The following is a 114468-nucleotide window of genomic DNA, read 5'->3' as shown; positions in this document are numbered from 1 at the left end:
GTCCCAGGGAGATGTCGTCATCCGTTGTCGCCTCATCGGGGGACTCGACCTCCGCCAGCACCGAATCGAGCGTTTCTTCGTACTCTTCGAGGACTTCGTTCGGGTCGCGTGGGGTTTCGTGCTTACTCATATCAGACCACCTTGATTGTGCCGACCATCCCGTTCATCTCGTGGGGGATGCAGTAGTATTCGTACGTCCCGGTCGTCTCCAGCGTGACCTCGTAGCTCTCACCTTTCGGGATATTGCCTTCCTGCCCGTTGCTGTAGCCGTCTTTCGCGGCCTGCAGGGAGTCGAACCCGCCGGATGCGAAGTAATCCGCGCCGTCGGGGATCTTGTCTTCGTAGGCCGTCACCGTGTGGCCGATGCTACCGACGTTCTCGAACGTGACCGTCGTCCCTGACTCGACCTGGATTTTCTTCGGCTCGTATGCCAGTTCATCCGTCATTTCGACGGTGCTCGTCTCGACCCACTCGGACTCGCTCCCGCCGTCACTGGACTCGGTCTCGCCGCTGTCTGACCCGTCACCGCCGCTCCCCGAATCGCCGTCATCGCCACTATCGGACCCGCCGCCCGACGAACAGCCAGCCAGCGCGACTCCAGCCGCGAGACCCAGACCGCGTACGAATGTTCTACGCGTTTCCATGATAGCTCACGGCTGCAACTCGAAGACCAGCCTGTATATATAGGGAACCGCACTCTCATTTGGCAGGAAGCCGGGCGAATATGTTCGCCGGTAAATAGTGAATGGTGACCCTTCGTGACGATTGCCACAGAATACAACGACTGTGTAATCGTCTCTGGGCTCCCCGAGTTGGGTGGTGGATGCCGGCGGCCAGTTCACCGCGCTTCGGTGACGCTTACGACTGTCTGCTCTGGGGACCGCCTTCGTTCAACTGTCCACAGATTCCTGTAGCCGCGCGAGACTGGTCAACACCGGGTACGTCCAGAACTGCTCTTCGTACATATACGTGCAGAACTCGTGTGTCTCGAACCGGTGAACGCTTGCGTGGAGTTGTTCTTGGCGCTCCTGTAGCAGCGCTGTAACGTCGTTTCGGAACGTCTCGCGATACCACTCAGGCACGACTGTGCTGTCGAGTGTCTCGATGATCTCCTGTAAACTGCTGTGGTACTCCTGCATCGATTCCTGTTCGATTTTGACAGCGCGGTCCAGCGAGATCCGTTCGTCGATTGCTTGCTCAGCCGCGGCCACCAGCGAGCGTTTGAGCGGCGGTGAGAACCCGACGTTCGTCTCAGGGTGAAACAGCGCTGCGTAGTCTGGCCCGAACTCGATAGCGACGTTCTCGACCAGCGATTCGTCGTACACTGACTCGTAATGGTCGACAGCCAGCACCGTGTCGGCGTAGGCGTCCCGTAGCGCTTTGACGGGGCCGGATTCGGACTGTCGACTTCGCGCACCAACGGGGGCGGAGGGCTGTTGGGCGGGGTCGACGGCACGCAGACGCTGTAGAAAGTCCTCGAGCCCGTCTTGCTCGGCTGCAAGCTCGGTATGCTCCACGTCGAGCACAGTGAGAGCCGTCTCTATCGGCTCGAGAATGTGGTCTCGCCATGTGTGCAGGAACCACTGCGTGCCGTCCTGCGCAGGCGTCGTTGACATACTAGTCTCTCGTTCAGTAACAACAATAAGTGTTTTAGTTACCCGTCAACACCACCGTGTTCTGGACGGTTATTTATAAAGGCACTCGGGACAGGAGCGTTGCGTTCGCTGTGTGTCTTGCGGTCTCGGTACATCGGCAATTCCAGTTGGAATGGAATAGCATCTGGTTCCGGGACCAAGACCTATCGATCAGATTTGGATATAAATATGTGCCATCTAAAATATACGAGGGCCAAAATTCGCTACTGAATCAAAAATAGACACATCTGTGATTATTTTTGCGCCTAACTACATCTATAAACTCGGATTATTGAGATATAATTGCGGTATCGATAGCTGAAGGCTGTCTATCTGCATGAGTAATATTAAAAACACGACTTTGGATATGTTTCGAGCGAAGTATTTCTATATACCGGTACCCGTACAGTCTTATTGTGTCGGGTATTGACAGGTGTCGGTTGCCAGCGGCCGCTGGTTGGTCCGGCCGCTCATCGCTTACATCTGGGTTTTAAATAATGACGGCAACTCTACTCGGTAATGACCGACGACGCCGACACACAAAACACGGGCCGGCGGATACAGTCCGTGGAGAACGCCTGCGAAATCATCGAAGCCGTACAAGAGGCAAACAGCGCGACATTGCAGGAACTGAGCGAGCGAATCGAACTCTCCCAGGGAACGCTGCACACGTATCTTGCGACCCTGACCGACTGTGGCTTTCTCACGAAGGACAACGACACGTACCAGCTTGGCTTTCGGTTCGTCACGATGGGCGAACACGTCCGCAACGAGACAGAGCTCTACACTGCCGGCCAGGAGGAAGTCGACAAACTGGCCGACAGGTCCGGTGAGTACGTCCATCTGGTCGTCGAAAACGACGGCCGCGAAGTCGCCATCTACGAGCGGCGGGGCGAACACGCCGTCGGGATGGACTACCACCTCCAGTTGCGGGAGGCCCCACAACACCTCCACGACAGCGCTTCGGGGAAGGCAATCCTCTCGTGTCTCCCGGACGAGCGCGTTGAGAAAATAATCGACCGGGAAGGCCTTTCACAACAGACACAGCACACGATTACGGACCGAGAGACGCTCTGTGACGAGCTAGAAACAATTCAGGAGCGAGGATACGCGACAAACGACGAGGAAGAGATCCGTGGCCTCCGGGCAGTCGGTGCGCCGATTTTGGACAACGATGGGACCGTTGTTGGCGCGGTCAGTGTGACTGCACCGACCAGCCGTCTGAAAGGGGCCCGCTTCGACAGCGAAATTCCTGAGATGGTGATGGAGGCAGCGAACCTCATCGAAGTCAATCTCGAAATGACCTCGTTTGACCGGAGCACGTAACAGCGGCGTCAGACGCTCGTCGCTGTGTGTCAGCGATGACCACTAACCAACGACAGTATCCGCCCTCCAACATTTGGATAGCTCAAATCTCGGCTACGCTACTGTGACGGTGGGTCGGGGTGATTCTTCCAGCAAGGCATCCACAATAACAGTCGTACCATCGTTAGTGGCCCTGCCAGGATAGCACAGCGGGTCGAGTAGCTGTGGCTGTCTGCGGTCTACGGCCGGAGATTCCGAGATTGAGACCTTTGTCGCTGACATACCTCGATACAGTACTCCGTTGCTACGACGCCAAGCCTGTTTTTGACTTTCTCAAACCAGTTGCCGGCACCCTATCCGGTAGTTAGACGCGATATAGCGCGCATACAGTATCCTCTGTGCCAGCAGGCGCACCTTTGTGCAAATACTGTAACCCCTCTCAAATTGAGTATATCAAGTCCATCTAACGGCAGTATTTTACAGATAGGGCATTAGAGGTGCTTACTGTTCCCTGAAAACTGCTTGATGAATTTTTGTTGGCTTTTGCTAGTATCAAATTATCTGCCTCGCAGACAGTCCCAAATGTTTATTAACAATACCAGTATTGATGCCGATACACTGTCTCACTCCAGCCGTCGGATGTTGACAGTACATACGGACACAGCGTGCTGAACAACCCAGCGTACTCGCCCAATTGGTCCCGAGTGGGCGTACGCACCGCCAAACCTACCAACCAATCATGAGCACACAGAAGGAGCCACCAGAGCAAGCGACAGACGAGGACGAATCGCCAATCGCGACTGCCCGCCGCCAACTGGAGCGAGCGGCCGAACACCTCGACCTTTCTGAGGGGATGCTTGAACAGCTCCGTCACCCATCGAAAACTGTCGAGGTATCCGTTCCGATCCACCGGACAGACGGGAGTGTTGAAGTGTTCAACGGATATCGCGTCCAGCACTTCGAGGTCCGAGGGCCATACAAAGGCGGTATGCGATACCACCCAAGCGTCTCCGCCGAGGAGTGTACGGCGCTGGCGATGTTGATGACGTGGAAGTGCGCGGTGATGGACCTGCCCTTCGGCGGCGCGAAGGGCGGCATCGTCGTCGACCCGTCGACGCTCGACGCACAGGAGACCGAGCAGTTGACCCGCCGGTTCGCCGAGGAACTACGCGAAGTCGTCGGGCCGACGAAAGACATCCCTGCACCCGATATGGGGACCGACGAGCAGACCGTCGCCTGGTTCATGGACGCGTATTCGATGCAGGAAGGCGAGACGGTTCCCGGAATTGTGACCGGCAAGCCGACGGCAGTCGGCGGGACGCACGGCCGTGAGGAGGCACCCGGCCGAAGCGTCGCTATCGTTGCCCGCGAAGCACTCGACTACTACGATGGGAGCGTCGAGGGAGCCACTGTGGCTGTACAGGGCTTCGGCGCTGTGGGGGCGAACGCCGCACGCCTCCTCGATTCCTGGGGCGCCTCCGTTGTCGCTGTCAGCGATGTCGACGGCGGTATCTACGACGAATCCGGCCTCGATATCGAATCCATTTCCGCCGATGGTGACGAGCACGGCCAGCTGGGGGCTGTTGACGCACCACGTCAGCTATCCAACGCCGAGCTACTGGAACTCGATGTCGATGTCCTCATTCCCGCAGCAGTCGGGAACGTCCTGACCGAGGAGAACGCTGCGGACGTGCAGGCGAGCATTATTGTCGAAGGAGCGAACGGCCCGACAACGACAGCGGCCGATACAGTGTTTGAGGAACGCAATATCCCAGTCATCCCGGATATCCTCGCCAACGCCGGTGGCGTCACCGTGAGCTACTTCGAATGGCTCCAGCACATCAACCGACGGAGCTGGTCCCGGGAAGAGGTCAACGACGAACTCGAAGCCGAGATGCTCGATGCCTGGGAGGCCCTGCAGGCCGAAGTCGAGGATCGCGATGTCACGTGGCGAACGGCTGCCTATATTGTCGCGCTCTCGCGAATCGGTGACGCTATGAACGCCCGTGGGCTATGGCCGTAACAACGGATGTCGCTTCAGTCAACCCAGTCGCGAGACCGCAGTCGTCCCACGTCACCTGTCGCGGTGCTCGGTGTCCCGTTCGCCCTCGGTGCCGACCGACGCGGCGTCGACATGGGTCCGTCAGCGATTCGCTACGGCGGCCTTAGCGCCGCGCTCGATACGGCCGGCGTCGACTACACTGACGCGGGGGACCTTTCACCGCCGACGCTACAGTCCCAACCGGCGTCCGCCGACGCCAGTGCGAAGTACCTCGATGCTATCGCGGAGATGACCGACACGCTTGCCGACCGGGTGGCGACCGAAATAGCCGACGGGAGCGTGCCGCTGGTGTTAGGCGGTGACCACTCTATCGCAATGGGCACGATGCGCGGTGCGGCTCAGGCGTCCGAACTCGGCGTCATCTGGTTCGACGCGCACGGGGATTACAACACCCCGACGACCTCGCCCAGCGGCAACGTCCACGGGATGCCGCTTGCGGCCGCTCACGGCTACGGCGATTTCGCAGAGATGCCGTGGGCCACCGCCCCGAATGTCGCCGAGGAGAACACTGTCATCGTCGGCGCACGGAGTCTGGATGCCGACGAACGAGCGGTCCTCCGCGAGAGCGACATCTCCGTCTTTACGATGGCGGACATCGACAAGCAGGGTATCGGCTCAGTCACCGATGAGGCACTTGATATCGCGACTGACGGGGTCGATGACATCCACGTGAGCCTCGACCTCGATTGGCTTGACCCGGATGACGCACCGGGCGTCGGGACACCGGTTCCCGGCGGAGTCACATACCGGGAGGCACATACGGCGATGGAACGGGTCGCCGACCGCGACGCCGCCGAATCAGTGCTGCGCTCGCTCGATGTCGTCGAAGTCAACCCCATCCTCGACCAGCGCAACACGACGGGCGAGCGAGCGGCCGAACTCGCCGCCAGCGCATTCGGCAAGCGGATCCTGTAGCCCGTTTCGAACCGCAGCAAGGACCCAGTTATGCGGCCGGTACGCGGGCCCGGAACACAGTGATTTATTACTGATGATTTCAATTATGCTAGCATGGACCGCGATACTGCGGAGCCACGTGTCGATAGTATGCCTGGCCCACAGAGCAGCGAGTGGGTCGAGTACCATCACGAAACCGCCGCGCCGAGCACGTATGTGTACGACTTCGTCTGGGACATCACTGAGGACGCAATCGGTCCGTTCTGTACAGACGCGGACGGCAACGTCCTGCTGGATTTCACGTGCCACGTCGCCGCGTCGCCGCTCGGATACAACAACCCGAAGGTGCTCGACCGTGCCGACGAGTTCGACATGGTCGACCCGCTGAAGATCGCCGGCCAGGACTTCTACATCAGCACCGGCGGCTCACCCGACGAAACGTCGCTACCGGGACCCGCCCACCTGATGGACAAACTGACCGATATTACCAGCCAGTACGACTTCGACACCGTCTTCCTCTCGAACTCCGGTGCCGAGGCCGTCGAGAACGCGATGAAGATCTGTTACGATAACTGCGAGACGCCGAAGTACGGCATTACCTTCGACGGCGCGTTCCACGGTCGGACACTGGGGGCGCTTTCGCTGAACCGTTCGAAATCCGTCTATCGCCGGAAATTCCCCGAAATCAGCGGGATTCACGACGTGGAGTACTCCGAGGCTGGCGTCGAGCGCCTCCGTTCGAAACTCGACGCAGACACCGGCCACATCCCGCCCGAGGAAGTCGCGTTCCTCATCCTCGAGCCGATACAGGGCGAAGGCGGCTATCGCGTTCCGAATCCCGAGTTTCTCTCAGCCGTCGACGACCTCTGCCGGGAACACGATATCCCGATCATCGCCGACGAAATCCAGTCAGGAGTCGGCCGCACTGGCGAGATGTGGGCCGTCGACCACTACGACATCGAACCGGATGTCATCACGAGCGCGAAAGCGCTCCGGGTCGGCGCAACCGTCTCCCGGTCGGACATCTTCCCGTCCGAAACGTCGCGGCTCTCCTCGACGTGGGGGGCCGGCGACATCCTCGGCTCGATGCGCGGCGCGCTGACTCTTGCTGCTATCGAGGACCACGACCTGCTAGAGAACGCCGCCGAGAAGGGGACGTACTTCATGGATCGGCTCCGCGAAATCTCGGCGGGCCGTTCGCTGGTCGAAGACGTGCGCGGCCTCGGCCTGATGACCGCGCTGGAGTTCGATACGGCTGATCGACGCGACGCCGTGATGGAAACCGCGCTCCAGCACGGCCTCCTCACGCTCGGCTGTGGCCAGAAATCTCTCCGACTCCTCCCGCCACTCGACGTTACCGAGCGCGAACTGGAACTCTGTCTCGACATCCTCGATTCGGTGTTTACCGAGGTTGCAGGCGCTGTCGCGTCCGCCTGACCCTCGCTATTTCTGCGGTAACCGAAATGTTAAAATATGACTGATTCGACTGTGGCACTATGCCACGAGAGGCACGCGTAGACAGACGGAGGTATCTGCAGGCAATCGGTGGTACTGTCGCAACCCTGTCGGTCGCTGGCTGTCAGTCGGACAGCGGGGACTCACAGACGCTCACCGCGGGCACAGCGCCGGGCTTTCCGCCGTTTGAGATGAAGCAGGACGGCGAACTCGTCGGCTTCGACGTCGAGTTGCTGGAAGCCGTTGTCGCGGCGACGGAGTACGAACTGAGCGGCTGGGAAGAACTTGAATTCAAATCACTCATTCCAGCGCTGAACAACGGGAACGTCGACGTCGTCGCGGCGGGCATGACGATAAACGACGAACGCGACAAAGCCATCGACTTCTCCGACCCGTACTACAGTTCGAATCAGGCTATCATCGTCCGGGAGAACGGGTCGTTCTCACCGTCGTCGCTGGAAGACCTCTCTGAGGCAGCGGTCGGGGCACAGAAAGGGACGACCGGTGAATCCGTCATCAAGGATCAGCTCATCGAAGCGGGGACGATTCCAGAGTCGCAGTACAATGCATACGGTAACTACGTACTCGCCGTCGAGGATTTGCTAAACGAAAACGTCGACGTCATCATCATCGATGTCCCCGTCGCGAACTCGTTCGTGGCAGACCGCCCGATCAAGTCTGCGTTCGTCCACGAGACTGGTGAGCAGTTCGGCTTCGGGATTCAGTCCGGTAACGACGAGCTTGCGGGCGCGCTCAACAGCGGGCTAACCACAGTCGAGGACGACGGGACGTACCGAGACCTGACCGAGAAGTGGTTCGGACAGAAGTGAGGCCATGGCAGCAATCCTACTCCAGACTGCCGACTGGCTGTTCGTTGTCGATAACATGGGGCTGTTGCTCGGCGGGACAGCTGTCACCGTCGCGCTTACCGTAGCCAGTATTCTCCTTGGATTCGCCATCGGGTTCCCGGCCGGTGCGATAGAGGTGTACGGCTCGGACAGAGCCCGTCGGCTGGTCGAACAGGTCGGGGTTGTCCTTCGTGGCACGCCGCTGCTTGTCATCATCATGATCCTGTACTTCGGCCTGTCCGTTTCCAGTAGCGCGTTCGTCACGGCGACCATCGCACTCGGACTCCGGAGCGCCGCCTACCAGTCCCAGATCTTCCGCGGTGCGCTCCAGAGCGTCGACGATGGGCAACTGGAAGCGGCACGCGCCGTCGCAATGTCCCGGTTCGAAGCGATTCGGCACGTCGTCGTCCCGCAGGCGCTGCGCCGGAGCGTTCCGGGCTTCCAGAACGAGTTCACTATCGTCCTCAAGGACACGAGCATCGCTATCGTCATCGGTATTGGCGAACTCCTGACGACGGGCCAGAACCTCTACGAAGGCGGGCAGTCGACTGCGGCACTCGAGATATTCCTCGCCGTCAGCCTCGTCTACTTCGTGCTGACGTTCGCGACGAACCGGTCGCTCGACAGACTCAGCGACTACTACGCGGTACCGGAGGGAACGACATGACACAGCCACTACTCTCAATCGACGACCTGCACAAGTCCTACGGGAGCGAAGAAGTACTGGAAGGCGTTGGCCTCGAGATGGATCAGGGCGACGTGACGGTCCTCATCGGACCCAGTGGTTCGGGCAAATCCACGTTGCTCCGATGTGTGAACCGGCTAACCGAGATCAACAGTGGCCGGATTGCGCTCGACGGGGAAGACGTGACTGGGGCAGACACCGACGTCAACGAACTGCGAAAACAGGTCGGGATGGTGTTTCAGGATTTCAACCTCTTTGCGCACCTGACTGCGCTCGAAAACGTCACGCTCGGCCCAAAGAAAGTACTCGGGATGGACGCTGCTGACGCCGAGGCCGCCGGACGGACGCATCTCGAACAGGTCGGATTGCTGGAGCAGGCGGACTCATACCCCGCCGAACTCTCTGGCGGACAGAAACAGCGCGTCGGCATCGCTCGCGCACTCGCGATGGACCCGGAACTGCTGCTGTTCGACGAGCCAACCAGCGCGCTCGACCCCGAACTCGTTGGCGAGGTCGTTGAGGTGATGCGCGACCTCGCAGCGGAGGGCATCACGATGCTCGTGGTCAGTCACGAGATGGATTTCGCCCGGTCGGCCGCGTCTGACATCGTGTTCCTTGATGACGGCGAGGTCGTCGAACACGGCCCACCGGAGCAACTGTTCCAGAACCCCACAGCGGACCGAACCGAGCAGTTCCTGAGCAGATTGCACGCGCACGAGGAAACGGCATGAGCACAGCTGAATCCACAACATCACCGCTCCGGGACCGCGTCGGGACGGTTTTCACCGTCCGTCCACTCACAATCGGCCTGACGCTGTTCTGGATCTGGGTTCTGGCCCGGTGGACTACCGATTTCGTTCTCGCAGGAGTATTTGGACTCGACCGTGGCACACCGTTTCTCCCGGCGGCCCCGTTCCTGACAGCAGCGGATACCGTCGCATCGCTCGCCGCGCCGCTCGGTGCCGCCGAAGCGCCGCTGGCATGGTTCGCTGAGACGCTCCAGTTCGCCGCCGACGCGACGGCGTACCTGCCGGCGCTGGCACATGGCATCTGGACGACGGTCCTACTGACGGTCTTCAGTGTCTGTCTCGGATTCGCGCTGGCGCTCCCGCTCAGCGTCGTTCGCGTGTACGGAGGGCGGTGGGCACGGTGGCTCGCCCTATCCTACACTGAACTCATCCGCGGAACGCCGCTGCTCGCCCAGTTGTTCGTGCTTTACTTCGCGACCTCACTCACGCAGGTTCTCAGAGGCGTCCCGGGGGTCGGTGTCGGATTCATTCCAGCACAGGCGTTCTGGGTCGCCGTTATCAGCTTCACGCTGAACAGCGCCGCCTACCAGTCCGAATATCTGCGCGCGTCACTGGACTCGGTCGACGGCGGCCAGTTGACTGCCGCACGCGCAATTGGGCTCTCGAAGCTCGAAGGGATACGGTACGTTGTCGTTCCACAGGGTCTGCGACTCGCGCTTCCCAGCTGGACGAACGAACTCGTGTATCTCATCAAGTACTCCTCGCTGGCGAGTTTCATCACTGTTCAGGAACTGTACGGCAGGACAAGCACCCTCGCTAACGAGACGTACCAGTATACAGAACTGTTTGTGCTGGTGGCAATACTGTACCTGGCCCTCGTTGTGTCGGCATCAGCACTGATGGACCGCGTCGAATCGCACACTGCAACCGCCGGTGTCGGACACACTAGACAATGACCACTCTCTTAGGGCCCCCAACCAATCATTTCAGCACATCCCATGAGTCACACTGAAAGCGCCGGCGCACGACTGACGCTCGACCTGTGGCACCCGAACTGCTGGGCTATCGAAGCAACCGACCGCACCGATGGCGGTATCCTGGCACACACGGTGCAACAGACTGCACAGTCGCCGACAGCATCGGTCAACGGCGTGTTTACGGCGTACGGTGCCACGAAGTCGGCTGTCGAGGACTGTCTCGACGCAGTCCGCGCGTCGTCCCACGCTGGAGAGATACAGGAACTTCAGGCACGTGTCGGCCACAAGCGCGATGCGCCGGGCACCGTCGTCAGGCAGTTCCTGCTTGAGTACGACCCGGGTGAGTTGGTCTGTCCGACGCTACTTGAACACGGGTTCGTCCACAGCGCCCCCGTTCGCATCGAAGACGGCCGCGAACGGTGGCAGGTGAGTTTCACCGGCGAACGGCCCGAGATTCAGCCCGCACTCGATGCTGTTGAGGCTGATGCCGACGCTGACGTGTCGGTCGAATCCATCGTCACGCCGGACAGCGATACTGAGCGGTCAGTGGGTGGGCTGCGAACCGACTCGCTAACGCCGGCTCAGCGACGAGCCTTCGAAGCAGCCCGCGAAGCAGGCTACTACCAGTGGCCGCGCGGGATTTCGGTCCGCGAACTCGCCGCCGAGATGGATATCTCGAAGACGACGCTTCTCGAACATCTCCGAACCGCCGAGTCGAAACTTCTAGACCCTGAGTAGTTTCTCCAGATGGCCCTTCCTCCAGATAGCGTCTGATATGTGAGTGTGTGCGCTTAGTGCCGACAGTCTCTGGTTCTGCCCCCGTCTCAGTCCGTGATGTGCTATGCTGGCTTGCTGATTGGAAAGTGCCTGTCAACGGACTGTTCGACCGATTTCACCACAGGATCGTTCCACGGGGCAACCGGCGCATGGAACCCGCCTGTCCCGTATGCAATTAGCAAAGTAGTCATTGAGACTGCATAAATGCGAAGCAGAGTGCACCCAATTCGATATAGCGGTATGAAGTTTATTAGTTCAGCAGCGACCATCCCGAATGCGATTACGGTGTTAAACAATTGATTAAAAAATTACAATAGCGAGTAGATTTCAGCCTCGTACACATCCCTGACTCGGGTCCCCCACTCGTGGGTGTACGTGTCGATGACGTCTTGGGCCACGTCGCCTCTGAGGTATTTGACGACGCCGCGGTCGCCGGTCCGGTCCCGAAGATGCGTCGTGAAGAAGTGCCGGAAGTAGTGCGGCGTCACGTTCTCTTCGGCTCCCCCACCGTCCGTGTACCAACCGAACTCGCGGGCGTGGGATTCGACGATGTGGTGTACCATGTTCGGCGTGACCCGCTCTCCCCAACTGTCGCTTGTAGACACAAACAGCGGCGCTGCCGGGGACTGTGTGTCCGGCCGAATCGCGAGCCAGCGTCGCAGCACGGATGCCAGCTCGGCGTCGACTGGAATCGTCGTTTCCCGCTTCCGCTTGTTGGACGCGGTCCGTTCTTCTCCGTTGCTGGCCTCGCCACGGGCCGGGTCCGAGGCGACGAACAATGAGTCTGGACGCCCGTCGAGGCCCGCTCGGACCGGGATCTCCGGTCTGGGCCCGGGGGTTTCGAGGTTGAGGTCACGGATATCGAGGTTACACAGTTCGCCGGCCCGCATTCCCGTCTTCAACAGTGTCACTATGATAGCTCGCTCTAGCGGGTGCGAGACGCTGTCTACGAACGCACGCATCGACTGGAGGTCTATCTCCCGGCGGGTCGGGTCGGTGTTGATGGACTCATCCATCTCCTCCATGACCAGCGTCATCGGGTTCGATTCGAAGGCGCCTACCTGAGTCATGTATGCGAAAAACCGGTGCAGATAGGAGGCATACGTCGCGACAGTGCTTTCCTCGACATCACCACGGAGGCTGTGGACGTATGCCATGCAGTCCCGGTGCGAGGCCTCTCGGACAGGGAGGGGCTGGTGGCCGTCCGCCAGATAGGATTCGAAGTCCCGAAGGACGCGCTCGTAGGATGCACGAGTCCGGTCGCTCTTTCCGTGGTACGTGATGTCATCCAAGAAGTACCCGACTGGGTCCGACTCGGCGTCCGGTGTCGCTGTATCTGTGCTCATTCGTCTCGAACATACCCCCCGTGTCGCCCGCTGTACTGCACTTTGTTGTCTGACTGCAGTTCCTGCAGTACGTCTTCGAGTCGCTCCTCGATATCGTCGGTCAGCTCTGCGAGCAGGTCGTCCCACTCGTAGTAGTCCCCGTCAGCAAGGATCTCCTGGACCCGGTCTTTCAGCCCGTCACCCCCGGGGGTAGCGTCCGGAGAATGGGGTTCCTCACTATTGCTCCCAGCGGCGTCTGATTCAGTTGTCTCGGAGGCTGTTGACTCGAATCCGCTTCGACCCGCCTGTACCATCGTCCGGACGAACTCGCTTTGACTCATATCCAACTCCTCGGCGTGGGCCTGCCACTGTTCTTTCTGGTAGGCCGGAATGTACGTCCGAACCGTCGTCCGCTCACTACCACTGGACATATTTCACCCTCGGACGCCGGGGACTTCAATGTAGTCCCATACTTCGGGATAAAAGCCTTTATTTGGGTGTATAGTACCCCATTTCGCCGGCATTTGCTGCGTTACTGCAAAAAATTCTACATTTTGACGGGTAGTAAGCACACACTCACAAATATTAAAACAGGTGCAGATCACCGTACTCTCTCTGGTTGGTCCGCCTGCTCAACCAGATTCAGGTGGACGAAAGCAGACTGCCGCCTGTTAAGAGGACATCAATATTCGGCTTGGTGCAGTGAACGACCACGGGGTCGAGGCCAAGACTATACAGGATCCACTACTCGCCGAAGTCGAACCTATGGAGCTGGCAGTCTGTCTACCTGCTCGGCCTCACTGATTTCTCTGCACGGTTCGGTTGGCTCCTTGACCTTCCCACACTACGTAGCATCCACAGTCCCTCGGATGTGGTATGTGTCACTGTAGCTGGCATCCTCTCAGCGGAGAACGGCGGCAGTTTTCCTCTTGAGTCTCAGCCAGTCTAGTGTTCCCGGACGCGAGATGCTTGTCACACAGGACGGTACTCCGGTCTATGCGCTAGTCTTTGAGACAATGAAGGGTAGACTCCAAATAGGCGTGGTCGTCTCGCTCAATCCCACGAGCCGCGTCGTCAGCTTGACTGCCTGTTTTGCGTGCCACTCCAGAACCGTTTCTGACAACGTACGGTCGGCTCGGCCTTTGATACATACCGGACAGTGAGCGTGGTCTTGATCCCCCGTCAACAGGCCTGCATCGCCCACTGCAGGCACTTCCGGCATCCTTCTCACCGAGAGACACTGAGTCCACGCTGCCCTCGTCCAGTCGTTCCAGGAGGGCGCGACATAGCGCTTCTAGAGCGTGGCGGCGTCGGGTCCGCTTCCGGGACAGTTGCCGGAAACGCTCGCTACTGCATTGGCCTCCTGTGGCCGTCCAGAAAACTCCGCCTTCCGTGGTTCCGAGCGATTCCGTTTCTCGGGCAACTTGGACTGTCACTGGGCGCTTTTCTGTCGTTTTACGGAACCGCTGGACCAACTCACAGCCTTCGTACAGGTATTGCTCGTCAGTCGTGGAGTACGGGAGACGAGAGTATGCGCACCAATGTCCGGAGCGCCATTTCGTCGGCCAGTAGCGTGTCCCGTGCCTCGCCAGAAACAGTCGCGGGTTGCAACGCTCGACAGGTGCACTCAGCCCCGTCGTGCCGTAGGTCCAGCCTGCTTCTTGTCGTCGGAATAATGTGGGTCACCAGCGGTTTCGAGCTGGAGACGCTTGGTGTGGTTGTATCAGTTTTCAATTGGACCCCATTCGGCACCTCAGACTCAGACTCAGACTGCTCGCCTCATTCGACGATGTATGAGTGCTGCGAATGCTACCTTTGCGTACACGCCAATCACGATCATTGCCACGGAAGTCCGGCGGGCTCGGTATCCTGTGACTGACGTATTCGGCTCGTCACGAGACCTGTTCGTATCGAAGAACCCGCGTAGCGCTTCGCTGTCTTTGTGTATCATCCGGAGAGTGTAGTGCACCGAGAATAGCCTTGTATTGGCTTCAAGCGACCCTGTCTCGGCGTGGCAGCTCCGCGCACGTAACACCAAACACCTCCGATAGATGGACTCCAGTATAACTCACGAGCACTAATATTGCTGAACCGAAACCCTCCTACATTAGCGTGTCGAGACTGAAGCTAGCGATATGCGTTCCCGACGACACGCGTTCTCTCAGGAGAGTGAGTCCGGTGGCTAACGACGCACTCGTCCTTTTGTTCATGATTGCGATTGTACTGGTAGTCATGGCTGTCACCCTTATTGGCGGGTTCTATCTGGTCAAATACCTCGTCGAGCGTACGTTTAATTCATAAGTTCGGGCCTGCTGGGGTTTCTGACTGTGGGGCTGACTGACTGATATTTCCGCGGGTGATCCATTCCATAATTACCGATGGTAATCTCTATACTCCACCCTCGGTGATCTACCCGGAACACATAAACTGTATGTGGCTATATCGAATTTGAGTTAGCACTACCTATTCAGATTGGAGAGCAATCCCTTGGGGAACGGCGGGCTATCTCACGCTGGCACGTCGACTGACTCCGGAAAAGGTGAGCCGGGCTCCCTCGTGGCGAGGACAGTCTCTCCCCACGAGCTACTTGAATTCAGCGTTGGCTCACCGTGAAAAACGATGGCTGTCAGCAGAAGCCGACGCTGTATAACCGCCTGTTCACCGTGAAATCAGCCGTCCCCATCTTCTCCGGTCGCCGCTCCCAGAATCGTCGTTTCGGTGTCGAAATACGTCGGCGCATCGGTGTCGATTTCGAATTCCAGAACGGTCTCAAGATCGCCGGAGCCCCCGGCGAGTTGTTCTGCAAGATCGGTATACCCCTCAGCGAGCGTTCGGTACTCGTCTAGTTCTGCCTGTTTCGCTTGCGCTTGCTCCTGCTTGGCCTCAATGTCTGCGACAGTCGCCTCCGCACTGGCGTCCGGTCGTTCGGGACCCCCAGCCAATGAGGCGCGCGCGTCAGCAGTGTCCTGTTCGATCTCCGCAAGTAAATCGGAAAGCTCCGCACTGCGCTGGTCCAGATGGCCCGCAAGAATCGCAGCTTGGGTTCGACAGTACTCGGCGAGTTCTGCTCGTGAGATATCGCCTGCGTCGTCGCTCATTGAATCTGGTACGACGCCAGCGCGAAAGTCGGTTTCGGTGAGAGCAGTGAGGCGGGTTACTCCTCTTCCTCTTCTCCGAGGCTCTGTGACGGACCGCCCGAGAAGACGAACTCGTGCTCGGCTTCAGTTTCGAAGCGGTTCAGGATGTCACCGAGTGGTTTCGCATATCGTTTGAGCTGCTCGGCTCGCGAGGACACTTCGTTGAGCTCTGCAGCCTGCTCTTCGGCTGCGCCGGCGACGGTCTGGGTTTCGGCCATCATCTGGTCACTCGTTTCGGCGGCTGACTGTAGCGTCGTCGCCACCGTCCGGAACCGCTCAAGCGAGTCGCCCAGATCGATGTCCGGATTATCCGCTTCCAACTCTTCGAGCGTGTCTACGAGGGTGTCGAGGTCCTCGGAGATGGTTGCGAGGCGGTCCTTCTGGTCGTAGGCGTCGTCGGAGATCTTCTGTGTCGATTCGGCGACCTGTTCGGACGCGTCACGGACGGACTCCGCACTCGACAGAACGACGTCTCCAGATTCCGCGACTTCGTCGGCGAAGCTGTTGAGCTGGCCGATGGTCTTTTCGAGTTCGTCGACCATGCCGTTGAATTCGCTGGCGATACGGTCCATCGACTCGTTCTCACCGTCTGTCGCCATTCGCTCAGTGAGGTTTCCAGCGGCCGTCTCCTCCATCACGTCGGAGAACTCCTCGGCCTTCTTCTGGAGGTACTTGTTGACTTCGAGGGCTTCGGCGCGGGAAACCTCCGCTTCCTTCTGTGCACGCTCGGCCTCGTTGATCTGTTCTTTGAGGGCGTCGCGCATATCAGCGAACCCGCTGTACAGGCGACCGATGTTGTCGATACGACTGGTAGCGATGTCGATGTCGAGGTTCCCCTGTCGCATCTGGTCCGTTTTTCGGGTCAGGCGGTCGATCGATGTTGCCGTGTTGTATCCGAGTATTGCACCGACACCTGCGATGAGCAACACCATCAGCGCCGTCCCGATGAGCCCGTACTGCTGGACGTTCTGGACGAAGCCAAAGACCGCGGAGTTGGGCGCGTGCACGAGGACGACCCAGTCTGTCCCCTGTATTGGTGCATAGCCAACGGTGTAGCGTTCACTGAGCACGTCGGCCGCCGGCATATCAGCGGTGACACCAGACTGCTGTTCCGAGGATCGGAGGCCGTTCGCTTCGCTGATCGGTTCGTTAGCGCGACTGTTCTCGCTGTACGACTGCAGCATATTCCCTCCGAGGCCGCGGCTCCCGTCTCTGGGTTCGTCGATCATGACGACCGCCGACCCGTTGACGACTTGGGTAAACCCGCCTTCAGCCCTGTTGTTCCCCTGAAGCGAGTTCGCGATCTCGTCAAGCGAGTATTCGATGAGGATATACCGATTCTGCGAGGCATCGACAGGGCTGACAAAGCCGACGACCGGGCCCGAGTTCGTCTGGTACACGTCGGAAACGACGACATCGCTTGCCGTTTCGAAGTTCGTACCGGTAAGCCAGGCCCTGCTCGTCGATTCGAGCGGTGAGTTGGTCAGCACCTGTGAGTTAGATGTGCTGGCGACAACTTGCGATTGGGCGGCATTGCGTTCAACCAGATGGATGTCGGCAGCATCTGCGGACAAAGCGGCTTTCCGATTGTTGAGTTCGATATCGATATCATCGGTATCACTACTGGCCCAGATGTCGTTGGAAGAGACGAACTGGGTCGATAGCCGGTTTCGGTCGACCCACTGTGACAGGATGTCAGCTTCCTGTGCAGCGGCGTTTTCGTAGTCACTCAGAACCTGTTGTTCCGTGTAGTTTTTGACCTGCTCTGTCGCGGCAAGGCCAACGAGACCAACCGACAGCGCCATAATAAAGAGGACGATACCGAATTTGAGTGCGAAGTTTCGCCGGATGGCATCCGGGACGACTGTCGCCAGAATCCCACCGGAGGCGTTCGAATCGTTCTCTGAACTGTCTGGTATCTGTGTCTCTCCTGAACTCATACTTAGCTCCCTCCAAGCGAGCAGTTAGCCGCTGGCCCGCTGTCGCACGCATATTGTACATCCGCTGGCTCCCCAATCAAGTCGTAGTAGGTGCCGTAGGATTGCTGTATCTCTGACTTCCCCCTTACAACCGGTACTTGACGCATCGCCTGATGGTCACAGGCCCGGAGCGTCTGCGGTCCGAGACCGGCGTCGTACTCGTGTCCTTCGAGCGCTCCGATGACGTCGATCGGGTTGAACGTTCCCGCCCGCTCGACTGCGCTGGCGTATTGCAACGTTTGCGTGTACGCGATGTGCGCTGCCCCCGATGGGGCTGCCGATTTCGAGGACCCTGTCGAACTGCCATACTCCTCACGGAACGTTTCTCGGAAGGTGTTAGACAGCGGCGAGTTGATCGCCGGACTCCAGGCGACTGTTCCGATAACGCCCTCTATCGCACCGCCTGCGGTCTCGGCAATCTCTCTCGAAGCCATCGGAAGGACGATATTCGATTCCGGGAACTCGTCTCGGAACGCTCTGAGTGCGTTTACTGCGTCGAGGCCGCCGAGCCCGAGGACGATCACGTCGAAATCAACCGACTTGATGTCTGCGGCGTACTGGGAATAATCGCTTGTCCCGACCTGTGCAGTCGTATCCCAGACAGGTGCCCAGCCGACATTCCCGAGGGCTGCATCCATATCGTCCCGGAGCGTCTGACCCCAGTCGTTGTCCTGAAATATCTTGACGTAATTGGCATCTTTTCCGAACTCGTCACTGAGGGCTGGGGCCAGCGCCTCGGCCGCCATGTGGTTGTTGAACATCTCGCGGAAGGAGTATCGGTTGCAGTCAGCACCCGTCAGCGAGTTCGTGTTAGCCATCGTCGCCATGTAGATAACCTGGTTCTGCGCAGCAACCTCCTGATTTGCCAGGCCAGCACTGCTTGATGTCCCACCAGCAAGCATAATCACCTCCTCACCATCAACAAGCCGCTGTGCGTTGCTTCGGGCAGTATCTGAACTTCCACCCGTGTCCTCGACAACGAATTCGACATCTTTGCCCAGAAGTCCGTCACCGTCCAGAGGCGAATTGTACTTCTCGCTTGTTACCCACCCACCACCGTTGTTAATGTGCTTGACCGCGAGTTTGAAACCGCGTATCTCCTGCTTACCGGCCGTTGAGTACGCCCCGGAGGAAGCAACGTTGAAACCGAACGTCACCGAATCCCCGGATACCGGAAAGTTTCCAACTGGAGTTGGGGTCGGCGTCCCGTCCCCATCTGTCACACCCTCGCTGCCACCACAGCCCGCAAGTCCGGCCAACCCGGCGGCACCAATCGAACGGAGTAGGTCTCGCCTAAAGACGGACGGCCCACCACCATTTCTCCCTGAATCCATACTGGCGTGTGTAAATTACTATAGCACATAAACTTTTGGAGAAAACTAATGCTGGCGGTACTCACCAATTAAAACTACGAAGTAACTGTCTATAATATAGTAAGAGGTGATTACCACCGCCGTCAGACGACTGGTTCTCCGGGATTTATACTAAGCCAGTGAGCAACGGTGGATATGACGGAGTTAGTTACGTTCGGTGAGACGATGTTGCGGTTATCGCCACCTGGCGACGAGCGACTGGAGACTGCAGACCAGTACGCCGTCAGGGCGGCTGGCGCGGAGTCGAACGTCGCAGTTGCTGCGCAACGGCTCGGAGTCGACGCGATGTGGGCGTCGAAACTCCCCGAGTCACCGGTCGGTCGCCGAGTCACGGGTGAACTCAAGCACCACGGCGTGTCGGTCGATGTTGCCTGGGACGACTCCGACAGCGCCCGACAGGGAACATACTATCTAGAACAGGGCAGCCCACCACGGGGCAACGACGTTATTTACGATCGCCAAAACGCCAGTGTCACAACCGCCACACCAGCTGAGCTTCCCACGGAGACCATCGCAGACGCCGCGGGGTTCCATACCTCGGGGATCACACCGGCGCTCTCGGAGACGCTCGAATCGACCACTGCTGACCTCCTTTCGCTCGCACAAGACGCGGGCACGACGACGAGCTTCGACCTGAACTACCGCTCGAAGCTCTGGACGCCGGCGGAAGCCCGTTCAGTTCTGACAGAGCTATTCCCGTCTGTCGACCTGCTCGTTGTTGCCGAACGCGATGCGAACGTCGTGTTGGACCGGACCGGCGACGCCGAAACGATCGCTCGGGACCTCGCCGCCGAGTATGGGTTCGAAGCGACAGTGATCACCCGCGGTAGCGATGGGGCGCTCGCGCTTGCTGATGGGACTGTAACGGAGCAACCGACGTTCGAGTCGACCGATGCGCACCCGGTTGGGACCGGCGACTCCTTTGTCGGTGGTTTCCTCTCGCAGTACCTCTCCGGTGGCACCGTTGCAGACGGGCTTGCTTGGGGTGCCGCGACGGCCGCACTCAAACGGACGATACCAGGCGATATTGCTGTCGTATCACCAGACGAAATCCGTTCTATTCTCAGCGGTGATACAGAAGCGATTTCGCGGTAGCTACGGCGTCCAGCAAGCTTCTTATCCCTTCGCGGGGAACGGCAGGGTATGATTAACTATGAACGCTGTAAACTGTGGCTCCCCGAATGCGGAGGTCACAATGCGTAGCGCAAAGATCGTCTGTACTCTTGGTCCTGCGTCGGACTCGGTCGACGACATCGCGTCACTCGCAAAAGCCGGTATGTCCGTTGCCAGACTGAACGCGAGCCACGGCTCGCCGGAACACCGCCGTGAAATGATCGATCGCATCCGGCAGGTGGACGAGGCAGTCGAGGAACCGGTCGCGGCCATGCTCGATATGCCTGGGCCGGAAGTCCGGACCGCGGAGATCGACGAACCGATTCAGCTCACGGAGGGGTCTACCATCCGGTATGTCGTCGGTGACGACGCGACGCCAGAAGAGGTCGGGCTTTCGCAGTCGATTACGGCAGTCGAGCCGGGCGACCGGGTGTTACTCGATGACGGCCGAATCGAGACGACCGTCGAACGTGTCGAGGACGAGACAGTGTTTGCGACCGTCGAGAACGGCGGCGAACTGGCCGCCCGCAAAGGCGTCAACGTTCCCGGCGTCGAACTCGACCTGCCGACGATTACGGAAAACGACGAACAAGAACTCGACGTGGCCGCCGAGAAGGAGCCTGATTTCGTGGCCGCCTCGTTTGTCCGTGACGGCGAGGATATCTACGAGATCAGCCAGGCACTCGAAGAGCGCGGTGTCGACATTCCGATCATCGCCAAGATTGAACGGGCCGGTGCCGTCGAAAACCTCGACTCGATCATCGACGAGGCCTATGGCGTGATGGTCGCCCGCGGTGACCTCGGCGTGGAGTGCCCCCTTGAGGATGTCCCTATCATTCAAAAGCGCATCATCCGCCGGTGTCACGAGGCCGGCGTCCCGGTCATCACGGCCACCGAGATGCTTGACTCGATGGTCCACTCCCGGCGGCCGACCCGCGCGGAGGCCTCAGACGTGGCAAACGCAGTTCTGGACGGTACCGATGCAGTGATGCTCTCTGGTGAGACGGCGATCGGTGACCACCCGGCCCGTGTCGTCGAGACGATGGACCGGATTATCCGCGATGTCGAGGGCAGCGAAGAGTACGCCGAATCCCGCGAACAGCGCGTTCCAAACGCCGGGGATACCCGAACAGACGCGCTCGCACGCTCGGGTCGGTTCCTCGCCCGCGACATCGGGGCGTCGGCGATTGTCGCCGCGTCCGAGTCTGGCTACACTGCCCTGAAATCGGCGAAATACCGGCCGTCGATTCCCATCGTCGCGTCGACACCGAGCGAGCGCGTCCGCCGAAAGCTCGCGCTCTCGTGGGGTATCACACCCGTAACGACCGAGTACACTACCGAGGGCGCTGATGCCGTCATCCAAACGGCAGTGCAGGCAGCCCTCGACACCGAGGCCGCGGACAGCGGTGACACGGTCGTCGTCCTCTCTGGGATGATGACCGAACTGGAGGGAATGAATACGGCGAATATGCTGAAAGTCCACGTTGCGGCCGAAACGGTCGCGAGCGGTCGGTCCATTGTTGATGGCCTAGTGACTGGCCCCGTCCATCGGATTTCGACGGCCCCGCCCCGGGAGTCGCCAGGTGACCTCTCGAACGTCCCCGAGGGGGCGATACTGGCGGTTCCAGAAGGGTTTGACGGCGAGTTCGTTGGCGACACCAGCCGCATCGGTGGCATCATCGACGGCCACGAGGGCGTCACGAGCTACGCAGCTATCGTCGCCCGCGAGCTTTCGATTCCGATGATATCGAACGCGGACCTGCCTGATGCTGTCTCCGACGGGTCGACTGTTACACTAGACTCCGAGCGCGGCGTCGTCTACGAGGAGTCCGTTGGACGAGAGGACATCTCAGGCAGGGAGCGAGACTACTGACCGCAGTAGAATCTGTGTAGTTAAGTATCGGTGGGGCAACCCTTCGACCAGCATGGGCGCTTACGCAGGGGTCGACCTCGGAGCGACACATATTCGCGCTGTTATCGGTGACGAGACGGGCTCGATAGTCTCGTCACACAAAACTGAAACACCACGTGGACCGGCGGGCATTGCGGTCACGGAGGCTGTCCTCGACGCGATCCGGCAGGCCTGTGACGCCGCCGACATCGCCCCCACAGACGTGGTTGCCGCCGGTATCGGATCCTTCGGCCCGATGGATCTGGCCGAAGGTGTCGTCGAAAACCCAGCGAACCTTCCAGACACCATCGACCGGATTCCGCTGACTGGGCCGGTCGAAAACCTCATCGGCAGCGAGCGAGTGTCGCTACACAACGACGCCAACGCCGGCGTCATCGGCGAACGGTTCTACTCGGACCGGAGCCCCGATGACATGGTGTATCTCACTATCTCATCCGGAGTCGGCGCTGGGGTCGCCGTTGACGGGAACATCCTGTCAGGCTGGGACGGCAACGCCGGCGAAGTCGGGCATCTGACCATCGATCCGCACGGTTTCATGACCTGTGGCTGTGGGCACGACGGCCACTGGGAGGCATATTGCTCGGGCGAGAACATTCCCCGGTATGCCACACAACTGCACCGAGAGGACCCCGTCGAGACGGCGCTCCCAATCGAGACTGAGGAGTTTTCGGCGGCAGATATCTTCGAGTATGCTGGTGAAGATGAGTTCGCGTCTCACGTTCTCGACCAGATCTGTCACTGGAACGCTATCGGCGTCGCGAACATCGTTCACGCGTACGCCCCCCTCGTCGTCTACGTCGGTGGGGCCGTTGCGCTCAACAACCCCGAGCAGGTACTAAATCCAATTCGGGAGCGGCTTGATGACATGGTGATGTCGAACATTCCGGACATCCAGTTGACGCAGTTCGGCGACGATGTCGTGGTTCGGGGCGCACTGGCGTCCGCGCTGACTGGCGGCACAGGCGACCCGTCACAGCGCGTGTAAAAAGCGTCGACCTGACCGCGGAACGTCGGCTACTGCTGCAGGTCGTACAGCCGCCGGAAGGCCGTTGGGGGGAACCGTGGTTCGACACGGCTCGGCGGGCGTCCCTGTCCGTTAGTGACCGTCGCCTCGACGCGGTCAACGACGCCGGATTCGGCCATTTCGTAGAGGAACCGCTTGACCGTCCCGGCCGAGAGATCGACTGAGTGTGACGACGCAATCGCCTCCGTCGTCGCTGTTACCGAGGAGCGTTCGCTCTCCTCCAGGTCGATGAGTTCCCTGAGAACGGTCTGTCGGTTCGTCGGCAGAGAGAGCACGACGCCCAGCGGAACGCAGGGGTCAGGTACCTCTGCGATGGCCGCGTCGACGTTGGCCTGTGTGATCCGGTCCTGTCCCCGTTCCTCGGCCAGCTCTGCAGCGATAAACAGCGCGGCGAGAGCGTCGTGAGCGTTTCCGTCCGCCCAGTCGGCGATCTGTCTCGCCAGACTGTGATCGAGTCCCTGCTGAGCCAGCCCGTTCGAGGTTCTGGTCATCAACACGTCGACGAGCATCTGCCGCTGGTAGCGGTCGATACTGATCGACTCGGCGGTGTACCGCGTCAGTTCAGTCGCTGACGGGTCATCACGGCCGATAGCGAGCCAGCTAACGTTGCTTGGTAAGCCAGCAAACAGGTCAACGAGGGCTGGAGCCTGAATACTCTCCGGCTCGCTGATGTGGTCGACTGCAATGACGATTCCTGTGCGTTGTTCTCGGACCAGATCGTGGAGTCGCGACTTGAGCGTCTCCGTCCCGATTCCGTGTTCTGGCACCGATTCGTCAACGAGTGCGTCCAGAACCGCGTGGTAGAACGCGAACTCGCTTGCGGTCTCTCGGGCGTTCACGTAGACGAACGACGGCGAGGTCGGTGGCTGTGCACGGGTCGTTGTGTGGATAATCGCCTGTTGCTCCGTTGGGAGCTGTTCTAAGTTGGCGAACAGCGCCGTGATAACCGCGGACTTCCCTGAACCGCAGGGGCCGTACACGTACGCGTTCGGCGGAAGCTGCCCATCGAACACTGGATCGAGGTGGTCGAGGAGCCGTTCGAGGACCGGCCCGCGGTCGGCCGGCTCCTCTATGTGGACGACCGGTGAGATAGACTCGTAATCCTGAATGAGCCGTGGCTCACCGTTCCGGCGTTGTCGACGCTTGATTCTCGCTTCAATGTCCATGCTTGGAAATTAGATCGTGTGTATATTCGATTGGACCTGTAAATAAAAAGCCGTATGAGTTCTTAGGGCAGGGGGACAGCTGCGGACGTCGTGAACACTCCAGCCAGTGCCAGAATGCCCAGGAGGAGGGTCGTCGTGATGATCGACGCGGCTGGCGGGTCGAAGTGCGTATCTGAGTGGGCGTAGAAGATACGCTGGTAGACCTCACCGAGCAGCGCACCCAGGATACCGAAGGCTGCACCGAGCACAAGTGCGACTAGGACACTCGCTCCGTCCGTCATCGCCATACTGGCGACGAACGTTGCCGGGAGCGTCATGTGGTGCGTAACCGGGAATTTCTCCACGCCGAGGTTCAGGAACAGCAGGCTCGCTGCTGAGATACCGAACGGGAGGAAGAGACTCCCCGTTTTCGCGAAGATGTACGCACCAAGGATGCCGGTAATGAGCCCGAGCATTGCGACGTGCGTCCACTTGTACTGGTGTGGGAGCCACGGTTCGACAGCCGGTCGTTCGGCGGCCATTCCACCATCCGTTGCGACTTCTTCACTGCTACTCGACCGCATCTTGCCGCTCTCGAATGGCGACATATCCAGCAGGCTGCTGCCGCGGACACGTCCGATAACCGGGTACCCGAAGACCAGACGGGCGATAACAGCCGTCAGGATGACACCTGCTGCAGGCGGGTCAATCGGAATCCCGAGTCCACCGGACGTCTGCCGGATTGCCATACCCAGGATACCGAAGACCCCACCGACAGCAAGGACATCCGGTCGAGTACCGAGGGCGTAGGCGATGTCCTTCGCTGGGTGGTAGTCACCGTCGTCCGGCTCGTACATACCGTCGTACTTCGCAGCGTACGCTGCTGCTGCCACACCACCGGCGAAGGCGACGTGCGGCCCGAACACGGGACCGAAGGCCAGTGGACCGACGATGCCAGCGCCGTAGCCACCGGCGGCACCTGCAATGACATCAGGCGAACCGCCGACAAATGACTCGGAGACGACGTTGCCGGCCTCTCCGATAAGCACCATGAAGCCGGTGAAACAGAACGCCGGGAGTGCACCGATAGAGGCCCCGAACGCGCCACCCGCGAACGCCGCGATGGCAAGGACGAGCATATCAACCGCCGTGAGTCCGAATGCGATTGCCATCTGTTATTCCTCCTGTGCCCAGTCGCGGGAACGGTCGACGGCGTCGTCCCAGCGATCGTACATCTTGTCTGCATCCTCGGCGTCCATCTCCGGCGAGAACTCCTCGTCGACCTGCCAGTTGTCGCGGAGTTCGTCGACAGTGTCCCAGTACCCAACGGCGAGGCCGGCTGCGTATGCCGACCCGAGGGCAGTGGTTTCGTCAACCTGCGGTCGAGCGATGTCCGTCTGGATGATGTCGGACTGGAGCTGACAGAGGAAGTTGTTCTTGACTGCACCACCGTCGACTCGCAGCGTCGTCATCTCGACACCGGAGTCTTCTTCCATCGCTTCCGCGAGGTCGCGGGTCTGGTACGCGATGGATTCCAGGGTCGCACGCACGATGTGCTCTTTTCGCGTTCCGCGGGTCATTCCGACAATCGTCCCGCGGGCGCGGCCGTCCCAGTGCGGAGCGCCGAGACCCGTGAAAGCCGGCACCATGTAGACACCGTCGGTTGATTCAACCGAGCGGGCCAGTTCCGCTGTCTGGGCGGCGTTGTTGATGAGGTCGACGTCCTCGAGCCATTCGATGGCCGCGCCGGCGATGAAGATGGAGCCTTCCAGCGCGTACTGGACGGGCTCACCGGACATCTGGAAGCCGACGGTCGTCAGCAGGCCGTTATCCGAGGCGACTGCTTCGGAGCCAGTGTTCATCAGGTAGAACGCGCCGGTGCCGTAGGTGTTCTTCGCATCACCCTTATCGAAGCAGGTCTGGCCGAACAGTGCGGCCTGCTGGTCACCCAGCGCGCCTGCAACGGGGACTTCCTCTTCGAGGAAGCCGTCCGCGTCGGTGTGCCCGTACAGACTCTCGTCCGAGGACGGGCGGACTTCCGGAACCATGGACTCCGGAACGCCGAACTCTTCGAGGAGTTCATCGTCCCACTCCATGTCGTGGATGTTGTACAGCATCGTCCGCGATGCGTTCGAGACATCCGTGATGTGGTTGCCGGTGAGCTTGTAGATGAGCCACGCGTCGATGGTCCCCATCAGGAGTTCACCGTCTTCGGCTCGCTCACGGAGGTCAGCGCCGCGCGAGCTCTGCATCTTGAGCGGCTCCGCGTTGTCGAGGATCCATTCGGTCTTGGTCGCCGAGAAGTAGGCGTCACATTCCAGCCCGGTCTTCCCCCGGATCCATTCGACTTTGTCCTCTTCCTGAATTTCCTCGACGCGGTCGGTGGTTCGGCGGTCCTGCCAGACCAGCGCGTTGTGGACCGGTTTGCCGGTCTCCTTGTCCCAGACGATCGTCGTCTCACGCTGGTTCGTGATGCCAAGTGCCTCAAGCTGTTCGGCACCGACACCTGCATCCGCCAGCCCCTTCGTCACGACTTCCTGCGTGTTTTCCCAGATTTCGACGGGGTCGTGCTCAACCCAGCCGGGCTCCGGGTAAATCTGTTCGTGCTTCTCGTAGGCATTCGCAACGACCTGACCGCTGTGGTCGAACACCATGAAGCGGGTACCGGTCGTTCCCTGATCGATCGCGCCAACGTATGTGTCTGCCATTGTTGTGTTCTCCGTGGTGGAGGTAGCTTATTTATGAAAGCTACCACCTTGCCAGTAAACAACATAGTGAACCATTATAAAGATTACTAATGGTGATGTTTGGCGAGTAAAGAAAGAATATGACGGTGCTACCGGCCGGAATCGTACCGTTCAAGCTGTTTTGTGACCTGTGTGTCGAGTCGCTTGAGCGCGGACGGGACCGAATCGGGTCCGTCCATACTGTCGGCGGCGTCTTCGATGATCGTTCGCACTGTGTCGAACGGGCCTATCTGCGCGCCCCGCGTCGCCGTGGTGTCACGTGTCTCCGTGAGCTGGTCGAACGCCGTCCTGTAGTGTGGGTTCTGTTCGAACCAGTCCGCCGACCGGAGCTGTGGAATCGCATCCGCGTGCACTGGGAAGTAGCCGGTTTCCTGATGCCACCGACGCTGTTGAGCGGGTTCAGTGAGCCAGGTGAGGAATTCACCCACAGCCTCGTGAACCCCCTCGGAAACTTCGTCACCGACCCAGAGCGATGCGCCGCCGACGAGTACGCCGGTCCGGTCGTCAAGGACGGGGAATCGGCCGGTCCCGACATCGAAGTCGGCGCTGCTTTCGATACTGTTCAGCGACGATGTCGAGCCGATCAGCATCGCGGCGTTCTCCTCAGCGAAATGGATTCGAGCCGCGCCTCTGGCCTCAATACCGGGGTCGTGGTACAGGCCGTCCGCTTCGAGGCCCTGCCACCAGTCGAATAAGTTGTGGGCGAACTCGCCATCGAGATAGCTCTCCGTCGGTGCCCCGGACCGCCCGTTGTTCTTGTCTACGAGGAGTTGGTCGGCCTCGGCAAACCACTGCTCGACGAACCATGAGTAGTTCGCAAACGTGATCCCAGCATCCACGCCACCCCTGTCGACGAGCGTCTCAGCCGCGCTCCGAACGTCAGCGAGAGTTTCTGGCGGCGAATCAGGGTCAAGTCCAGCCTGTTTGAACGCATCGCGGTTGTACGCCATCACCGGGTTCGACGCGTTGAACGGGAGCGAGTGGAGCGTCCCGTCGAACCGGTAGTAGTTCGTCACCGGGTCGAGCAGTGAGTCGATGTGGGCTGTCGGGAGGAGTTCCTCGACAGGTCTAAAGTATCCACTGTCGTGCGCACGCGTGGTGCCGATCTCAAATATCTGTGCGATTGCCGGTGGATTACCGTTTTCAGCGGCGTTTAGCGTCGCATCGAGCGTCCCGCGGTAGCTCCCTTTCGACCGCAGTGCGAGGCTGATGCCGTCAGTCTGTGATTCGAACTCGCGAACGAGCTCTTCCAGCAGTAACGCTTTCTCACCGCCCATTGCGTGCCAGAACTCGACGACGGTCCCGTTCGTGTTGGCCGCCGCCGCACCGGTCGCCAGTTCAAAGGAATCGAGTGATGCATCCAGTGACTCGGCTCGCTCGGTGAGCGTCGAGACACGCGTCGAGACCTCCGCGAGTTCCGTCGTCTGGTCCGCTGCGGCGTCAGCGGCGACGGCCGCTTCTTCGGCCGTCCGGGCGCTTATCCCCTCGACATCGTCGACCATCGACACGACTTCCTGTGTGGAATCGGCCTGCGTATCCGTCGCATCATCGATTTCCTGTACGCTCGAATCGACCTCTTCGACCATCGAAACGACGGCATCCAGTTCGTCGAGTGCGCTGGCGACTGACGAGCGGGTATCTTCGACACTGTCTCGAGTGTCGTGCATCTCCGAAACCGTTGCGTCAGCCTGTTCGTGAACTTCTTGGATGGAGGTCGCGATCTCGTCGGTCGCTTCCTTTGTCTCGGTTGCGAGCGATTTGACCTCCTCGGCTACAACAGCGAATCCGTCGCCGGATTCCCCTGCTCGGGCCGCTTCGATGTTGGCGTTCAGCGCCAGCATGTTGGTCTGGTCCGCGACGTCCGTGATGAAATCAACAATCTCCTCGATGTCCGACAGCAGGTCGTTTAGCTGTTCGACCTTGTCGACGGTCGCTTCGGCGTTGTCGGTCAACTGGTCAAGCGTCGTCATTGCCGAGGATGCCGACTCCAGTGCGGATTCGCCTCGAACGCTGGCTTTGCCTGACGTGTCCGCGACCTCGTTTGCGGCGCTCGCTATCTCCTCAATCGTCGCCGAGAGGTTCCGCATCTCGTCGGAGATCGACTGTATCTCGTCTCGCTGCTCGTCCGAACCGGTAGAAATCTCTCCGACAGCACCGCTCACGTCCCGGCTAGCTGATTTGACTGATCCGAGGCGGGTGTCGACCTGCTCCGTTGCGGCGGTCACCTGCTCGCTGAACGATGCCATCCGGTCGACGGTGTCTGTCCACTCCCGGAGCAGTTCATCGTATGCCTCATACAGCGGTGCAGCCGTCTCAATCGGCGGCTCTCCCGGTTTCACGGTGAGGTCGCCGTCGGCGTTTTCTCTGGCAACAGTGGCGAGGTGGTCGACAGCGGTTTCGAGCGCCCGGCGGTCTGCCCGCTCCTGTTCGAGTTCCGCCGCCAGTTGCTCACACTGTGCTTTCAGTTCCGCCCGTTCGGGGTCGGGTTCCGTTTCCCCGGCCGCTTGTTCTTCTTGGAGGGCTTCTGTTGACGGCCGTCCACGCTCTGACTCGCTTCCATCCCGCCCCTCTGTGACGCCACCGTCGGTGCGTTCCCCGTCAGGCGGGCCGTCTTCTGAATCAAGTGGGTTCCATTTACTCATTGTCACTCCCGTTGGCCAAACGGCCAACACGGTCTCGGGGACAATCAACTATCAAAATATATAATAGTTACTGTTGGGTGGGTAGCGGTGATAATTAAAGTTTGAGAAGGTAAAATACTGTCAGAGTCCGTCATTATAGCTCTAGAATTTTAATATTCGATTTTATTTTCCACATTCGAGTAGTTGTGTACGATCACTCGGACAACTGTCAGTCGAAACATTCCATGTCAGGCGTTTACAATTGACAGTACAGTTCGTCGGTATTCCTCATGATTACATAGAAAATTTACTACCCAAGCACCAGCAACGGTAAAGTGAAGTGTGTGCGCTCCAAAATCACGGAAAGATAGATGGGACCGACACCACACATCGCCGTCATCGGTGGCGGCTCGACTGGGGCGGGCATCGCGCGGGACCTCGCGATGCGCGGGCTCGACGTAACCCTCGTAGAACAGGGGAATCTGACCCACGGGACCACCGGTCGAATGCATGGGCTGCTCCATAGTGGCGGGCGGTACGCCGTTTCGGACCAGGCCAGTGCGACCGAGTGTATCGAGGAAAATCGAGTTCTGCGAGATATCGCAAGCCACTGTGTCGAAATGACCGGTGGCCTGTTCGTCAAGCGACCTGAGGACTCCGAGGAGTACTTCCAGAAGAAGCTCAACGGCTGTGAGGAATGCGGCATTCCCGCCGAAGTCGTCTCTGGCGAGGAAGCCCGCGCGATGGAGCCACATCTTGCCAAGGACATCGACAAGGCAATCAGCGTCCCTGACGGCGCTATCGACCCGTTCCGGCTGGTCGTCGCGAACGCCGCGAGCGCACAGGAGCACGGCGCACGCATCGAGACACACACCAAAGTCACTGACCTCCTCGTCGAGAGCGGCGAGGTCGTCGGTATCGAGGTCGAACACGACTCTGGCCCCGGGAAGCGAGTTCATGGCACTGAAGGCGGGACCGAGCAGATCCGGGCCGACTACGTCGTGAACGCGACAGGAGCTTGGGCCGGTCGCATCGGCGACATGGCCGGATTGGACATCGAGGTCCGCCCATCCAAGGGCGTCATGACCATCATGAACATCCGTCAGGTCGACACCGTCATCAACCGCTGTCGGCCCAAGGGCGACGCCGACATCGTCGTGCCCCACGAGACGACCGCGATTCTTGGCACGACCGACGAAGAGGTCGAGGACCCCGAGGACTACCCCGAAGAGCAGTGGGAAGTCGACATGATGATCGACACCCTCTCGGAGCTGATTCCGATGCTCGATGAGGCCCGGACCATCCGCTCGTTCTGGGGCGTCCGTCCGCTGTATGAACCGCCGGATGTCGGTAGCGACGACCCGACCGACATCACGCGGGACTTCTTCCTGCTCGACCACGACGAGCGCGACGACCTGCCCGGCATGACCAGCATCGTCGGCGGGAAATTCACCACCTACCGAATGATGGGTGAGCAGATCGCTGACCACGTCTGTGGGAAGTTCGGCATCGACGCTGACTGTCGGACCGCCGACGAGCCGCTTCCGGGCAGCGAGGACTTCTCTGTGCTACGGGATTACATGGACGAGTTCGGGCTCCGGTCGCCGATCGGTCGTCGGAGCGTTGAACGGCTCGGCTCCCGGGCTGATGACGTGCTCAAGACCGACGGGCCGAACCCGACAGTCTGTGCGTGTGAAGGCGTTACCCGCGCCGAAATTCAAGACGCTATCGGGGGCTCGGGCTCGGACCTCAACGCTGTCCGCATCCGGACCCGTGCGTCGATGGGCAACTGTCAGGGCGGCTTCTGCTCGCACCGGATGGCGAGTGAACTCCACTCGGAGTACGACGAGCCAGTTGTCCGGGAGGCCTGGGACGAACTGCTTCAGGAACGCTGGAAGGGGCAGCGACACGCCCTCTGGGGCGAACAGCTCTCTCAGGCAGCCCTGAACTACGCACTGCACGCTACCACGCAGAACCGCGACCAGGACCCGGCGGACGGCGAGCCGGTCGACTTCTCGGCGTTCGATTCGGGCCGCGGACAAACAGGCGGCAGCGTGGATAGCGCAGACGTGGCCGCCGACGGAGGGACAAATGGCTATTGAGTCGGAGGTACTCGTCATCGGCGGCGGCCTCGGCGGGCTGACCAGCGCACTGGCGGCCGCCCGCGAGGGAGCCGACGTGCGACTGGTTTCGTATAAACAGAGCACGCTCCGACAGGCGTCGGGTCTGGTAGACGTGCTCGGCTACACACCGGACGGCGACGGCCCGCTAACCGACCCGTACGAGGCGATCCCGTCACTGCCGGAGGCACATCCCTACCGAAAGGTCGGCGTCCAGACGGTCCGGGACGCACTGTCGCTGTTCGACGATGCGGTCCCGACCTACGAAGGTGAGCACACGGACACGAACGCACTCCTGCCGACCCACGGCGGAAGTATCAAACCGACTGCCCGCTACCCGGCCGGAGCCAGCGCCGGTCTCGCCAGCGACACCCGCGACACGCTGCTGGTCGGCATCGAGGAAATGGTCGACTTCGACGCGCCCCACGTCGCTGCCCATCTCGACGCAACGGGCGTGCCATTCGATGTCCGCGGCGAGACCATCCGGTTCCCGGGCGACCTGCGCGCGGACGCGAAGGTCACGCGGTACGCAAAACTGCTCGACACCAACAGCGAGGTGGCAGTTCGCGGGCGAATGGTCCCGGCCCGCGAGGCGCTCGCCCAGCGCGTGAACCCGTTGCTGGAGGACGAAGAGCGGGTCGGCTTCCCGGCGATTCTCGGCGACGACAACCCCGGTGCGATCCGTGATGCACTGGGCGACCACCTCGGCGTCGACGTGTTCGAGGTCCCGATGGGGCCGCCGTCGCTACCCGGCCTCCGACTGGAGGACGCGCTGTTCTCGGCACTGGACGAGGCCGGGGCCAGCATCGAGACCGGCAATCCAGTCGTCGATTTCGACGGTGAGGACCGTATCGAGAAGGTATTCATCGAGAAGAACGGCGCGAAGATACCCAACAGCGCCGACCAGTACGTTCTCGCGACCGGTGGCTTCGTCGGCAAGGGCGTCGAGTCCGACCGCGAGGGCGTGTACGAACCGGTGTTCGACTGCCACATCCCCCACGCCGCGGACCGCTATGACTGGTTCGAGGGTGAACTGTTCGGCGACCACGAGTTCGCCCGCTACGGCGTGGCGACCGACGACGACCTTCGACCCCTCGATGCGAGCGAGCACAGCGAGTTCGAGAACCTGCGCGCTGCCGGCTCCGTACTGGGCGGCTATGATTTCGCCGCTGAGAAATCCGGTAGCGGGGTCTCGATCGCAACAGGCTACGCGGCGGGCCAGCGCGCCGCACAGGAAGCACGATGAGTGACGCTGAAACCCCACCAGAGACAGAGTTTGACCCGGTAGCACCGAACACAGGCGAGGAGTTCGAACCAGTTGATGTCTTCCCCGACAGCGACGACTTCGACCTCCGGCCCGGCGCGGACTCCTGTTTCAAATGCTCGACCTGCGACACGAACTGCCCCGTCGCGGAGGTCGACGACGACTTCCCCGGCCCAAAGTTTCAGGGCCCCGAGCAGTGGCGGCTCAAGCAGTCCGACGACGACCACGAGATTGACGACTCGGTGATGGACTGCTCGAACTGCATGCGCTGTGACAACGCCTGCCCATCGGGCGTCCCGCTCAGCCAGATGCACAACACCGCTCGCGGGGAGTACGTCAGCGAGCAGATGGACAAGCTCTCCGTCGAGTACATCCGGAACCGCATCCTCGCGAACTACCGCACCTCCGCGTTCTTCGCGAGCAAGGTTCCGCGGCTGGCGAACTTCGCCATGAACTTCGGGCCGGCCCGCTGGGTCATGGAGAAGACGCTCGGTGTCACCAGCGAGCGTGACTTCCCAGAATTCGCAAAACAGACCTTCCGCGAGTGGTGGGCCGACCGTGGCGGTCAGGTCCAGTCGCGAGAGAACGCGAAGGCAGCCCGCAAACGTCGCGGGCTCCCCGAGGACGCCGACAAAAAAGTGGCGTACTTCCACGGCTGTTACTCCAACTACAACACGCCGGAGGTCGGCAAGGCGATGGTCCGCGTGTACGAGGAGTTCGGCTACGAGGTTGTGGCACCCGAACAGAAGTGTTCCGGGACGCCGATGTTCGCCAACGGGATGCTCGACGACGCCCGCCGCCACGCCGAGACGAACGTCTCGTCGATGTCCGAACTCGTCGACGAGGGATACCACGCCATTGCCTCCTGTACCTCGTGTTCGATGGCGCTCCGACAGGAGTACCCCGAACTGTTCGACATCGACGGCATCGACAAGGTCGCCGAGAACACCTTCGAGGCCGTCGAGTACCTTCGCATCCACGAGGACCTCAAGGACGAAGTGCAGGCGGCCGACGTGGACGGCGACCTCGCCGAGGAATTCGCCTACCACGCGCCGTGTCACTCGCGCAACCAGGGACTCGACCGCCAGGCCGTCGAACTGTTCCGCGACCTCGACGGCGCTGAGGTCGAGGACGTGGGTGACTCCTGTTCCGGCATCTCGGGGACCTACGGCTGGAAAGAGGAGAAATACGAGAAGTCGATGGAGATCGGCGAGGAGATGTTCGAGCACATGGAACACGCCGAAGGCGAAACCGGCATGACCGAGTGCCCGACCTGCGCGATGCAGATGGAACACGGCAGCGGCTACGAGATCCGACATCCGCTCGAACTCCTCGAAGCTGCGCTGGTGGAGTAACGTCCGGCCGACAGTTCACGGGCTGCCGCCGTGATTGAGACGGTCAGTCGGTCCCGGATGTCTCTCCCCAGGTCCACTCGTCGAGTTCCGTCTTCGGTGCCGCTTCCTGTTCTGTCTCTCCGTCGTCCCGCTCTGTTGGTGCATCTGTAGCCTGTGACTCCGCTGTCGAGTCGCTCGACTCTTGCTCGGTTCTGAGTCCACCCTGTTGCCGGGCGTAATCGACGAGCTCCCGTACGGCTGCCCGGTCGGCAGCGAGGTTTGTGACCGCGTACTCACACCGGTCCGTCTCGAAGACCACAGTGTATGTTCCCTCGCGGACGATGTGGACTGACTCTAGACGGTCATACGGGAGCGTCAGTTGCTCGCTCGACACTGTGCCGGTCCGCGTGTCGATGGTAATCGTATCGGAGTCGAGACTGAGTGACAGCGCCACGATGTCCGCTTCGGTCTCCCCAGAGATTCTCACACGGTTCGGTTCGAACGCGTCTTCGTCGGGCTTGTCTGTCATTGACTTTCGTGACTCTCGCGGCCAGTTGCCGCCGGCAAATCTGCTGGTAACAGTTCAACGATAAGATGCTTTATCGGGAATCGATCTCTGCGTCCCGTTTACGTTGGTCCAGAATCTCGTTGAATCGCATCGCTAACTCCGCCAGCTGTGGGTCGTCTACGTTTTCCTCAAGCCGGCTGTCGTCGTTACCGTTCGAAATTTCGACAGTCGTTTCACAGTACTGTGCGACGACTTCCGCAGAGACCCCATGCTGCCGGTCTAGCTGCTCTGAATCGCGTAACACGGCGAGCGCTCGGTATATGTCCCCCACGTCGTCCGTCCGGTTCGTCGCAAGGTCGACGTCAAGCTCTCCCTGCTCAATCTGGCGCGCCTGCGCAGCGAGTGTCTCTACGGCTGCAGTCCGCTCCCGGCCGATGATCGTCGCCACGAACAGCAACGCAACTGCGACGATCAACAGTATACTCACGAGTCCCGAGAGAAGCATCGACTGCTGTGAACCGCTCATTTCGGGCGCCAGATTGGTGTACACATTCACCACCGCCAGCGTAGCCAACACAAGAACCAACACCGCTCCTACCCCCAAGGTCCGACCGTACGAGCCGCTCCGCTTGGTTACTGCCGACATATAGCCTCCCTAGGGATTTTTCTCGGATAAAACCGGTGTATATGGTATATACATGGAGGTACCAGTGTCAGTCACTTGGCGGGAGCTACGGACCAGCTGTCGACGAACGTCTCAACCGAATTGTATCTGACAAGCAGAATCGACATAAATCCGACTTTGGCAATGGTGTCAAGAACTGCAACGAGGAAGTTCAGGTCAGGGACCTGAATGATTCCCGCCCCGAGAGGACCCAGAAAGTAGACAACCGGATAGAGTGACCACGTCACGACAGTCAAGTCTCGGAGGCTCTGGAACAGGCTGCGGACGCTCGCTGTTGCAGCCTTAATCTTCCGGGCAAACGTTTTGATATACAAATAGAGTAGCCCGATGAATGCGACCGTGGACACGGCGAAGGCAATCCACCGGAGCGACCCCGACATACTGACGAAGCCGTATCCCACGCCGATCATCACCACGTTTGCGGCCACTGCGAGCCGCCGCGTCTGCGTGTCGACGCCAGCCAGCCGTGCGAGATAGTACGTGATGATCGGCGTTGAGACGATCCAATCGGCAAACCTGAGCGTCGTGATGCTAACCGTGTCCCCGAGCTGGCCGCCCGCTGTGAGTGCCATCGCCACGTATGCCGCTCCCGCGACTGAGGTGTGTATCGGCGGCAGGTAGTAGAACGAGGACCTGATATTACCCCTCGTTGCAGCGAACCACACGAAGACAACAGCTGACATGAAAAACGCCCCAGCCCCAGCCCCGTACCAAACGATCTCTTGTGCCATATCGTTTCGCAGGACTGCTCAGACTTCAACATTTGTGTATCTGGTACGTACTATGGTAGTATTCGGGATACGAGATGCGCGGCTGGCGAACGATATCGCGGTATAGACGCCTGAAAAGCGACCCTGAAATGGAGTTGTACACCTCCTCGCTACTCGTCGCCGCGGACGAACGTGACCGGACACGGCGCGTTCAGCATGACTTCCTGTGCTGTGGAGCCGAAGACGGCCTTCCCGGTCGGCGAGCGCTTTCGGCCGCCGACGACGGCGAGATCCGAGTTCGTCACTTCGGCGAGGCTAACGATCTGCTCGCCGTGGTTGCCAACGGCACCGCGGACCTGTGTGGACAGACCAGCGTCGTCAAACCGTGAGACGAGCTCCCGGACTGTTGTGTGGCGGTCGGCGACCTCGTCGGGGTCGGCTTCGCCGGTCGATTCGAATTCGAGCCTGTCGACGACGCCGTCGTACTGGTCGTCGGTGAATACGTGTGCGACGATAACCGTCGCATCGGCCGGGCTCGCGATATCAAGCACGGCGTCAGCGAGTTCGTCGATTCGGTCGGCGTCGTTTGGTCCAACTGCGAGAAGAACTGTTTCGAGTGCCATACCGGCTACTCCGTGGGCAGACGCGTAAATCCTTCGATGGGTACTACCTTTGTAGTAAGTCGTTACAACGACGCATTGGCCGGCGTCGTTCAGTGGCTCACCCGGTGTTTTTCATTCCGGCCGCGATACCCTGAACGGTCAGCCGCAGGGTCCGGCGCTCGGTTTCAGTCCGGTGGGACTGCTTGAGCAGACGGACCTGCAACAGGTTCAGTGGGTCGACGTACGGGTTCCGGCGCTCCAAGTTCTCTTCGAGCCAGTCCCGCGAGAGCAGGCCGTCCTGCCCGGTGATTTCGAGCACCTTCGCGACGGTGTTCTCGTACTCCTCGACGATACGCGGGTAGATGCGCTCGCGGAGTTCGGGGTCAGCGAGGTCGGCGTACTCCTCGGCGATTCCGAGGTCAGTTCGGGCGAGCGCCAGCGACGCGTTGTCGAGTTTCGTCCGGAAGAACGGCCAGTTCTCGTACATCTCTTGTAAGGTTTCCATGTCGCCGCCATTTTCCAGATAGGCGTCCAGCCCGGTCGAGATCGAGTACCAGCCAGGGATGATACAGCGGGCCTGCGTCCAGGAGAACACCCACGGAATGGCACGGAGGTCCTCGACACTGCGGTCCTCACTTCGGGAAGCCGGCCGCGAGCCCATATTGAGGTTCTCGATGACGGTGATCGGCGTCGCCTGCTCGAAGAACTCGACGAAGCCGTCGGTCTCAAGCAGGTCCTGATACTCGTCGCGGGCGGCGTCGGCCGCTGTCTCCATCGCCTCCGCCCACTCGTCGGGAATCTCCTCGACGGGCTCCTCGATTGCGTTTTGCCGCGCCCGTATCTGGGCGTTGAGCATCTGTTCGAGGTTCCGCTCGGCGATGTCGTGGTTGGCGTACTTCTCGGCGATGGCCTCGCCCTGCTCGGTGAACTTGATCTGGCCGGTCACCGTCTCGTTTGGCAGGGCCAGCATGGCGTCGTTCATCGGACCGCCACCGCGGGAGATAGAGCCACCGCGGCCGTGGAACAGGCGCATCTCCACGTCGTAGTCATCGGTGATGTCCGCCAGTCGTTTCTGGTTGTTGTACAGCGACCAGTTGGCGGCGAGGAAGCCGTTCTCCTTGTTCGAGTCGGAGTAGCCAAGCATGATCTCCTGAATGTTGTCCCGGGCTTCCAGCGCCTGGGAGTAGGCCTCGTTCTCGAACAGCGTGCCCATGATGCGGCGGGCTCCGGAGAGTGCATACTCCGATTCCAGCAGCGGGACCACGTCGAACCCGCAGTAGCCGGGTAGGTCGACGATGTCGACCTGGTCAGCGAGGAACAGCACTTCCAGCGCGTGGCTGGGCTCTTCACACCACGAGATAGCGTAGGTGTCGATGGCGTCGATGCCGAACTCGTTTTGCCAGTCGGCGGTCGCACGGAAGCGGTCGAGGACGCGGGTAGCGTCCTCCGAGAGACCCTCGGTGTCTTCCATGTCGATAACGGTGTTATCCTGGAGGATGGCCTCGGTCAGGAACTCGACGCGCTCGTCCTCGTCCATCGACGCGTAGTCGATGCCTTGCCGGTCGACAGCTTCGGCGATGGCGTCGGTATGCATCTTCCGGTGGTCGCGCAGGTCGAGGCTGGCGAGGGTGAAGCCGAACGTCTCGACCTTTCGGATCAGTGGGTCGACGTGGGCCTCGGCGATGACCTCGGCGTCGTTTTCCCGGAGGCTGTCGGCGATGACGCGGAGGTCGGTCAGCAGTTCTTCCTCGCTCTCGTAGCCGCCTTGGCGGACGTCGCTGACCCGGATGACGGATTCGCGCATCAGCCGGAGCTTCTGGCGGTAGGGCTCGTCGGGATACCGCTCTTCGGCTTCCTTGGCGACGCCAGGGAGCTTGGACTTGTGACGGTCCAGTCGCTCGTTGAACAGCGCGTCGGTCGCGATGTTCGAGGCATCCTGACTCAGCACGCCGGAGAGTTCCTTGAGCTTGGTGCGGTACAGCGGCAGTACAGTCTCGCGCTGGCGCTCCAGCGTCTCCTCGGTCACGTCGGTCGTGACAAACGGGTTGCCGTCGCGGTCGGAGCCGGCCCACGAGCGGAACTCGTAGAGCGTGTCGATGTCGATGTCCTCGTCGTACACGTCTTCGAGGGTGTGTTCGAGTTCGTCGTACACCTCGTCGATAACGTCGAAGAGAACGTTTTCAAGGTACCACTGGACGTTTAGCGCTTCGTCGGTGACCTCCGGGCGGCGGTCCCGGACCTGCGGAGTCTGCCAGAGGCTCGTCACTTCGGCGTCGAGGTTGCGCTCGATCCGCTTTTGTTCGCGGTCGGTAAGCCGCCGCTCGTCGAGTCGTTCGATGTCGCGGGCGACCGACCGGAGCTTCGCCTTCACCGTCTTCCGGCGGGCCTCGGTCGGGTGGGCCGTGAACGTCGGCTGGATGAGTACGTCCTCGAGTACCTGCTCGAACTCCGCCGGGTCTGCGCCGCGTTCGGCCAGGTCCCGGACGGCTTCCTCGACGCTGTCGGCCAGCACATCCCCCTGGCTGCCCTCTCGGATTTCGCGGACCCGTTCGCGTTCCTCAGCGAGATTGATAAGCTCGAAGTACGTCGTAAACGCGCGTGCGACAATGTCCTGCGTTTCCGGATTCAGTCGGTTCAGCGCCCGGTGGACCTCGTCCCGTGTCTCGGCGTCACCGCGCCGGTAGTCGATACACGAGTTCCGGATAGTTTCTACCGTGTCAAACGCCTCGGTCGAGGTTTGTGCTTCCAGCACTTCGCCCAGGAGCGCACCCAACTCCCGTACGTCCTGGTTTATCTCTCTGGCGTGCAAAGTCATACCACTTCATCCAGAACCGAGCCCTAAAACACTATTGAAACGGTGTATCAGGGATAGACGTTCGTGAAGAACCCGGTTGCGAGAAATAGCTACTATTAATCGTGGGGTTCTTTACCGTATCACACGAATTGTTCGTGATACAGTGGACTGCCAATGATAGATATCGCTCTGGACATGGAGCAGTACGACTGCCCCTTCATCGACACGACGGCAGACCACGATGTCGCTTTTGCAGCGGTACACTGGGACTTCGACCAGCGTGCGCGGGAGTTGGAGACACGGATGGTTGTTGAGGCTGAGGATGCGGGGGTACTCGATACGGGGCTGGACAGCTTGCAGACCCACGAGAACATGAACGACTGTGTGCTGTTGCGCCGCGAGAACAACGCCGCTCACATCCGGACGACTATCGAGGAAACGGCGGCGATGCAGACCATCAGAGACAACGGCGGCTACATCACCGGGCCCTTCCACATTGAGGCAGGCAGCGAGACCTGGCACGTCGGCTTCGACCGTGGCCGAGACGCCGACACGACGCTCTCGGAACTTGACCGTGACAACGAGTACGACGTGGTTGAGCGGACGTCGGCGACGCTCCCACAACTGCAGGACCTCGTGCAGAACGCCGGCGCGGCGATGACACTCGTGGACGGCTGTCGGGACCTCTCGGACACCGAACGCGAGACGCTGGAAACCGCCGTCTCCGAAGGCTACTTCGAGTCACCCCGGGACGCGACACTGGGGTCGCTGGCCGAGGACTTCGGCGTGTCCAAACCCGCCGTCTCGAAGAACCTCCGGCGCGGCGAGCGGAAGATGATCGAACGCGTCGTCGAAGCGCTTGATGACATCGAGGACTGATTCTGCGGCTCTGACGGCTTGATCGCGTCCCACCTAGAGTGCTACCCAGCAAAGATCGAGTCCCAACTGTGCCGCCGTCCGTCCTTATCAGCTACAAGACATACTAGAAAACATATACCACACAATTCACGATAGGAGAACAGGTTCTGCCCATGGAACTCAGTAGGACACTCCGCGATCAAATGCCGTCTGTCGGTCTCAGCCTAGCTGGCCTCTATGTTTGCTGGTTGGGTATCAAGCGGTATTGGGCACACCTGCGAATAGATCCCAGCCACGAACTCGGGCTTCTAGCTGAAATCGTAACTCTCGCGTACCTTCTGTTCGGAATTACGCTCCTGGCTGTATCAGTGTGGGCATCATTTCGTCAGCGACCAGTGATACCGACAGTGATACTCGTTTGGCTAGCTGCCGTCAAAGGAACCTTTGTCGCAGGTATCTACTCCATTTCGTCTGACACACAGTTCGTGGTGGCCCTTGGACTGGGACTCTCTATTATTCCCCCGTTACTAACGTGGGTGACCGCTGAGATATACCGGGCAACAGTCGCTGAAGCAGCTACGTAGCAGATAGTCAAATCGGTGTGAGAGGACAGTCCGCAAGCGAGGGGCGAGATAGGCCGTCTACCGCCATTTTTGTACCAATCCCGGTCCGGACGAGAACTGCGTTAACATGTTAACTCAGCACACTATATGGTCGGCGAGTCTACAATAATCTGTTATGCAGAATACGGCTACACGGAGGCGCGTTCTCGGCGCGCTCGGTGCTGGTGTTGTCGGGCTCAGCGGCTGTGTCAGTGACGACTCATCCATGACTGAACAGGACGATTCGGACGGCGGGACGACGGACAGTAGCACGAACGGCGAATCGGGCGGCAGTGGTTCGGAACAGACCGTTAGTATCGGAGTCCTTCAGCCCCGCGCTGGTGACCTGAAGTACTACGGCGACCAGTCGCTGTGGGGGTTCCTCTCCGGGCTGGCGTACAAGGGTGATACCGATCCGCCGACAGACCCCGGCAGCGGCGAGGTTACGATCACCGCCGGTGACACGGAGTATCGCCTGCTAATTCGGGACACGGAGTTCTCGGCGGACACGGCACAGACGGCAGCGACGAACCTCGTCGAGAACGAAGACGTAGACATGCTCGCCGGCTGTGCGTCCTCGGCGGTCGCCAGCCGGGTCGTCACGACGGTCGTCAATCAGGCGCAGGTCCCCATCATGCTCGGTCCGGCGGCGTCGGCCGACATCACGTCCAACTCCGAGACCTGTAGCGACCTCGTCTACCGAGCGAGCGAGAACACCGCGATGGACGCCCGCTCGGGCGGGAAGTACGTCGCCAGAGAGACGGACGTTTCGACCGTCTACCTGTTCGGCGCGGACTACAGTTTCGGCCGTGCGGTCGTCAACAACTACCGGGACGTGCTGGAGGCCGAAGGCGTCGATATCGTCGGCGAACGCTTCGTCGAGCAGGGGTACGCCGAGTGGGATGGGCTGCTTGACAACGCCGAGGAAGCCGGGGCCGAAGGCGTCGTCGGCGGGTTCACCGTCGCGACACTCCCGGCGATGTTCAACGCATTCCTCTCGGGTGAGTACTCATATCGGGTGTTCGGCGGGTTCGCCACCAGAATCACCAACAGCGTCGTCGGTGGGACGATGCAGAGCGTGCTCGGCGAGCCCCTGACAGCGGAGAAGATCAGGGACTCACAGCTCGGGCCGTTCACGACTCGCTACCACTGGAACCAGTACGACAACCCGATCAACGACGCGTTCGTCGACAGCTACACCAGCGCCTACGGCGTCGTCCCGGACCTGTTCTCAGCGGGGACCTTCACCGGCGCGTCAGCGATCCATCAGGCGGTTCAGGAGAGCGGGTCGACCGAGGGTACGGACATCGCCGACGCCCTGAAGGGGATGACAGTCACCGACACGCCGAAAGGCGAGGGCGGCTACACTTTCCAAGAGTACAACAACCAGGCGCGCTCGGCCATGACCGTCGCGAACCCGATTCCGACAACCGACGAGTGGGCCGACAACTGGGGCGCCGCCATCATGCCCGGCGAACCGCTGGCCCGAATCAGTGCCGACGAGACGACTATCCCACAGGATAGCGACCAGATGGACTGTTCACTGTAGGGATGCTCAGAACACAGGGACTGACAAAGGAGTTCGGCGGACTCACCGCCGTCAACAGCGTCGACTTTGAACTCGAAGCGGAACTATGCTCACTTATCGGCCCGAACGGGGCCGGCAAGACGACGTTCTTCAATCTGCTGACCGGGACCCTCTCGCCCACCGAGGGGACGGTCGAACTCCGGCGTGACAGAACTTGGCAGGACATCACCGACGCGTCGCCGCACGAGACGGCCAGCAAGGGCATCCACCGCTCCTATCAGGTGACGAATGTCTTCCCCAACAGCACGGTCTTGGAGAACGTCCGGGTCGCCGAGCAGGCCCACAGCGACGACGCCACGACGTTCTGGCGCAACGTCGACCACTACGACGAGTTCACGGAGCGCGCCCACGAGATTCTCGACCGGGTCGGGCTTGCCCACCGGGCCGAGGACCTCGCGAGCACGCTGAGCCACGGCGCAAAGCGCAAACTCGAAGTCGCCATCGCGCTGGCCGGCGACCCCGCGGTGCTCCTGCTGGACGAGCCAAACGCCGGCGTCTCCTCGGAGAGCGTCGACGAAATCCGGGACCTCATCGAAGCAGTGGCGGAGGACTACCCAGTCCTGCTGGTCGAGCACAACATGGACATCGTGATGGGCGTCTCCGACCGCGTCGTCGTGCTCCATCAGGGTGCGGTCATCGCCGACGGACCGCCAGCAGAGGTACGGGCTAACCCCGACGTACAGTCGGCGTATCTCGGCGGCTACGAACCGGGCAGTCTTGACGACGATACGACTGCGGCCGGGTCCGAAACGGACTCGGAGGAGGGGACGGCGTGAGCCTGCTTGAACTCGGCGGCGTCCACACGTACTACGGCGACAGCCACATCCTCGAAGGCGTCGACCTCTCCGTCGAGGAGGGGGAGGTGGTCGCGCTGGCCGGCCGCAACGGTGTCGGCAAGACGACCACACTCCGGACCATCCTGCAACTGACGCCGCCCCGCGAGGGGTCGATCACGTTCCGCGATGAGTCGCTGGTCGGGCTGGAAACACACGAGGTCGCGACTCGGGGGCTGGGTTGGATTCCTGAGGACCGTCGGATGTTCAGCCAACTCAGTGTCGAGGAGAACCTCCGGGCGGCGATACCGGACCCCGACGATGTGAGCGATGGCCTTCGACTGGCGTTCGATTCGTTCCCGATTCTCGAAGAACGGCGGGGGCAGGACGCCGGCACGCTGTCGGGCGGCCAACAGCAGATGCTCGCCATCGCTCGCGGGCTGGTCGGCGACAACGACCTGCTGCTGGTCGACGAACCGAGCGAGGGGCTAGCTCCCCAGATTGTCGCCGACGTGGCCGAGGCGCTGTCGAAGGCGAGCGAGGAGGTGACGATGTTGCTGGTCGAGCAGAACCTTCCGCTGGCGCTCGACCTCGCCGACCGGTTCTACATCCTCGACAAGGGCCGCGTCGTCGACGACGGCGAGACAGCGGCGGTGACGGCTGACGACGAGCGGTTCAGGAGGTATCTATCGGCATGATTGTCGAAGCGCTCGCGGAGTTTTTGACCCTCGGTGAACTCGGCGGTGTCATCGTCAACGGACTCGCCAAGTCGGCGCTGTACGTGATGATCGCCAGCGGCCTCACACTCATCTTCGGCCTCATGGGCGTGCTGAACTTCGCCCACGGGTCGCTGACGATGGTCGGGGCGTACCTCGGCGGCCTCCTGATGGTGGTCACAGTCACTGGCGGAACAGCGCCGCTGACTCGCCTCGGTCTGTTCTTCGTCGCCATCGTCGTCGTCTTCGCGCTGCTGACGGTGCTTGGCGGGGCCATCGAGACGACCATCATCCGGCCGCTGTACGACCGGCCGCCGATATACCAGATCTTGCTGACGTTCGGCCTGACGCTCGTCATCGAGGAGGTCGTTCGCATTGTACTGGGAGTCTACGGCCTCCAGCCGCTGTCGGACTGGCAGGCCGCGCTGGCGACCAAGCCGCAGTTCCTCCGCGAACCGGTCGCCCTCGGTCCCGTCAGCGTCGGCTGGATGTCGCTGTTCCAGATACTCCTTGGAACTATGACGGTGGTCGGCATCTGGGCGTTCCTCACAAAGACCCGCTATGGCCTGTACATCCGGGCCGGAAGTGAGGACACGGAGATGGCGTCGGCGCTCGGCATCGACGTTCGGCAGGTGTTTACCGTCGTATTCGCGCTGGGTATCGGCCTTGCCGGTGCGGCCGGAACGCTGCTGATGTGGGACCCGACGTGGGGCGCGAGCGTCCCGCTGGCGGCCGAGACGCTGCTGCCGGCGTTCATCGTCGTCATCGTCGGCGGCCTCGGGACGTTCCGGGGCACCGTCGTCGCCGCGCTGGTCGTCGGGATGGCCGACGCGGTGACGACCTGGTGGTTCCAGAACGTCATCGAGTTCACGGGCCTGCCGGAACTCGTGCTGTTTCTGGTCCTCGTGGTGACGCTCATCGTCCGCCCGCAGGGCCTGTTCGGCGTTGAGGAGGTGGGGGGCCATTAGCGCTGAAACCGAGGCCGACGCCGAGGCGGCGTCCGAGCCACCGACCCCCACGACTGTTGAGACGGGCTGGCCCCGCGAGTACCTGCGGGACCACACCGCTCACATCCTCGTTATCGCCCTGCTGGCGCTATACCCGCCGGTGTATCACACGCTGTTGAACTCGGCGGTGAGCGCGGAGACGCAGATGCTCCTGCCGACGGTGGAGACGATGGTCGGCGTGCTGTACTTCGGCCTTTTTGCTATCTCGTTTGACTTCATCAGCGGCTACACCGGCTACCTCTCGTTTGGCCACGCGGTGTTCTACGGTACTGGCGCGTACACCGTCATCCTCATCGCCAACGGGAAGCTGCCGCTGCTTGGCCCCGGGACGCCGTTCATGCTGTCCCTGCTGGTCGGCGGTCTCATCGCCGTCGTGCTGGCGGTGCTCGTCGGCCTCGTCTCGTTCCGCCTCTCTGGCGTCTACTTCGCGATGATTACGCTCGGCTTCGCGCAGGTGTTCTACGTGTTCGTCCGCGGCTGGGACTACGTGGCGACCAACCCCCGCGACGGTCCGGCGGTCGGGCCAAGCCACGCCGAGGGATTTCAGATCGGGGTTCCCGGCATCGACCAGCTCTCGCTGTCAATCGGCGTCCTTACCGGCGACGAGGTCGCCCTGCTGGGGTCGACGCTGTCCGGCACAGAAGTGTCCTACTACATGATCGGCCTCGTCGTTCTGGCCTGCTACTTCGCTATGCAGCGCATCATCCACTCCCCCTTTGGCCGAGTGATGCTCGCCATCCGGGAAAACGAGGAACGCGCCGTCGCCATCGGCTACAACACGTATCTGTACAAGCTCGGGGCCTTCGCCATCAGTGGCTTCTTCGCTGCCGTTGCCGGTGGCCTATTCGCCGGCTTCAAGCGCTCGGCAAGCCCGGAGAACTCCTTTTACTTCCTGGTGACTGGCGACGCCCTGCTTGCGAGTATCATCGGCGGTTTCGGCACGCTTGCCGGCTCGCTGTACGGGCATCTATTCGACGAAACCGTCCGAGAGTTCCTCTCGAAGGCCGGGCAGGGTGGCGGCCTGTTGCCCTATCTCCGTGCGCTGTTAGGGCAAGAAACGCTTGACGCGACGCTGGTCGGCGAGACGACCATCGGTGGCCTTATTGACCTGCTGTTGAACGGCCACGCGAGCCTCTACGTCGGAATCGTGTTTGTGCTGTTCGTGCTCTACGTCCCCCACGGGCTGCTTGGGACGCTCCGGGCACGTGTCGGTGGGACGTTCGCAGAGGCGCTGCCGGCGAAGGTCTGGGGTGAGTCCGACCAATGAAACCCGTAAAAACGACAATCGAACCGGCTGACAGAACGACGACCTGGGCATGGAGCGGCCGGTCACTGCCCGGCTACCCGACAGAGACGTATCGACGGCGAAACGATACGCCGCGCGACCACCCGAACGCAGAGCCAGAGCAATGAACGCGGAACCGAACTACTTGAAGGATATTCAACCAGAACCAGTCAGTATGCACTACGCAACCAACGACGGCGTCTCGCTCGCTTACGAGCCCGAGGGGCCGCCTGACGCCGAAACCGTCGTCTTCGTTGAGGGCATCGGCTACGGCCGCTGGATGTGGCTGTGGCAACAGGAAGCGCTCGTTGAGGAGTACCAGACTATCGTGTGGGACAACCGCGGAACCGGCGATTCGGACGAATCCGGAGGTCCGTACACCATGAGCCAGATGGCGAGCGACCTGGAGGCCGTACTCGACGACGCCGGCATCGAGCAGGCCCACGTCGTCGGGGCCAGCATGGGCGGGATGATCGCCCAGCAATACGCCCTGGAGTACGACCGGGCCAGGTCGCTGACGCTCATGTGTACCTCCCCAGGTGGTCCCGAAGCGGTCCCCGTCCCTGAGGAGACACAGCAGCGGATGTTCGCCGTCCCTGATGACCTCGACGAACGCGAACTCCGACGGTACAAGATGCAGCCGGCGCTCTCAGATTCGTTCATGGAAGCCCACGAGGACCTCATCGAGCGCATCATCGACTGGCGCATCGACAGCGACGCCAGCGACCAGGCACTGGACTGGCAAGGCGCGGCGGTTCAGGCGTTCAACGCGTCGGACCGCCTCGGTGAAATCACAGTCCCGGCCCTCGTCATCCACGGGACCGCCGACGAGGTGGTCCCCTACGAGAACGGGAAGCTACTGGCACGCGGGCTCCCGAACGCCGACTTCATCACCGTCCACGGCGGCCCACACCTGCTGTTCATCGAGGAGTACGAGCGCGTCAACACACAGATACAGGAGTTTATCGACGATGTCTGAACTCGGCCCCGGTACCCCACAAAAGTGGGTCGGTGCCTGGAGCGAGCGCCGGGCCGCGCTCACCCCCGACCGCGAGGGATTGGTGGATGCGACGACCGGCGAGCGGTTCACGTACGCCGAACTGGACCGGCGAGCGAACCGGACCGCTCGCCTGCTTCGGCGGTACGGCGTCGGCGACAGTGGTGAGTCTACCGGTACTGTCGCCGTCGTCTCGCGGAACCGCCCAGCTGTCGTCGACCTGTTCTTCGCCTCCGCCAAGACCGGGAGCCGACTGGCTCCGCTGTCCCACCGGCTTGCGCCCCCGGAACTCGCCGAACTCCTCGACCGCGTGGACCCGGAACTCCTCGTTGTCGAGGCTCCCTTCGCCGAGACTGTCTCGACTGCTCTGGAGACAGCCGATACGGCGGCTCCCCAGCTTATCAATCTCGGAACCGCCGCCGACAGCGCGTCCTCGGCTGCCACGCTCGACAGCACGCCCTACGCTTCGGCCCTCCCCGAGGACGACACACCCGTCGAGACAGCAACGCCGGCCCCCGGCGACACACATCTCCTCCTGCACACCGGTGGGTCGACTGGAACGCCAAAGGAGACGGAACTAACCCACCGCGGCATCGTCTGGAACTCTCTGAATACGATTACGGCCTGGGGACTGCGCGAGGACGACGTGACGCCGATGGTGTTTCCGATGTTTCACACCGGTGGCTGGAACGTTCTCACCGTCCCCCTGTGGCACATGGGCGGGACAGTGGTCATCGCCCGTGCGTTCGACCCTAGCGACGTGCTGGAGATCATCGACGCGGAGAGCGGGACTGTCCTTGTCGCCGTCCCGGCAATCCTGCGGATGATGGCGAACCACGACCGCTGGGCGGAGACGGACCTCTCGTCGCTCCGCTTCGCCAAATCCGGCGGCGGCCCCTGTCGCAAAAGCGTGATGGAGACGTGGTGGGACCGTGGCGTCAACCTCTCGCAGGGGTACGGCCTCACCGAGTGCGGGCCGAACAACTTCGCGATGCCCGAGGGCTGGCCCCACGAGAAGGCCGGTTCGGTCGGCAAGCCGGTGTTGCACGTTGACGCCAGAGTCGTCGAACCCGAAGACCGTGACAACAAAGGCAGCCCCGCCGGTTCACGGGACCCGGTCGACCCCGGCACCGTTGGCGAACTCCAGTTGCGCTCGCCCCACGCCGCGGCGGGCTACCTCGACAACCCGGACGCGACCGCCGAGACATTTGGCGACGGCTGGGTGTCGACCGGCGACCTCGCCCGCGTCGACGCGGACGGCTACTACTACATCGAGGGCCGCACCAAGCACATGTTCGTCAGCGGCGGCGAGAACGTCTTTCCCGCGGAGGTCGAGGACGCTATCGCCGACCATCCCATGGTCGGTGAAGTCGTCGTGATTCCGGTCCCCGACGACAGGTGGGGACAGGTCGGAAAGGCTGTCATCGAGCCCGCATCCACTGCTGTGACCGACGGGGCTGGCGACCGACCGCTGACGCTTGACGACCTCCGAACGTTCCTCGACGACCGCCTGGCACGGTACAAACACCCCCACGATATCGCGTTCGTCGAGGCGATGCCGACCAGCGGCCCAGACAAGATTGATCGGGGTGCAGTTTCAGACCGCTTCGGTGCGTAATGTGTCACTGCAGGCGTAGCTTCAAGAGGGATGATGCATTTCTATTTACACAATATGTCTGACACATATGCGGCTGCGAATTCGATGCACGTGTTGCAGGTAGACGACAGGCCGCTACTTGACGAGACTGTCGAGTTCCCGGATAGTCGGGGCCCGGACTCGCTGACGCTGACGACGACCGACCGGGCAGACAGTGCGCTCGACCGTCTCGGAGGCACCGCTATCGATGGCATCGTTGCCGCCGACAACCTCCCGGACCGGTCCGGCCGTGAATTCGCTGAGATAGTCCGCGAGCGGGACAGTAATGTCCCGGTGTTGCTGCTGACCGAGCCGGAATCCGTCGCCAGCGACGCAATCTCGAACGGGGTTACCGACGTTTTCAGAAGAGATACAGCTGTTGCCCGTCGCGACCTTCTCGCCAATCGGATTCGGTTACTCGTCGAACATCACCGGTCGACAGAACTCGCGAGTCGGACTAGACAGCAACTCACGGAACTGGCAGAACAGTCGAGCGAACTGCTGTGGGTGTTCTCCGGGGACTGGACCGAGATACAGTTCGTCAATTCGGCATACGAAACGCTCTACGGCCGCTCCGTCGAGTCGTTGCAGACCAGCCCCGATGAGTTCATGACAGCGATTCATCCCACGGATCAGGATAGAGTCATCCAGTCGATGCAGCGCGTCTCAGCGGGAGAATCCGTCGAACTCGAATTCCAAATCACCAGACCGGATGGCGAACAGCGCTGGGTGCGAGCCAAGGCACAGCCCATTGTTGAAGATGGCACGGTCGCCAGAATCGTCGGTGCCTCGCGTGACATCACCGAGCGGAAGCGATGCGAGTCCGAACATATTGCGGAAATAGACCGCCCTGACGCACCGGTCGATGCAGTGCCGGATCTGTTCTATGAACTCGATGAGAACGGCGAGCTGGCTCGCTGGAACGATGCACTGGCGGCAGCCACCGGATATACAGACGCTGATCTCGGGCCGATGTCGCTGACAGCGCTCTTCGCCCCATCAGATTGTGAAACCGTTCGACAGGGCATCGAGACGGCTTTTGCGACCGGTGAAACGTCGTTCGAGGCCGATCTGCTAACCGCCGATGGCACGACAGTGCCGTACGAATTCACCGGGGGCCGGATAACAGCTGCTGACGGCTCGCCGCTCGGCGTGGTCGGTATCGGACGGGATATCTCCGCCCGCGAAAGCCGCCAACAGGCGCTTGAACAGCAAAACAAGCGCCTCGGAGAGTTTGCCAGCGTCGTCAGTCACGACCTCCGGAACCCGCTGGACGTTGCCCGGGGCCAGCTAGAACTCGCACAGATTGAGCACGATAGCGACCACCTCGACGCGGTCAAGCGAGCCCACAGCCGTATCGGACAGCTCATCGATGACCTCCTGACGCTGGCCCAGAACGGCGAGACAGCGCTCGACAGCGAGCCGGTGCCGCTCCAGACAGTCGTTGAGCAGTGCTGGCAAACTGTCGAGACCGGCGACGCGACACTGGAACTACAGACCTCGGCCGTGGTGCGGGCGGACCCAAGCCGGCTCCGGCAACTCTTCGGGAACCTGATCCGCAACAGCGTGGAACACGGACAGACGCCACACACCGAGAGACAAGACGACGCCGGCGAACAGCGTGCGACGACCTCTCTCTCACAGTCGCAGAGACCAGCCGCTGACCTGACGCTTACTGTTGGCGAACTGGACGACGGCTTCTACGTCGCGGACGACGGCGTTGGGATTCCGGCCGGCGAGCGCGACACTGTGTTTGAGGGTGGCTACTCGCTGGCGTCGGGTCCCGGTTTTGGCCTCAGAATCGTCGATGAGATCGTCGATACCCACGGCTGGTCGATAACGGTCACAGAAAGCGACGCCGGCGGTGCTCGCTTCGAGATCACCGGCGTCGAGTTCGAGACGGCGTAACTGTGCCGTCGTGAGTACTATCGGGTGACCACCACGTCACCCGGTGCCGCCCCAGTCAACACCAACGATGGGGGTCGAACCTTACGCCTCGTCGAAGACGGTGTCGCCCTCGACAACGTGCTCTTCGACAGCGTCGAGGTCGAGCGTCAGCCCGAGACCTGGCTCCTCCGGAACCTCGATGTAACCGTCCTCGATGACGGTCTCCTCGACCAGGTCATCCCACCAACCAAGTTCGTAGGAGTGGTACTCGACGGCCAGTGAGTTCGGGACTGCAGCCCCGACGTGTGCGCTCGCCATCGTCGCGATCGGCGAGGAGACGTTGTGCATCGCGACCGGGATGTAGTACTGGTTCGCCACGTCGGCAACCTTGCGCGTCTCGCGCATTCCACCGACTTTCGGCATATCCGGCGCGATCATATCGACAGCCTGGTTCTCGACAAGCCGTCGCTCCTCGGTGACGCGGTAGCGATTCTCGCCCACGGTGATCGGCGTGGTCGTGGACTTGGTGACTTCCTCCTGCACCTCGATGTTCTCCGGCGGAACGGGGTCTTCGAGCCACCAGACGTCGTACTCCTCGATGGCCTCCGCGAGGCGCTTCCCCGAACTCCCCGAGAACGTCCAGTGACAGTCGAAGGCCACGTCAGCCTCATCTTTGACCTCCTCGGTGACCTTCTCGACGATCTCGGCCTTGTGCCGGATTTCACCCGGGCGGAGGTGTCGGTTCGCGCGGTCTTTCTCCAGGCCGCTTGGCACGTCGAGGTCGAACTTGAGGGCGTCGTAACCCAGTTCGTCGACGACGCGACGGGCCTCCTCGGCGCAGGCCTCGGGGTCAGCCTCTTCTTCGGTGTGACAGTCACAATACACGCGCATCTCGTCGCGGTACTTCCCACCGAGCAACTGGTATGCCGGTACTTCGAGGATCTTGCCCGCAAGGTCGTGTAGCGCGACCTCGATGCCAGCGATGGCCGTCACGGTGACACCCTCGACGCTCCCCTCGCCGCTCATCTTCTGGATGAGGTGCTCGTACAGGCGGTCGATGTCCAGCGGGTTCTCGCCGACGACAAACGGCTTCATCCGCTCGATGAGTTCCGGGACGCCAGCGCCCCAGTAGGCCTCGCCCGTGCCGACGATGCCTGCGTCGGTGTAGATTCGGACGAGCGTCCACGGGAAGTTCCCGTCGACCATCGTCGTCTGAACGTCGGTGATCTCCACGTCGCGACCGCCGCCGCGCTTGGCGGTGACACCCATTGTCTCCGCAGAGAGCTCCCGCATGGTGTACTCTGCGTTCGGGTCGTGCAGGTCAGCGTAGTCTACGTCGTTTGCCTTTCCCATACCCCCGCTTGCTAGTGGCGTCACAAAAGTGTAGAGGAAATCGGTCTCGTTCCGACACGGTCGACTGCGTCGATACCTGCGGGGAGCCCACGGCGTCCCGCGGGCCGCTACATTCCACCGGTGTCCTGTGCGACAATCAGATCAAAGGGTGTGTCTGCCGGTTCGTCGTCCGGCGTGAGATAGCCCGCCGCAAAGGCGGTGTACCCGGTTTCGCCAGCCAGGCTAAGGTCGTACTCCGCGACAACGTCCCCATCGTTGTCAGGTGTCGCTCCGCGGACCTGTATCGTATACTCACCCGCTGGCACCTCGACGCTGTCGAATTCCCGGAAGTCGGCAGCATCGAACAGCACGTCGCCGCTCGATCCGACTGTCACGTCGACTTGTGGGGCATCGGGCGAGAGGTGAACCAGTCGGAGGCGGGCTGTCCCATTGCTGGGTGCGGTGAGATTGTCGGCGAGCACGAGTGGCTGGAAGGGGTCACCGGTATCGTCGCCGATTTCGCCGGCCGCTGCGACGGTGTACGCCTGTCCGCCCTCAACGGTCACGTCACCCTCGAACACCGACGTGTCCGGGTCGCCGGCAGCAGTGATTTCGACCGTTCGCGCGCCAGCGGGGACCTCCAGATAGTCACTGACAGCGCCGAAGGGCACGTCTTCGAGCACGGCCGACCCGTCGACGTACACGTCAACGTTCGGGGCGTTCGGCGACATGTGTGCCACCCGGACATTCGCTGGCTCGGACTCTGTTTCAGTTTCCGTAGCGCTGCCGCCAGTGTCCTGTGTCACGAGCAGGTCGAAGGGCGCGTCCGCCGGGTCGTCGTCCGGCGTGAGATAGCCTGCTGCGAATGCCGTGTACACCTCCCCACCGGACAGGCTCACGTCGAACTCCGCGGCGACGTCGCCGTCGTTGCTCTCCGTGTCACCACGTACTTGGAGCGTATAGTCCCCCGAAGGCACTTCAACGTAGCCGGAACCGCCGTACTCGACGCCGTCGTACAGCGCATCTCCGTTCGACGCGAGGGTCACGTCGACGGCCGGCGCGTCGGGCGAAGCGTGGACCAGGCGGACGCGTGCGGTGTCGCCGCCGGGGTCGCTGTTGTCGTCTTCCAGGACCAGCGGTTCGAACGCCTGGTCGGCGTCATCGCCGATTTCACCGACTGCGGCGATGGTGTACGCTGTGTCTGCTTCCACCGGAACACGCCCCGAAAACACCGACGTGTCCGGATCACCAGCGGCGGTTATCTCGACCGACCGCTCTCCCGCGGGCACGTCGAGGTACTGACTCACCGCACCGAAGGGAACGTCTTCGAGGACTGCATCGCCCTCAAGATAGACGTCCACGTTCGGGGCGTTCGGCGACATGTGCGCCACTCGGACCGCCGCAGTCCCCGGATCGGTTTCCGCTTCGGTCTGAGTGTCTGTTTCGGTCTCCATCGGCGTGTCCATGCCGCTGTCCGTCTCGGTGTCTGGCTCTTCGGCACCGCCGTTACCGCCGCCGCTACAGCCAGCGATGCCGACTGTCACACCGGTTCCGATACCGAGCAAGATCCGTCGTCGGGTCGTGTCTGATGACATCCATCATCTGCTGGGATTGTCAGCTAAATAGTACATTTCGTGACTCGGGCGTGACTCTCTCTCAATTCTCTCTCAAATCCGGCTAGAGAGTTCGAGCCCGCCGTTTGCTCGAATTTCCCGAAACTGTTTTATCGAACATTCCCGGACGTTTGCAACATGGACAACAGGTTTCTCGCGCTGGGTGCGGCGACGGTTCTCAGACCCGGGCCAAACGGTGGTGTTTTCCACCCTGGCTGCCGCCCACTCAGCCGTGGGGCGCAATCTCCGGGCGTGCGCGGCCGGTCGTGCCCCATGTCGGTGGATTCTTGCCACCCCGTCCGGAAATGGAACCAGAATGGAGACGGTCCTCTGGCAAACGCTTGCAGGTACCCGCGGAGGACCCAACCGTGCCCGCGTGCTTCGCGCGCTGGCCGACCAGCCGCGAAACGCCAACCAGCTCGCTGATGACCTTGACCTCGCGTACAACACAGTCCGGTACCATCTCGATGTCCTCGAAGACAACGGCGTCATCACCAGCAGCGATGCCGACTACGGCGTTATCTATCTCCCCAGCGAGCGCGCGAGAACCCACTGGGACACGGTCGAACAAATCCTCACACAGGTGGACGATTGACATGAGCACGACACCACATCGCCGACAGTTGGCCACTGACCAACGACAGGAGCCCGCACCATGAGTCTTGTATTGAACGGGGCTCGTATCGCCGCCGCAGTCAACATCCTGTTGCTGGGCGTCCTCATCAGCATCTGGGTGCAGACGTACCGGGAAATCCGTGCCCCGCTGACGCTTGGCTCTATCGTGTTCGCGTCGTTCCTGCTGGCCGAAAACGCCGTTGCCCTGTACTTCTACTTCACCGCACCGGCGATGCCCGCGGTTGCCGTTCAGGTGATGATGGTACTCCAGATGCTCGAAACGATTGGTATCGGCGTGCTGACGTACTTCACCTGGAAGTGACGCGTGGCAGCTTTCATTGATTGCCTGTTTGAACGACTCCGTCGCTCGTTTCGCTTCGTGAAAAGTGGGACCGCCGAGATTCGAACTCAGGTCCGACGCACCCCATGCGCCGAGGATACCGCTACCCCACGGTCCCGCACTCTGGGAGAGGGGGGTGTTTTAATTAAGGGCTTCGCTTTGGTGACGAGATTGGCAGCCTGTGACGGGGAAGACACTGCCAGCGTGGTCCCGTCACTCGGCAACTTCGATGCCGGGGCTTTCGATGGTGACATCGGTAAGCGACCAGTCCCCACTCGCGGACCGGGCGTCGACACCGATGGCATTTTGCTCTGCGGTCACGGAGACAGTCGACTCGGAGACAGTCCATGACGCGTTCGTGTTGACGGCGTGGATTCCCTGCTGTTGGCTCTCAATGGTCGTATTCTGGATAGTCCATGCTCCGGTCGTTCGAGCGGTGAAGACACCGATGTCTCGGGTTTCAAGGGTAGAATCTTCAAGTGTCCACGCACCTCCAGAGAAGGCGGTTACGAGGCCGGTGTCGCTTCGGTGGACCGTCAGGTCAGTCACCGTCCAGTTGCCGCCACTGTCGATGGCTTTGACGCCGGTGTTGCTTCGGCGGACCTCCGTGTTCCGGACCGTCCAGTCGCCAGTTGTCCCGGAGGCGTCGACGCCGTCTGCGCCGGACCGGTCGACGACAACCGTTGCGACTGTCCAGTCACCGGAGGACTTGCGGACATCGACGCCGTCGCCACCGACATTGACGAATCGAGTGTCGCGAATCGTCCAGTCGCCGCTGGTGCCGCGGACGAACACGCCGCTGTAGGTTGTGCTGGCGACGGCGGCGTCCTCGATAGTCCAGTTTCCAGCCGTATTCGGCGCGTAGACCCCGACATCGGCAGCGATAACAGTCGTTTCAGTGACTGTCCAGTCACCGCTGGTTTCGTTGGCGGCGACGCCAAAGCGGTAGTTACGCACGGTGAATCCGGTGACGTTCGCGTCGGCTGCGCCGGCCACCGTGACGCCGGTTCCGTTGACGAACCGCGAACCGTCCAGTATCGCCCGGTCGGGTGCGACGAGGGTAATACTCTCGTTGATTCGGACTTCTTCCCGGTAGGTGCCCGGCCGGACCTCGACGGTGTCACCGCTGTCGGCAGCGTTCACAGCGGCCTGTATCGACTGGTAGTCGGCACTCCCGCCTTTATCGACGGTCAGTGTGTCCTGCGCCGTCTGTGTTCCGGCCACGCCGGCTGGCACGACAGCCAGCGTCAACACTAGCGACAGCAAGAGGGCAGGCAATGTCGTTCGGGCGTCGTCCATAGTTGGAGGTGTAGGGGGCGAATAGATGTAAACTGTAGTGTTCATTCACCTGCTGGCGACGTGACGCTGAGATGAAGCTGAGAGTCCCCGGCGACACACAGCGATACAGCCCGCGAAAGCGTTATCGGCCGGACCGGCGAACCCCGGAGTGTGCTGGAGCTGACGTACGAGTCAGGGACCATTCGCGTGTCGGGAGACCTGCCGTCGGACCTGCCCGGCGTCGAGTACGACCGGCGTTCACAGACAGGGCGAGCGCCGGCCTACCGGTACGCCGACCTCCGAAGCGCGCTTGACGATCGTGAGGTGGCGTATGAGGACCACGTCTGTTCGCTCCCGTCATTGTCGCTCTCGACGGCGTACGACCTCAGAGACTACCAGCAGGCAGCGCTGGACGCCTGGCATGAAGCCGAGGACAGGGGCTGTCTCGAACTACCGACCGGGAGCGGCAAGACCGTCATCGGCATCGCGGCGATGGTCGCACTGGGGACGCCAACGCTGGTCGTCGTCCCGACCATCGACCTGCTGGAGCAGTGGCAGCGCGAGCTACAGCGGGAGTTCGACCGGCCCGTCGGCTGCATGGGAGGGGGCGAGCAGCGCGTCGAGGATATCACGGTGTCGACGTACGACTCGGCGTACCTGCGGGCCGACGAACTCGGCGACCGCTTCGGACTCGTGGTCTTCGACGAGGTCCACCATCTTGGTGGAAAAGGGTATCGGGATATCGCTCGACTGCTCGCTGCGCCGTCGCGGCTCGGACTGACAGCGACGTTCGAGCGGCCGGACGGGGCCCACGAAGCCATTGCGGACCTCGTTGGACCGCTCGTCCAGCGGGTCAGCGTCGACGAGTTGGCTGGCGAGCACCTCGCTGACTACGATATCAAGCGACTCGAAGTTTCACTCACGCCGGACGAACGGGACCGCTACGAAGAGCATCAGGGGACGTTCACCGACTACCTCAAACAATCCAACATCCAGCTCCGGTCCGGCAGCGATTATCAGGAACTCGTCAAGCGGTCCGGCAACGACCCGGCGGCCCGCGAGGCGCTGCTGGCGAAACAGCGCGCCCGCGAGGTGATGATGAATGCCCAGCGAAAGGTCGACCGGCTGGCGACGATTCTGGACCGCCACCGCGAGGACCGGATCATCGTCTTCACCGCCCACACCGACCTCGTGTATCGCCTCTCCGAGCGGTTTCTCATTCCGGCGATAACGCATGAAACCGGCGCGAGCGAGCGCCGGGAGATACTAGAGCGGTTCCGCGACGGGACGTACTCCCGGGTCGTAACCGCGAACGTCCTCGACGAGGGAGTGGACGTGCCCGACGCGAACGTCGCCGTTCTCCTCTCTGGGAGCGGCTCGGAGCGGGAGTTTACCCAGCGACTTGGCCGTGTTCTCCGACCGAAAGCCGACGGCGGGCGGGCACTGCTGTACGAACTTGTGACTGAGGAAACCGCGGAGGAGCGAGTCGCCAGGCGACGCAGATAGCAGGCGGTCCGTCGTTGTCCAAGCGTTCTCCCACGCTGAGCGGGATTACCTCCTTGATAACTATGGCTCTCCCCGGCGAGAAGCAGAGAAATGTTCGATGCTAATCGCCAGTGTTGCGGGTCGCGAGGTGCGTCCGAGTGCGGTTGATACACATCCGTGTTCCCGATTCCGTCCTCGACAGCGTCCGCGACGTGCTGGACGACCGTGACATCAGCTACGTTCAGACTAAGGAGACGAGCGACGACGAGGCGGCGTGGCTGTTGCAGTTTCCGCTCCCGCCGGAAGCCGTCGACGAGGTACTCGACGACCTCGAAGCGACCGGGCTCGACGCCGACCGGTACACTGTTGTTGGGAACGCCGAGACCGCCCGGCCAGACCAGTCGAACTCCGCCCGCCGCCACGAGGACCGCATCTCCCACGACGAACTCCGCGGTCGTGCGGTCGGCATGAACCCCGGACAAGGGACATACTACGGAATGACTGTCCTGAGTGCGATCGTCGCAACGGCGGGTCTGCTCCTCGATTCTCCGGCTATCGTCGTCGGCTCGATGGTCATCGCACCACAGGTCGGATCCGCGCTCATCGCCAGCGTCGGGACGACGCTCAGCGACCGCCGGCTCATTGTCGATGGCGTCCGCGACCAGTTGCTCGGGCTCGCTGTCGCCATCGGGACCGCGGCCCTGTTCGGACTGTTCAGCCGGTACAGCGGGTTTGTCCCCGGACAGCTCCGTGTCACGACAGTCCAGCAGATCGCCCAGCGTATTTCACCGGGGTTTCTCTCGCTTGTGGTCGGCCTCTGTGCGGGAGCCGCCGGGGCGTTTGGACTGGCAACGGCGCTACCGGTCTCACTGGTCGGTGTGATGATTGCCGCCGCGCTCATTCCTGCCGCCGCGGCCATCGGGGTCGGTATCGCCTGGGGACTGCCGGCCGTCGCACTTGGGGCGGGTATCCTCCTGCTGGTCAACGTCGCGTCAATCAACCTCACCGGCGTTCTCGTCCTCTGGGGGCTCGGATTCCGTCCGCTAAACTGGGCGGCTGACCGCCCGCCGAGCGAGACGGTCCGGACGTACGCACCGACCGTCGTCGCCGTCCTGACGCTGCTGGTCGCGTTCGCCGGTGCCGGGACGGTCACCGCCCAACAGATGCAGGTCGAAACGTCCGTAAACAACGCTGTTACCGAAGCATTATCCAACGAATCATACGAACGGCTCCGATTACAGTCGGTCCAGACCCGGTTCGGCGGCGTCTCGGTGTACCGGCTGGACCGGGTGGTCACCGTTACGGTCAGTCGGCCCGCCGACCGGCCGTATCCGGCTCTGGTCTCCGACCTTGAAAGTGCCGTTGGCCGGTCGATAGCGGACGACACAACTGTCGAAGTCACTTTCGAGGACAGACATCCGACGGAATGATGCTGGCTGCTACGGGCGTCTCGACCGGGGGCGTCGTCACTCCCCGTGTTTTTGTTGCTCCGTGGCGGAGATAGGCGCGTGCTGACGAAAGACCTCCTGCGGGTGTCCCGCGCTGGCGGCGGCTATCACCTGCAGTTCGCCGACGCCGACGCGGAGCGACTGGCGGCCCGCGTGCTCGGTATCTATCAGGGCCACGTCGGCGAGTCCCGAGAGATGCTGGAAACGGCACTCGCGGATGTCGAACGGGAGGCCGACGATTTCAAGCTGGTCCGCGGGCTGGCGAAACTCGTCGAACGGGAGGCAACATTTGAGACACAAGCCCCGATCGACCCTGTTCGAGCCCGTCGGCGGGTGTTCGAAGCCGCTTCGGACGTTGGCGTCGTGACCGAAGCCGAACGCGAGCAGGCACTCGCCGAGGCGGCCGATCACTTCGGAACGGACGCTGCGTCACTAGCCGACACGCTGTACGCCGACCGGGACTCTCGACAGGTCCTTACTGCGGTGGACTCTCGCTGGGGGCCGGCCGAACTGCGGACCCAGTACAACCTCTCACTGGCGCAGACAGCGCTGTTCGATGCCACCGAGGTACGAGTCCGCTCGTCGGACCCGAAAGCGCTCGTCTCGGCGGTCAAACGCTGCCGGCTGATGTACGAGATTCGCCGGACAGGGAACGGCCGGGAAGTCGTCGTTACAGGACCCGACGCGCTGTTCTCGAACACGCGCCGGTACGGCACCCGCTTCGCTCGCCTCCTGCGAACGGTCGCGACCGCGAACGAGTGGGAGCTGACGGCGACCGTCGATGACCGGGGCACCGAGCGGAAACTCACGCTCTCAGATGGAGATGTCTCCGTGCCGGGCGTCGAGCCCGTAACAGAGGTCAGCTACGATAGCGGCGTCGAAGCCGACTTCGCCGGCCGGTTCGCCGCGCTGGACCTCGACTGGGACCTGATACGCGAACCGGAGCCGCTGGCGGCCGGCGAACACGTCGTCATTCCGGACTTCGCATTCGAGTGGCGGCCCGGCGCTGACACCGGTGTTCAAGACACGGGACGTGGAGAGAGCACAGACCGGACCGACGGCGACACACCCTTCCGCATCTTCTTCGAAATTATGGGGTTCTGGACGCCGGAGTATGTCGAGAAGAAACTCACCCGCCTCGACGCACTGGAGGATGTCGAGATGCTGGTCGCCGTCGGCGAATCGCTTGGCGTCGGCGAGGAAATCGAGGCGACGGACAACCGGGCAATTCCGTACTCCGGCACAGTCAGAGTAAAAGATGTGCGGGACGCCCTGCGACCCTACGAGGAGCGACTCGTGCGTGAGAGCGTTGCGGAGATACCCGACGAACTGCGGCCGGACGCTGACGTTATCTCGCTCACCGACCTCGCCGCGGAGCACGGTGTCAGCGAGGATGCGCTGGAAGACGTGGCCTTTCCGGCGCACGAGTGCGTCGGCCGCACGCTTATCGACCCAGCTGTCCTGGACGAACTGGCCGAGGAGATTGAACCCGAAATGGCGTATCAGGCGGCGATTGACCGACTCTCCGCGCACGGAATCGAGGACGACAGCGCTGCGCTCGCACACCTTGGCTACCGCGTCGCCTGGGAAGGACTTGGGAAGGGGACAATCCAGCCACGGGAGTGAGTGGTCTGTGAGAAACGGTGGGGAACCCGGTCTCAGATACAGCATCTCCACATCGCTATCAAACGAGCAATCGTCGTTCAGGTCGCTTCGTCACGTCGCTCCTCGGAAAGCTGTCGCCGCCACTGTGGTGTTTCGAGGAGGAGTCGGAGCGGCCAGATGACGTAGTACAGCGGGTGCATCGGGCCGGGAAGCGGGCAAAACTGGTACTCCGAGTAGGTCGGGTGAAGTGACGAATGCAACAGTAGGAGCGGTCCCAGCGCAGTCATCGAATCGCTGGCCGCCAGGTAAAATCGAGCGGCCTCAAACTGCGTGGGTGCCTGTGGCGTCCCAGCGGCCAGCGACTCAACGACGGCCTCAGCTAATTCGGAGACGCGGCCGTCCGTGCGAAGGGGGTCCAGGAGCGGCGCTGGGAGGGCGTATCCGAAGACAGCACGGGCGAGCGCGGCCCCGAGTAATAGGTTCCGCTCAACGCCGGTTTCCCGCGCCCGAATGAGGACGTGTGGCCAGTCGGTTTCCGCTGCCTCCAGTGCCGCAACGAAATCACAGAGCCACTTCAGGAGATACCAGCGGTGCTTGGTGCCGTGGAACGCTAATACGAGTAGCCGATCTGGCTGTGCAAGCGCCGGAAGCGGTTGGCCGCCGACCGATACGGTGTCGCGGCGGTCCCAGAGTTCACCGAAGGATGTGGAGAACGGTCGCTCGGCATCGCCAACGCGCCAGCGAAGTTCCACGTCGAACTCCGGACCGCGCATTTCGTACTCGTGAACGATAGCCTTCGTCACAGGACCGCCTAACAGCGCGGCATCATCCAACCGCGGCGTGCCCCCGCGCCACTCGTATCCTCGCTCTTCGAGAATATCCGCAGCGGCGGGGATATCTTCCGGATGGACGAGCAGATCCAGGTCATTATATTCACGCACCGTTGCGTCGTCGTAAGCAGCGGCGGACAGCGCCGGTCCCTTGAACGGTACCGCACGCACACCACGTGTCTCGAAGCGTTCTAGTATCTCCTGTAGCTCGGTCGTGAACGCGAGATTCCGCATCCGTTTTCCCTGTACGATGCTGCTAAGTCGGGTCAACACGGCCGCCGGCACGGTGAACTCATCACCACTCTCGCGTGCCATTGCTTCCAGTCCCTCGTAGAGGAGTTGCACGATGCCGTGATACCGGGCGAGTGCAACGACACGGTCCCAGTCTGGCGCGTCATCAAGCGGGGGCGGGTCGGGAGCGGCGTCGGTGACGATCGCGGTACGAGCACAGTCGACCACCACCTGAAGTTCGGGTTCAGCCTCCGTCAGCATGACTCACTCTTGAGCTCAGACTGAACTCGGGCTGCGACATCCGGAAGCATATCGAGAGTGCGCGGCCGGCGGAGCCGTTTTATTTCGGTCATATCGACAATCTCACCGCAGGCAGTGAAGTTGGACACGGCCTGGCCGTCGGCCTCCAGCGCGCCCAGCGTGTACGTATTATCCACGAGCGCCATGACCTGCTTGTCCGGCCTGACTGCGTCCACCTCGATTGTCTCGCCGTCTTCGAGCAGGTAAATCCGTTCTAGCGGCACCGGGGTTGCGGGCTGGTCGTGCCTGAGTCCGTAGAAGTGTCGAGGGCGTCCGCTGTGGACCTGTTCCGGCGGTTCGACCGGAGGGTCAAATGCTTCAACTGCCTCCGGATCGAGTTTCATCGACGGGTAGCCGCTCCGGACGACCGGCCCCGCATCGTCCAGCGCTATCGCAGCCACGTCGTCGCTCAGGATACGATGTCCGTCGAGCAGGCAGGCCATCGCAGTCGTCGTTTTTCCGACCCCCGACTCTCCGACGAAGGCAACTGCACGCCCGTCGATACTGACGGTACTGGCGTGCAGCACGAAGTAGCCCCGTTGATCCAGCAGGTGGTTCAACGCCGGGCCGACCAGTACGTGGCGGAGGACTTCGTTTGGCACGTCCGGAGCCGGGTCTACAGCGATGGATTTGCCGTCGAGAATTCTGACCGTTGCGGCGTCGTATAGAAGGTAGTATTCGCGCTCGGTTACCGCGTGAAAGGTCGACCCGGACGCAGCAGACAGTGGGCGAGGAATCCGTTCCTCAGTGATGGTGACATCAGCCCGCCCGTCAGGCGCTGTCTCAGCGGACGGAAGCTCTGGTACGTCGAAGGCCGAGCGGACTGTCAGTCCAAAGGCTTCGTACGTGGCTGTGTTCGCCGTCGCCATCCTGCTAGTTTCCCCCTTGCGTAGTTGTCCATCTATTCCGTCCATCCTGAAACACACCCCATCTACGACACCCCTGATTCATACCGGAGCGCTTGACTGCTGTGGTGGATAAGAATGCGCTCTCTACTTCCATCACACAGCCACGAAACCATCGCGATGTATCCACTGCACGGTGCCAGTGTCGAGGACCGATAAAAGAGGGATCAGTTAGATGTGTGAACCGGCTGTGGACGTTAACTCCACTTCCCGTATCCGTCGTCGTGGTCCCACCAGTTCGTCTTCTCTTCAACAGTTCCGTACGTTTCGACCGACGGCGTTTCGTATTCTTTCATTGGTTACCTCCACGCCTGCTTTCAGATATCATTGTATTTGTTATATTATCTATTACTCTTGAATTTCCACAGAATGTGGTGTTTACTATCTGTTAGCCACGTACTTCGCGTTCCGTGAGTGCTCGGAAACGCCCAAAGTCGTCGACATCCCCGATAAGGACATCACCGTTTGACTCGACCCAAGCATGAGCCTCGAACGTATCGGACTGTGTATCCACCCCGAAGCGGAGACAATGTGGGAAGTCACTCGCCTCCAGCAAGGTACTCCCGGTGAGTGCTCGCTCAAGACAATCGTAGGTGCCCGGAAGACGCGACCCTGCTGTTAAAACCGCCCAGCGTACTGACTTTGGTGCTTCAGGCTGACGATAACACGGGAGGAACTGAGAGACCGTGCCGAAACAGCGCTCTGCGTCCTCCAGCCCAACGACTGTAAGCAGTACTTTGCTCGCAACGATCAGTGCCACTGCTTCACAGAGTAATAGCTTCTGCGCCCGTGACAACGCCCTGAACTCACGGAGTCGGGCTCGCATCGACCTTGATGAGTTGCTCCGCGGCAAGCGTTTTCAGAAAGCGTTCCACATCATTTGCCACTCGGTCTCTCTCGACATCGTACTCCCCGACCAGCGCCGAGACGATGTCCACTGGCTCAGTCGGTTCCTGAATTCGCTCCCAGATATCCGGGCCGACCCCTGACAGGCCCTGATACCGCCCCGTCTCGTTGTTGAGCAACACGATCTCCCCGTCGATAGTCGTAGTGACACAGTCGTCAGTTGCGACAACAGCCGACTCGAAATCTATCGCGACCATGTGGCTATCGGCGATACTCGTACTATTTGTTATAGCCTCTTTTCGCCCCCGTAGTAACTCTGACTGCCGTTAGACGTGCCCTTCGTTCCAGAACGAACCGACCGTAGTAAGTCGGTAACTATGCCCCATAGAAACCGCATGCCGAACAATGGCTGCTACTCCTTCCGTCAGTGAAAAATACGCATCGTTGCGCCGCGTGGCGCTGTATCGGCCGGCGCTGACGGGGAGTATCGTTGCCGCCAGCCTCTTTGTAATGCTACTCGAAGGTGTTGGCCTCTCGTTCCTGTTTCCGATACTCGACGCCGCACAGGCCGGGCAGAGCCTTCCGCTTCAGGCAGACGGCGTCACCGGCCGGTTTCTTTCCGTGTACGTCGCTGCAGGACTGCCGCTCACACTCGAATTCCTGTTGGTCGGCCTCGCGTGCGTGATGGTCGTCCGGTACACAGCGTCGTTTACGGTGAAATGGCTCGCAGCAAAACTCACACAGACGTACGAGCGTGACCTCAAAGACCGGGCCTACGAACTGGCGATGGGCGCATCAGTCGCCTACTACGACGACAAGGGGTCCGACGACATCATGAACACGATTCTGACACAGACCCGCTACGCCGGGCGTGTCATCGGCCGGATTATCCAGTTCTTCCAGCAGGCAATCCTCTGTCTGGTGTATATCGGGATCGCACTCGCTATCGCTCCGGTGCTGGCAGTCGGTGCAGCTGTCGCTCTCGGCGGTGTCACGGCGATCATCAGATACGGCATCGAGCCCGGGTACGCCGTTGGCGACCGTGTGGCGACGGCAAACGAACAGCTACAGGAGACAACACAGGCGGGGACGCAAGGTATCCGTGACGTGAAGCTGTTTGGTATGCGCGACGGGCTGCTTGCCGAGTTCCGGTCCACACTCGACCGGTACACTTCGACTAGCGTCGCCGTTCGCCGGAACCAGGTTGCAATCGGAAGCCTCTATCGGCTCTCGGTCTCGCTGCTCCTGTTTGGCCTCGTCTACGTCGCCATCAGTTTCCGGGCGCTGTCTATCGCGGAACTCGGCGTGTTCCTGTTCGCGATGCTTCGACTCGCCCCCCGGCTGAGTTCGCTCAGCTCCACCATCTACGCGATCGAGGGAGAACTCCCACATCTGGTCCGAACCCACCAGTTCATCGACCGCCTCAAAGCCCAGCAGGAACCAACTGGCGGGCAGTCGGTCCCAGACAGCATTGAGGAAATCGCGTTCGAGAACGTCTCGTTCGCCTACGAGGACGAGCCAGTGCTTGCGGACTTTTCGATGGCCGTCGACCGAGGGGAGTTCGTCGGCATCGTCGGCAAGTCCGGCGGCGGCAAATCGACAGTCGTCTCACTGCTCACGCGACTCTATACCCCGGATAGCGGTGAGGTTCTGGCGAACGGGACGCCAATTTCGGCCTATGCGCTTGAGGAATGGCGTGAGGCTGTTGCGATGGTTCGACAGGACCCGCATATCTTCAACGATACGCTGCGGTACAATCTCACTGCCGGTCGGGATATCACCGAGGAAACGCTCTATGAAGTCGCTGAGAAGGCACTCATCCTCGAATTCCTTGACGACCTTCCGCAGGGACTCGACACGGTACTGGGCGACGACGGCGTGAAACTGTCCGGCGGGCAGCGCCAGCGCGTCGCACTAGCTCGCGCGCTTCTGGCCGATGCGGAGGTACTCGTGCTTGATGAAGCCACCAGCGACCTCGACTCGAATCTGGAGCAGCAAATCCATCGAACCGTTGAGACGCTTGACGGGGACCAGACTGTGATCGCGATCGCCCACCGACTCTCGACGGTTTCAAACGCCGACCGGATCTACACTGTTGAGGACGGGCAGGTCACAGAGCGAGGCAGCCACGCCGAGCTGCTCAACGACAACGGGACGTACGCGGAGCTGTACGCGATGCAGGGAACGGCAGCCGCACAGTCTTCCAGTGGCTAATCGGTTCTCAGTGGGACGGGTGGGTCCTCGGGTTAGACGTCTCGACGGCGCCCTTTCGGCACCTGTGACCTGAGTTCGCCGTAGACGTACAGGCCGACGCCGACCGGTTCAGCCGCACCAGCAAGATCGTGGGTGACGACCAGATACCCCCAGTCGCCGTCCCAGTCGCGCTCCTGGTCTTCGCCGGCCACAAACGCCCGGGCAGCGTCCTCGTCAAGATGGATGACGTTCTGGCTGGCGTGCTCGCCGAACCGCTGGACGGCCTCCAGCGTCGGTTTCCAGTGTTCCTGTCGCGTTCGCAGGAACGTCATTCCCAGTCCTTCGATGTCTACCGGCGACGGCGGGCTGCCTTGATACAGCCACAGTTTGCCAGCGCCCCGTTCCCAGAAGGTATACCCCTCGAACGTTTCCGGTGGGACGCCGAACCGCTCGGTCCAGAAATCGAGCACTTCCCGGCGGGTCGCTCGATCGGGGTCATCCCGTTCTTCATTCGTTTCTGGGAGCCGCGTGAACTCCGTGCTCTGGTCGCTCATTCTGCGGGCACCTCCAGTTTCGCACAGAAGAACCCGCCCGTGTCGTTGTGATGCGGGTATATGCGCTTGGCGTCTGCCACGCTGGGGTCGAAGCTCTCGTCTTCCCAGTCGGTGATTCCCGGTGCGTGGTTGAGCGGGAGGTCGTAGTCCACGATTTCACAGGCCACCTCGTCAAGCACGTAGTCCAGCACGGCCTCGTTTTCCTCCGGGGCGAACGTACAGGTGGAGTAGACGACGGTTCCCCCGGGCTCGGTCACTTCGACGGCCCGCTTGAGGATACCCTTCTGCACGCCGGAGATGCCCTCGACGTGCGAGAGCGACCAGTCTTCCAGCGTATCCGGGTTCTTGCGGATGGTCCCCTCACAGGAGCAAGGGACGTCGACGAGCGCACGGTCGTATCCCTCGCCGTCGAAGGGCTTGAGCGAGTGGTTGCGCCCGTCCTCGTGGGTGACGGCGACCGTCGTCGCACCCAGCCGCTCAGTGTTGGTCCGCAGCGCCGAAATCCGCCCGAGATTGTTGTCGGTTGCGACGACTTCGCCGGTATCCTCCATCAGGGCGGCGAGCTGGGTCGTCTTGCTCCCCGGTGCCGCACAGGCGTCCCAGACTCGTTCGCCGGGTTGGGGGTCCAGTACGGTCGCTGGAATCACGGATACTTCCTCCTGACCGTGAATCCAGCCGTGGAAGTACGGCCAGTTCGCGCCGGGAGAGTCCTCGGGCAGGACGAACAGGCCGTCGTGCCAGTCGACGGGGTCGTAGGCGATGTCTGCATCCGCAAGCGCCGTCCGGACCCGCTCGACGGTGGCTTTGATCGTGTTGACCCTGATAGCCGACGGCAGCGGGCGTTCACACGCGTCGATGAACGCCTCGAAGTCGTCGATGATGGGCCGGTAGCGGTCGAGTGGTTCCATTGTCCGGCGTTCGCTGGCGGTCGGTTTGTGGGTTTCGAACGGCATCGGCCCATGGCTTTCAAGCCGTCGGCGGACGATATCCGAGGTATGGCACACATACAGGTCCACCGCGAGGATATGTCCCTCGACTCACCGACACTGATCGAGGGACTCCCAGGGGTCGGACTCGTCGGCAAGATAGCCGCTGACCATCTTGTCGATGTCTACGACATGGAGTACTACGCGTCGGCCCACTGCGAAGGGTTGCCAGAAATCGCCGTGTACGGAACGGACGACCCAGAGGTTCGCCCGCCGGTCCGGCTGTACGCGGACGAAGACCGCGACCTGCTCGTCCTCCAGAGCGATGCCCCGATCTCCCCGTCCGGCGCGACGGAGTTCGCCGGCTGTATGGTTGGCTGGTTTGAGGCCAACGATGCAACGCCGGTCTACCTCAGCGGCCGTCCCGCCGAGAAAGACGGCGTTCCGGACGTGTACGGCATCTCGACGGGCGACGGGGCGGCAATGCTTGCGGAGGCGGACGTAGATCCGCCCTCGGAGAACGGCGCGATTACCGGGCCGACCGGCGCGCTAGTCCATGAATCACAGCGAACCGGGTTGACGAGTGTCGGACTCATCGTCGAAGCCGACCAGCGGTTCCCCGACCCCGAAGCGGCGCGAGCCCTGCTGCAGACAGCGATCAGCCCACTGGCCGATTTTGATATCGATACCGAGGCACTGGTCGAGCAGGCCGAAGAAATCGGTCGCGCCAAGGCACAGCTCGCACAGCAACTCCAGGAAAACCAGGAGGAAAGCACGAGCGCACAGCCGCTCGGGATGTATCAGTAATGGCGGGCGCAGATGACATCGTTCGTGGGTTGCTGGTGGTGCTTGTCGTCGGTATCGGCACGGTCCTGGGGTGGGTGTTGTTTGTCAGAACACCCGACAACCTTGCTCAGTTGTTCGGCGTTCTGCTGGTCGTTGCTGTCGCCGTTGCTACAGCCCGTATCGGCAGCAACATCGCCGGCTCCCTCCTCCCAGCACACAACGTCGCGGAAGTCGCCGTCGAAGGGCCGATCAGTCGTGACGGCGGTGGCGGCATCACCAGTCCGCCAGTCGGTGCGTCGGCCGACGACATCGTCGAACAGATCGAACGCGCCGACAGCGACCGCGGCTCCGATGCGCTGCTCCTGAAGCTGAACACACCGGGTGGCCAGATCGTCCCCAGCGAGGACATCCGCATCGCCGCCGAGCAGTTCGACGGCCCGACTATCGCCTACGCGACGGATGTCTGTGCCAGCGGCGGCTACGACATCGCCGCCGGCTGTGACGAGCTCTGGGCGCGCGAGGGCTCTATCGTCGGCTCTATCGGCGTCGTCGGCTCGCGGGTCAACGCCAAGGAACTGGCCGACCGCCTGGGCCTCTCCTACGAGCAGTTCACCGCCGGCGAGTACAAAGACGCCGGCGTCCCGCTAAAGGAGATGACTGCGGACGAGCGCGAGTATCTCCAGAGTATTGTCGACGACTACTACGACCAGTTCATCGACACCGTAGCCGAAGGCCGCGAGATGGACGCCGAGGCGCTCAAAGACACCGAAGCGCGCATCTTCCTCGGCGATGAGGCGGAAGAACGTGGGCTCGTCGACCGACTCGGGACGCGAGACGATGTCGAGGCGAGCCTGGAGCAACGCCTTGGCGAGGACGTGACGATCAAGGAGTACGAGCCCGAGCGCGGATTGACGGGCAAGCTCCGCGGGGGCGCACAGCAGGTCGCGTTCGCGCTGGGAGCAGGTATCGCCGGCGTCGCTGACGGCGATGTCGAGGGCCTCTCCTTCCGTCGATAGCCTCGGGAGGTTTTTTATCCGGGGACCGCCTTCGCGGTAGTGTGACCACGCTGGTGGTGTGTATCGACAGGGACAGTCCGGCCACAGCCGCGTGTCCCGTCGTCGGCCGCGACGCCGTCGAGTCACTCATCACGCAGACAGGAGTCGTTGACCCGGAAGACAGCCGGGTCAACTGCCTCCTCGAAGGGCTCGCAGTCGCGGATGAACTCGAAGCCGAGGAGTCTGCGCCGGTCCTCGCCGTCGTCGGTGGCGGGAGTGACAGCGTCGGCTCGGACCGGGAGATCGCCAGCCAGATCGACAGTCTGGTCGCCGAGCACAACCCGGACTCCGCGGTCGTCGTCGTCGATAGCGCCGACGACGAGCGGCTGGTTCCCATCATCGAGAGCCGCGTTCAGGTCGATGCCGTCGACCGCGTTGTCGTTCGCCAGGCCCGTGACATCGAATCTACGTACTACCTGCTCAAGCAGTTTCTGGCTGACGAGGAACTGCGCAAGACGGTGCTGGTCCCCGTCGGCATCATCATGCTCGCGTTCCCGCTGTTGCTCGTCGTCACCAGCCCGACCATCGCCGTCGGCGCTATCGCGGCCGCCATCGGCGTCTTCCTCATCTACAAGGGACTGGGTATCGACGCGTACCTGTCGCGACTCCCCAGTCAGACCCGGGAAGCGCTGTACTCGGGGCAGGTGTCGCTTGTGACCTACGTCGTCGCGGCCGGCCTCTCGCTCGTCGGCGTCTTCGCCGGCGTGCTGGGCGTTTCTGCGGTCGGCGATATCAGTCCCTTCTTGCTTGCGAACCGCTTTGCCTTCGCGTCCGTCCCGTGGCTGACCGGCGCGGCACTGGCCGCCTCGCTGGGCCGCCTGCTGGACGAACTCATCCAGCAAGAGGGGGTCCGGAGCGCGTACGTGAACCTTCCGTTCGGTGCGGTCGCGGTCGGGCTCGTCGTTCGCGGCTTTTCTGCGTACTTCCTCGAACGCGGTGGCGTGTTCGAGCCGTTTCAGGTGCCGGAGACGAACCTCGGCATCGTACAGATTCAGGGGTTCTCGCTGGAGGCTGGCACCCGTCTCGCGCTGTTCATCCTCGCAGGCATTCTCATCAGCCTCGTTGGCGTCCGGGTGGCGACCTACGTCAGCCACACCGATATCGAGGACGAACTGGTGGAATAGACAGCGATTTACGCCGCCGACGGCTACCGGCGGCTATGACAGACGGCGCGTGGGTTTCGCTGTTCTCCGGCGGCAAAGACTCTTCGTGGGCGTTGTACCGGGCACTGGAGCGGGGCCACCCCGTCGAGCGTCTGGTGACGGTCCACCCAGAGGGCGACTCCTACATGTACCACGTTCCGGCGACCCGGTTAGCCCGCCTGGCCGCCGAGAGTATCGGCATCCAACTGGTCGAAATCGAGCCCGATGACTTCGAGGCCGACGACGTGCCTGACTCGGGCGAGCAGGGCGATGCCGAACTCGAACCGCTGGAAGCAGCACTGCACGAACTCGACACCGAACTTGACGGCGGTATCAGCGGTGTCACCGCCGGGGCTGTCGAAAGCGAGTACCAGACGACTCGCATCGAGTCGATGGCCGACCGCCTCGAAGCCAACGTGTTTGCGCCGCTGTGGCAGGAGAACCCCCGTGACCTCGCCGACGCAATGCTGGATGCTGGCTTCGAGATACAGATCATCCGCGTGGCCGCTTACGGCCTCGACGAGTCCTGGCTGGGTCGCACGCTCGACGCCGACGCGCTCGACGAACTGGAGGCGCTCAACGACGAGTACGGCGTCCACATCCTCGGGGAAGGCGGCGAGTTCGAGACGCTCGTCACCGATGGTCCGCACATGGACCGCCGGATCGAAATTGAGTACGAGACGGAGTGGGACGGCAGTCGCGGGACGGTACAGATCGAAGACGCGTGGCTGGCGTGACTTGCGGAGCGTGCGGAATCGGCGGCCGTCAGCTCTCGTCCGTCAACTGCGTGTGCGCACCGATGAGCGCGCCGGCGAGGTCTAAACTCTCGACCTGTGTATCCCGGTCGATAATGGACTGACGGATATCCGAATCGAGGATAGTCGTGTCCGGGAACACGATGGTGCCGTCGAGACTGGAGTTGACGACCTCAGCCCCGGAAAGGATGTGGACGTTCTCGCCGAGCGTAGTGTTCTCGATGGTAGCGTCCTCCGCGACGACGTTGTCCCCGTCAAGTTCCCACGCGACGGCCTCCAGATAGCTTTCGGGCGTCCCGATGTCGTACCAGGCGTCGTCGAAGGTGAACGCACGAACGGGACCGTCGTTGACGAGCCACTGGATGAACCAGCCCGGTTCGTCCGGATTGTTCCCGTCTTCGAGGTACTCGTCGAAGCGGATCGCATCGGCTGGGAACGCGTAGCAGGCAATCGAGACGAGGGTGCTGTTAGGGTCGTCAGGTTTCTCTTGGAAGTCTGTGACTTCCTCGCCGTCGAGTTCGACGAGGCCGTAGGAGCTGGCCTTTTCTAGGGACCCGACATCGTAGGCGGCAAGCGTGGGGTCGTCGTACTGCTCGAAGTAATCGATGAACTCGGCGATGTCGAAGCTGATGAGATTGTCGCCGGCGATGACGAGCAGGTCCTCGTCACCGAGTCCTTCCCGGTTGACTAGCTGGGCAAGCGCACCGACGACGCCGAACTTCTCGTCTTCCTCGGCAGTTTCCTCGACGGTCAGGGATGCTTTCTCGAAGCGACTTGCAGCGATGTGGTCTCGGAAATCGCCGGCAAATCGCTGGTTCGTACTGACGAACACGTCAGTGATGCGATCGTCCTCCTCTAACTCCCCGAGAATCCGGTCGATGACGGTTGTTTCACCGACAGGGAGCAGCATCTTGGGCCGGTTCTTAGTGACAGGCCAGAGCCGGGTGGCGTACCCGCCTGCAAGGACAATCGCTTTCATGTCCGGAAGGAGACAACCAGAATACAAGTTCTTTTTCATCGACTGGACCACGGCACTTATCGGTGGCCCGGAGTACAACCTCGTATGACTGACGACGCTGACGGCCCTGAGGCTGGAGCGGGAGATGTGAACCTCACGGAGAAAATCAATCAGACGAACGTTGATGAACGTATTTCGAGTCTGGAAGCGGCCTACGACAAGGTGCCGGTCACCGAGGAGACCTTCGAGCTATCGCCCGATGAATACGCTGATGTGTTCGCTGCGACCCGCGGGACTGGCTACTCCGGGAACAGTGTCGTGTTCGTCACGCGTGATGGCACCGATTTCCCGGAACTGAGCGACCAGATACCCGACCAGGCGGCCGGCGACACCCGCGACCGGGTCTTGCTGGTGCTGGGCCGCGGCGCTGATATGTGGGCGCTGCCGGGGGGCGGCAAAGGAGACGAATACGAGTCAGTCCAAGGGACTGCTGTGCGCCGTGTCAACGAACAGACTGGCATCCGCTGCACAGTTACCGGCGTCGCGGAAGTCGTCCATTCGAAGTACTATCCCGACACTGACGCGCAGGGGTCGGTGCACACGCTAGACATCTACCTCGAAGCGGAGTACAAGAAGGGAAGCCTTGATATGGACGAATCGGAACTCGTCGGCGCGGCGTGGTTTGCGGAGCCCCCGGAGCGACTGACTCCCGGGGCCGAAGAACGGTTTGCGGCCTTCCGAAACGACGAGTGAAGCCGGGACCGGATGTCGTTCAGTGTTCAACTAACTCCACGAGCACCCCGCCGGTCGTCTTCGGATGGAGAAACGCCACGTCGTGACCCCACGCACCCGGCCGTGGCTCCTCGTCTATGAGGTCGATCCCACAGTCGCTGACCGTCTCTAGCGCGGCGGCGATGTCGTCTGTCTCCAGAGCCACGTGATGGATGCCCGGCCCGTTGCTGTCGAGGTATCTGGGAATCGCGCCGTCGGCGTCCGGCAACGGTTCTAGCAGTTCGAAGTAGCCGTTGTCCATCTCCAGAAACGTCACGTGCAGGCCGTCAAACGTCTCCTCGTGGACGACCGGTGTTCCGAAGGCATCGGCGAACAGTTCCGCGAGCGGGTCAGCGTCGTCCGTCGCGATGCCGGCGTGATCGAAGCGCATGCGTGGGGGTTCGAACGTGTGGTATATAATTCTGTGACCGGCTTCGGGCCTCCTTTCGGCCGGTGTGTTAGTCCGTCCGAACCGCCATGAGGTTGTACGTGTATCTCTCTCCGGTCCGATACGACGAGTAGATCACCCCGTCCGAGACAGCTGGGGTCATATCGACGGCCGGGATGGGGAGCGTCCATCGGAGGTCTCCGGTTGTCGCGTCGAGCGCGTATAGTCCCGATTGGTCTAACGTCGCTCCAGCGATCAGGGTATCGCCGACCCGGACCGGTCCCGATTGGGAGAACCGCGCGCCGTCGTTCTGATAGCGCCACTTGGTGGTCCCGTCCGTAGTGAGACAGTAGAGCTGCCCGTCTGATGTGCCGAACGTGACGGTTCCGTCCGCGTACACAGCCGAGCCGTTCGTCCCGTTCAGTGTTTCGAACGTCCAGCGTGTCTCTCCGGTTTCTTTATCGAGTGCGAAAAGCGTCTTCGGACCAACGTCGTTGGGCGTCGTGACGTACACTGATGACTCGCCGACTGTCGGTGCGCCACGTACTTCTTGATCCACAGCCCCCCATAGTAGTTCGCCTGTCTCCGCATCCAGTGCCCGCAATCCGTAGTCAGCCTGCCGGTCACCGGGGACGTACACGATCCCGTCGTCGACGGCCACTGGCGGGGTGCCGGTGTTGCCGAGCTCAGTATGCCATGCCGTGGCCTCGGCATCGGTATCGACCGCGAACGCGTTCGTTGTTCCGTCGGTGTACGTCGTGCCGTAGAGCATCCCGCTGTCGTATCTGAGTCCGCCGATCGTTGGCGTCTCGTTCACGACAGTCGTTCGCCACCGTTCCGCGCCTGTTTCGAGGTTCAGGGCAAACACGTGACTTCCCGTACGCATGCTCTGGGCACCGACGAACACCGTTTCGTCGACGATAATCGGATCGCGGACGTTGATCAGATCGTCGCCCGGAAGCGTTTCGGTGGTCGCCCACGCCGTTGCGCCCGTGGAACGCTTGAATGCACTGAGTCCTTCATCACCAGAGCCGCCAGCGATGACAAACCCATCGGACAGTATCATGCTTGAAGAGACCGGACCGATGTCTTCCCGCCGCCAAGCGACGCAGGCAGAGGTCCGGCCGACCGTCTCCCCAGGAACATAGCCAGTGTTCCGCGACCCGTTGTGTGGCTGCTGCCAGTCATCGGTGTCTGATGGAGTAATCGGTTTCTGGTTCGCACACGCGAGCTCTGCTACCGATGTGCGTTCCGTCGCCGTTTCCGTTTCAGTCGCAGTTTCACTTGTTGTTCCAGATGTCGGTGATGGATCTGACCTCGGCGTCTCAGACGGTCGGGAAGTCGAGCCCGTTACAGTGCTTTCGTCGTCGGTTCCTGTCAACCGGAGACAGCCCGAACCGCTCAGCCCGACCCCGATCGTCGCGAGAAGTGCTCGACGTTCCATGCCTGAGATAGTCAAATCCAGATATAACAATACTGCTATTTAACCGGATAATAACAAGGTATCATCCACTAATCTAATTTTGCATATCATGAATACACAAATATATAAGAGATAGACCTCATCGACCACTATTTTTATAGTAGCTGTTATCTATTTTAATTATACTTACTCATATGTTACGGAGAAGCGTTCTGGCGGCATTCTGTACTGCAGGGCTCTCAGGCTGCTTACGGTTAACCGGTGACACTGCTCCTTCCGAAGAACGAGACACAGAGGGGCGAATGGAGACCGAGAACGTCGACGATCCGCCACAGCGGACGCCGACAGAATCTTCCGAGGCAAGGACAGCGTCCGACGGGCAGGGACTGTTCGCGTCACGGTCCGAAGCGATCGGCTTCGCGCAGTCCTTCGCCGCGTCCGGCGTATCGAATCCAGTCTCCGCGGACGGCCGAGCCAACGCCGAGCTGATACGACACGGCGGGGGCTGGGGGAGCAGTTACGGGTCGGGAGAGCAAGGCGGCGTCTACACCACATCTGACATCAGATGCGAAGCAATCTCTGATGACGGCGTCGCGTTCGGCGGAGATTCGAACCGGTCGCTCCGGATTCGAAATCTGACGCTCGGCTCGGAGATAACGTTCAAACCCACGTCAGACAGCCCTGTCTATCAGGTCAACGAATGGGACATCGATCCTGAAACCGAAGCCGTTCCGCCCGAAACGATTAGCCTAGAGGTCGGTACTGACAGCGAACACGTCTCGATTTCCGGAACGTGGACCGGCGACCGAGACATATTCAACACACAGGCGTTCTGTGCGTACGAGGTTGACCTTGTTGAAGATGGGTCGAGAATCGGCGGAACCACACCGAAAGTCTACGGTATCCGGTACAACTGGGGAGCGAAACAGACGGGGGACGAACTGTATGTCACCCGTCAGCCGTCCGTGGACGAGGAGTGGATCGCCGAACTCTTTGTTGGAGAGAATACGTTCGAGGCGAAGGCCCGGCAGAAAGCCGAGCACGTGGTTGAAGACGACGTTTTCCGCGTCGACCTTTCGGCCATCGATCTGGATTCGGGACAGTACGGGTGGACGCTCCTCATCGGGACCAAACAGCCCACTCAACGGAACAAAGTAATAAAACTCACCCCTCTGAACACCGGGTTGATACTCCAGTAACCTGCCCGCTCCCGTCGTTTCGGTCTGAAATAATCCGATATTTATATAGGGTAATACAGCACTCTACTATCTGCACAAACATATCTAAGTGGTACGTATATGGAGAAAGTAGCTCAAACGGTCGGAAGTCTGTTTAACGCAGTCTTCCGTCCGTCGCGGTTCGTCGTTGCGCCCGACGCCGTTACCCAGACGTCTCTGTGGGGCACCATGGACCGAACCAGGTCCCTGCTCGTCGTGTTTCTCACCAACGTGGTCCTCTATGCGACGCCGCTGACCCTCTCAGGCTATGGCGTCGCCGTCGAATCCGAGGCACCAGCGTGGTTCGGACCGGTCGCGGGTGCGGTACTCGGCAACCCCGACACGGTCTGGCGGCTGTTTGCCGGAATTGCCCAGAACTCGGCGTTTCTTATTGCTCTCTCCGGCGTGACGCTGCTGACCTATCACCTCGCGCTGGTACTGACCCGCAGTTCCAACGGGTTCGTCCTGACGTTACACACCGTCGTGTACAGCGTCAGCGCGTATCTCGCCGGTATCTTCACTGTTCTGGTGTTTCTATCGCGGAACAGCGCCTATGAAACGGCTCGCACGCTCGTTACCAACCTGCAGATCCGATTTATCGCCGTCTTCTACGACCTGTTCGAGGTCCCTCCGTCCGAACGCGTGTTCACTGTCAGCGAGTCGGTCGGAGCGGGACAGCTGACCGACGCCGAAACCGGAATCATTGCAGTCCTCATCACGCTAGTGCTGTACTTCGTCTACTCGATGTATCTCGGTGCGCGATTGAATCACGGAACCGGCGTCACGGGGGCCATTCTCGCTGTGCTAGCGGTCGGCCTCTCCCCGGCGATATACGTCACGTTACTGCTCGTTTACTCGACCGGAGGCCTTTCGATATGAGCCACGAACACACTGACAGACAGCAAGCATCGGAGACAGACACTGACGCACAGACGGATGCATCCGACGGGCAACAGGACGATGTCATCGTCGAAACCCAACCGACACTGAAGCCAACTGCGATAGCCCTCGCTGTGGTTGTCTTAATCGGGACCGGCATTATCGCGTATCTGTACGCCAACCCCTCGCTGCTTGGCTCCGTCGACCGAACCGAAATCGCGCTCAACCTCGTGGCGATTCTGATGGTCATCGCGCTCGTGAGACTGCTGCTCCGGCTGTACGTGCTGACCCGGACCCGCTATGTTCTCACGACCGACGCCGTCCGCAGAGAGTACACGCTGCTGTACAGGTCGTTCTCGCGTGAATTACCGCTAGCGAAGGTCCGAAGCCACGAACTCCGCCGGAACAGAACCGAGACGCTGCTCGGTATCGGCAGCGTCTCGTTTCTCACGGGGAGCGTCGCCCAGAGTCCTGCCCATCTCCGGTTCCAGAACGTCCCGGACCCCGAGCGAATTCGGTCGCAGGTCCGGGAGCGCCTCTCAGACGAAGACCTACGGTAGCATCGCTGGCGACTTCGGGACCTACATCGACGACCCGGGCTGGTACTCACCGAACACGTCCCGGAGCACGTCACACACCTCGCCGGTTGTGGCGTACACCTTCACGGCGTCGATGATGTAGGGCATGACGTTCTCGTCGCCTTCTGCGGCCTGTTGGAGCGCGTCGAGTTTCGCCTCGACAGCCTCGTCGTCGCGTTCCTCTCGGACTGTGGCGACGTTGTCCTGCTGGGCCTGCTCGACGGCCTCGTCGACCTCTTCGATGTCCTGCTCGCCCTCTTCCTCGACCTGATACTCGTTGACGCCGACGATGATGCGGTCGCCAGCTTCCTGTTCGCGCTGGCGCTCGAAGGCCACGTCCTGAATCTGGCGCTGGACCCACTGCTGCTCGATGGAGCGGCGCATCCCGCCGCGTTCGTCGACTTCCTCGATGAGTTCGCGGGCCTCCGCTTCGAGTTCGTCGGTCAGCGACTCGACGTAGTAGCTCCCGGCCAGCGGGTCGATGGTGTCCGCCGCGCCCGACTCGTGGGCGAGGATTTGCTGGGTCCGTAGTGCTGTCCGGACAGACTGCTCGGTCGGCAGGCCGATGGCCTCGTCCTTGCCGTTGGTGTGGAGGCTCTGGGTCCCGCCCAGAACGGCCGCCAGTGCCTGGTAGGAGACGCGGACGACGTTGTTTTCGATCTGTTGGGCGGTCAACGTCGAGCCGGCAGTCTGGGTGTGGAACTTCAACTGTTTGGACTTGGGGTTCTGGGCGTCGAAGCGCTCGTCCATGATTTTCGCCCAGAGACGCCGCGCCGCCCGGAACTTCGCCACCTCCTCGAAGATATTGTTGTAGGAGGCAAAGAAAAAGGAGAGTTGCGGGGCGAATTCGTCCACGTCGAGCCCGGCCTCGATGGCGGCCTCGACGTACTCGATGCCGTCACCGAGGGTGAACGCGATTTCCTGTGCGGCTGTCGAGCCGGCCTCGCGGATGTGATACCCAGAGATGGAGATGGTGTTGAACTTCGGTGTCTCGGCGGCACAGAACTCGAAGATGTCGGTGATGAGCCGCATCGACGGCTCCGGCGGGTAGATGAACGTGTTCCGGGCGATGTACTCCTTGAGCACGTCGTTCTGGATGGTCCCGCGGAGTTCCTCACGGTCGACGCCCTGCTTGTCGCCGACGGCGATGTACATCGCCAGCAGCACCGACGCGGGGGCGTTGATGGTCATGCTCGTCGAGACCTCGTCCAGCGGGATGCCGTCGAACACGGTTTCCATGTCATCAAGCGAGTCGATGGCGACGCCGGTTTTGCCGACCTCGCCGGCGGCCATCGCGTGGTCGGAGTCGTAGCCCATCTGCGTGGGGAGGTCAAACGCCATCGACAGCCCGGTCTGGCCCTGGTCAAGCAGATAGTTGAACCGCTCGTTGGTCTCCGTCGCAGTCCCCATCCCGGCGTACTGGCGCATCGTCCAGAGCCGGCCCCGATAGCCGGTCGGATACACGCCGCGGGTGTACGGTTCCTGACCGGGAAAGCCTAGGTCCTCCTCGTAGTCGAGATCGGAGATGTCGGCCGGGGTGTACAGGCGGTCTACCTCGTGACCTTCGGTGTCCGTGGTGAACGTCTCCTTGCGTTCGCCAAAGCGGTCGACGGTGGGCTGGACGTCGTCTTCCTCCCACTGAGCCTTCGACTCCCGTATCTCCTCCAGCTCGTCGGGGTCAAACATGGACGGATTGTCGGACGGCGGAGGCTTAAGGGTTCTTAAATCCTTCACGATTTGTAATACGCGTCTCGCCGTGGTATGGCGGCGCGCTGTTCCGAGGTGGGTTTATATCTTCGCCATCTACCGAGGGCGTATGCCAATCGAACCGGGTGACGGCGTTACCATCGAGTACGTCGGCCGCTTCGAGGACGGGACCATCTTCGATACGTCACGTCCCGAAGTCGCCAGGGAGCACGGACTCATCGAGGCACAGGGCGTCGATGTGAGCGAGTATGCACCGCTTTCCTTCACTGTCGGTGCAGGAGAGATCATTGAGGGAATTGACGAGGCGCTCGTCGGCATGGTCGCGGGCGAGGAGGCCACTATCACGGTACCCCCGGCGAAAGCCTACGGTGAGTTTCAGACCGACCGCGTCCGCGAGTACGACCCCGAAACGTTCGAGGGTATGGTCGGAAAAGAGCCGGAGGTCGGAACCCATGTCGAGGCCGAAAACGGGCTTCATGGGGACGTAACTGCTGTCCGAGACGACGCCGTCGAGGTGGATTTCAACCACGAGTTGGCCGGCAAGACGCTCGTGTTCGATATCGAAGTCGTCGACGTCAGATAATCGGTCCGCCGTCAGCAGATTATCAGTCGCCCGTGTCGTACTTGTAGGTCGCTTCGTCGGGGTCGATGCCGAAGTCCTCGGGACCCTCCTCTGGCTCAGGTTCCTCGGACTCGCCGGCACTGGCCTGCTTGAACTGCTTGCGGAGGTGGCCGGGCACCTCGAAGCGGTCAACGGCCACCCGGAGCGGCACCGCGTCCGGCTGGATGTTTTCCTGTTTGGTCGCGAGCCGGTCCCGGAGCGCGTCAGGGAGCTGTGCCGGCTCGATGCGCTCGAAGCCGAACTGCGCGAGAAATTCCGAGGCGTTCGTCAGCGAGTAGACGGTGTCAAACCCCTCGTCGCCCGCGTACTCGACCAGCCGTTCGATGACGTGTGCGCCGACGCCCTGATTGCGCCATTCGGGCAGGACGCCGATGCTGGTCAGTTCACAGACTGGCTCGTCGCCGCCCTTGTGAATACGGATGCGGCCGAAGCCGGCCTTCTCGTGGCTCTCCTCGTCGATAGCGACGACGTAGTCCCGGGATCTAAAAGCCGTCTCGTCCAGCCCCATCTCTTCGATACGGTCGAGCAACCAGACTTCCTCGCGGTTTTTCGCATCCCGGACGTACATGCTCTAAACTTGACTGCCGCAGTCAAAAGGGTTTGCGGCGTGATTGAGACTGGAGACGATCTAGCGGAGAGGCAATCACTAAGACAGTTCAACATGATTGATTGTTCATGATATCGCTCGAGATGGACATGGTCCAGTACGACTGTCCGTACATCGACACGACACGGGACTACGAGGTGTCGTTTCTGGCCAAGCAGTGGGATTTCCACCCTGTCGAGCGGGAGCTGGAGACACGGATCATGGTCAACGGCGCGGACCGGGAAGAGCTGGACCGCGGGCTGAACGCACTGGAGACGCACGACCACATGGAGTCCTACCAGCTTCTCCGCCGGAAGGGCGACCTGGCGCTCATCCGCTCGCGCATCGATGAGACGAACGCGATGAGCGTCATCCGCGACCACAGTGGCTACATCACCGGCCCGTTCCGCATCCGTGACGGGTCGGAAATCTGGCACGTTGGCTTCGATACCGAACGCGTCGCGGAAGGGACCCTGTCTGAACTAGAGCGCGACAATGACTACACTATCAGGTCCCGCGAATCGGTCGATCTGGAGGACTACTACGACCTGCTACAGAACATCGACTCGGCGAAGCGGCTGGTCGATGGCTGTCGGGAACTCTCGGAAGTAGAGCGAAACACGCTGGAGAAGGCCGTCGAAGGCGGCTACTTCGACACGCCGCGGGACGCGACCCTGTCATCACTTGCCGAAGAGTTCGACGTGTCCAAGATGGCTATCTCGAAGAACCTCCGGCGCAGTCAGCGGAAGATACTCGACCGCGTCACGACGGCGATGAACGACGTGACCGAGTGAGAGCAGCGGTTGGGACTGTGTGCTGCTACTCCGCTCCGCTACCCTGCATCAGCTTCTGGATGTCCTCGTCGGCCGCCAGGTCTTCCGGGTCGCCGCTGGCGACGATATCGCCGCGCTCGATGACGTAGAGACGGTCGACGACGTCGGGCACGTGCGTGACGTTGGACTCTGCGATGAGGACTGCGATGTCTCGGTCGTTGATGGCCCGGATGTAGCGTTTGAGACTCTCGACGACGACTGGAGCCAACCCTTCCAGCGGCTCGTCGAGGATGAGTAAGTCGGGCTGGAGCGCCAGTGCCCGGCCGATGGCGACCATTTTCGCCTGGCCGCCACTGAGGTTCTGGACCTTCGCGTTCCGGCGGTCATCGAGTTCGGTCAGCACGTCGTAGACGCTCTCGATGACCGCATCCTCGTCGTCGATACCGCGGGCTTTCCCGCTGGTCCAGATGGGGAGCCGGAAGTTTTCGTCGACAGTCATCCCGGTGAACAGCTTCCGGTCTTCGGGCTGATAGCCGATGCCTCGCTTGGGTATCAGCTCCGAGCGGATGCTGGTCAACTCCTCGCCGCGGAACCTGACTGAGCCGCTCCAGACCGGCGTCAGGCCCATGATACCGCGGAAGGTACTCGTCTTGCCAGCCCCGTTGCGGCCCACGAGGCCGACCGCCTCGCCGGCGTTCACGTCGAGGTCGATGTCCTCGGTCACCTGGAACCCCTCGACGGCGGCGTTGAGGCCACGAACCGAGAGCAGTGGTTCACTACTCATCGTCACCCACCCCAAGGAGGAGCCGCCGGAGTTCGTCGTCCGTTTCCAGCATCGTTGGCGGACCGACGCCGTGGACGGCCCCCTGGTGGAGCGCGACGACGCGGTCGGCGTACTCCGTGACGATGTCCATGTCGTGTTCGATGGTGACCGTCGTGACGCCTTCGGCGCGGCCGACCTCGACAATCGTCTCGATGACGTACTCCTTCTCGCGAGTCGACACCCCGGAGGTCGGCTCGTCGAGCAGGAGGTAGTCCGGGTCGAGACCGAACGACATCGCTACGTCGAGCAGTTTCCGGTCACCGTGGGGCAGTTCTTCGGCAATGGTATCGGCCGCGTCTCCGAGCCGGAACTTCTCGAGCAGTTCCTCGACCTGTTTCTCGACCTCCGCGTGGCCGTCGGCCATGGAAAACAGGCTCCACGTCTTGCCCTGTTCGGTCAGCACGACCGTCCGGAGATTCTCCCGGACCGTCATCTCCTCGAACACCTTGACGACCTGAAAGCTCCGGGCGATGCCGGCGTCGACGCGCCCGTTTGCCGACATGCCGGTGATATCGTCGCCGTCGAGGACGATGGACCCCTCGTCCGGTGAGAGAAAGCCGGTGAGGAGGTTGATGAACGTCGTCTTCCCGGCCCCGTTCGGGCCGACGATGAAGACGAGTTCGCCCTCCTCTTTGCCGAACTCGAGCGTAATGTCGTCAGTTGCGACCAGTTCACCGAAGGACTTCTGCAGATTGCGTGCTTCAAGCATCTCAGTCGACTCCAAAGAGGATTATCCGCAGGCTAGTCAGCGCCTCTGTCACCTTCCGTTCAATCGACTGCGCGGCGCTCCGGCCCCACGCCGACAGGACGGACGGCTCACGACGCAGTTCACTGAGCCGCGTGTTGACGATGCCGCCGGACCGGAGCGACCCGACGATGCCCCGCGGGAAGCCATACACGAGTATCAGGAGCACCACACCGGTCAGGAACTCGTAGTACTGGGTCACGTCTTGCCCCACGTCCTGCAGGAAGACGAGGACGACACCGCCGATGAGCGGGCCGACCAGCGTCCGGAACCCGCCCAGTATCGCCATGAACAGGATGTCGCCCGACCGGAGGAAAAACAGCGTCCCCTCCGGACGGACGTACTGGCGGACGACGGCGTACAGCCCGCCCGCCACGCCGCCGTAGATGCCTGAGATGACGAACGCGGCCCAGACGTAGCGGCGGACCGGCAGGCCGATGAACCGCGCCCGGGTCCGTTCCTGCCCGATGGCGTCCAGAGCGTTGCGGAACGGCGACTGCGTGATGCGGTACATCACGAACAGGCCGATGAGGATGACGACCACCGTCAGGTAGTACGTCAGAATCTGGTACACGTCGGGGCTGAACGCGGTCCCGAACAGGAGCGGCTGGTTCGCCGGCCCCGGCCGGACCGGGAGCCCGTCGCTCCCGCCGAGTGCGCTCTGGCCCAGCGCGATGGCGTACAGGAGTTGGCCGAAGGCCAGCGTCAGGAGCGCGAAGTACAGCCCCGTATGTCGCAGCGACAGCACTCCGATGATGGCCGCCATCACCGTCGCGGCGGCGATGGCTCCGAGCAACAGCAAGCCGACGCTCTGGACGCCAGCATAGCGTGTGAGGACCGCGGTCGCGTACGCGCCGGTCCCGAAGAAGGCCGCGTGGCCGAACGAGGTGAGCTTCGTGTGCCGAAGCAAGAGATTCAGCCCGACCGCCGCGAAGCCGAACAGCAGGCCCTGGTGGATGACGCTGAGCTGGAGGCTGTCGGAGAGGCTTGCGATATCTGGAATGACGAACAGGAACACGACTCCGAGGACGAGGAAGGCGGCTTCTCGGCGGGTCACCTCGACCCCGAGGACGCGATACGCCGGCGTCCCGTCGCGGTCGACGCGCTCCGGCATCACGCCGTCTCACCCCACGTCCCGAACAGCCCTTCGGGTTTGACCAGCAGGATGAGTGCCATGATGGCGAACGGGGCCGCAATCTCGCCCGGCGGGTACAGCGTAATCATCCAGCTTCGGATGACGCCGACCAGAAGTGCGCCGACGAACGCCCCGCGAAGGCTGCCGAGGCCGCCGATGACGATGACGACGAAGGACAACACCAGCGGATTGGTGCCCATCTCCAGCGTCGCCGATGTCGGCGGGACGGCCATCGCGCCGGCAAAGCCGGCGAGGAACGCCCCCAGCGCGAACACGAGCGTGAACACGCGGTCGGTGCTGACGCCAATCGCGGTCGCCATCTCACGGTCGATAGCCGTCGCTCTGATGATGCGCCCGGTCTTCGTGCGCTCGAAGAACCAGAACAGGCCCGCGACGACGGCCGAGCCGACGAGGATGACGAACACGTTGTAAGTCGGGTAGTTCAGCCCGACGAGTTCGCTCGTCGGAATCGCGTTGATGGCGCTGTAGACGGCGTCAGTCCGGATCGAACTGTCCCCCCAGATAAACTTCTTCACGTCGAGGAGAATGAGCAAGAGGGCGAAGGTCAGCACCAGCTGGTACACCTGGTCGCGGTCGTAAATCTGGCGCATGAACACCGCTTCGAAGAGGGTTCCCACGGGAAGGAGGATGGCTGCCGTCACCAGCACGGCCGCGAGAACCGCGAGTATGAACACGGCGGTGCCGACGACGCCGCCCCCCGGCGGGCCGATGATGCCGATAATAAACCCGAACACGCCGATGGCGGTGTACGCGCCCAGCGAGAACAGTTCCCCGTGGGCGAGGTTCAGGACATCCAGAATCCCTAGGATGACGGTGAGTCCTGAGGCGATCATGAAGAGGATAAACCCGAACTGAATGCCGTTGAGCGTCTGGACGAGCGCGGCTGTGGGTGTTACGGCCATGGCTCGGTATCAGGCGCTCCAGCTATCCAGCCAGTCGCTCCCGGTGACACCGGGTGGCGGCGCTGTCTCGGTGGCTGCGTATGTGTTCACGTCTTCAAGCCTGGCTGCCCCGAGGTCGTCATCATACACCATCTGGCCGGCGAAGGAGTTCGACGCGCCCTGATGGTCCTCGGCGATGTTGTGGTAGCCGGCCGGCGTGGAGAAGCCGTGCCCCTCCAGAACCTGCGCGATCTGCTCCTGAGTCGGATAGGTGCCCAGCAGGTCGATGGCCTTCTCGACGGCCGTCGCCCACGCGGTGACCGCGCCGTAGCCGCTCATGTAGTGCGCTGTCGGGACCGTCACGCCCTCTTGCTGTGTCGCGGCGTCGAACAGCTCCCGGCCGGGCTGCCAGTTGCCCAGCGCCGGCTTCCCCCAGTAGTAGTTCCGTGACCCGGAGTAGATATCCGTCCCAGCCAGCGCGTCGCCCGGCACATCGCCGGCCGCGCTGTACAGCGTCGTGCCGAACACCGTCGTGTTCTCGAACATGTTGTTGGCGTTCGCCTGTCGGACGAACGTCGTCACGTCGCCGCCCCACAGACTGGAGAAGGTCACGTCCGGCTCCTCGTTGTTGATCGAGGTGATGTGATTCGCCATGTCACTGGCCCCGAGTTCCGGGAACCCCTCGTAGACGATTTCGGCGTCAGTGAGTCTCTGGATGGCCTGCGTGAACACTCGCATCTCGTCCTCGCCGAAGGAGTAGCCGGGGTTGACCCCGGCGACGGTCGAGATGTTGTCAGCGCCGATGCGTTCAACAGCTTCCCGGGCCATCGTCACCACCTCCATGATGTCGTAGTTCTGGAAGCGGAAGGAGTAGGTCGGGTCGGGGACGGTCTCCTCGTAGAGCGTCGTTACCGTCCCGTCAGTGCTGACGTTGATGATTCCGTTCTTCTCGACCTCAGGGGCGATCTGGCTGTGTGTGCCACTGGAAATCGGGCCGAAGGTGACCTCTTTCCCCTCCTCGATGAACTGGTTGTAGCTGTCGAGCGGGTTCGACCCCTCGTTGACGACGTCCAGTTCGATTTCGCGTTGTCCACCGATACCGCCGGCTTCGTTGATGCGCTGGACGGCGAGTTCGGCCCCGCGCTGGGCCTGAATCCCGAGTACGCCCGGTGCGCCACGTGTGAACGTCAACAACCCGGCCTGTATCGGTTCGTCGGAAATCTCACCGCCGGACTGCTCGCCCTGATCCGCTGTTTCACCGTCGCTCAGCAGCGTCGAGCAGCCAGCGAGCGCTGCGGCGACGGCCGAGCCGCCGACGGCGGAGAGCAGTTGTCGCCTGCCGATGCCACCAGTGTCATGGTCCGTTGTCGTTTGTTGCATAGGTGTGTCCCAATACGCCCCGGACAAGCCCGGGCTGTCTGGTCACGCGGTATGTGCCACGCTCACAGGGATGACTGATTCTTCCGACGTAACCCCCGAATAACGGGAGGTTTACACGTAAACCACGTCGCCGGTGAGGCAGCGGAACAGCGTTCTCGCGCCGGGCTGCGACAGCACCACAGCAGTCAGTCGGGTATACATGTCAACCCGCCCCTATTCGGAGATGTCTGAAGAACGTGTGACTGAATGGCATCCAGCACTTCTCACGAACGGCTCGAAGTCGAGCCCATCGACGAGTCCTCGATCCTGTTCGCCGACGACGACCACTACACGAGCGACACCGTCTGTCTGGTGACCGGTGGTGGGTCGGGCATCGGCCGGGCGACGGCGCTTGCGATGGCCGCTAACGGGGTGACCGCCGTTGCCACGGACATCGACGCGGACGGCCTCGCAGAGGTCGCAGACACGGCGGCGGACCTCGACCTTGATGGGGCCGTCGAGACCGTGGCCGGCGATCTTGCGAACGACGCGGACATCGAAGCTATCGTCGAGACCGCGGCTTCTCACGGCACCGTGCGCTACCTCGCCAACATCGCCGGTCTCCAGCACATCGACGCCATCGAAGACTTCCCGATGGAGACGTACGACCAGATGCACGACGTGATGTTGCGTGCCCCGCTCGCGCTGTCGAAGCGCGTTATCCCGCACATCCGCGGCACCGACGACGGCGTGGGTGCCATCGGGAACATGGCGTCGGTCCACGGCCACTACGTCACCTCCGATAAGGTGGCCTACAACGTCTCGAAGTTCGGCCTGCGGGGGCTGACACAGTCTATCGCCGCCGAGGGCGGTGACGGCCTCCGTGGGTTCTCCATTAGCACGGGCTACGTCAAGACGCCGCTGGTCGTCGACCAGATTCCCGACACCGCCGAGCAACGGGGCATCAGCGTCGACGAGGTCATTGATGACGTGATGCTGGGCCAGGCCCGGGTCAAGGAGATGATGGACCCTATCGACGTGGCGAACCTCTTCGTGTTCGGTTTCTCAACCCACGCCAACCATCTCAACGGCGGGGACCTGCTGTTCGACGGCGGCATGACAAAAACGTACGAGTGAGACTGTGGTGTGCGGATATGCACTGTCTCTCCGACACCCACGAGGTGCTCGGAACCAAGTTCCCCGACCAGTCCACGCGTCTGGCGTCCCGGGCGGCGGTACGGGTTTATACCAGACAGACAAACACTACGGAATACTGACGCAATGAGTGAACAAGACCACGTAGACTCTATCGTCCACGAACCGAGCCATTCGTTCGTCGAACCGACGAACGTCTGGGAGTTCATGCAGGAATACGACATCGACAACTACGACGAACTCATCGAGCGAACGACCACAGACCTGCCCGAGGAACCCGACTCGGGCGTCGAGTGGTTCTGGGACCTGCTCCCGGAGTACCTCGACATCGAATTCTTCGACGCATACGATCAGGTCCGGGACAACAGTGAGGGGCCGCAGTTCACCGACTGGTACGCCGGTGGGACAATCAACGCTGCCCACAACGTCCTGGACCGCCACGCAGCACGGGACAGTCCGACCCGAAACACAGTCGCGCTCATCTGGGAGGGCGAGCCCGGCGACGTGCGGGAGATTACGTACCACGAACTGAATCGACAGGCCAGCAAGGTAGCGAACTATCTGGAATCCGTCGGCGTCGGCACCGGAGACACCGTCGGCCTGTACATGCCGATGGTCCCCGAAGTCGCGTCGATACTGTACGGCTGTCTCAAGGTCGGCGCGATCGCCGTGCCGATCTTCTCCGGGTTCGGCGTTGACGCGACGGCGACCCGCATCGCCGATGCCGAGTGCTCCGTCCTGTTCACTGGTGACGGCTTCTATCGCCGGGGCTCCGGTGTTCACCTCAAGGAGAGTGCCGACGAGGCCATCAAGCAGGCCGGCGAGGAACTCGGGACGACACCGGTCGAACACACTGTCGTCTATGACCGCCTCGGTATCGCGGACGACCCCGACGAGACCATCCGCTGGACCCGCCGCGACGAGTGGTGGGACGAAGCGATAGCGACAGCTGACGATGAGTACGCGGCCAAGGAACTCCCGAGCAATCAAGAGTCGATGCTGCTGTACTCCTCCGGGACGACCGGGAAACCGAAGGGCATCGTCCACACGCACGCCGGCGCGCTCATGCAGGCAGCCAAGGAGATCTACTTCGGCTTCGACCACAAGCCGTCGGATCGGTTCTTCTGGGTGAGCGACATCGGCTGGATGATGGGCCCGTGGACGCTGCTCGGTAACCACGCCTTCGGCGGGACCGTCTTCATGTACGAGGGCGCGCCGGACCACCCGGAGCCGGACCGTTTCTGGGAGATGATCGACCGGCACGACATCACCACGTTCGGCGTCTCGCCGACCGCAATTCGGGCGCTCCGGAAGAAAGGTGACGAGTGGCTGGAGGGGCATGACCTCTCCAGTCTACGGCTGCTGGGCTCGACCGGCGAACCCTGGGACCCCGAGAGCTGGCAGTGGTTCTACGAGCACGTCGGGGACGAGGACTGTCCTATCATTAACATCTCCGGCGGAACCGAGATCATGGGCTGTTTCCTGATGCCGATGCCGATTCAGTCGCTCAAACCCTGCACACTTGGCGGTCCAGGGCTTGGAATGGACATCGATATCGTCGATTCCGACGGCGAATCAATCGCCGACACACACGAGCGCGGCTATCTGGTCGCCAAGGACTCCTGTCCCTCGATGACCCGGTCGCTCTGGTCGGGTGACGACCGCTACCTGCACGAGTACTGGTCGACTTGGGACGATGTCTGGGACCACGGCGACTGGGCCCAGAAAGACGAGGACGGGCTCTGGTTCCTCCATGGCCGGGCCGATGACGTGCTCAACGTCGCCGGGCGGAAGGTCGGGCCGGCGGAGGTCGAGGGCGCAGCAATGGAGCACGACGCCGTCAATCAGGCCGCCGCCGTCGGTGTGCCGGACGACACCACCGGCACTGCCGTCGTCCTCTACGCCGTGCTGGAACCCGGCTATGAATCCAATGACGACCTCCGGGACGATATCCGCGCCGCTGTCGGCGAGGAACTTGGCAAGCCGTTCCGGCCCCGCGAAGTGCTGTTCGTCGATGAGTTCCCCAAGACCCAGAGCGGCAAGATCATCCGCCGAGCAATTGCTGGCGTCTACCGCGGCGAGGACCTTGGCGATATGTCCAGCATCGAGAACCCCACGGCGCTGGACGAGGTTCGCGAGGCGTCGTAGTCAGCCGCCGACGGCGTCCTCGGTCGGCTTCTCCAGTCGTAGCAGTCCGGGCAGCGCCAGCACTGCGAGGACGACCTCCGTCCCGCCGGCGACGAGGAACGCAACGGGGTAGCCGAAGGCTCCGGCGACAGTGCCGCCGACGAGGATGCCGGCGAGGAAGCCGACGCTACCGAAAATGTTGAAGCCGGCCATAGCGGTCCCACGCTCCGTCTCGACGGCGAGGTCCGAAACGAGCGCCATCGTCGCAGGGGCCATCAGTGCCCCGATAACGCCGGTCAGTACCATCCCTGCACCGGCGATGGCCACCGTCGGCGCTTGCCCGACGCCGACAACAGTGAGTCCGTACAGCACCGACCCGACAACGATAGGAGCGGTTCGACCGATGCGGTCAGAGAGCACGCCGAAGGGATACTGCAGCAGGGCAAACGGAGCGAAAAACAGCGCCAGCATGACACCGGTTTCGCCGGGGCCCAGTTCGAACGTCTCCCTGAAATACAGCGTGCCGACAAGCGCGAAAAAGCCCGCAGTGAGCCGGTCGATAAACCCGAAAGCGTACGGCACGCCGAGCGTCGGTCGCTGTTTGAGCCCGGACACGGTCGCGGCCAGGCCTGACCGCCCGTCCGACGGTGCGCGGTCGGTCACGAGCAGCGCGGCCACTGCGACGACAAGCGACAATGTACTCGCCACATACAGCGGGAGCGTCGTCTGGATTTCGTAGAGTTGGCCGCCGAGTGGCGCCCCAAGCGCCGTCCCACTGCCGATAGCGATGCCTGCCGCACCCATGTTCTTGCCGTGGCCGCCGCCGAGGTCCATCAGCATCGTCATTGCCAGCGAGAACGCGGCGATAGTGGCCCCACCCTGAAGAACTCGCAAGGCCAGCACGCCAACAAAGGAGAGCGAAACCGCTCCAGGGAGCCACGCGATGAGGGCGTACAGCACTGCACCTGCGCCTGCCCCGCCGGCAATGTACGGTGTACGCCGCCCGGTGGCGTCGCTGAGTACGCCCCACACACCAGCAAAGACGACGAACGCCCCGAACTCAGCGGCGAGAAACCACATACTCGCGTTCAGGTCTGTCGTCGCACCAAGCGACTGGACAAGCCTGTCGACACCCGGATACAGCAAGACCTGCGCCAGTAACACGGCGAAGATAACACCCGCGAGAACGCCCCGGTCTGTGCGGTCCGTCACAGGCAATGCTACAGCGAGCCGAGAAAAATAGATGTCGGACCAAAATACGGCACGCTACTCGTAGAACACTCCAACTACCGACGACAGAACAGCGCGTCCGCTAACTCAGCCCAATCCGCGTTACTCAGCACTGTGTGGTGGAACGAAACCGCAGTTCGAACAGCCGTTGTGCTTCGTCGTCTGGTAGCTCAATTCCGCCCCGCAGTTCGGACAGTTGTACTGGTCTGAACTCATTCACCTACTGGTAGTGTTCGACATTACCTAAACCTTTCCTCGACAATTGTCTATAGCACTTTTTGGACCGATTTATACGGAGTACTGAGGCTTAGACTGCGTTCTACCAGTTTGTGGGACGGATAATTACATCGTTCAGTACGGATGAACAAGGCTCCCTAACTGGTGGCGGTCGACGCCTGTAGCCGTTGCTGCGTCCGTCCCGACAGGCGTGGCCACTCTGTGCGTTCGAGCGCACTGGCCCTGAGATTGCTGGCGGCGCAGGCTCCATCGACTCCTGTCGAAGTGTTAGATCGATAATACGGAACATCGTTAGACGGTTCTGAGTTCCGGGGGACAGCTACTGAAGACCGCTCGTCCCGGTCGACAGGCAGATTCGGCAGCGTGCTTACTGTCTGTCGTGGCGAACGTTGCTACTGGGTCAATAAGAAAAACACCGACACGGAACCGGCGTCGTTCCGCGTCCGCTTACATGTAGCCGAGGTCGCGCAGGCGCTCCATCAGGTCTTCCTTGTCCTGGGCGCGGCCGGCGCGCTCGGTCGTGTTCTCCATGTCTTGCAGCCAGGCGGGCTCCTCGGCGGACTTGTCAGTGCTGACCTCGCTCCCGAGCGAGCGGAACCCGGCGAAGTACTTCGGCGAGACCGGCACATCTTCCTTCTCGATACCCTCAGGCAGGTCGTCCTGCCCCTGCGGGACGTAGCCCTCGTCCGGGTAGCCCTCGACTGTGTCCGGGACGACGAAGTTCCAGAAGGCTTCCCACACGTCGGCTTCCGCGAACTGGAGAATCGACTGGATACGGTCGTGGGGCGGGTAGATGTCCGGGTCGTGACGCGGCGAGAAGAACGTCTCGTCGGCGCGGGACTCCTGCTCGTCCCAGCGGATGCCGGAGAGGATGCCGTCGACGTCGTGCTCCTCGATAGTGTCGTTGAGCGCCACCGTCTTCAGGAGGTGGTTGCCGACGTAGGTGTCGAGCAGGAACGGGAACGTGTCCTCCTCGTATTCGAGGATGTTCCGAATGTGGTGCTGGTTGTGCTCGGAGAGTTCGTCGACGGGGATGTCGTCGCCCGGTTCGAGACCGTTCTCGTCGACATAGTTCCCCACGTCTTCGTTGCGAGCCCAGATGACATCGAGGTCCCACTCGTCGGCCCAGTGTTCGACAAAGTCGATGAGTTCGTCGAAGTGCTGGTAGTGGTCGATGAAGACAACCGGCGGTACTTCGAGGTCAAAGCGCTCGGCGACTTCCTTGACGAAGTACAGCGTCAGCGTCGAGTCCTTGCCGCCGGTCCACATCACGACAGGGTTCTCGTATTCTTCGAGGCCAGTCTTCGTGACCTCGATAGCCTTCTCGATCTTGTGGTTGACAGTTGGGTACTCAGCGGGGTCTTCGCCTTCCCCGTCAGTGTAATCAACGTCCAGATAGTCCGGGAACTCTGCTGATTCGGACATAGTGTAATGAGATATAATTACGAATGCCAAGTACTTTTTGGATGATAGACAGGTGTGTGAGACGGTGGCAAATAAAATTGCGGACACCCGGTAGGTCACTCGGGTTTTTTGGTGCCGGTCCGAAAGGTATGGTATGGACGACCGCCCAAGCCTCCCAGCCCGTCTCTTTCACCGCTGGCTGTTGCACTATGTCCCCGTGGCCGCGTTGATACTGGTAGCCAGTGTCCTGCTCGGCTACGGACTCGGCAGCCAGATCCCCGCTGAATGGCTCCAGAACCCCGGAACGACCGGCGAGACTCCCTTTATGCCGGCAGAGCTAACGACGCTTTCGCTAACAATTAACAACCTCGGCGCACTGCTCGTGATGGCACTCGGTGCTATCTCGCTCGGTTCGATGACGGTGCTCTCGCTCGTCTTGAACGGCCTGCTCATCGGCGTCGTCGTCGGCATCGCACTCAAGCAGGTCTCACCCGTCGTCGTTGCCGCGCTTATTGTCCCGCACGGCCTCATCGAGATCCCTGCACTGCTTATTGTCGCCGCCGTCGGGCTCCGGTTCGGGTGGCACACAATCCAGTACATCCGCGGCCGCACGAACGAGCTAGTCACTGGACAGGATATCCGGGAAGCCGGATGGCTGCTTGCGACGGCTGCCGTGCTCATCGTGATTGCGGCCTACATCGAAGCAAACCTCACCATCGAAGTTGCGTCACGGTTTACAGATGCCGACCTCTCAGGCATTACACCAGCATAGCGGCTTGGATTGTCGGCTACACAGTGTTGAGCTGCGGCTCGAGAAAATTGAATCCGTGACTGGACGCTGTGACAGACCGCGTTACGAGATGAACTCGTTGTCGCGCCAGTTGACGCCCTCTTCTTCCTCGCCGTCGCGAGGCTCCTCTGCAACGTTGATCGCGGCAGGTCGTTCCTCCCCATCGACAATCCGAACAGCCGTTAGTTCCTCGTCAACCGCGGCAATCGCCGTCAGCGTGCCCTTTTCAGCGACTTTCGCGACCTCACACAGGACCTCGAACATCGCGTACTGGAGTGCAGTATTCTGGAGCACGGTCTCGCGGTCGCCCTTGAAGCAGGCGTACTCGACGAGCTCGGACTCGATCTCTTCTTCTTCCTCTTCGAGTGCGCCCCACTGGGGGCCACCGCCGGCGCTTCCGGTGCTCGCGGCCCCGGGCGGCCCCATCTCGTCGGGGTCCTCCTCGTACACCCGGTTCTCCGTGACGCTCGCCTTGAGCTGGGCCGTCGGGGTGTACTTGCTCATGGAGTCGTCTTTGGCGACGGCGCTGACGATTAGCGTATTATTTCGACGGGTGATGTCGATGTCAGCGATTTCAGGTGGAAGGTCCGGATCCTCGAAGAAATCGTATGCGTCTTCCAGTGGCAGTTCAAGTGTCGAGTGAAGTCTGTATACGCGGCTGGTCATGGTTGGGGAAGCGTGTATCAGTCGTCGAAGGCCGTCCGCTGACGCTGTAGTCATCACTCTATAGGAGCCACTTGCTTATATGACCTGTCCTTCATTCGCGGTTTGACCGCTCTATATCAGGCCAGATCTGAGGCGTATGTTAAAGGTATTTACAGACCATCTAGCAAGCCATATGTTAGTGGTATCCAGTGCCTACTAGTCGTCCGCAGGTGTGGGGTCGCCGTCCTCTGGACTGACATCCCCTTCAATACTGGGCGGGTACTTTCCACGGTCAAGTTTCAGGTCCGACTGTGGGCGCGCCATGCAGGTCAGTGCGTAGTTCTCCCGTTCCCGGTCGGTCAGTCCACGGGCAGCAGGCTGGGTGACCGACCCCTCAACGATTTCCGCCGAACAGGCCAAGCACATCCCCACGCGGCAGGAGTACTCCTGTGCGATACCCTCCTCGATACACCGCGAGAGAATCGTCTCCTTCTCAGAGACGGTGATCTCCTCGCCCGTCCCCACAAATGTCACCGTATGCTCGGTCATATTCGGCCTTTTGATACCCCTCAGCAAAACTCTTTATCACCGCCGCCCCGGAGCGAAACGGACTGCTATCCGTCAATGCTGTACCGAGCACCCGCAGTCGGCCGTTCATCTCGAAAGATTGTTCTAGCAGTCCGTCTGAAACCCGTAGCGGAATAATTTTCTCTCTCCGGGCAGGACGAGAGTGCATGACCACACACCAGGACGGCAACGCCGACGGTGCGTCGGCGACGGCACGGACCGTGTCCGTGGACGTTGTCGTCGTCGGGGCCGGGACATCCGGCTGTTACGCCGCTGCGACCGTCGCAGATGCGGGCTACGACGTCGTCATCGTAGAGCGCAAAGACGAAACCGAGGCCGGCCACATCGCCTGCGGGGACGCACTAAAAGGAGCCAGCGACTTCCCCGATGCGATCCCGAAGTCCCAGCTCGAACCGGCGTTTACCAACACGGATGTCGACCACGGCCGGTTCGAGATCCCACAGGAGGACACCGTTCTCGAAATCCCTGTCCCGGGCGAACTCGCCGTCATCGACCGCTGGGAGTACGGTCGCTGTCTCATCGAAGGCGCAAACGACAGCGGTGTGGAGTTCCACTACGATACGGTGGTTCAGGACGTGTTACAGGACGATAGTGGCCGTGTGACCGGCGTGAAAGCCATGCGAAAAGGCGACCCTGTCACATACGAGGGTGACATGGTCATCGATGGGGCCGGCGCGCTGTCGATTCTGCAGGACAAGACCGACCTCGAAGCCGCGACCTTCGATACAAACGTCCAGTACTCGCAGTTTTGCTCGGCATACCGCGAGATAATCGAAGTCGACGAACCGGTAGAATGGGACGACGCGCTCGTGTTCAAGCCGACCGAGCGCTCCGCCGGCTACCTCTGGTACTTCCCGCGCACGGACACGGAAATCAACGCCGGCCTCGGCTTCCAGATGAACGAGGAGCCGATGGAACTGGTCGACGACCTCAAACGCGACCTTCAGGGCCGAAGCGAGTTCGAGGGCGCAGAGGTACAGGATAAACTCGGCGCTGCACTGCCGACGCGCCGGCCGTACGATTCCGCTGTTGCGCCCGGATTCATGGCCGTTGGCGATGCTGCCGGACACGTCAACCCGACGACCGGCGGCGGTATTGCTGGGGCGGCCTACGCTGGGACCTACGCCGCTGAGCAGGCTATCGAGACTATCGAAGCCGGACGGACAGACGACGAAGCCGCCCTCTGGGAGTACAACGAGCGCGTGATGGACCACTTCGGCGCCCGGTATGCGGCGCTTGACGTATACAACATCTTCACCACCGCTTACGACGTCGACGACCTGATGGCGCTGCTGGCCGCGCTGCCCGGCGAAAAGCTCGCCGAAGCGCTGTACGGCGGTTCGACCAGTATCGGGCTCGGACTCAAACTCAAGATGGCCGTCAAGAGCATCGGCCACCTCGGGACTATCCGGGACCTCTACCAGACAAAAAAGGCCGCCGACCGGCTGCTGGAGCATTACGAATCCTACCCCAGCGACCGTAGCGGCTTCGAGGCCTGGCAACGTGAACGTGATTCGATTATGGACGATATCTACGAGGTCACCGGCGCAGAGCCGAAGTACTGAGTCGGTGGCTCGTTGCGTTTTCGGCTGATTCTGATATACTGGTCCTGTTGTCAGCGGCGGAACTATCGTTTTTGACGGCAATCTGGATAGTGGTTGATTAATTCGTAAACTATAGTTTTGAACAACAAGTTTTATTATCTAACAATATGATATCAAAATGAAGTCACACTGGGGTCGGTCGACCGGGGGGTCACCGAGACGGCGACAGCGTGTCGACCGTCGCCCAAGTGGGGGTCAATCATGCTAGCACGCAGATTCAAATCCGACGATAGTGCAGTCTCACCAGTTGTGGGAGTTATACTAATGGTTGCAATAACGGTGCTGCTGGCGGCCACAGCAGCGACGTTCTTCTTAGATTTTGGCTCTGGGAGTCTCGGCCAAAACGCGCCACAGGCGGCGTTTACCTTCGATTATGAGTCTGGGAGTCCTGATAGCCTGACAATCGAACACCGGAGTGGTGACTCGATTCAGGCTGGAAATCTGTATATCACCGTTAGCGGTGCTTCAACCGCCAACGGACAGCACGATTTCACAAGTCTCAGTGGCGCGCCGGCGGCGGGTTCAAAAATCACGGCCGGGTCACGTGTGACGTTTTCGAAGGCGTCTGACCTCTCGGATGCGGCAGTTACGCTGAACTGGAAGTCGCCGGACAGCGGCAAATCTATTCAGCTTGCCAGCTGGGAGGCACCGTAGCGTATTCAGCCGCTCAGTTGGCTGATCGCTTCAGTGACGACATCGATACCGATAGTCAGCGAGTCTTCATCGATATCGAACAGGGGCGTGTGGTGGCCGCCGGGGTGGTCAGTCCCGATACCGACGAACGTCGCCGTTCCGCCGTGGTTCTGGACGCGGTCCATCAGGTAGGTTGCGTCCTCGCTTCCGCCGAGGTCGTCAGTCCGGAGGCGGCTGGTGACGCCGGGAACTGAGTCTGCCGTATCGTACACCACACCCGCGAGCGCATCGTCGCTCACCGCACTCGGCGCTTCTGCGGTCGTCTCGATAGCGACCTCGCAGTCGTGCATCTCGGCCGCGGACGACATGACGGTGTCTGCCCGCTCGCTCATGTACTCCTTGAGTGGCGTCGTTTCGCCGCGGACCTCGCCTTCCAGCGTCGCTTCTCCGGGGACAATATTCGTTGCTGTGCCGCCCTCGACAACCCCGGCGTTGACACGCGTTGCGCCGTCACCGTGCCGGCGAATCGCATGGAGGTTCTGTACGGCGGTCGCCAGGGCCTGCACAGCGTCCCGTCCCTGTGCTGGATGCCCGCCAGCGTGCGCTGTCTCACCGGTGAAGGTCGCCCCAAACTGCCGAACGGCGAGGAAGCCGCCGACGCCGGCGACAATCTCTCCGGTCGGATGATCGAGACCGATGTGTATCGCCAGCAAGTGGTCCACGTCATCCAGATGTCCACTCTCGGCGACGGCCTTCCCGCCGCCGATGACCTCTTCGGCCGGCTGGAAGACGACTTTGAACGTCCCCTTGAAATCACTCTCTTTCACTGCCTCCAGCACGCCAAGGCCAATCGTCGCGTGGGCGTCGTGCCCGCAGGCGTGCATGTACCCCTCATTCGCTGAGCGGAATCCCTCTGACGCCGGGGCGTGGGCCACGCTGTCCGACTCCGTTATCGGAAGCGCGTCGATGTCGACCCGGAGCGCGACGGTCGGCCCGTCACCCTGCTCGAGCACCGCGAGGGCACCGGTGAATCCTCCACCGGCGGCCTCCAGCACGTCCTCGCGGGCACCGGCGTCACGGGCCTTCCGTTGCCAGTCTTCGAGGTTATCGTCGTCGGGGACTGCCATCCGCGCGTCGCCGTCCACGACATCCCGGCCAGTATATAACTGGTCGACGCCGATTCGCTCTATTTCGTCGACGATGCGACTGGTAGTGTAGAACTCCCGCCACGCGGGTTCAGGGTAGCTGTGTAGGTCACGCCGGACGGACCTGCGCCGCTCCTGTTGGGCCTCGTTCATGTCGGCGAAACGGGTCACAGTTACTTATAAGAATCCACAGGAGCGGACGGCGGCCCTACGACCCGCTGCCGACCTGCGTCCGCTGTTCGACGCCGGCCTCAACGTGGATTGCATTCGGGAAAGTACGCTGGGTAACGTCCCGGGCGAACTCCTCGTACCCGACAATCTCTATGGTCCGAGTGTAGACGGTATGGGTCCAAGAGTCGAAGCGGCCACCGTCTGGCCCCAGCGATTTCGATTGTGGAATCCGCAACTCCTGAGGTTGCTTCGGGTGCGGGCCCTTGAGTTCAACTCCCTTCTGCTCGGCACTCTGTTTAATCTCTGTGACAGTGTCTTCGAGGCGGTGTCGGTCCCCACTGGTGAAAGTCAGCGTTGTGACGAAGGGCATCTGTAGACGAACACTCAGCCGCGAGTGACAAAAGGCCATCTGTTTCCGTTGTGTCTCCGATATTCTCTTAAGTAGCGGTGTCATAAAATCCGATAATGATAGAGGCCACGAGCGCGGGAGCCATCCTCTTTCGCGATACGCGTGGCCGGCGGGAGTACCTCCTGCTCAAGAGCCGACCCGGCGATTGGGAATTCCCCAAGGGCGGCGTTGAGGGCGAGGAAGAACTCCAGCAGACCGCCATACGCGAAGTGAAAGAGGAGGCCGGTATCGGCGATTTCCGGCTTTTAGACGGGTTCCGCGAAGACTACGACTACGTGTTCGAGGCGAACGGCAACACCATCCACAAGACGGTCCACCTGTTCGTCGCGAAATCGTTCGAAGCGTCAGCTGAACTGTCCACAGAACACCGCGACCTGCAGTGGCGCGACTACGAGCAGGCCATCAACACGGTCACGCAGGACGGCCCCCGCGAGATACTCGAACAGGCACACGGGTTCCTCGACGAACGAACGGACGACGAGGAATAGCGGAAGCCGAGGGAACTCGTTTGTCAGACCGCGACGCCGGCGAGTAGCAGCGCTACTACCGTCGCGTTGCCCATGCCGACCACGAAGCTTCCGACCACAGCGGCAAAGATGATGAACAGCACCGGAATCCCCAGCAGTGCGAGCGCGATGATGATTTTCGCGCCTGTTTCCCCGCCGAGTTCGACCGCGACGATGCCGAGAATTCCGACAAGGATGACCGCCCACGCCTCCCAGGCCCCCTGTTCCCGGGCGCTGCCGTTGGACGTTTTGATGTAGAAGTAAGCGGGAACGGCGAGTCCGATTGGGAACGTCAACACCGCGACGATGCCTGCCGCGATCCACTGTAGCGTCGTGTACTGGTCAAATATCCCATTACTCCCGGCCCCAGCGCTCATACCGCACCCCCGTCGGCTTCGCTGGGCGCTCTATTCTCTGTCGGTCGGTACGCTGTAGCGGTACCAGCACTTTCTGGTGTGCTGTTTTCGGACCTGTGACATATCATGTGTAACCGACGATTTGTTTCTGAAGGGATTACATAAATAATTGGGTTGTGTTACCGAACGAAAACGGTCGCTGGAGGACCCCATCGCGGACGGAGGCTCCGGTGTCGTAACAAAGGGTTTTGGTCCGAACCCGACAACGACTGTTCGTGTCCGTCGACTCCGAGTTCGCCTTCGAACTGTCCGTCTGTCACTGGGCCGAGCGCGAGTGGTCGCCGTCCGACGACGCGGCGGTGCTGGTCGCCAGACAGTTCGGAACGAAACGCCGCCGCTGGGATACGATTGTACTGGAGTGCGATCCCGATGGACTCCGGGAACGGGCGAAATTCGGCACCGAAGCGTTCGACTCGGACCACCTGCACGTCCTGCAGAACGCGCCGGCGGACTGGACCTACTATCGCGATGCGCTGCCTGACCCGGGCTACCCGTGGCGGTACGTCCGGGAGTCGATTCACGAGGCGGCCGACCGTGATGCCATTGAGACTCGCAAGCGCAGCAATCGCATCGAAATTCGTCGGGTACGTCCCTATCCGGACTGGCTCCGGCGGGTCGTCGCCATCGAGAACAAGCCCGACCTGACGGCCAGCGCCGCCAGGAATCTCGTCCCACAACTGGAGCGGGACATCGCGCTCTCGCTGGCCGATGAGGTGTGGGTTGCGACGGCCGCGACCGACGAGCGCGTGGAGCCGATTCTACTGGCGGACCTGCCCGCAGCCGCCGGCGTGTTGACGGTCGACTCCGAATCCGGAACGGCTGAGACGGTCTGGCAACCGCGGTCGCTGTCAGTGGCTGAGCCCGGAACGCGAATTCTGGACCGACCGGACGATGACACCAGCGCCGCCCGGTTCGAGTACGTAGACACCGACTGGAAGCACGAGCGGCGTCTCGCCATCGCTGAGCGGGCGTACGCTCGCGGGTGGCGCGCTTACGCGGACACGATGCGCCCCGACTGCCGCCACTTCCAGCTCACTGCCGGCGAGACTGGCGTGTACCCCCACTGCGCTGCAAAGGAGTGTCTACCGACAGCGGCGGAGTGTCGGGGGCAGTGTCCGTCCTACGAGCCGGAACCGCCGACGTGGCGGTCGAAGGACTGGCCGCTTGACGGCGGGCCGGGCAAGGCAATAAAGCGGCTGTTAGCGCGGCGACGACGCCGCCAGCGGCCGGGGCTGTCAGAGTAGCTGACCGACACCGCGGTCCGCCCTCACTCCTCGGACAGCTCAACATCTAGCTCGTCGCGCGGAACGGCCAGCCTGAACGTCGGGACGGTCTTCTCGACTGTCTCCACGATACCTTTGTCTGCGAGGCTCCGGAGCGCAGAACGAACGTCGTCGGTATCTCGGTCCTCGCCGACCTCGCGGAGGGAGTGTAACACGGCGACGACGCTCTGGCTCTCCTCATCCGGGCCGGCAATCACGTCGACGACAGCCTGCTGGAGCGAGGTGACTGTCACCGTCTGTATCCGTTCGGAGTCCTCCCCGTCGATGAGCGTCGTCGCCTCCGGCGTCGCACAGATGAGGCTGTTGTCGTTGCGGTAGTAGTACTCCTTGAGTTCGGCTTCGAGGTACTGGTGTACCTCGCTCCCGCTGTCCATGTCCCAGCGCTCCTGTAGCTCGCCGTTTTTCGTCGGCTGGAGTTCGACGATGTCGGCGAGCCGCTCGCGGGCCTCCTCCGAGAGGGTCATGGCGCGTCGGTACGACGACCACGTATTTCGGTGTTCTGAATCCGGGTAAGGCTCACTCGTGTCTGAGTGCGTCGATGGGGTCGACCCGCGCCGCTCGCCACGCCGGGTAGAGGCCGGCGACGACGCCGACCAGTACGCCAACGCCGACCGCCAGCGCCATCCACAGCGGCGCGAGCGAGAAGGTCACTTCAGCGTACCGCGTCGCCCCGTAGCCGACGAGCAGTCCGAGCGGCACCCCGAGCAGCGAGCCGAGCGTTCCGAGCAGTGCGGCCTCGACGAGAAACACCTGCATCACGTCACGGTTGCGCGCGCCGACGGCTTTCATAATGCCGATTTCGCGGGTCCGCTCGGTGACGCTGACGAGCATTACATTAGCAATGCCGATAGCGCCGACGACGAGTGCGATGACGGCGATGCCGGTGACAAAGCGCGTGATGCGTTCGATGACATCGCTGATCTCCTCGACGAAGTCGTTCCCGGACCGGGCGACCAGCTCCGTGTCGTCGGCCGAGAGTGACCGCGCGTCGGACTCACCGGAGAGGTACGTCTGAATCTCCGACTGCGTCTCCGGAATCTCTCGCGGGTCGACGACGAGGGTTACCTGCGGGTACGCGCGTTGCCGCACACCCGCCGACGGGCTCTCGACGACAGACTCATAGAAGGCGTCGATAGGAACATACACCCGGGGCTGACGGGCGAACTCGCTAACCGGGACTTCCCCGCGAGTCCCGTTGACGACGCCGACGACAGTAACGTTCCGCTCGCTCCCGTCAGGCATCGTCATCGTGAGGCGCTCACCGGTGGTGATGTTCTCGGAGAACGAGCCGGCCATGCGTTCGTTGACAACGACGGCATTCTCGTCGGTCTCGAAGGAGCGCCCCTCGACGAGGACCCTCGGCGTGAAACTGGCCGGCCGCGTCGCTGTGACCTGCTGTCTAGCAAGCGTTTGATTCCCGTGCCGTACCGACTGTGTCTGGACGATACCACGCGGGAGCACCGCCTGTACCCCAGCAATCGCCTCTAGCTCCTGAATGTCGTGCTCGGTAAACACCGGCTGGAGGGTCCGGTCGAAGTCGTCATCGCCGGACGGGGTTCCGAACACGTAGATGTTGCCTGCGTTCGATGTCTCGATGTCGCCGACGATTTCGGCCTCAACACTGGCCCCGAACGTGGCGAACGTGATGACCGACGCGATGCCGATAACGACGCCGACGACCGTCAGCGCCGACCGGAGCTTGTGCGCCCTGATAGACCGGAGCGTGATGCGGACGCTCTCGCTGGTGTCCATCAGTGTTCGCCCCCGGAGACGTCCTCTACGGACTGGATGTGGCCGTCTTCGACGTGGACGATTCGCTCCGCCCGCTCGGCGACGTGGCGCTCGTGGGTCACCAGCAGGAACGTATTGCCCACCGCATGGAGGTCATCGAACAGGTCGAGTATCTGTGCACCGGTGTCCGTGTCGACGTTGCCGGTGGGCTCATCGGCGAGAATCAACGCCGGGTCGGTCGACAGCGCACGGGCGATGGCGACCCGCTGGCGCTGGCCGCCGCTGAGTTCCGAGGGGACGTGGTCGGTGCGGTCGCCGAGTCCAACCTCAGAGAGGAGTGACCTCGCCCGCTCGCGGCGACGGGCGCGGTCCCAACCGTCGAAGACCAGCGGCAGAGCGACGTTTTCCACCGCGGAGAGTCGCGGCATGAGATTGAACGTCTGGAAGACGAACCCGACCTCTGTCCCGCGGATGTCGGCCCGCTCGGCCTCGCTGGCCGCCGAAACGTCCTGTCCGTTGACCACGACCTGCCCCGACGACGGCGTGTCCAGCCCGCCTATGAGGTTCAACAGCGTGCTCTTCCCGGAGCCGCTCGGTCCCATCACCGCCGTGTACGACCCCGCCGACAGGTCCAGACTCACGTCGTCCAGCGCCGTCACCGTCCCGCCGAGGTCGTACTGCTTGCTGACGCCGTCGACGCGGACAGTCGTGTTCGCTGACTCGCTCACGGCCACGCGTACGGACTGGACGGCAATGAGGGGTTCGCCCTCTGTCATAGTAGTCCGCGCTGTGACAGGAGCAACCCACTTACCATTCCAGTCCTAAGCCTGGACAATGACAGCCGATACCGGACGGAGACTGGCTATCGTCGCTGTGTTTGTCACCATCGGACTGCTGGCTGTGGGGGCAGTCGCCGGCGTTTCCGGCTTCGAGCAGATGGGGCAGCCATCCGGCGACGACGTGCTCGACGAGACCGAGCAGCGCTACGACGCGGCCGAGACAATTACCGGGACCGCGACAGTGACCGTCACGAACGACTCGGAATCGAAGACTGCGACGGTGGAGTACGCTGCCGCTGAGCCGAACAAGACGTGGGCCGCCGTCACGAGTGAGAACCGGTCCTACGAGATGGGGACGAATGGGACCGTCGTCTGGGCGGTCGGCGAGAACCAGTCGTATGCCCGCGAACTGACCGAGGAATCCGTGGCGATGAACGACACCACCGACCCGGTTCCCGAGGAGAACGTCACTGCGACGCTCCGGGGAACTGAGGAGGTCAACGGCGAATCGACGTACGTTCTCGACCTCGAACCGACCAACGAGAGCATCGACGCGCCGAACACGACGCTGTGGGTCGATACTGAGGACTACCGCGTCCACAAGATGACCACTGACGACGGGACGAACCGGACGGAACTCACCGTCGAGGAGACGAACTTCAACGTCAGCATCGACGACAGCCAGTTCGCCCCACCGGCTGACCGAGTTGCCGTTACGACCGTCGAGACGTACGACTCATACGACGCAGCCCAGTCCGCGACGGACCTGGACCTGCCAGAGTACGAGAACGGGACCTTCGAAGAAGCCCGGTACATTAGCCGGCCCGAGAGTACGGCTGTGGCACAGCAGTACGACACTGACGGCGAGAACGTGACGGTTCTGACCGCGACCGGCGCATCGAGCTATCTGGACGATGCGGAGAACGGGACGGCGGTGCAGGTGAACGGCCAGAACGCGACCGCAATCGAACGCGGCGACAGGGCTGTGGTCTACTGGACTGAAGACGATGTCACGACTGGCGTGGTCGTCGAGGGGACGACCGACGAGGCTGTCGCCGTCGCTGAAGAACTGTAGCGACGCCCGGTAATTTTCTGTATTCTATACGTCTTCCAGCGTCGCCTCGACTGACGCCCAGTGGCTCCCTTTCCAGAAGTGTTGCCCGCAGTCGGTACAGCGCCAGACCCGCTCGTCACCTGCACTCGGTGCGTACTCCGGCGTCGGTTCTACCGGGTCGACTTCCTCGACCGGGCTGTTGCAGACGCCACAGTAGTCCGGCTCCGGAGCCAGCGAGAGGCGGAAGTCGGCGTCTGCGAGTTCTCGCAGCTGGTCTCCAATCTCTCGCTCGCTGAGGAGCACACTCTCGGGTGCGCGGGTGGCGAGGTCACTATCTCGGGTAATCACCAGCCGGTCCTCACGTTCCGCTATGTCGAGGAGGTCGTCATCGGCCTCGGCGTCCCGGTCCAGCGCGTACGCCGTGTCGTAGCCACACATCCGCAGATAGGTGGCGAGTTTGCCGAGCATCGCATCGAGCGCGAGTCGGTCGCTAGGGGTGTGCTCAGGCATCGAGGAACTCGCGGAGGCCCTCGGCGTCGCGGGTGTTCAGTACGTTGTCCGTCTCGGCCCAGCCCCGCCGAGCCATGTGGACGCCGTAGCGCAAGAGTTCGAAGTTACCCGGGCTGTGGGCGTCTGTGTTGATGGCGATTGTCGCCCCAGCCTCAATGGCCTGCTTGACCGCGCCACCGCCGAGGTCCAGCCGGGCGGGGTTGGCGTTTATTTCCAGCGCCGTGTCGTTGTCGGCAGCGACAGATGCGAGCCGCTCCACATCCACGTCCAGCCCTTCTCGACGGTTCAGATAGCGCCCCGTCGGGTGGCCGATGACGTTCACGTCGGGGTGCTGTGCGGCCGCGACGAGGCGGTCTGTGCCGTCCCCGTCCAGCGCGGCGTGTGGCGAGGCGACCACGACATCCAGTTCTGCCAGCAGGTCGTCGGCGACCGAGACACTGCCGTCCGCGGCGATGTTGGCCTCGACGCCGGTGAACACGTCGATGGAAGCATCCGCCGCAACCGATTCGACCTCGGTCAACTGCTCGCGGAGTTTCTCATCCGGGACGCCGACGCCGCCGACCATCCCCGGCCCGGTCGCGTGGTCCGTGACGGCGAGGTAGTCGTGGCCGAACGCGGCCGCGCCCTCGACCATCTCCGTGATACTGTTGCTGCCGTCCGACCAGTTCGTATGGGTGTGGATGTCGCCGCGAACTTCGCCCTCGGCGAGGAGGTCGGGGAGCGCTCCGTCCGCGGCGGCCTCGACTTCGCCGCGGTTTTCGCGGAGTTCCGGCGGAACCCAGTCCATTCCCAGTGCGTCGTACACCGCTTCCTCGGTTTCGCTGGCCACCAGTTCGCCAGCCCGCTGGTCATCGTCTTCGACGTCCTCGACATCAAAGACGCCGTACTCGTTGACTTTCAGGTCCCGCTCGATGGCGCGGTTTCGGACTGCCACGTTGTGGTCTTTGCTGCCGGTGAAATACTGCAGCGCCGCACCGAACTCCGATGGGTCGACGATTCGAAGGTCGACCCGAACGTCGTCCGCGTAGGCGCTGGCTTTCGTCTCGCCGGACTCGATAACCCGGTCGAGTCCCTCCCAGTCGGCGAACCGCTCGACGACGGCCTCAGCGTCGGTACTCCCGACGAGCACGTCCACGTCGCCGATGGTCGGCCGCCAGCGGCGAATCGAGCCGCCGAGCGCGCACTCGGTCACGGCGTCACCGGCGGCCATGTAACTCCGAATCCGGTCACCGTACGGTCGGGCCTCGCCGAGCAGCGACCGCTCGTGGGCCTCACGGGCGAAGTCGATGTTGTCGAGGATGTTCTGCTCTGTTTTCGCGCCGAAGCCCGACACCGCCTGTATCTCGCCGGCCTCTGCGGCGGCTTCCAGTTCATCAAGGGTGGTGATGCCCAGCGCCTCGTACAGCGAGCCGACGGATTTCGGCCCAACCCCCTCGACCGCTGTGAGTGCGTCCATCTCGACGGGAAGCTCCTCGCGGAGTTCGGTCAGCTCCTCGATTTCGCCGGTCTCGACGTATTCGACCACCTTCGAAGAAATGGCGTCGCCGACGGCGTCTATTTCACCGACGCTGTCCTCGCCCTCGGCGGCCAGCCCCTCGATTGCGCCGGGGAAGTCCCTGATGTTCTCGGCCGCCCGGCGGTAGGCCCGGGGCTTGTACTCGACGCCTTTGGCGTCTAGCAGGTCGGCGAACTCTTCGAGCAGTGTTGCGATTTCGTCGTTCCGGCTCATGTTAGTAGCTCCGTCCGGCACGACCCGTGCCGGAGTCTGCGTCCTCGTGTCCAAGCGCTTTCTGCAGGAACTTCATCCAGCGTTTCCTGTCGGCTGTCTCCTGAGCCTGCGCTTCCTGCTCGATGTTGGCCGCACCGAGCTGTTCGAGGGCGTTGAGCGCCCGGTCGATGCCGATGATGGCCGTGGCAAGCTCCTCGCCGCGTTCGTAACTCACTTCGTTGTCCTCGATCCGTTGCTTGCGCTGGAGACGCTCGCGCCGCAGGTTCTTTTTCGCTTGCTCGACGCGCTCGCGCTCGCCCCGCGGAATTGTCTCCCGACGCTTGATCTCGAAGACGAACGACTGGAGTTCGATCTCCTCGCCCTGCACGGTGATTTCATCGGGAATGTTCGCACCGACGGTCGCGCTGTCGCGTTCGATGCGCTCCAGCAACTGTTTGCGCTCGAACTCTTTCACTAGCAGCGTCTTAGACCGGGTTGCCCTTACCCGCTTCGCCCATCGGTCGCCAGCGGTTGTACGGCGTCGCCTGTTTTTGCTCTACCCACATGTGTCCGTTCAGCCTCCGTGTTTCAGGGAGACGCTGTGAACGGTCCTGACTGAAATAAAACGAGGTCGGCGATATCTTTTTCATTGTCTCTGCCATTCTCATTGTACGAGAGTAATACTGTCCCCCTCGTTTATTATATGACTCTAACGTTCGAACCGCTTGACGACCGTCCTGGGCTCGCGGTCATTGACCAGATCGAGCGCCAGCGCTACCGGGTACACACGCCGACGCCAATCGCGCTCAGGGAGGCGGCGGCCGACGTGTTTCAGTATCCCGTCGGAGACGCTGTCCGGATACGGACGCGCGCTATCGAACTACCGACGGTGGTCATGGTGTACGTCCGTGACGATGACGGAGCGATAGCTGCCGAGGTTGCGCAGTTCGAGTCTGAGACGCTGCCGGCGGATGACTACGTCCTTGACCCGCTGACGCAGATCAAGACGTATATGCGGGTCGAGGACGCCGAAGTCGAGGTCACCGTCGACTCGGACCGGACCCGAATCGAGTTCGACGCTCCGACGGACCTGCTCATCGGGGCTCGCTCCCAGCACGACCGGCCGGCTGCCACGGTCACGACGACCGAGCAGCCGGCTGACGTGATGGCCGCGGTCGAAACCTTCGGGTCGGCGCTCAAGGCCCACGACCCCGAGCGCTCCTATCCGACGCTCCGCGGCCACCCGCCGGCGCTTGAAATCGGTGATACGCTGGACATCCCAGCGGATATCGACAGTCCGGATACCGGTGTCACGCTCGAACTCCCGCCCGATCTCGCGTCTATCTTCGTCGCCGCGCCGCTTTCGTACTACCTCGGAGCCTCGCTCGTCCCCGCATCCGAGCCACGGCTCACGACCGACACAGGATTTACGTACTCGCTCGATACCGCACGAGGCTTCGAATCCGAGGTCGGACGCACGCTCAAACGCCTCTTCTTCCTCGATTGTGTCACACGCACTGAGGGATTCCACCAGATCGACTTGCACGAGCGAGCAGCTATCGAGCCCTACGTCGACCTCGATTTCCAGTCGCTGTACCAGCAACAACTGGCGGAGCAAGTCGCCACCTATCTGCAGGTCCCGTACGACGTTATCGAGGACCACATCCCGAAGTGGCGGCTGACAACGCACATCGACCCGGTGCCGGCGAACGCGGAACAGCTCCCGTACGTCGTCGATGACCTCGCTATCGTCCGAACGCACCAGCAACAGCGGCTAAACCAGGCGAGCGTTCCGGCGGAGGCCGAGGCCGAATTCACTCGGGATGACGTCATTACCCGCGCTGCGAGTTCCGACGCTGCCACCGGCCCAACTGAGACGGACTACGTCGAGCCACAGGCCGAGGACTCCCTGGAACAGGCCTGGATCGGGGACAGCATCCCGATCGGCGCGAGCAAGCTGACCAAAGCGGCGTTCGAACACCGCCTCGACCGCGACACGAACGCCGAGGACATCACCATCCGCGTCGTCCAGAACGACGCCCGGATGGACGAGGAGCGCCAGCTCGTCGACGAGGTGTACGGCACCCGCGACGACCTGCCGTTCGACGTCACAGTCCACGACGACCTGACGACGGCGGAACTCAGGACCGTACTCACGACAGACGCGGAGTTCTTCCACTACATCGGCCACACCGAACACGACGGCTTCGTCTGCCGCGACGGCAAGCTCGACGTGACGACGCTCGATTCGGTCGGCGTCGACACGTTCCTGCTGAACGCCTGCAACTCCTACAATCAGGGACTAAGCCTCGTCGAAAAGGGCGCGATCGGCGGCATCGTCACGCTCAACGAAGTCCTGAACGACGGCGCGGTCCGAATCGGTGAATCGGTCGCACGACTGTTGAACTGCGGGTTCCCGCTTCGAGCGGCGCTTACCATCGCCCGTGGTGAGAGCATTCTCGGTGGACAGTACATTGTCGTTGGTGACGGTGGGGTGACTGTTACGCAGACAAATGGAGGGATGCCAAACCTGCTTGAGATACAACCCACTGAAACTGGCTACACCGTAGAAATGAACGTATACTCCACGGATGACAAAGCGTTAGGTGCTATTATGTTTCCGCACATTACTCGCTCTGAGAATCATTACTTAGTGCCGGGCGAAATTGATACGTTCAATGTTTCTAAGGAAGAATTAACAGAGTTTCTGCAAATGCAGCAGATACCAGTCAGGAACGACGGGGATCTCTATTGGAGTAACTCAATAGATTTAGATTCCATACATTAAGCGCTCCAATCAGCCAGACCACTATCCCAGATAAAAGGAACTACTCAACCGGTTCAATTAGTTCTACCGTCTATGGCCCGGGGTACGCACTATTATTAGCTGCTGCAGTCCCTGCCTGAGATAGTAACATCAGGAGGGTGAACAGTGCGCCGGCCATTTTTGGGTGCTCTGCGAGGTATTCGCGCATGGTGGTATCTGACATGATACAATTTGGATGTTGGGTGGGAGATAATTAAATTTATTTGAAAAGTACCTACATATTATATATTGTATTAAGGATAGAATTAAAAGATAAATCCAGAAATCAACCGACACAAGAGTTAAATCGCGTATTTAGTGGGAAAATTACACGCGCAGGTCGTATGTACGCATGAGAGGCCATCCAACAATACCCCCCATCAGTAGCGTTTAGTAGATTGGTACGTAACTAGTGAACAGGATTGGGTATTGATGTTTGAATGGGAACTGTCTGACAGCTATCCGAAGTATGCATGCTCTACCAGCTCGCTTCGGGGGCCGGTTGTAGGGAAGTCAATGTATACAGCAATCGCTACTAGTTTGATGGAATGGATGAGTGCTAGCGGCTTCTGTGTTGGCAGCACCGGGAGGAAAGATGGCTTCTGAGGAGTGGCGACTCGGAGACAAGACAGTGGAGCTCTCCAGTGCAGCCATCAGCGGAAGTCGACGCGCGACAACGCGGCATACACCGCTTCTCCGGACTGAATCAGTAGACCGACGCGACGAGATGCGGGCAGAGGTCCCGATTCCGCTGGCGAAAGTCGAGCAGTCCCAGCAGTGTACCGTGTTGCACGTCGACGACGACCCACAGGTGGGTGAACTGGTCGAGGTGTATCTCGAACGCATTAACGACGACTTCGATGTCGTGACGAAGACCAGCGCCGTCGCCGCGCTCGATTTCCTCCGGACAGAGCAGGTCGACTGTATCGTCAGCGATTACGATATGCCAAACACCGATGGGCTGGAGTTTCTGGAACTCGTCCGCGAGCAGTATCAGGATATCCCATTTATTCTGTTCACTGGCAAAGGTAGCGAAGAGATCGCGAGCGAGGCAATCGCGTCGGGCGTTACGGACTACATGCAGAAGGGAGGGCGGTCAGACACATACGATGTTCTCGCCAACCGAATCGAAAATGCCGTCGAGCAACATCGAACCGAGCAGCGGTTCTGGAACGCCCTCTCGTGGTATCAACGGCTCGTCGAACAGGAGCTGGCGGGCGTCTGTATCATTCAGGACGGGACGTTTGTCTACGTGAACCAGAAGCTGGCCGACATTTTCAGCTATGACCAGAGTGAACTCATCGACGAATCCCCGGCTCTCCTCACGGCAGAGGGCGACGGCGACCGACTTCCCGAGTCACTCCGAGCAGCGGACTCAGACGAGCTCGATACGTTCCATTCGAAGTTTGAGGGCCGACAGGCCAACGGCGAAACGCGGACCATCGAGGTCTCCGGCGGGTCCATCGAGTACGATGGCGAACCGGCGTGGATCGGTGTGCTTCGAGACGCTGAAACCAACCCCGATATTGGCGAGTGAATCGCCGTTTGACTGCTGTGTGCTGCTCGCTGGCTCGTACGGTTTTGCAGGGTACTTCTCAGCTACGCGATAATCGATCGGTGGCTGGTCCACTGTCCTGCTGTTGACTGTCCCTGTTACGAGATATCAGCTCTCTCACGAAGGCGAGAGTTGTCACAGACGAACAGCCGACAGTATAAGCACAATCCCTTTCCACCGTCCACTCCTACCGTAGTATAATGTCGGAGTGCGATGCCTGTGGAAAGCAGGAGAACATGCCGTACCAGTGTGGGCACTGTGGGGGGACCTACTGTGCGGAACACCGGCTTCCCGAGGCCCACGATTGCCCCGGACTGGACAACTGGAGCGATCCGGGCGGCGTGTTCGACAGCGGGTTCGACGAGAGTGTAAATACTGGCCAGACATCAGGGAGCGGCGGTGTCGCCGACCGGTTCGGTATCGACACCGGGCCCGGGGGGCCGATGGCGTACTTCCGGGGGAACGTCACGTATCTGTTCCTGGCGATTATGGGAATTGTGTTCATTCTCGAACATATTGTTATCCTCTCGCTTGGCCGCGAAGCGTTCCAGACGCTGTTCGTTCTCCATCCGAACAACCCTGAGTACATCTGGACCTGGGTTACGTCCGTGTTCTCACACGCCCCCTTCGGATTCTATCACATCTTCGGAAACGGGATTATCATCTACTTCTTCGGCCGACTCGTCGAGCAGCAGATCGGGTCGAAGAAGTTCGCGATCTTCTTCCTCGTGTCCGGCGCGCTGGCAGGCCTCGGACAGATCGCAATCCAGACGGTGCAGGGAACGTCTGCTGGTGTCCTCGGAGCCAGTGGCGCGGCGCTGGCGATCATGGCGTTCCTGACGGTCCTGAAACCGGACCTCCGCGTCTACCTGTACTTCCTGATTCCTGTCCCGATCTGGGCGATCACCGGCTTCTACTTCCTGTTGAGCATCTTCGGGTCGCTCAATCCGATGGGGGCCGGCCTGCTTGGTGGCAACATCGCGCATCTCGCCCATCTTATCGGCCTCATCATCGGGCTCTGGTACGGCCAGAAAATCAAGGGCCAGACCCGGATGCCCGGCCAGATACAGTTCGGCGGTGGCGGCGGCCCCGGCGGCCCTGGTGGACCGGGCGGTCCCGGCGGTCCGGGCCGGCGTCGTCCATGACGGTGCACCCGGTTCGCCCCGAATTCGTTCCCGACCCGTCGCTCTCGCAGACTGAGATGGAGGAGTTGCAACGTGATATCGCGGCGGCGGCGCGGTTCGAGGACGAGATGGACGTTTTGCCCGAGGCGATCACGCGCACCGGAGATGCACCGGACGTCGACCAGACGACACTGAGCACCAGCGCCGACGACCGAACGGAGCCGCCATTCATCGCTGGCGTCGACCAAGCGTTCGTCGACGACAAGGCCGTCTCGGCGATTGTCGTGCTACAGAACGGTGAGGTCATCGAGCGAGTCAGCGCCGTCGAACGCACCGAGATTCCGTACATTCCCGGCCTGCTGTCGTTCCGTGAGGGCGGCGCAATTCTGGCCGCGTTTGCGGAGCTAGAGACTGACCCCGACGTGGTACTTGTCGACGGTAGTGGCCGCATCCACTTCCGGGAAGCCGGGCTGGCGACACACATCGGCGTCACGCTGGACGTGCCGGCCGTCGGCGTCGCAAAGAACCTCCTCTGTGGCACACCGGAGCAGTCCCTCGACGAGAGATACCCGGAAGGGACGCGGATTCCGATTACAGCCGACGACAGCGTCGAGACCTGCCCCGACGGGACAGTAATTGGCCACGCACTCCAGACGCGCCAGTACGACTCACCGAATCGGCACATCAACCCGCTCATCGTCAGTCCCGGCCATCGCGTCAGCGCAAGCACGGCGGCGGATATCGTCGAAGCTACCGCCGACGGCTACAAGCTCCCCGAGCCGACCCGGCTGGCCGACAGCTACGCCGACGAGGCAAAGGCAACCGTCGAGTAGCTCGTTCGGATAACCGACAGTATAACTTCCCGGGGTGTGTTCTCCCGGCCAACACATGGCGAAGACGGTGCTGATTACGGGGGCGTCCTCGGGTATCGGGCGGGCGAGTGCCGAGGCGTTCCTGGCCGACGACTGGACTGTCTGGGCGACCGCCCGCGAGGAATCGGACATCGAAGACCTCGAAGATGCAGGCTGTAAAACCGCTGAGCTTGACGTGACGAACCCGCGGGAGTGCGAGCGGGTCGTTGAGGCGCTTATCGAGTCCGAAGGGCGACTCGACTGCCTGATAAACAACGCCGGCTATGCGCAGTTCGGCGCGGTTGAGGATGTGTCGACGGCGGACCTGCACGACCAGTTTGACGTGAACCTCTACGGCCCGCACCGACTCATCCGTGAAGCGCTCCCGCACATGCGGGCTCGCGAGAACGGAACCATCGTGAACGTCTCCAGCGTCGCGGGCCGTATCGCCTTCCCCAATCAGGGTAGCTACGCCGCCTCGAAGTTCGCGCTGGAGGGACTCAGTGACGCGCTCCGGATGGAGGTCGAGGAGTTCGGCATCGACGTGGTGCTCGTCGAACCCGGGCCGGTTGAGACCAACTTCGACAACCGCGCCGACGAGGAACTCGATGACCTTGATACGTCCGGCGCGTACGACTGGCTGTATCAAGCCCACGAGGATTCGAACCTCGTCGGCATTCAGGACGCGCTCTCTGTCACGCCCGGGACAGTTGCGCTGACTATCCGTGACGCTGCCAACGCCAGCGACCCTGAACCGCGGTATCCGGTCGGACAGGGCGCACAGCTACTGCTTATGCTCGATTACTTGCCGGCGCGGTGGCGCGACGCAGCGTTCGGTGTCATCCGGAAGCTGACACGCTAATCACCGCCCCGCTCAGTTTAGTCCAGACAGGCCGCCACAACCGACAGCAGTCGCTCGCCGCGCACTTCTTCGGCGAACAGCGGCACACGGCGTACGTCGTGGCCGCGGAACATGTCCTGTGACCGGGCCAGCGCGTCTTGCTGTACCTGCCAGCGCCGCGCGCAGAACTCGCAGTCGGCGTGGTTCGGGCCGGCGATGTCCACGTCCTCGCCAAGCACCTCGCTCGGGTCTTGCATCACTCGATTGACGACGACGGTGCTGACGGGGATGTTGAACTCGCCGAGTTGGGCGAGCAGACGCTCGGATTCGACAACGGACAGTTCCTCGGGCACCATCACGATTCGGAAGTCCGTCTTTTGTGGGTCCTGCAGAATCGACCGCAGATGCTCGATCCGGTCCGACAACTCCTGTAGGTCCTCGATACCGGCCTCGGCGTCGACGTCCTGATTATCGCCGAACATGCCGGTGAGGTTGTCCATCATCCCCGAAAACCGCTCGCGGAGTTGCAGAATCTTCCCGACCATTGAGTCCATCGTCTCAGGGAGTTCCAGTAGCCGGAGGGTGTGGCCGGTCGGGGCGGTGTCGATGACGACGCGGTCGAAGCGGTCGTCGTCGACGTAATCCAGCAGGAGGCGGAGCGCCGCAGCCTCGTCGGCTCCGGGCATCGACCCGCCGAGAAGCCCCTCCTCACCGCCGATCGGGTCCTCGGCCTGACCTGCGCCCGCTGCACCGCCTGCACCTCCGCCAAACATCCCGTCGCCGCCGAGCAGTTCGCCCACGCCACCCAGTGCGTCCTCCTCGACACCGAGCGGTCCCTCGCCGACGGCGGCCTCCGGGTCGATCTCCGCGGCGTACAGTGGGATGTCCTCGCGGATGCGCGTCGGCGTTGCCGGGATATCCGCATCCAGCGTG

General features: G+C 61.7%; 105 protein-coding genes and 1 tRNA gene (2 of these 106 only partly in view). 55 read left to right on the top strand and 51 right to left on the bottom strand.

Annotated elements, in window-relative coordinates:
* From nosZ to G9C82_RS03015, 3 genes are all read right to left on the bottom strand, one after another.
* Positions 1-130, bottom strand: partial view of a TAT-dependent nitrous-oxide reductase gene (nosZ, locus tag G9C82_RS03025; protein WP_127013333.1) — the beginning only. It extends 1850 nt beyond the left edge of the window; the window shows 130 of its 1980 coding nt (coding positions 1-130); the start codon lies at positions 128-130; the stop codon falls past the left edge of the window.
* A gap of 1 nt (position 131) precedes the next feature.
* Positions 132-644 carry a plastocyanin/azurin family copper-binding protein gene (locus tag G9C82_RS03020; RefSeq protein WP_127013332.1) on the bottom strand — a complete coding sequence of 171 codons (513 nt, stop codon included), beginning with the start codon at positions 642-644 and terminating at the stop codon, positions 132-134.
* A gap of 246 nt (positions 645-890) precedes the next feature.
* Positions 891-1616, bottom strand: coding sequence for a hypothetical protein (locus tag G9C82_RS03015; protein WP_127013331.1), 726 nt, complete (start codon positions 1614-1616; stop codon positions 891-893).
* A 537-nt stretch (positions 1617-2153) separates the two neighbouring features.
* Here G9C82_RS03015 and G9C82_RS03010 point away from each other — a divergent pair.
* From G9C82_RS03010 to G9C82_RS02970, 9 genes are all read left to right on the top strand, one after another.
* Positions 2154-2960, top strand: coding sequence for an IclR family transcriptional regulator (locus G9C82_RS03010; protein ID WP_011222993.1), 807 nt, complete (start codon positions 2154-2156; stop codon positions 2958-2960).
* A gap of 718 nt (positions 2961-3678) precedes the next feature.
* On the top strand, positions 3679-4962 hold the full coding sequence (gene gdhB / locus G9C82_RS03005; RefSeq protein ID WP_004962147.1) for a glutamate dehydrogenase GdhB: 1284 nt from the start codon (positions 3679-3681) through the stop codon (positions 4960-4962).
* Positions 4963-4968: 6 nt separating this feature from the next.
* Complete coding sequence (gene rocF, locus G9C82_RS03000) at positions 4969-5916, top strand: arginase (protein WP_004962144.1); 948 nt, start codon at positions 4969-4971, stop codon at positions 5914-5916.
* Positions 5917-6009: 93 nt separating this feature from the next.
* Positions 6010-7332, top strand: a complete 1323-nt coding sequence (locus G9C82_RS02995) for an aspartate aminotransferase family protein (RefSeq protein ID WP_127013330.1) — start codon at positions 6010-6012, stop codon at positions 7330-7332.
* Positions 7333-7391: 59 nt separating this feature from the next.
* Complete coding sequence (locus G9C82_RS02990) at positions 7392-8180, top strand: transporter substrate-binding domain-containing protein (RefSeq protein ID WP_004962138.1); 789 nt, start codon at positions 7392-7394, stop codon at positions 8178-8180.
* Between the two features lie 4 nt (positions 8181-8184).
* Positions 8185-8865, top strand: coding sequence for an amino acid ABC transporter permease (locus G9C82_RS02985; RefSeq protein WP_004962136.1), 681 nt, complete (start codon positions 8185-8187; stop codon positions 8863-8865).
* A complete protein-coding gene (locus G9C82_RS02980; protein WP_004962134.1) occupies positions 8862-9614 on the top strand; it encodes an amino acid ABC transporter ATP-binding protein in 753 nt (250 codons plus the stop codon). The genes G9C82_RS02985 and G9C82_RS02980 overlap by 4 nt, the downstream gene beginning before the upstream one ends.
* Complete coding sequence (locus G9C82_RS02975; RefSeq protein WP_127013329.1) at positions 9611-10588, top strand: amino acid ABC transporter permease; 978 nt, start codon at positions 9611-9613, stop codon at positions 10586-10588. Before G9C82_RS02980 ends, G9C82_RS02975 begins: the two co-directional genes overlap by 4 nt.
* Before the next feature lie 42 nt (positions 10589-10630).
* Positions 10631-11347 (top strand): helix-turn-helix domain-containing protein, encoded by a 717-nt coding sequence (locus G9C82_RS02970; RefSeq protein WP_127013328.1) that lies wholly within the window; start codon positions 10631-10633, stop codon positions 11345-11347.
* A 347-nt stretch (positions 11348-11694) separates the two neighbouring features.
* Here G9C82_RS02970 and G9C82_RS02965 read toward each other — a convergent pair whose 3' ends face one another.
* Positions 11695-12732, bottom strand: a complete 1038-nt coding sequence (locus G9C82_RS02965) for a tyrosine-type recombinase/integrase (protein WP_011222990.1) — start codon at positions 12730-12732, stop codon at positions 11695-11697.
* Entirely contained in the window at positions 12729-13142 is a 414-nt protein-coding gene (locus G9C82_RS02960; protein WP_007189890.1) for a DUF5805 domain-containing protein, read from the bottom strand. The genes G9C82_RS02965 and G9C82_RS02960 overlap by 4 nt, the downstream gene beginning before the upstream one ends.
* 1747 nt (positions 13143-14889) lie before the next feature.
* Here G9C82_RS02960 and G9C82_RS20845 point away from each other — a divergent pair.
* Complete coding sequence (locus G9C82_RS20845; protein WP_004962120.1) at positions 14890-15012, top strand: hypothetical protein; 123 nt, start codon at positions 14890-14892, stop codon at positions 15010-15012.
* 368 nt (positions 15013-15380) lie between these two features.
* Here the strand turns inward: G9C82_RS20845 and G9C82_RS02955 are convergent, their stop codons facing one another.
* From G9C82_RS02955 to G9C82_RS02945, 3 genes are read right to left on the bottom strand one after another with little or no spacing between them, the layout of a single operon-like run.
* A complete protein-coding gene (locus G9C82_RS02955; protein ID WP_127013327.1) occupies positions 15381-15809 on the bottom strand; it encodes a hypothetical protein in 429 nt (142 codons plus the stop codon).
* A gap of 56 nt (positions 15810-15865) precedes the next feature.
* Positions 15866-17788 (bottom strand): HAMP domain-containing protein, encoded by a 1923-nt coding sequence (locus G9C82_RS02950; protein ID WP_127013326.1) that lies wholly within the window; start codon positions 17786-17788, stop codon positions 15866-15868.
* Positions 17789-17790: 2 nt separating this feature from the next.
* Positions 17791-18984 carry an ABC transporter substrate-binding protein gene (locus G9C82_RS02945; RefSeq protein WP_121302939.1) on the bottom strand — a complete coding sequence of 398 codons (1194 nt, stop codon included), beginning with the start codon at positions 18982-18984 and terminating at the stop codon, positions 17791-17793.
* 351 nt (positions 18985-19335) lie between these two features.
* Here G9C82_RS02945 and kdgK1 point away from each other — a divergent pair, with 351 nt between their 5' ends.
* The 3 genes from kdgK1 to G9C82_RS02930 all read left to right on the top strand — a co-directional run bounded on the left by kdgK1 (position 19336) and on the right by G9C82_RS02930 (position 23210).
* Entirely contained in the window at positions 19336-20295 is a 960-nt protein-coding gene (gene kdgK1 / locus G9C82_RS02940) for a bifunctional 2-dehydro-3-deoxygluconokinase/2-dehydro-3-deoxygalactonokinase (protein ID WP_127013325.1), read from the top strand.
* Positions 20296-20395: 100 nt separating this feature from the next.
* The gene (gene pyk / locus G9C82_RS02935; RefSeq protein ID WP_049939135.1) at positions 20396-22186 is read left to right on the top strand and encodes a pyruvate kinase; all 1791 of its coding nucleotides are present in this window, start codon (positions 20396-20398) and stop codon (positions 22184-22186) included.
* Positions 22187-22238: 52 nt separating this feature from the next.
* Positions 22239-23210, top strand: a complete 972-nt coding sequence (locus G9C82_RS02930; protein ID WP_004962100.1) for an ROK family protein — start codon at positions 22239-22241, stop codon at positions 23208-23210.
* 29 nt (positions 23211-23239) lie between these two features.
* On the opposite strand, the gene G9C82_RS02925 is transcribed toward G9C82_RS02930, so the two are convergent.
* The 4 genes from G9C82_RS02925 to G9C82_RS02910 all read right to left on the bottom strand — a co-directional run bounded on the left by G9C82_RS02925 (position 23240) and on the right by G9C82_RS02910 (position 29783).
* Positions 23240-24415, bottom strand: a complete 1176-nt coding sequence (locus G9C82_RS02925; protein WP_127013324.1) for a Cdc6/Cdc18 family protein — start codon at positions 24413-24415, stop codon at positions 23240-23242.
* Positions 24416-24477: 62 nt separating this feature from the next.
* On the bottom strand, positions 24478-25566 hold the full coding sequence (locus G9C82_RS02920) for a hypothetical protein (RefSeq protein ID WP_127013323.1): 1089 nt from the start codon (positions 25564-25566) through the stop codon (positions 24478-24480).
* Positions 25567-25569: 3 nt separating this feature from the next.
* Positions 25570-27102 carry a glycerol kinase GlpK gene (gene glpK / locus G9C82_RS02915; RefSeq protein ID WP_127013322.1) on the bottom strand — a complete coding sequence of 511 codons (1533 nt, stop codon included), beginning with the start codon at positions 27100-27102 and terminating at the stop codon, positions 25570-25572.
* A 128-nt stretch (positions 27103-27230) separates the two neighbouring features.
* Positions 27231-29783 (bottom strand): extracellular solute-binding protein, encoded by a 2553-nt coding sequence (locus G9C82_RS02910; RefSeq protein WP_127013321.1) that lies wholly within the window; start codon positions 29781-29783, stop codon positions 27231-27233.
* A gap of 350 nt (positions 29784-30133) precedes the next feature.
* Here G9C82_RS02910 and glpA point away from each other — a divergent pair, with 350 nt between their 5' ends.
* From glpA to G9C82_RS02895, 3 genes are read left to right on the top strand one after another with little or no spacing between them, the layout of a single operon-like run.
* The gene (glpA, locus tag G9C82_RS02905; RefSeq protein ID WP_004962086.1) at positions 30134-31864 is read left to right on the top strand and encodes an anaerobic glycerol-3-phosphate dehydrogenase subunit GlpA; all 1731 of its coding nucleotides are present in this window, start codon (positions 30134-30136) and stop codon (positions 31862-31864) included.
* Entirely contained in the window at positions 31854-33128 is a 1275-nt protein-coding gene (gene glpB, locus G9C82_RS02900; RefSeq protein ID WP_011223085.1) for a glycerol-3-phosphate dehydrogenase subunit GlpB, read from the top strand. The genes glpA and glpB overlap by 11 nt, the downstream gene beginning before the upstream one ends.
* A complete protein-coding gene (locus G9C82_RS02895) occupies positions 33125-34501 on the top strand; it encodes an anaerobic glycerol-3-phosphate dehydrogenase subunit C (protein ID WP_007189879.1) in 1377 nt (458 codons plus the stop codon). Before glpB ends, G9C82_RS02895 begins: the two co-directional genes overlap by 4 nt.
* A 43-nt stretch (positions 34502-34544) precedes the next feature.
* Here the strand turns inward: G9C82_RS02895 and G9C82_RS02890 are convergent, their stop codons facing one another.
* From G9C82_RS02890 to ppc, 5 genes are all read right to left on the bottom strand, one after another.
* On the bottom strand, positions 34545-35009 hold the full coding sequence (locus G9C82_RS02890; RefSeq protein ID WP_127013320.1) for a hypothetical protein: 465 nt from the start codon (positions 35007-35009) through the stop codon (positions 34545-34547).
* Positions 35010-35079: 70 nt separating this feature from the next.
* Positions 35080-35514, bottom strand: a complete 435-nt coding sequence (locus G9C82_RS02885) for a HAMP domain-containing protein (protein WP_007189877.1) — start codon at positions 35512-35514, stop codon at positions 35080-35082.
* Between the two features lie 191 nt (positions 35515-35705).
* Positions 35706-36404, bottom strand: coding sequence for a sensory rhodopsin III (gene xop2, locus G9C82_RS02880; RefSeq protein ID WP_127013319.1), 699 nt, complete (start codon positions 36402-36404; stop codon positions 35706-35708).
* Positions 36405-36553: 149 nt separating this feature from the next.
* A complete protein-coding gene (locus G9C82_RS02875; protein ID WP_007189875.1) occupies positions 36554-37006 on the bottom strand; it encodes a universal stress protein in 453 nt (150 codons plus the stop codon).
* A 97-nt stretch (positions 37007-37103) separates the two neighbouring features.
* A complete protein-coding gene (gene ppc, locus G9C82_RS02870; RefSeq protein ID WP_127013318.1) occupies positions 37104-39800 on the bottom strand; it encodes a phosphoenolpyruvate carboxylase in 2697 nt (898 codons plus the stop codon).
* A 153-nt stretch (positions 39801-39953) separates the two neighbouring features.
* On the opposite strand from ppc, the gene G9C82_RS02865 reads away from it, so the two are divergent.
* From G9C82_RS02865 to G9C82_RS02820, 10 genes are all read left to right on the top strand, one after another.
* Positions 39954-40658, top strand: coding sequence for a helix-turn-helix domain-containing protein (locus G9C82_RS02865; protein ID WP_011223091.1), 705 nt, complete (start codon positions 39954-39956; stop codon positions 40656-40658).
* Between the two features lie 717 nt (positions 40659-41375).
* The gene (locus tag G9C82_RS02860; RefSeq protein ID WP_127013317.1) at positions 41376-42788 is read left to right on the top strand and encodes an ABC transporter substrate-binding protein; all 1413 of its coding nucleotides are present in this window, start codon (positions 41376-41378) and stop codon (positions 42786-42788) included.
* A 2-nt stretch (positions 42789-42790) separates the two neighbouring features.
* Complete coding sequence (locus tag G9C82_RS02855) at positions 42791-43603, top strand: ABC transporter ATP-binding protein (RefSeq protein WP_011223094.1); 813 nt, start codon at positions 42791-42793, stop codon at positions 43601-43603.
* Positions 43600-44298, top strand: a complete 699-nt coding sequence (locus G9C82_RS02850; protein WP_127013316.1) for an ABC transporter ATP-binding protein — start codon at positions 43600-43602, stop codon at positions 44296-44298. The genes G9C82_RS02855 and G9C82_RS02850 overlap by 4 nt, the downstream gene beginning before the upstream one ends.
* Positions 44295-45284, top strand: a complete 990-nt coding sequence (locus tag G9C82_RS02845; RefSeq protein WP_127013315.1) for a branched-chain amino acid ABC transporter permease — start codon at positions 44295-44297, stop codon at positions 45282-45284. The genes G9C82_RS02850 and G9C82_RS02845 overlap by 4 nt, the downstream gene beginning before the upstream one ends.
* A 139-nt stretch (positions 45285-45423) precedes the next feature.
* Complete coding sequence (locus G9C82_RS02840; protein WP_127013823.1) at positions 45424-46590, top strand: branched-chain amino acid ABC transporter permease; 1167 nt, start codon at positions 45424-45426, stop codon at positions 46588-46590.
* The gene (locus tag G9C82_RS02835; protein WP_164734738.1) at positions 46587-46736 is read left to right on the top strand and encodes a hypothetical protein; all 150 of its coding nucleotides are present in this window, start codon (positions 46587-46589) and stop codon (positions 46734-46736) included. The genes G9C82_RS02840 and G9C82_RS02835 overlap by 4 nt, the downstream gene beginning before the upstream one ends.
* Positions 46733-47587, top strand: coding sequence for an alpha/beta fold hydrolase (locus G9C82_RS02830; protein WP_127013314.1), 855 nt, complete (start codon positions 46733-46735; stop codon positions 47585-47587). Before G9C82_RS02835 ends, G9C82_RS02830 begins: the two co-directional genes overlap by 4 nt.
* Positions 47580-49223, top strand: coding sequence for an AMP-binding protein (locus G9C82_RS02825; RefSeq protein WP_127013313.1), 1644 nt, complete (start codon positions 47580-47582; stop codon positions 49221-49223). Before G9C82_RS02830 ends, G9C82_RS02825 begins: the two co-directional genes overlap by 8 nt.
* 54 nt (positions 49224-49277) lie before the next feature.
* Complete coding sequence (locus tag G9C82_RS02820) at positions 49278-51149, top strand: PAS domain S-box protein (RefSeq protein ID WP_127013312.1); 1872 nt, start codon at positions 49278-49280, stop codon at positions 51147-51149.
* 81 nt (positions 51150-51230) lie between these two features.
* On the opposite strand, the gene G9C82_RS02815 is transcribed toward G9C82_RS02820, so the two are convergent.
* Together G9C82_RS02815 and G9C82_RS02810 are read right to left on the bottom strand one after the other, a co-directional pair.
* Entirely contained in the window at positions 51231-52481 is a 1251-nt protein-coding gene (locus G9C82_RS02815) for a mandelate racemase/muconate lactonizing enzyme family protein (protein ID WP_127013311.1), read from the bottom strand.
* A gap of 107 nt (positions 52482-52588) precedes the next feature.
* Positions 52589-54055 (bottom strand): DUF4397 domain-containing protein, encoded by a 1467-nt coding sequence (locus tag G9C82_RS02810; RefSeq protein ID WP_127013310.1) that lies wholly within the window; start codon positions 54053-54055, stop codon positions 52589-52591.
* A gap of 334 nt (positions 54056-54389) precedes the next feature.
* On the opposite strand from G9C82_RS02810, the gene G9C82_RS02805 reads away from it, so the two are divergent.
* Entirely contained in the window at positions 54390-54668 is a 279-nt protein-coding gene (locus G9C82_RS02805; protein WP_004516907.1) for a winged helix-turn-helix domain-containing protein, read from the top strand.
* A 60-nt stretch (positions 54669-54728) separates the two neighbouring features.
* Positions 54729-55010 carry a hypothetical protein gene (locus G9C82_RS02800; protein ID WP_004516906.1) on the top strand — a complete coding sequence of 94 codons (282 nt, stop codon included), beginning with the start codon at positions 54729-54731 and terminating at the stop codon, positions 55008-55010.
* A 65-nt stretch (positions 55011-55075) separates the two neighbouring features.
* On the opposite strand, the gene G9C82_RS02795 is transcribed toward G9C82_RS02800, so the two are convergent.
* Together G9C82_RS02795 and G9C82_RS02790 are read right to left on the bottom strand one after the other, a co-directional pair.
* Positions 55076-55146: transfer RNA gene (locus tag G9C82_RS02795), tRNA-Pro, on the bottom strand.
* Positions 55147-55241: 95 nt separating this feature from the next.
* On the bottom strand, positions 55242-56327 hold the full coding sequence (locus tag G9C82_RS02790; protein ID WP_127013309.1) for a nitrous oxide reductase family maturation protein NosD: 1086 nt from the start codon (positions 56325-56327) through the stop codon (positions 55242-55244).
* Between the two features lie 150 nt (positions 56328-56477).
* Here G9C82_RS02790 and G9C82_RS02785 point away from each other — a divergent pair, with 150 nt between their 5' ends.
* From G9C82_RS02785 to G9C82_RS02775, 3 genes are all read left to right on the top strand, one after another.
* On the top strand, positions 56478-57812 hold the full coding sequence (locus G9C82_RS02785; RefSeq protein WP_127013308.1) for a DEAD/DEAH box helicase: 1335 nt from the start codon (positions 56478-56480) through the stop codon (positions 57810-57812).
* 137 nt (positions 57813-57949) lie between these two features.
* Entirely contained in the window at positions 57950-59221 is a 1272-nt protein-coding gene (locus tag G9C82_RS02780; protein WP_127013307.1) for a TIGR00341 family protein, read from the top strand.
* Positions 59222-59299: 78 nt separating this feature from the next.
* The gene (locus G9C82_RS02775; protein ID WP_127013306.1) at positions 59300-60865 is read left to right on the top strand and encodes a DUF790 family protein; all 1566 of its coding nucleotides are present in this window, start codon (positions 59300-59302) and stop codon (positions 60863-60865) included.
* A 77-nt stretch (positions 60866-60942) separates the two neighbouring features.
* Here G9C82_RS02775 and G9C82_RS02770 read toward each other — a convergent pair whose 3' ends face one another.
* The 4 genes from G9C82_RS02770 to G9C82_RS02755 all read right to left on the bottom strand — a co-directional run bounded on the left by G9C82_RS02770 (position 60943) and on the right by G9C82_RS02755 (position 64213).
* Positions 60943-62166, bottom strand: coding sequence for a nucleotidyltransferase family protein (locus tag G9C82_RS02770; RefSeq protein ID WP_127013305.1), 1224 nt, complete (start codon positions 62164-62166; stop codon positions 60943-60945).
* Positions 62160-63074: a hypothetical protein gene (locus G9C82_RS02765; RefSeq protein ID WP_127013304.1), complete on the bottom strand. Its 915-nt coding sequence runs from the start codon at positions 63072-63074 to the stop codon at positions 62160-62162. Before G9C82_RS02765 ends, G9C82_RS02770 begins: the two co-directional genes overlap by 7 nt.
* Before the next feature lie 424 nt (positions 63075-63498).
* Positions 63499-63936 (bottom strand): lasso peptide biosynthesis B2 protein, encoded by a 438-nt coding sequence (locus G9C82_RS02760; RefSeq protein ID WP_127013303.1) that lies wholly within the window; start codon positions 63934-63936, stop codon positions 63499-63501.
* The gene (locus tag G9C82_RS02755; RefSeq protein WP_121302967.1) at positions 63917-64213 is read right to left on the bottom strand and encodes a PqqD family peptide modification chaperone; all 297 of its coding nucleotides are present in this window, start codon (positions 64211-64213) and stop codon (positions 63917-63919) included. The genes G9C82_RS02760 and G9C82_RS02755 overlap by 20 nt, the downstream gene beginning before the upstream one ends.
* 148 nt (positions 64214-64361) lie before the next feature.
* Between G9C82_RS02755 and G9C82_RS02750 the strand changes: the two genes are divergently transcribed.
* A complete protein-coding gene (locus G9C82_RS02750; protein ID WP_127013302.1) occupies positions 64362-66170 on the top strand; it encodes an ABC transporter ATP-binding protein in 1809 nt (602 codons plus the stop codon).
* Positions 66171-66202: 32 nt separating this feature from the next.
* On the opposite strand, the gene G9C82_RS02745 is transcribed toward G9C82_RS02750, so the two are convergent.
* Together G9C82_RS02745 and G9C82_RS02740 are read right to left on the bottom strand one after the other, a co-directional pair.
* On the bottom strand, positions 66203-66703 hold the full coding sequence (locus G9C82_RS02745; RefSeq protein ID WP_127013301.1) for a hypothetical protein: 501 nt from the start codon (positions 66701-66703) through the stop codon (positions 66203-66205).
* Positions 66700-67611, bottom strand: a complete 912-nt coding sequence (locus tag G9C82_RS02740; protein WP_049939138.1) for an RsmB/NOP family class I SAM-dependent RNA methyltransferase — start codon at positions 67609-67611, stop codon at positions 66700-66702. The genes G9C82_RS02745 and G9C82_RS02740 overlap by 4 nt, the downstream gene beginning before the upstream one ends.
* 51 nt (positions 67612-67662) lie before the next feature.
* Here G9C82_RS02740 and G9C82_RS02735 point away from each other — a divergent pair, with 51 nt between their 5' ends.
* Genes G9C82_RS02735 through G9C82_RS02720 form a run of 4 tightly spaced genes read left to right on the top strand, consistent with a single transcriptional unit; the run spans position 67663 to position 71349 of the window.
* Positions 67663-68436, top strand: coding sequence for a proteasome assembly chaperone family protein (locus G9C82_RS02735; protein WP_127013300.1), 774 nt, complete (start codon positions 67663-67665; stop codon positions 68434-68436).
* On the top strand, positions 68436-69431 hold the full coding sequence (sppA, locus tag G9C82_RS02730) for a signal peptide peptidase SppA (RefSeq protein ID WP_127013299.1): 996 nt from the start codon (positions 68436-68438) through the stop codon (positions 69429-69431). Before G9C82_RS02735 ends, sppA begins: the two co-directional genes overlap by 1 nt.
* Before the next feature lie 41 nt (positions 69432-69472).
* Entirely contained in the window at positions 69473-70594 is a 1122-nt protein-coding gene (locus G9C82_RS02725; RefSeq protein ID WP_007189850.1) for a DUF373 family protein, read from the top strand.
* Between the two features lie 35 nt (positions 70595-70629).
* Complete coding sequence (locus G9C82_RS02720; RefSeq protein ID WP_004961993.1) at positions 70630-71349, top strand: diphthine--ammonia ligase; 720 nt, start codon at positions 70630-70632, stop codon at positions 71347-71349.
* 28 nt (positions 71350-71377) lie between these two features.
* On the opposite strand, the gene G9C82_RS02715 is transcribed toward G9C82_RS02720, so the two are convergent.
* On the bottom strand, positions 71378-72346 hold the full coding sequence (locus G9C82_RS02715; protein ID WP_127013298.1) for a sugar phosphate nucleotidyltransferase: 969 nt from the start codon (positions 72344-72346) through the stop codon (positions 71378-71380).
* An 84-nt stretch (positions 72347-72430) separates the two neighbouring features.
* Here G9C82_RS02715 and G9C82_RS02710 point away from each other — a divergent pair, with 84 nt between their 5' ends.
* Positions 72431-73078, top strand: a complete 648-nt coding sequence (locus G9C82_RS02710) for an NUDIX hydrolase (protein WP_127013297.1) — start codon at positions 72431-72433, stop codon at positions 73076-73078.
* 19 nt (positions 73079-73097) lie between these two features.
* On the opposite strand, the gene mce is transcribed toward G9C82_RS02710, so the two are convergent.
* Entirely contained in the window at positions 73098-73487 is a 390-nt protein-coding gene (gene mce / locus G9C82_RS02705) for a methylmalonyl-CoA epimerase (RefSeq protein WP_007189846.1), read from the bottom strand.
* Positions 73488-73554: 67 nt separating this feature from the next.
* Positions 73555-74928: a PQQ-binding-like beta-propeller repeat protein gene (locus G9C82_RS02700; protein WP_127013296.1), complete on the bottom strand. Its 1374-nt coding sequence runs from the start codon at positions 74926-74928 to the stop codon at positions 73555-73557.
* Between the two features lie 281 nt (positions 74929-75209).
* Between G9C82_RS02700 and G9C82_RS02695 the strand changes: the two genes are divergently transcribed.
* The 3 genes from G9C82_RS02695 to G9C82_RS02685 all read left to right on the top strand — a co-directional run bounded on the left by G9C82_RS02695 (position 75210) and on the right by G9C82_RS02685 (position 77563).
* Positions 75210-76106: a hypothetical protein gene (locus G9C82_RS02695; RefSeq protein WP_007189844.1), complete on the top strand. Its 897-nt coding sequence runs from the start codon at positions 75210-75212 to the stop codon at positions 76104-76106.
* A gap of 207 nt (positions 76107-76313) precedes the next feature.
* Positions 76314-77003 carry a hypothetical protein gene (locus G9C82_RS02690; protein WP_127013295.1) on the top strand — a complete coding sequence of 230 codons (690 nt, stop codon included), beginning with the start codon at positions 76314-76316 and terminating at the stop codon, positions 77001-77003.
* Positions 77000-77563, top strand: a complete 564-nt coding sequence (locus G9C82_RS02685; RefSeq protein ID WP_007190500.1) for a PH domain-containing protein — start codon at positions 77000-77002, stop codon at positions 77561-77563. The genes G9C82_RS02690 and G9C82_RS02685 overlap by 4 nt, the downstream gene beginning before the upstream one ends.
* A gap of 21 nt (positions 77564-77584) precedes the next feature.
* On the opposite strand, the gene G9C82_RS02680 is transcribed toward G9C82_RS02685, so the two are convergent.
* Positions 77585-79267 (bottom strand): methylmalonyl-CoA mutase, encoded by a 1683-nt coding sequence (locus G9C82_RS02680; protein ID WP_127013294.1) that lies wholly within the window; start codon positions 79265-79267, stop codon positions 77585-77587.
* A 130-nt stretch (positions 79268-79397) separates the two neighbouring features.
* Between G9C82_RS02680 and G9C82_RS02675 the strand changes: the two genes are divergently transcribed.
* Positions 79398-79871 (top strand): peptidylprolyl isomerase, encoded by a 474-nt coding sequence (locus tag G9C82_RS02675; RefSeq protein ID WP_049938805.1) that lies wholly within the window; start codon positions 79398-79400, stop codon positions 79869-79871.
* Between the two features lie 22 nt (positions 79872-79893).
* On the opposite strand, the gene G9C82_RS02670 is transcribed toward G9C82_RS02675, so the two are convergent.
* On the bottom strand, positions 79894-80478 hold the full coding sequence (locus tag G9C82_RS02670; protein WP_004961978.1) for a GNAT family N-acetyltransferase: 585 nt from the start codon (positions 80476-80478) through the stop codon (positions 79894-79896).
* A 107-nt stretch (positions 80479-80585) separates the two neighbouring features.
* Between G9C82_RS02670 and G9C82_RS02665 the strand changes: the two genes are divergently transcribed.
* Complete coding sequence (locus G9C82_RS02665; protein WP_007190498.1) at positions 80586-81290, top strand: helix-turn-helix domain-containing protein; 705 nt, start codon at positions 80586-80588, stop codon at positions 81288-81290.
* Positions 81291-81315: 25 nt separating this feature from the next.
* Here G9C82_RS02665 and G9C82_RS02660 read toward each other — a convergent pair whose 3' ends face one another.
* Genes G9C82_RS02660 through G9C82_RS02640 form a run of 5 tightly spaced genes read right to left on the bottom strand, consistent with a single transcriptional unit; the run spans position 81316 to position 86254 of the window.
* A complete protein-coding gene (locus G9C82_RS02660) occupies positions 81316-82053 on the bottom strand; it encodes an ABC transporter ATP-binding protein (RefSeq protein WP_127013293.1) in 738 nt (245 codons plus the stop codon).
* Complete coding sequence (locus tag G9C82_RS02655; protein ID WP_127013292.1) at positions 82046-82801, bottom strand: ABC transporter ATP-binding protein; 756 nt, start codon at positions 82799-82801, stop codon at positions 82046-82048. The genes G9C82_RS02660 and G9C82_RS02655 overlap by 8 nt, the downstream gene beginning before the upstream one ends.
* 1 nt (position 82802) lies before the next feature.
* A complete protein-coding gene (locus G9C82_RS02650) occupies positions 82803-83951 on the bottom strand; it encodes a branched-chain amino acid ABC transporter permease (protein ID WP_127013291.1) in 1149 nt (382 codons plus the stop codon).
* Positions 83951-84895 carry a branched-chain amino acid ABC transporter permease gene (locus tag G9C82_RS02645; RefSeq protein ID WP_127013290.1) on the bottom strand — a complete coding sequence of 315 codons (945 nt, stop codon included), beginning with the start codon at positions 84893-84895 and terminating at the stop codon, positions 83951-83953. Before G9C82_RS02645 ends, G9C82_RS02650 begins: the two co-directional genes overlap by 1 nt.
* A 9-nt stretch (positions 84896-84904) precedes the next feature.
* Complete coding sequence (locus tag G9C82_RS02640; protein ID WP_127013289.1) at positions 84905-86254, bottom strand: ABC transporter substrate-binding protein; 1350 nt, start codon at positions 86252-86254, stop codon at positions 84905-84907.
* A 246-nt stretch (positions 86255-86500) separates the two neighbouring features.
* On the opposite strand from G9C82_RS02640, the gene G9C82_RS02635 reads away from it, so the two are divergent.
* The gene (locus tag G9C82_RS02635; RefSeq protein WP_127013288.1) at positions 86501-87370 is read left to right on the top strand and encodes an SDR family oxidoreductase; all 870 of its coding nucleotides are present in this window, start codon (positions 86501-86503) and stop codon (positions 87368-87370) included.
* 144 nt (positions 87371-87514) lie between these two features.
* A complete protein-coding gene (locus G9C82_RS02630; RefSeq protein WP_127013287.1) occupies positions 87515-89536 on the top strand; it encodes an AMP-binding protein in 2022 nt (673 codons plus the stop codon).
* Here G9C82_RS02630 and G9C82_RS02625 read toward each other — a convergent pair whose 3' ends face one another.
* Together G9C82_RS02625 and G9C82_RS02620 are read right to left on the bottom strand one after the other, a co-directional pair.
* Positions 89537-90727 (bottom strand): MFS transporter, encoded by a 1191-nt coding sequence (locus G9C82_RS02625; RefSeq protein WP_049938807.1) that lies wholly within the window; start codon positions 90725-90727, stop codon positions 89537-89539. It abuts the gene before it with no gap.
* Positions 90728-91429: 702 nt separating this feature from the next.
* Positions 91430-92407, bottom strand: coding sequence for a phosphoadenosine phosphosulfate reductase family protein (locus tag G9C82_RS02620; RefSeq protein ID WP_004961944.1), 978 nt, complete (start codon positions 92405-92407; stop codon positions 91430-91432).
* A gap of 133 nt (positions 92408-92540) precedes the next feature.
* Between G9C82_RS02620 and G9C82_RS02615 the strand changes: the two genes are divergently transcribed.
* Entirely contained in the window at positions 92541-93158 is a 618-nt protein-coding gene (locus G9C82_RS02615) for a stage II sporulation protein M (protein ID WP_004961941.1), read from the top strand.
* An 81-nt stretch (positions 93159-93239) separates the two neighbouring features.
* On the opposite strand, the gene G9C82_RS02610 is transcribed toward G9C82_RS02615, so the two are convergent.
* Both G9C82_RS02610 and G9C82_RS02605 read right to left on the bottom strand, forming a co-directional pair.
* Positions 93240-93842 (bottom strand): hypothetical protein, encoded by a 603-nt coding sequence (locus tag G9C82_RS02610; protein WP_004961939.1) that lies wholly within the window; start codon positions 93840-93842, stop codon positions 93240-93242.
* A 195-nt stretch (positions 93843-94037) separates the two neighbouring features.
* Positions 94038-94370: a 2Fe-2S iron-sulfur cluster-binding protein gene (locus G9C82_RS02605; RefSeq protein WP_004516873.1), complete on the bottom strand. Its 333-nt coding sequence runs from the start codon at positions 94368-94370 to the stop codon at positions 94038-94040.
* A 185-nt stretch (positions 94371-94555) separates the two neighbouring features.
* Here G9C82_RS02605 and G9C82_RS02600 point away from each other — a divergent pair, with 185 nt between their 5' ends.
* The gene (locus G9C82_RS02600) at positions 94556-95974 is read left to right on the top strand and encodes a geranylgeranyl reductase family protein (RefSeq protein ID WP_004961934.1); all 1419 of its coding nucleotides are present in this window, start codon (positions 94556-94558) and stop codon (positions 95972-95974) included.
* Between the two features lie 240 nt (positions 95975-96214).
* Positions 96215-96667: a type IV pilin gene (locus G9C82_RS02595; RefSeq protein WP_011223159.1), complete on the top strand. Its 453-nt coding sequence runs from the start codon at positions 96215-96217 to the stop codon at positions 96665-96667.
* A 5-nt stretch (positions 96668-96672) separates the two neighbouring features.
* Here G9C82_RS02595 and G9C82_RS02590 read toward each other — a convergent pair whose 3' ends face one another.
* Complete coding sequence (locus G9C82_RS02590; protein ID WP_127013286.1) at positions 96673-97944, bottom strand: amidohydrolase; 1272 nt, start codon at positions 97942-97944, stop codon at positions 96673-96675.
* A gap of 55 nt (positions 97945-97999) precedes the next feature.
* A complete protein-coding gene (locus G9C82_RS02585; protein WP_007190485.1) occupies positions 98000-98332 on the bottom strand; it encodes an uS10/mL48 family ribosomal protein in 333 nt (110 codons plus the stop codon).
* Positions 98333-98427: 95 nt separating this feature from the next.
* On the opposite strand from G9C82_RS02585, the gene G9C82_RS02580 reads away from it, so the two are divergent.
* Positions 98428-98859 (top strand): bis(5'-nucleosyl)-tetraphosphatase, encoded by a 432-nt coding sequence (locus G9C82_RS02580; RefSeq protein WP_011223162.1) that lies wholly within the window; start codon positions 98428-98430, stop codon positions 98857-98859.
* Positions 98860-98882: 23 nt separating this feature from the next.
* On the opposite strand, the gene G9C82_RS02575 is transcribed toward G9C82_RS02580, so the two are convergent.
* Entirely contained in the window at positions 98883-99254 is a 372-nt protein-coding gene (locus G9C82_RS02575) for a hypothetical protein (RefSeq protein ID WP_011223163.1), read from the bottom strand.
* Positions 99255-99508: 254 nt separating this feature from the next.
* Here G9C82_RS02575 and G9C82_RS02570 point away from each other — a divergent pair, with 254 nt between their 5' ends.
* The gene (locus tag G9C82_RS02570) at positions 99509-100537 is read left to right on the top strand and encodes a DUF5787 family protein (protein WP_127013285.1); all 1029 of its coding nucleotides are present in this window, start codon (positions 99509-99511) and stop codon (positions 100535-100537) included.
* 23 nt (positions 100538-100560) lie between these two features.
* Here G9C82_RS02570 and G9C82_RS02565 read toward each other — a convergent pair whose 3' ends face one another.
* From G9C82_RS02565 to G9C82_RS02555, 3 genes are read right to left on the bottom strand one after another with little or no spacing between them, the layout of a single operon-like run.
* Positions 100561-101040: a DUF5797 family protein gene (locus G9C82_RS02565; protein WP_127013284.1), complete on the bottom strand. Its 480-nt coding sequence runs from the start codon at positions 101038-101040 to the stop codon at positions 100561-100563.
* A gap of 52 nt (positions 101041-101092) precedes the next feature.
* Entirely contained in the window at positions 101093-102328 is a 1236-nt protein-coding gene (locus G9C82_RS02560) for an ABC transporter permease (RefSeq protein ID WP_127013283.1), read from the bottom strand.
* On the bottom strand, positions 102328-103083 hold the full coding sequence (locus G9C82_RS02555; RefSeq protein WP_174789827.1) for an ABC transporter ATP-binding protein: 756 nt from the start codon (positions 103081-103083) through the stop codon (positions 102328-102330). Before G9C82_RS02555 ends, G9C82_RS02560 begins: the two co-directional genes overlap by 1 nt.
* 58 nt (positions 103084-103141) lie before the next feature.
* Between G9C82_RS02555 and G9C82_RS02550 the strand changes: the two genes are divergently transcribed.
* The gene (locus G9C82_RS02550) at positions 103142-104161 is read left to right on the top strand and encodes a hypothetical protein (RefSeq protein ID WP_007190480.1); all 1020 of its coding nucleotides are present in this window, start codon (positions 103142-103144) and stop codon (positions 104159-104161) included.
* A gap of 24 nt (positions 104162-104185) precedes the next feature.
* Here G9C82_RS02550 and G9C82_RS02545 read toward each other — a convergent pair whose 3' ends face one another.
* From G9C82_RS02545 to G9C82_RS02535, 3 genes are read right to left on the bottom strand one after another with little or no spacing between them, the layout of a single operon-like run.
* On the bottom strand, positions 104186-104650 hold the full coding sequence (locus G9C82_RS02545; protein WP_127013282.1) for a Mut7-C RNAse domain-containing protein: 465 nt from the start codon (positions 104648-104650) through the stop codon (positions 104186-104188).
* Positions 104643-106379 carry a DNA polymerase/3'-5' exonuclease PolX gene (gene polX, locus G9C82_RS02540; RefSeq protein ID WP_127013281.1) on the bottom strand — a complete coding sequence of 579 codons (1737 nt, stop codon included), beginning with the start codon at positions 106377-106379 and terminating at the stop codon, positions 104643-104645. Before polX ends, G9C82_RS02545 begins: the two co-directional genes overlap by 8 nt.
* A 1-nt stretch (position 106380) precedes the next feature.
* A complete protein-coding gene (locus G9C82_RS02535; protein WP_004961894.1) occupies positions 106381-106833 on the bottom strand; it encodes a DUF5788 family protein in 453 nt (150 codons plus the stop codon).
* A 228-nt stretch (positions 106834-107061) separates the two neighbouring features.
* On the opposite strand from G9C82_RS02535, the gene G9C82_RS02530 reads away from it, so the two are divergent.
* From G9C82_RS02530 to G9C82_RS02510, 5 genes are all read left to right on the top strand, one after another.
* Positions 107062-109146, top strand: a complete 2085-nt coding sequence (locus G9C82_RS02530; protein WP_127013280.1) for a caspase family protein — start codon at positions 107062-107064, stop codon at positions 109144-109146.
* 613 nt (positions 109147-109759) lie between these two features.
* The gene (locus tag G9C82_RS02525; protein WP_127013279.1) at positions 109760-110701 is read left to right on the top strand and encodes a response regulator; all 942 of its coding nucleotides are present in this window, start codon (positions 109760-109762) and stop codon (positions 110699-110701) included.
* Between the two features lie 218 nt (positions 110702-110919).
* Positions 110920-111864 carry a rhomboid family intramembrane serine protease gene (locus tag G9C82_RS02520; protein ID WP_127013278.1) on the top strand — a complete coding sequence of 315 codons (945 nt, stop codon included), beginning with the start codon at positions 110920-110922 and terminating at the stop codon, positions 111862-111864.
* Positions 111861-112676, top strand: a complete 816-nt coding sequence (locus G9C82_RS02515) for an endonuclease V (RefSeq protein ID WP_007190476.1) — start codon at positions 111861-111863, stop codon at positions 112674-112676. Before G9C82_RS02520 ends, G9C82_RS02515 begins: the two co-directional genes overlap by 4 nt.
* Positions 112677-112731: 55 nt before the next feature.
* Positions 112732-113556 carry an SDR family oxidoreductase gene (locus G9C82_RS02510; RefSeq protein ID WP_007190475.1) on the top strand — a complete coding sequence of 275 codons (825 nt, stop codon included), beginning with the start codon at positions 112732-112734 and terminating at the stop codon, positions 113554-113556.
* A 17-nt stretch (positions 113557-113573) separates the two neighbouring features.
* On the opposite strand, the gene G9C82_RS02505 is transcribed toward G9C82_RS02510, so the two are convergent.
* On the bottom strand, positions 113574-114468 hold the 3' portion of the coding sequence (locus tag G9C82_RS02505) for a TRC40/GET3/ArsA family transport-energizing ATPase (RefSeq protein ID WP_007190474.1). 194 nt of this gene lie beyond the right edge of the window; only the last 895 of its 1089 coding nucleotides appear in the window; its start codon lies off the right edge, out of view; its stop codon occupies positions 113574-113576.

The sequence above is a fragment of the Haloarcula sp. R1-2 genome (assembly GCF_011627385.1).
Lineage (GTDB): Archaea > Halobacteriota > Halobacteria > Halobacteriales > Haloarculaceae > Haloarcula > Haloarcula marismortui.
This window is presented reverse-complemented; position numbering and strand designations above follow the sequence as displayed.

What these genes read in the sequence shown, in the direction of transcription:
- G9C82_RS02575 (WP_011223163.1), bottom strand. Translation starts at nt 99,254, where the DNA reads ATGAGCGCTGGGGCCGGGAGTAATGGGATATTTGACCAGTACACGACG.
- G9C82_RS02510 (WP_007190475.1), top strand. Translation starts at nt 112,732, where the DNA reads ATGGCGAAGACGGTGCTGATTACGGGGGCGTCCTCGGGTATCGGGCGG.
- G9C82_RS02815 (WP_127013311.1), bottom strand. Translation starts at nt 52,481, where the DNA reads ATGGGAAAGGCAAACGACGTAGACTACGCTGACCTGCACGACCCGAAC.
- G9C82_RS02875 (WP_007189875.1), bottom strand. Translation starts at nt 37,006, where the DNA reads ATGGCACTCGAAACAGTTCTTCTCGCAGTTGGACCAAACGACGCCGAC.
- G9C82_RS02600 (WP_004961934.1), top strand. Translation starts at nt 94,556, where the DNA reads ATGACCACACACCAGGACGGCAACGCCGACGGTGCGTCGGCGACGGCA.
- G9C82_RS02690 (WP_127013295.1), top strand. Translation starts at nt 76,314, where the DNA reads ATGGACCGAACCAGGTCCCTGCTCGTCGTGTTTCTCACCAACGTGGTC.
- pyk (WP_049939135.1), top strand. Translation starts at nt 20,396, where the DNA reads ATGCGTAGCGCAAAGATCGTCTGTACTCTTGGTCCTGCGTCGGACTCG.
- G9C82_RS02520 (WP_127013278.1), top strand. Translation starts at nt 110,920, where the DNA reads ATGTCGGAGTGCGATGCCTGTGGAAAGCAGGAGAACATGCCGTACCAG.
- G9C82_RS02715 (WP_127013298.1), bottom strand. Translation starts at nt 72,346, where the DNA reads ATGAAAGCGATTGTCCTTGCAGGCGGGTACGCCACCCGGCTCTGGCCT.
- G9C82_RS02665 (WP_007190498.1), top strand. Translation starts at nt 80,586, where the DNA reads ATGATATCGCTCGAGATGGACATGGTCCAGTACGACTGTCCGTACATC.
- G9C82_RS02545 (WP_127013282.1), bottom strand. Translation starts at nt 104,650, where the DNA reads ATGCCTGAGCACACCCCTAGCGACCGACTCGCGCTCGATGCGATGCTC.
- G9C82_RS02805 (WP_004516907.1), top strand. Translation starts at nt 54,390, where the DNA reads ATGGAGACGGTCCTCTGGCAAACGCTTGCAGGTACCCGCGGAGGACCC.
- glpB (WP_011223085.1), top strand. Translation starts at nt 31,854, where the DNA reads ATGGCTATTGAGTCGGAGGTACTCGTCATCGGCGGCGGCCTCGGCGGG.
- G9C82_RS02890 (WP_127013320.1), bottom strand. Translation starts at nt 35,009, where the DNA reads ATGACAGACAAGCCCGACGAAGACGCGTTCGAACCGAACCGTGTGAGA.
- G9C82_RS02515 (WP_007190476.1), top strand. Translation starts at nt 111,861, where the DNA reads ATGACGGTGCACCCGGTTCGCCCCGAATTCGTTCCCGACCCGTCGCTC.
- G9C82_RS02930 (WP_004962100.1), top strand. Translation starts at nt 22,239, where the DNA reads ATGGGCGCTTACGCAGGGGTCGACCTCGGAGCGACACATATTCGCGCT.
- G9C82_RS02810 (WP_127013310.1), bottom strand. Translation starts at nt 54,055, where the DNA reads ATGTCATCAGACACGACCCGACGACGGATCTTGCTCGGTATCGGAACC.
- G9C82_RS02995 (WP_127013330.1), top strand. Translation starts at nt 6,010, where the DNA reads ATGGACCGCGATACTGCGGAGCCACGTGTCGATAGTATGCCTGGCCCA.
- G9C82_RS02970 (WP_127013328.1), top strand. Translation starts at nt 10,631, where the DNA reads ATGAGTCACACTGAAAGCGCCGGCGCACGACTGACGCTCGACCTGTGG.
- G9C82_RS03010 (WP_011222993.1), top strand. Translation starts at nt 2,154, where the DNA reads ATGACCGACGACGCCGACACACAAAACACGGGCCGGCGGATACAGTCC.
- G9C82_RS02700 (WP_127013296.1), bottom strand. Translation starts at nt 74,928, where the DNA reads ATGGAACGTCGAGCACTTCTCGCGACGATCGGGGTCGGGCTGAGCGGT.
- kdgK1 (WP_127013325.1), top strand. Translation starts at nt 19,336, where the DNA reads ATGACGGAGTTAGTTACGTTCGGTGAGACGATGTTGCGGTTATCGCCA.
- G9C82_RS02640 (WP_127013289.1), bottom strand. Translation starts at nt 86,254, where the DNA reads ATGCAACAAACGACAACGGACCATGACACTGGTGGCATCGGCAGGCGA.
- G9C82_RS02800 (WP_004516906.1), top strand. Translation starts at nt 54,729, where the DNA reads ATGAGTCTTGTATTGAACGGGGCTCGTATCGCCGCCGCAGTCAACATC.
- G9C82_RS02750 (WP_127013302.1), top strand. Translation starts at nt 64,362, where the DNA reads ATGGCTGCTACTCCTTCCGTCAGTGAAAAATACGCATCGTTGCGCCGC.
- glpK (WP_127013322.1), bottom strand. Translation starts at nt 27,102, where the DNA reads ATGGCAGACACATACGTTGGCGCGATCGATCAGGGAACGACCGGTACC.
- G9C82_RS02790 (WP_127013309.1), bottom strand. Translation starts at nt 56,327, where the DNA reads ATGGACGACGCCCGAACGACATTGCCTGCCCTCTTGCTGTCGCTAGTG.
- mce (WP_007189846.1), bottom strand. Translation starts at nt 73,487, where the DNA reads ATGCGCTTCGATCACGCCGGCATCGCGACGGACGACGCTGACCCGCTC.
- G9C82_RS02560 (WP_127013283.1), bottom strand. Translation starts at nt 102,328, where the DNA reads ATGGACACCAGCGAGAGCGTCCGCATCACGCTCCGGTCTATCAGGGCG.
- G9C82_RS02580 (WP_011223162.1), top strand. Translation starts at nt 98,428, where the DNA reads ATGATAGAGGCCACGAGCGCGGGAGCCATCCTCTTTCGCGATACGCGT.
- G9C82_RS02635 (WP_127013288.1), top strand. Translation starts at nt 86,501, where the DNA reads ATGGCATCCAGCACTTCTCACGAACGGCTCGAAGTCGAGCCCATCGAC.
- G9C82_RS02670 (WP_004961978.1), bottom strand. Translation starts at nt 80,478, where the DNA reads ATGTACGTCCGGGATGCGAAAAACCGCGAGGAAGTCTGGTTGCTCGAC.
- G9C82_RS02660 (WP_127013293.1), bottom strand. Translation starts at nt 82,053, where the DNA reads ATGAGTAGTGAACCACTGCTCTCGGTTCGTGGCCTCAACGCCGCCGTC.
- G9C82_RS02615 (WP_004961941.1), top strand. Translation starts at nt 92,541, where the DNA reads ATGGACGACCGCCCAAGCCTCCCAGCCCGTCTCTTTCACCGCTGGCTG.
- G9C82_RS02765 (WP_127013304.1), bottom strand. Translation starts at nt 63,074, where the DNA reads ATGGCGACGGCGAACACAGCCACGTACGAAGCCTTTGGACTGACAGTC.
- G9C82_RS02595 (WP_011223159.1), top strand. Translation starts at nt 96,215, where the DNA reads ATGCTAGCACGCAGATTCAAATCCGACGATAGTGCAGTCTCACCAGTT.
- G9C82_RS02925 (WP_127013324.1), bottom strand. Translation starts at nt 24,415, where the DNA reads ATGGACATTGAAGCGAGAATCAAGCGTCGACAACGCCGGAACGGTGAG.
- G9C82_RS02605 (WP_004516873.1), bottom strand. Translation starts at nt 94,370, where the DNA reads ATGACCGAGCATACGGTGACATTTGTGGGGACGGGCGAGGAGATCACC.
- G9C82_RS02585 (WP_007190485.1), bottom strand. Translation starts at nt 98,332, where the DNA reads ATGCCCTTCGTCACAACGCTGACTTTCACCAGTGGGGACCGACACCGC.
- G9C82_RS02530 (WP_127013280.1), top strand. Translation starts at nt 107,062, where the DNA reads ATGACTCTAACGTTCGAACCGCTTGACGACCGTCCTGGGCTCGCGGTC.
- G9C82_RS02950 (WP_127013326.1), bottom strand. Translation starts at nt 17,788, where the DNA reads ATGAGTTCAGGAGAGACACAGATACCAGACAGTTCAGAGAACGATTCG.
- G9C82_RS02920 (WP_127013323.1), bottom strand. Translation starts at nt 25,566, where the DNA reads ATGGCAATCGCATTCGGACTCACGGCGGTTGATATGCTCGTCCTTGCC.
- xop2 (WP_127013319.1), bottom strand. Translation starts at nt 36,404, where the DNA reads ATGGCACAAGAGATCGTTTGGTACGGGGCTGGGGCTGGGGCGTTTTTC.
- G9C82_RS02895 (WP_007189879.1), top strand. Translation starts at nt 33,125, where the DNA reads ATGAGTGACGCTGAAACCCCACCAGAGACAGAGTTTGACCCGGTAGCA.
- G9C82_RS02620 (WP_004961944.1), bottom strand. Translation starts at nt 92,407, where the DNA reads ATGTCCGAATCAGCAGAGTTCCCGGACTATCTGGACGTTGATTACACT.
- G9C82_RS02590 (WP_127013286.1), bottom strand. Translation starts at nt 97,944, where the DNA reads ATGAACGAGGCCCAACAGGAGCGGCGCAGGTCCGTCCGGCGTGACCTA.
- G9C82_RS02675 (WP_049938805.1), top strand. Translation starts at nt 79,398, where the DNA reads ATGCCAATCGAACCGGGTGACGGCGTTACCATCGAGTACGTCGGCCGC.
- G9C82_RS02735 (WP_127013300.1), top strand. Translation starts at nt 67,663, where the DNA reads ATGGCTTTCAAGCCGTCGGCGGACGATATCCGAGGTATGGCACACATA.
- G9C82_RS02680 (WP_127013294.1), bottom strand. Translation starts at nt 79,267, where the DNA reads ATGTTTGACCCCGACGAGCTGGAGGAGATACGGGAGTCGAAGGCTCAG.
- G9C82_RS02685 (WP_007190500.1), top strand. Translation starts at nt 77,000, where the DNA reads ATGAGCCACGAACACACTGACAGACAGCAAGCATCGGAGACAGACACT.
- G9C82_RS02965 (WP_011222990.1), bottom strand. Translation starts at nt 12,732, where the DNA reads ATGAGCACAGATACAGCGACACCGGACGCCGAGTCGGACCCAGTCGGG.
- G9C82_RS02960 (WP_007189890.1), bottom strand. Translation starts at nt 13,142, where the DNA reads ATGTCCAGTGGTAGTGAGCGGACGACGGTTCGGACGTACATTCCGGCC.
- G9C82_RS02825 (WP_127013313.1), top strand. Translation starts at nt 47,580, where the DNA reads ATGTCTGAACTCGGCCCCGGTACCCCACAAAAGTGGGTCGGTGCCTGG.
- G9C82_RS02740 (WP_049939138.1), bottom strand. Translation starts at nt 67,611, where the DNA reads ATGGAACCACTCGACCGCTACCGGCCCATCATCGACGACTTCGAGGCG.
- G9C82_RS02865 (WP_011223091.1), top strand. Translation starts at nt 39,954, where the DNA reads ATGATAGATATCGCTCTGGACATGGAGCAGTACGACTGCCCCTTCATC.
- G9C82_RS02770 (WP_127013305.1), bottom strand. Translation starts at nt 62,166, where the DNA reads ATGCTGACGGAGGCTGAACCCGAACTTCAGGTGGTGGTCGACTGTGCT.
- G9C82_RS02565 (WP_127013284.1), bottom strand. Translation starts at nt 101,040, where the DNA reads ATGACCCTCTCGGAGGAGGCCCGCGAGCGGCTCGCCGACATCGTCGAA.
- sppA (WP_127013299.1), top strand. Translation starts at nt 68,436, where the DNA reads ATGGCGGGCGCAGATGACATCGTTCGTGGGTTGCTGGTGGTGCTTGTC.
- G9C82_RS02610 (WP_004961939.1), bottom strand. Translation starts at nt 93,842, where the DNA reads ATGACCAGCCGCGTATACAGACTTCACTCGACACTTGAACTGCCACTG.
- G9C82_RS02860 (WP_127013317.1), top strand. Translation starts at nt 41,376, where the DNA reads ATGCAGAATACGGCTACACGGAGGCGCGTTCTCGGCGCGCTCGGTGCT.
- G9C82_RS02980 (WP_004962134.1), top strand. Translation starts at nt 8,862, where the DNA reads ATGACACAGCCACTACTCTCAATCGACGACCTGCACAAGTCCTACGGG.
- gdhB (WP_004962147.1), top strand. Translation starts at nt 3,679, where the DNA reads ATGAGCACACAGAAGGAGCCACCAGAGCAAGCGACAGACGAGGACGAA.
- ppc (WP_127013318.1), bottom strand. Translation starts at nt 39,800, where the DNA reads ATGACTTTGCACGCCAGAGAGATAAACCAGGACGTACGGGAGTTGGGT.
- rocF (WP_004962144.1), top strand. Translation starts at nt 4,969, where the DNA reads ATGTCGCTTCAGTCAACCCAGTCGCGAGACCGCAGTCGTCCCACGTCA.
- G9C82_RS02975 (WP_127013329.1), top strand. Translation starts at nt 9,611, where the DNA reads ATGAGCACAGCTGAATCCACAACATCACCGCTCCGGGACCGCGTCGGG.
- G9C82_RS02820 (WP_127013312.1), top strand. Translation starts at nt 49,278, where the DNA reads ATGTCTGACACATATGCGGCTGCGAATTCGATGCACGTGTTGCAGGTA.
- G9C82_RS02835 (WP_164734738.1), top strand. Translation starts at nt 46,587, where the DNA reads ATGAAACCCGTAAAAACGACAATCGAACCGGCTGACAGAACGACGACC.
- G9C82_RS02695 (WP_007189844.1), top strand. Translation starts at nt 75,210, where the DNA reads ATGGAGACCGAGAACGTCGACGATCCGCCACAGCGGACGCCGACAGAA.
- G9C82_RS02550 (WP_007190480.1), top strand. Translation starts at nt 103,142, where the DNA reads ATGACAGCCGATACCGGACGGAGACTGGCTATCGTCGCTGTGTTTGTC.
- G9C82_RS02630 (WP_127013287.1), top strand. Translation starts at nt 87,515, where the DNA reads ATGAGTGAACAAGACCACGTAGACTCTATCGTCCACGAACCGAGCCAT.
- G9C82_RS02755 (WP_121302967.1), bottom strand. Translation starts at nt 64,213, where the DNA reads ATGGTCGCGATAGATTTCGAGTCGGCTGTTGTCGCAACTGACGACTGT.
- G9C82_RS02985 (WP_004962136.1), top strand. Translation starts at nt 8,185, where the DNA reads ATGGCAGCAATCCTACTCCAGACTGCCGACTGGCTGTTCGTTGTCGAT.
- G9C82_RS02555 (WP_174789827.1), bottom strand. Translation starts at nt 103,083, where the DNA reads ATGACAGAGGGCGAACCCCTCATTGCCGTCCAGTCCGTACGCGTGGCC.
- G9C82_RS02855 (WP_011223094.1), top strand. Translation starts at nt 42,791, where the DNA reads ATGCTCAGAACACAGGGACTGACAAAGGAGTTCGGCGGACTCACCGCC.
- G9C82_RS02760 (WP_127013303.1), bottom strand. Translation starts at nt 63,936, where the DNA reads ATGCGAGCCCGACTCCGTGAGTTCAGGGCGTTGTCACGGGCGCAGAAG.
- G9C82_RS02830 (WP_127013314.1), top strand. Translation starts at nt 46,733, where the DNA reads ATGAACGCGGAACCGAACTACTTGAAGGATATTCAACCAGAACCAGTC.
- polX (WP_127013281.1), bottom strand. Translation starts at nt 106,379, where the DNA reads ATGAGCCGGAACGACGAAATCGCAACACTGCTCGAAGAGTTCGCCGAC.
- G9C82_RS02955 (WP_127013327.1), bottom strand. Translation starts at nt 15,809, where the DNA reads ATGAGCGACGACGCAGGCGATATCTCACGAGCAGAACTCGCCGAGTAC.
- G9C82_RS03020 (WP_127013332.1), bottom strand. Translation starts at nt 644, where the DNA reads ATGGAAACGCGTAGAACATTCGTACGCGGTCTGGGTCTCGCGGCTGGA.
- G9C82_RS03015 (WP_127013331.1), bottom strand. Translation starts at nt 1,616, where the DNA reads ATGTCAACGACGCCTGCGCAGGACGGCACGCAGTGGTTCCTGCACACA.
- G9C82_RS02720 (WP_004961993.1), top strand. Translation starts at nt 70,630, where the DNA reads ATGACAGACGGCGCGTGGGTTTCGCTGTTCTCCGGCGGCAAAGACTCT.
- G9C82_RS02710 (WP_127013297.1), top strand. Translation starts at nt 72,431, where the DNA reads ATGACTGACGACGCTGACGGCCCTGAGGCTGGAGCGGGAGATGTGAAC.
- G9C82_RS02885 (WP_007189877.1), bottom strand. Translation starts at nt 35,514, where the DNA reads ATGAGCGGTTCACAGCAGTCGATGCTTCTCTCGGGACTCGTGAGTATA.
- G9C82_RS02990 (WP_004962138.1), top strand. Translation starts at nt 7,392, where the DNA reads ATGCCACGAGAGGCACGCGTAGACAGACGGAGGTATCTGCAGGCAATC.
- glpA (WP_004962086.1), top strand. Translation starts at nt 30,134, where the DNA reads ATGGGACCGACACCACACATCGCCGTCATCGGTGGCGGCTCGACTGGG.
- G9C82_RS02655 (WP_127013292.1), bottom strand. Translation starts at nt 82,801, where the DNA reads ATGCTTGAAGCACGCAATCTGCAGAAGTCCTTCGGTGAACTGGTCGCA.
- G9C82_RS02845 (WP_127013315.1), top strand. Translation starts at nt 44,295, where the DNA reads ATGATTGTCGAAGCGCTCGCGGAGTTTTTGACCCTCGGTGAACTCGGC.
- G9C82_RS02645 (WP_127013290.1), bottom strand. Translation starts at nt 84,895, where the DNA reads ATGGCCGTAACACCCACAGCCGCGCTCGTCCAGACGCTCAACGGCATT.
- G9C82_RS02910 (WP_127013321.1), bottom strand. Translation starts at nt 29,783, where the DNA reads ATGAGTAAATGGAACCCACTTGATTCAGAAGACGGCCCGCCTGACGGG.
- G9C82_RS02525 (WP_127013279.1), top strand. Translation starts at nt 109,760, where the DNA reads ATGGCTTCTGAGGAGTGGCGACTCGGAGACAAGACAGTGGAGCTCTCC.
- G9C82_RS02745 (WP_127013301.1), bottom strand. Translation starts at nt 66,703, where the DNA reads ATGAGCGACCAGAGCACGGAGTTCACGCGGCTCCCAGAAACGAATGAA.
- G9C82_RS02650 (WP_127013291.1), bottom strand. Translation starts at nt 83,951, where the DNA reads ATGCCGGAGCGCGTCGACCGCGACGGGACGCCGGCGTATCGCGTCCTC.